Source organism: Pseudomonas sp. BNK-30 (genome assembly GCF_047456185.1).
Lineage (GTDB): Bacteria > Pseudomonadota > Gammaproteobacteria > Pseudomonadales > Pseudomonadaceae > Aquipseudomonas > Aquipseudomonas putida_E.
This window is the reverse complement of the sequence record NZ_CP179904.1, coordinates 1,073,484-1,188,826: the sequence shown is the minus strand read 5'-3', so window position 1 is coordinate 1,188,826 and position 115,343 is coordinate 1,073,484. Positions and strand designations below refer to the sequence as shown.

85 protein-coding genes and 3 pseudogenes (2 of these 88 cut by a window edge) are annotated in these 115,343 nt (G+C 63.4%); 32 read left to right on the top strand and 56 right to left on the bottom strand.

Annotated elements, in window-relative coordinates:
* Nucleotides 1-281, bottom strand: the start of a protein-coding gene (locus ACMGGN_RS05430) for a LysR substrate-binding domain-containing protein (RefSeq protein ID WP_119687466.1). It extends 583 nt beyond the left edge of the window; 281 of the gene's 864 nt are visible here — the first part of the coding sequence; the start codon lies at nucleotides 279-281; its stop codon lies beyond the left edge, outside the window.
* Nucleotides 282-415: 134 nt separating this feature from the next.
* Between ACMGGN_RS05430 and ACMGGN_RS05425 the strand changes: the two genes are divergently transcribed.
* Complete coding sequence (locus ACMGGN_RS05425; RefSeq protein WP_115274308.1) at nucleotides 416-1,522, top strand: 2-aminoethylphosphonate--pyruvate transaminase; 1,107 nt, start codon at nucleotides 416-418, stop codon at nucleotides 1,520-1,522.
* Nucleotides 1,523-1,556: 34 nt separating this feature from the next.
* A complete protein-coding gene (gene phnX / locus ACMGGN_RS05420) occupies nucleotides 1,557-2,384 on the top strand; it encodes a phosphonoacetaldehyde hydrolase (protein WP_115274307.1) in 828 nt (275 codons plus the stop codon).
* 108 nt (nucleotides 2,385-2,492) lie between these two features.
* Here phnX and ACMGGN_RS05415 read toward each other — a convergent pair whose 3' ends face one another.
* Nucleotides 2,493-3,053 (bottom strand): NADPH-dependent FMN reductase, encoded by a 561-nt coding sequence (locus ACMGGN_RS05415; RefSeq protein ID WP_046785211.1) that lies wholly within the window; start codon nucleotides 3,051-3,053, stop codon nucleotides 2,493-2,495.
* 156 nt (nucleotides 3,054-3,209) lie between these two features.
* On the opposite strand from ACMGGN_RS05415, the gene ACMGGN_RS05410 reads away from it, so the two are divergent.
* Nucleotides 3,210-3,428, top strand: coding sequence for a hypothetical protein (locus ACMGGN_RS05410; RefSeq protein ID WP_046785212.1), 219 nt, complete (start codon nucleotides 3,210-3,212; stop codon nucleotides 3,426-3,428).
* Here ACMGGN_RS05410 and ACMGGN_RS05405 read toward each other — a convergent pair.
* The 4 genes from ACMGGN_RS05405 to ACMGGN_RS05390 form a co-directional block, all read right to left on the bottom strand.
* Nucleotides 3,412-5,661, bottom strand: coding sequence for an Orn/Lys/Arg decarboxylase N-terminal domain-containing protein (locus tag ACMGGN_RS05405; protein WP_125924909.1), 2,250 nt, complete (start codon nucleotides 5,659-5,661; stop codon nucleotides 3,412-3,414). The two genes, ACMGGN_RS05410 and ACMGGN_RS05405, sit on opposite strands and share 17 nt — an antisense overlap.
* A gap of 164 nt (nucleotides 5,662-5,825) precedes the next feature.
* A complete protein-coding gene (gene dnaQ / locus ACMGGN_RS05400) occupies nucleotides 5,826-6,584 on the bottom strand; it encodes a DNA polymerase III subunit epsilon (protein ID WP_039602584.1) in 759 nt (252 codons plus the stop codon).
* A gap of 51 nt (nucleotides 6,585-6,635) precedes the next feature.
* A complete protein-coding gene (gene rnhA / locus ACMGGN_RS05395; protein ID WP_012315304.1) occupies nucleotides 6,636-7,082 on the bottom strand; it encodes a ribonuclease HI in 447 nt (148 codons plus the stop codon).
* 13 nt (nucleotides 7,083-7,095) lie between these two features.
* Nucleotides 7,096-7,869, bottom strand: coding sequence for a class I SAM-dependent methyltransferase (locus ACMGGN_RS05390; protein WP_012315305.1), 774 nt, complete (start codon nucleotides 7,867-7,869; stop codon nucleotides 7,096-7,098).
* Nucleotides 7,870-7,955: 86 nt separating this feature from the next.
* On the opposite strand from ACMGGN_RS05390, the gene gloB reads away from it, so the two are divergent.
* The 10 genes from gloB (at nucleotide 7,956) to ACMGGN_RS05340 (ending at nucleotide 22,128) form a co-directional block, all read left to right on the top strand.
* The gene (gloB, locus tag ACMGGN_RS05385; protein WP_115274306.1) at nucleotides 7,956-8,735 is read left to right on the top strand and encodes a hydroxyacylglutathione hydrolase; all 780 of its coding nucleotides are present in this window, start codon (nucleotides 7,956-7,958) and stop codon (nucleotides 8,733-8,735) included.
* Nucleotides 8,736-8,835: 100 nt separating this feature from the next.
* Nucleotides 8,836-10,257 carry a lytic transglycosylase domain-containing protein gene (locus ACMGGN_RS05380; RefSeq protein WP_046785216.1) on the top strand — a complete coding sequence of 474 codons (1,422 nt, stop codon included), beginning with the start codon at nucleotides 8,836-8,838 and terminating at the stop codon, nucleotides 10,255-10,257.
* 120 nt (nucleotides 10,258-10,377) lie between these two features.
* Entirely contained in the window at nucleotides 10,378-12,207 is a 1,830-nt protein-coding gene (locus tag ACMGGN_RS05375) for an extracellular solute-binding protein (protein WP_204918484.1), read from the top strand.
* Nucleotides 12,204-14,039 carry an extracellular solute-binding protein gene (locus tag ACMGGN_RS05370; RefSeq protein WP_174142522.1) on the top strand — a complete coding sequence of 612 codons (1,836 nt, stop codon included), beginning with the start codon at nucleotides 12,204-12,206 and terminating at the stop codon, nucleotides 14,037-14,039. Before ACMGGN_RS05375 ends, ACMGGN_RS05370 begins: the two co-directional genes overlap by 4 nt.
* Nucleotide 14,040: 1 nt before the next feature.
* Entirely contained in the window at nucleotides 14,041-15,114 is a 1,074-nt protein-coding gene (locus ACMGGN_RS05365) for a microcin C ABC transporter permease YejB (RefSeq protein ID WP_119687471.1), read from the top strand.
* A 1-nt stretch (nucleotide 15,115) separates the two neighbouring features.
* Complete coding sequence (locus ACMGGN_RS05360; protein WP_046785219.1) at nucleotides 15,116-16,135, top strand: ABC transporter permease; 1,020 nt, start codon at nucleotides 15,116-15,118, stop codon at nucleotides 16,133-16,135.
* A 1-nt stretch (nucleotide 16,136) separates the two neighbouring features.
* A complete protein-coding gene (locus tag ACMGGN_RS05355) occupies nucleotides 16,137-17,747 on the top strand; it encodes an ABC transporter ATP-binding protein (protein WP_046785220.1) in 1,611 nt (536 codons plus the stop codon).
* A 340-nt stretch (nucleotides 17,748-18,087) separates the two neighbouring features.
* Entirely contained in the window at nucleotides 18,088-18,603 is a 516-nt protein-coding gene (locus ACMGGN_RS05350; protein ID WP_115274300.1) for a sigma-70 family RNA polymerase sigma factor, read from the top strand.
* Complete coding sequence (locus ACMGGN_RS05345; protein ID WP_115274299.1) at nucleotides 18,600-19,562, top strand: FecR domain-containing protein; 963 nt, start codon at nucleotides 18,600-18,602, stop codon at nucleotides 19,560-19,562. Before ACMGGN_RS05350 ends, ACMGGN_RS05345 begins: the two co-directional genes overlap by 4 nt.
* A gap of 88 nt (nucleotides 19,563-19,650) precedes the next feature.
* Entirely contained in the window at nucleotides 19,651-22,128 is a 2,478-nt protein-coding gene (locus tag ACMGGN_RS05340; RefSeq protein ID WP_237860530.1) for a TonB-dependent siderophore receptor, read from the top strand.
* Nucleotides 22,129-22,232: 104 nt separating this feature from the next.
* Here the strand turns inward: ACMGGN_RS05340 and ACMGGN_RS05335 are convergent, their stop codons facing one another.
* From ACMGGN_RS05335 to ACMGGN_RS05255, 17 genes and pseudogenes are all read right to left on the bottom strand, one after another.
* A complete protein-coding gene (locus tag ACMGGN_RS05335; RefSeq protein WP_115274297.1) occupies nucleotides 22,233-23,585 on the bottom strand; it encodes a spinster family MFS transporter in 1,353 nt (450 codons plus the stop codon).
* Nucleotides 23,586-23,719: 134 nt separating this feature from the next.
* Nucleotides 23,720-24,154 (bottom strand): annotated as a pseudogene (locus ACMGGN_RS05330) (methyl-accepting chemotaxis protein); the annotation flags it as partial.
* Nucleotides 24,155-24,256: 102 nt separating this feature from the next.
* Nucleotides 24,257-25,018 (bottom strand): annotated as a pseudogene (locus ACMGGN_RS05325) (PAS domain-containing protein); the annotation flags it as partial.
* Between the two features lie 32 nt (nucleotides 25,019-25,050).
* Entirely contained in the window at nucleotides 25,051-26,823 is a 1,773-nt protein-coding gene (locus tag ACMGGN_RS05320; RefSeq protein ID WP_239539316.1) for a GGDEF and EAL domain-containing protein, read from the bottom strand.
* A gap of 408 nt (nucleotides 26,824-27,231) precedes the next feature.
* Entirely contained in the window at nucleotides 27,232-27,927 is a 696-nt protein-coding gene (locus ACMGGN_RS05315; RefSeq protein WP_046785228.1) for a response regulator, read from the bottom strand.
* Complete coding sequence (locus ACMGGN_RS05310; protein ID WP_414156507.1) at nucleotides 27,924-30,578, bottom strand: DUF4118 domain-containing protein; 2,655 nt, start codon at nucleotides 30,576-30,578, stop codon at nucleotides 27,924-27,926. The genes ACMGGN_RS05315 and ACMGGN_RS05310 overlap by 4 nt, the downstream gene beginning before the upstream one ends.
* Before the next feature lie 46 nt (nucleotides 30,579-30,624).
* On the bottom strand, nucleotides 30,625-31,176 hold the full coding sequence (gene kdpC, locus ACMGGN_RS05305; protein WP_125924917.1) for a potassium-transporting ATPase subunit KdpC: 552 nt from the start codon (nucleotides 31,174-31,176) through the stop codon (nucleotides 30,625-30,627).
* 10 nt (nucleotides 31,177-31,186) lie between these two features.
* Nucleotides 31,187-33,241, bottom strand: coding sequence for a potassium-transporting ATPase subunit KdpB (kdpB, locus tag ACMGGN_RS05300; protein WP_119687477.1), 2,055 nt, complete (start codon nucleotides 33,239-33,241; stop codon nucleotides 31,187-31,189).
* A gap of 10 nt (nucleotides 33,242-33,251) precedes the next feature.
* Nucleotides 33,252-34,945 (bottom strand): annotated as a pseudogene (kdpA, locus tag ACMGGN_RS05295) (potassium-transporting ATPase subunit KdpA).
* Nucleotides 34,946-34,954: 9 nt separating this feature from the next.
* Nucleotides 34,955-35,044, bottom strand: coding sequence for a K(+)-transporting ATPase subunit F (gene kdpF, locus ACMGGN_RS05290; RefSeq protein ID WP_039602773.1), 90 nt, complete (start codon nucleotides 35,042-35,044; stop codon nucleotides 34,955-34,957).
* 176 nt (nucleotides 35,045-35,220) lie between these two features.
* Nucleotides 35,221-36,273: an AI-2E family transporter gene (locus ACMGGN_RS05285; RefSeq protein ID WP_042112064.1), complete on the bottom strand. Its 1,053-nt coding sequence runs from the start codon at nucleotides 36,271-36,273 to the stop codon at nucleotides 35,221-35,223.
* Between the two features lie 12 nt (nucleotides 36,274-36,285).
* Nucleotides 36,286-37,077: a DUF4892 domain-containing protein gene (locus ACMGGN_RS05280; RefSeq protein ID WP_119687479.1), complete on the bottom strand. Its 792-nt coding sequence runs from the start codon at nucleotides 37,075-37,077 to the stop codon at nucleotides 36,286-36,288.
* A gap of 109 nt (nucleotides 37,078-37,186) precedes the next feature.
* The gene (locus ACMGGN_RS05275) at nucleotides 37,187-38,041 is read right to left on the bottom strand and encodes an alpha/beta hydrolase (protein ID WP_115274290.1); all 855 of its coding nucleotides are present in this window, start codon (nucleotides 38,039-38,041) and stop codon (nucleotides 37,187-37,189) included.
* Entirely contained in the window at nucleotides 38,038-38,826 is a 789-nt protein-coding gene (locus ACMGGN_RS05270) for an alpha/beta fold hydrolase (RefSeq protein WP_115274289.1), read from the bottom strand. The genes ACMGGN_RS05275 and ACMGGN_RS05270 overlap by 4 nt, the downstream gene beginning before the upstream one ends.
* A 172-nt stretch (nucleotides 38,827-38,998) precedes the next feature.
* Complete coding sequence (gene sixA, locus ACMGGN_RS05265; RefSeq protein ID WP_046785236.1) at nucleotides 38,999-39,457, bottom strand: phosphohistidine phosphatase SixA; 459 nt, start codon at nucleotides 39,455-39,457, stop codon at nucleotides 38,999-39,001.
* Nucleotides 39,454-39,801 carry a DUF4389 domain-containing protein gene (locus ACMGGN_RS05260; protein ID WP_046785237.1) on the bottom strand — a complete coding sequence of 116 codons (348 nt, stop codon included), beginning with the start codon at nucleotides 39,799-39,801 and terminating at the stop codon, nucleotides 39,454-39,456. The genes sixA and ACMGGN_RS05260 overlap by 4 nt, the downstream gene beginning before the upstream one ends.
* A 36-nt stretch (nucleotides 39,802-39,837) precedes the next feature.
* Nucleotides 39,838-40,863, bottom strand: coding sequence for an NAD(P)H-dependent glycerol-3-phosphate dehydrogenase (locus ACMGGN_RS05255; RefSeq protein WP_046785238.1), 1,026 nt, complete (start codon nucleotides 40,861-40,863; stop codon nucleotides 39,838-39,840).
* A 160-nt stretch (nucleotides 40,864-41,023) separates the two neighbouring features.
* Between ACMGGN_RS05255 and ACMGGN_RS05250 the strand changes: the two genes are divergently transcribed.
* The 5 genes from ACMGGN_RS05250 to fabB all read left to right on the top strand — a co-directional run bounded on the left by ACMGGN_RS05250 (nucleotide 41,024) and on the right by fabB (nucleotide 47,938).
* Nucleotides 41,024-43,171, top strand: a complete 2,148-nt coding sequence (locus tag ACMGGN_RS05250) for a TonB-dependent receptor plug domain-containing protein (RefSeq protein ID WP_414156506.1) — start codon at nucleotides 41,024-41,026, stop codon at nucleotides 43,169-43,171.
* Entirely contained in the window at nucleotides 43,171-44,061 is an 891-nt protein-coding gene (locus ACMGGN_RS05245; RefSeq protein WP_115274287.1) for an ABC transporter substrate-binding protein, read from the top strand. Before ACMGGN_RS05250 ends, ACMGGN_RS05245 begins: the two co-directional genes overlap by 1 nt.
* Complete coding sequence (locus ACMGGN_RS05240; RefSeq protein WP_046785241.1) at nucleotides 44,058-45,989, top strand: ATP-binding protein; 1,932 nt, start codon at nucleotides 44,058-44,060, stop codon at nucleotides 45,987-45,989. Before ACMGGN_RS05245 ends, ACMGGN_RS05240 begins: the two co-directional genes overlap by 4 nt.
* Nucleotides 45,990-46,190: 201 nt before the next feature.
* Nucleotides 46,191-46,706 (top strand): 3-hydroxyacyl-[acyl-carrier-protein] dehydratase FabA, encoded by a 516-nt coding sequence (gene fabA, locus ACMGGN_RS05235; RefSeq protein ID WP_012315334.1) that lies wholly within the window; start codon nucleotides 46,191-46,193, stop codon nucleotides 46,704-46,706.
* Nucleotides 46,707-46,717: 11 nt separating this feature from the next.
* A complete protein-coding gene (gene fabB / locus ACMGGN_RS05230; protein ID WP_012315335.1) occupies nucleotides 46,718-47,938 on the top strand; it encodes a beta-ketoacyl-ACP synthase I in 1,221 nt (406 codons plus the stop codon).
* 89 nt (nucleotides 47,939-48,027) lie between these two features.
* On the opposite strand, the gene ACMGGN_RS05225 is transcribed toward fabB, so the two are convergent.
* Nucleotides 48,028-49,032 carry an amidohydrolase family protein gene (locus tag ACMGGN_RS05225; RefSeq protein ID WP_115274286.1) on the bottom strand — a complete coding sequence of 335 codons (1,005 nt, stop codon included), beginning with the start codon at nucleotides 49,030-49,032 and terminating at the stop codon, nucleotides 48,028-48,030.
* 114 nt (nucleotides 49,033-49,146) lie between these two features.
* Here ACMGGN_RS05225 and ACMGGN_RS05220 point away from each other — a divergent pair, with 114 nt between their 5' ends.
* Entirely contained in the window at nucleotides 49,147-50,010 is an 864-nt protein-coding gene (locus ACMGGN_RS05220; protein WP_046785243.1) for a pirin family protein, read from the top strand.
* Between the two features lie 128 nt (nucleotides 50,011-50,138).
* On the opposite strand, the gene ACMGGN_RS05215 is transcribed toward ACMGGN_RS05220, so the two are convergent.
* From ACMGGN_RS05215 to ACMGGN_RS05200, 4 genes are all read right to left on the bottom strand, one after another.
* On the bottom strand, nucleotides 50,139-50,864 hold the full coding sequence (locus ACMGGN_RS05215; RefSeq protein ID WP_281869532.1) for a dienelactone hydrolase family protein: 726 nt from the start codon (nucleotides 50,862-50,864) through the stop codon (nucleotides 50,139-50,141).
* 64 nt (nucleotides 50,865-50,928) lie between these two features.
* Nucleotides 50,929-52,833, bottom strand: coding sequence for a molecular chaperone HtpG (gene htpG, locus ACMGGN_RS05210; RefSeq protein ID WP_046785421.1), 1,905 nt, complete (start codon nucleotides 52,831-52,833; stop codon nucleotides 50,929-50,931).
* 69 nt (nucleotides 52,834-52,902) lie between these two features.
* Nucleotides 52,903-53,385, bottom strand: a complete 483-nt coding sequence (locus ACMGGN_RS05205; RefSeq protein ID WP_115274283.1) for a PaaI family thioesterase — start codon at nucleotides 53,383-53,385, stop codon at nucleotides 52,903-52,905.
* Nucleotides 53,382-53,858 carry a PaaI family thioesterase gene (locus tag ACMGGN_RS05200; protein WP_174142476.1) on the bottom strand — a complete coding sequence of 159 codons (477 nt, stop codon included), beginning with the start codon at nucleotides 53,856-53,858 and terminating at the stop codon, nucleotides 53,382-53,384. The genes ACMGGN_RS05205 and ACMGGN_RS05200 overlap by 4 nt, the downstream gene beginning before the upstream one ends.
* A gap of 165 nt (nucleotides 53,859-54,023) precedes the next feature.
* Here ACMGGN_RS05200 and ACMGGN_RS05195 point away from each other — a divergent pair, with 165 nt between their 5' ends.
* Entirely contained in the window at nucleotides 54,024-54,293 is a 270-nt protein-coding gene (locus ACMGGN_RS05195; RefSeq protein WP_012315342.1) for a hypothetical protein, read from the top strand.
* A 67-nt stretch (nucleotides 54,294-54,360) separates the two neighbouring features.
* On the opposite strand, the gene ACMGGN_RS05190 is transcribed toward ACMGGN_RS05195, so the two are convergent.
* From ACMGGN_RS05190 to sdhC, 11 genes are all read right to left on the bottom strand, one after another.
* A complete protein-coding gene (locus ACMGGN_RS05190; protein ID WP_119687484.1) occupies nucleotides 54,361-55,110 on the bottom strand; it encodes a DUF599 domain-containing protein in 750 nt (249 codons plus the stop codon).
* Between the two features lie 180 nt (nucleotides 55,111-55,290).
* Nucleotides 55,291-56,604, bottom strand: coding sequence for a branched-chain amino acid transport system II carrier protein (gene brnQ, locus ACMGGN_RS05185; protein ID WP_046785248.1), 1,314 nt, complete (start codon nucleotides 56,602-56,604; stop codon nucleotides 55,291-55,293).
* Between the two features lie 392 nt (nucleotides 56,605-56,996).
* The gene (gene sucD, locus ACMGGN_RS05180) at nucleotides 56,997-57,881 is read right to left on the bottom strand and encodes a succinate--CoA ligase subunit alpha (protein WP_003254203.1); all 885 of its coding nucleotides are present in this window, start codon (nucleotides 57,879-57,881) and stop codon (nucleotides 56,997-56,999) included.
* Nucleotides 57,881-59,047: an ADP-forming succinate--CoA ligase subunit beta gene (gene sucC, locus ACMGGN_RS05175; RefSeq protein WP_011534748.1), complete on the bottom strand. Its 1,167-nt coding sequence runs from the start codon at nucleotides 59,045-59,047 to the stop codon at nucleotides 57,881-57,883. The genes sucD and sucC overlap by 1 nt, the downstream gene beginning before the upstream one ends.
* A 172-nt stretch (nucleotides 59,048-59,219) precedes the next feature.
* Nucleotides 59,220-60,656 carry a dihydrolipoyl dehydrogenase gene (gene lpdA / locus ACMGGN_RS05170; RefSeq protein ID WP_039602469.1) on the bottom strand — a complete coding sequence of 479 codons (1,437 nt, stop codon included), beginning with the start codon at nucleotides 60,654-60,656 and terminating at the stop codon, nucleotides 59,220-59,222.
* A 96-nt stretch (nucleotides 60,657-60,752) separates the two neighbouring features.
* The gene (odhB, locus tag ACMGGN_RS05165) at nucleotides 60,753-61,970 is read right to left on the bottom strand and encodes a 2-oxoglutarate dehydrogenase complex dihydrolipoyllysine-residue succinyltransferase (protein ID WP_039602468.1); all 1,218 of its coding nucleotides are present in this window, start codon (nucleotides 61,968-61,970) and stop codon (nucleotides 60,753-60,755) included.
* Between the two features lie 42 nt (nucleotides 61,971-62,012).
* Complete coding sequence (locus tag ACMGGN_RS05160) at nucleotides 62,013-64,844, bottom strand: 2-oxoglutarate dehydrogenase E1 component (RefSeq protein WP_012315347.1); 2,832 nt, start codon at nucleotides 64,842-64,844, stop codon at nucleotides 62,013-62,015.
* A gap of 246 nt (nucleotides 64,845-65,090) precedes the next feature.
* Entirely contained in the window at nucleotides 65,091-65,795 is a 705-nt protein-coding gene (locus ACMGGN_RS05155; RefSeq protein ID WP_012315348.1) for a succinate dehydrogenase iron-sulfur subunit, read from the bottom strand.
* Between the two features lie 11 nt (nucleotides 65,796-65,806).
* Complete coding sequence (gene sdhA, locus ACMGGN_RS05150; RefSeq protein ID WP_012315349.1) at nucleotides 65,807-67,579, bottom strand: succinate dehydrogenase flavoprotein subunit; 1,773 nt, start codon at nucleotides 67,577-67,579, stop codon at nucleotides 65,807-65,809.
* Nucleotides 67,580-67,582: 3 nt separating this feature from the next.
* A complete protein-coding gene (gene sdhD / locus ACMGGN_RS05145) occupies nucleotides 67,583-67,951 on the bottom strand; it encodes a succinate dehydrogenase, hydrophobic membrane anchor protein (protein ID WP_003254214.1) in 369 nt (122 codons plus the stop codon).
* Nucleotides 67,945-68,331, bottom strand: coding sequence for a succinate dehydrogenase, cytochrome b556 subunit (gene sdhC, locus ACMGGN_RS05140; RefSeq protein ID WP_012315350.1), 387 nt, complete (start codon nucleotides 68,329-68,331; stop codon nucleotides 67,945-67,947). The genes sdhD and sdhC overlap by 7 nt, the downstream gene beginning before the upstream one ends.
* Nucleotides 68,332-68,683: 352 nt before the next feature.
* On the opposite strand from sdhC, the gene gltA reads away from it, so the two are divergent.
* On the top strand, nucleotides 68,684-69,973 hold the full coding sequence (gene gltA / locus ACMGGN_RS05135; RefSeq protein ID WP_115274279.1) for a citrate synthase: 1,290 nt from the start codon (nucleotides 68,684-68,686) through the stop codon (nucleotides 69,971-69,973).
* Between the two features lie 69 nt (nucleotides 69,974-70,042).
* Here gltA and ACMGGN_RS05130 read toward each other — a convergent pair whose 3' ends face one another.
* The 9 genes from ACMGGN_RS05130 to ACMGGN_RS05090 all read right to left on the bottom strand — a co-directional run bounded on the left by ACMGGN_RS05130 (nucleotide 70,043) and on the right by ACMGGN_RS05090 (nucleotide 76,897).
* On the bottom strand, nucleotides 70,043-70,648 hold the full coding sequence (locus tag ACMGGN_RS05130) for an START domain-containing protein (RefSeq protein ID WP_115274278.1): 606 nt from the start codon (nucleotides 70,646-70,648) through the stop codon (nucleotides 70,043-70,045).
* A gap of 34 nt (nucleotides 70,649-70,682) precedes the next feature.
* Nucleotides 70,683-70,937 (bottom strand): YkgJ family cysteine cluster protein, encoded by a 255-nt coding sequence (locus ACMGGN_RS05125; protein WP_012315353.1) that lies wholly within the window; start codon nucleotides 70,935-70,937, stop codon nucleotides 70,683-70,685.
* A gap of 121 nt (nucleotides 70,938-71,058) precedes the next feature.
* Complete coding sequence (locus tag ACMGGN_RS05120; RefSeq protein ID WP_414156505.1) at nucleotides 71,059-71,457, bottom strand: hypothetical protein; 399 nt, start codon at nucleotides 71,455-71,457, stop codon at nucleotides 71,059-71,061.
* A 63-nt stretch (nucleotides 71,458-71,520) separates the two neighbouring features.
* Complete coding sequence (locus tag ACMGGN_RS05115) at nucleotides 71,521-72,963, bottom strand: PLP-dependent aminotransferase family protein (RefSeq protein WP_046785252.1); 1,443 nt, start codon at nucleotides 72,961-72,963, stop codon at nucleotides 71,521-71,523.
* 183 nt (nucleotides 72,964-73,146) lie between these two features.
* Nucleotides 73,147-73,959, bottom strand: a complete 813-nt coding sequence (locus tag ACMGGN_RS05110) for an OmpA family protein (RefSeq protein WP_174142473.1) — start codon at nucleotides 73,957-73,959, stop codon at nucleotides 73,147-73,149.
* Complete coding sequence (locus tag ACMGGN_RS05105; protein WP_012315357.1) at nucleotides 73,956-74,309, bottom strand: DUF4398 domain-containing protein; 354 nt, start codon at nucleotides 74,307-74,309, stop codon at nucleotides 73,956-73,958. The genes ACMGGN_RS05110 and ACMGGN_RS05105 overlap by 4 nt, the downstream gene beginning before the upstream one ends.
* Nucleotides 74,310-74,318: 9 nt before the next feature.
* Entirely contained in the window at nucleotides 74,319-75,140 is an 822-nt protein-coding gene (locus ACMGGN_RS05100; RefSeq protein WP_119687487.1) for a substrate-binding periplasmic protein, read from the bottom strand.
* A 77-nt stretch (nucleotides 75,141-75,217) separates the two neighbouring features.
* Nucleotides 75,218-76,147 carry an electron transfer flavoprotein subunit alpha/FixB family protein gene (locus ACMGGN_RS05095; protein WP_012315359.1) on the bottom strand — a complete coding sequence of 310 codons (930 nt, stop codon included), beginning with the start codon at nucleotides 76,145-76,147 and terminating at the stop codon, nucleotides 75,218-75,220.
* Nucleotides 76,148-76,897 carry an electron transfer flavoprotein subunit beta/FixA family protein gene (locus tag ACMGGN_RS05090; RefSeq protein WP_119687488.1) on the bottom strand — a complete coding sequence of 250 codons (750 nt, stop codon included), beginning with the start codon at nucleotides 76,895-76,897 and terminating at the stop codon, nucleotides 76,148-76,150.
* Between the two features lie 538 nt (nucleotides 76,898-77,435).
* Between ACMGGN_RS05090 and ACMGGN_RS05085 the strand changes: the two genes are divergently transcribed.
* Nucleotides 77,436-79,118: an electron transfer flavoprotein-ubiquinone oxidoreductase gene (locus tag ACMGGN_RS05085; protein ID WP_119687489.1), complete on the top strand. Its 1,683-nt coding sequence runs from the start codon at nucleotides 77,436-77,438 to the stop codon at nucleotides 79,116-79,118.
* Between the two features lie 69 nt (nucleotides 79,119-79,187).
* Here ACMGGN_RS05085 and ACMGGN_RS05080 read toward each other — a convergent pair whose 3' ends face one another.
* The 5 genes from ACMGGN_RS05080 to ACMGGN_RS05060 form a co-directional block, all read right to left on the bottom strand.
* Nucleotides 79,188-79,589, bottom strand: coding sequence for a type II toxin-antitoxin system MqsA family antitoxin (locus ACMGGN_RS05080; RefSeq protein WP_281869536.1), 402 nt, complete (start codon nucleotides 79,587-79,589; stop codon nucleotides 79,188-79,190).
* A 2-nt stretch (nucleotides 79,590-79,591) separates the two neighbouring features.
* On the bottom strand, nucleotides 79,592-79,888 hold the full coding sequence (locus ACMGGN_RS05075; RefSeq protein WP_161872932.1) for a type II toxin-antitoxin system MqsR family toxin: 297 nt from the start codon (nucleotides 79,886-79,888) through the stop codon (nucleotides 79,592-79,594).
* Nucleotides 79,889-79,982: 94 nt separating this feature from the next.
* The gene (locus ACMGGN_RS05070; protein ID WP_115274271.1) at nucleotides 79,983-81,308 is read right to left on the bottom strand and encodes an MFS transporter; all 1,326 of its coding nucleotides are present in this window, start codon (nucleotides 81,306-81,308) and stop codon (nucleotides 79,983-79,985) included.
* Nucleotides 81,309-81,379: 71 nt separating this feature from the next.
* Nucleotides 81,380-81,859 carry a response regulator gene (locus tag ACMGGN_RS05065; RefSeq protein ID WP_046785259.1) on the bottom strand — a complete coding sequence of 160 codons (480 nt, stop codon included), beginning with the start codon at nucleotides 81,857-81,859 and terminating at the stop codon, nucleotides 81,380-81,382.
* Between the two features lie 170 nt (nucleotides 81,860-82,029).
* Nucleotides 82,030-82,506, bottom strand: a complete 477-nt coding sequence (locus tag ACMGGN_RS05060) for a sigma-70 family RNA polymerase sigma factor (protein WP_046785260.1) — start codon at nucleotides 82,504-82,506, stop codon at nucleotides 82,030-82,032.
* Nucleotides 82,507-82,710: 204 nt separating this feature from the next.
* Here ACMGGN_RS05060 and ACMGGN_RS05055 point away from each other — a divergent pair, with 204 nt between their 5' ends.
* From ACMGGN_RS05055 to ACMGGN_RS05045, 3 genes are read left to right on the top strand one after another with little or no spacing between them, the layout of a single operon-like run.
* A complete protein-coding gene (locus tag ACMGGN_RS05055) occupies nucleotides 82,711-83,889 on the top strand; it encodes an efflux RND transporter periplasmic adaptor subunit (protein ID WP_414156504.1) in 1,179 nt (392 codons plus the stop codon).
* Nucleotides 83,890-85,854: a MacB family efflux pump subunit gene (locus ACMGGN_RS05050; protein ID WP_119687490.1), complete on the top strand. Its 1,965-nt coding sequence runs from the start codon at nucleotides 83,890-83,892 to the stop codon at nucleotides 85,852-85,854.
* 3 nt (nucleotides 85,855-85,857) lie between these two features.
* On the top strand, nucleotides 85,858-87,261 hold the full coding sequence (locus ACMGGN_RS05045) for an efflux transporter outer membrane subunit (protein WP_414156503.1): 1,404 nt from the start codon (nucleotides 85,858-85,860) through the stop codon (nucleotides 87,259-87,261).
* A gap of 31 nt (nucleotides 87,262-87,292) precedes the next feature.
* Here ACMGGN_RS05045 and ACMGGN_RS05040 read toward each other — a convergent pair whose 3' ends face one another.
* Nucleotides 87,293-88,921 carry a PvdJ/PvdD/PvdP-like protein gene (locus ACMGGN_RS05040; RefSeq protein WP_204918503.1) on the bottom strand — a complete coding sequence of 543 codons (1,629 nt, stop codon included), beginning with the start codon at nucleotides 88,919-88,921 and terminating at the stop codon, nucleotides 87,293-87,295.
* Between the two features lie 216 nt (nucleotides 88,922-89,137).
* Here ACMGGN_RS05040 and pvdM point away from each other — a divergent pair, with 216 nt between their 5' ends.
* From pvdM to ACMGGN_RS05005, 7 genes are all read left to right on the top strand, one after another.
* Nucleotides 89,138-90,484: a pyoverdine-tailoring dipeptidase-like protein PvdM gene (gene pvdM / locus ACMGGN_RS05035; protein ID WP_046785264.1), complete on the top strand. Its 1,347-nt coding sequence runs from the start codon at nucleotides 89,138-89,140 to the stop codon at nucleotides 90,482-90,484.
* 17 nt (nucleotides 90,485-90,501) lie between these two features.
* Complete coding sequence (locus ACMGGN_RS05030) at nucleotides 90,502-91,773, top strand: aminotransferase class V-fold PLP-dependent enzyme (protein WP_115274267.1); 1,272 nt, start codon at nucleotides 90,502-90,504, stop codon at nucleotides 91,771-91,773.
* Nucleotides 91,774-91,785: 12 nt separating this feature from the next.
* Complete coding sequence (locus ACMGGN_RS05025; RefSeq protein WP_046785266.1) at nucleotides 91,786-92,667, top strand: formylglycine-generating enzyme family protein; 882 nt, start codon at nucleotides 91,786-91,788, stop codon at nucleotides 92,665-92,667.
* Nucleotides 92,668-92,741: 74 nt separating this feature from the next.
* Nucleotides 92,742-94,397: a cyclic peptide export ABC transporter gene (locus tag ACMGGN_RS05020; protein WP_046785267.1), complete on the top strand. Its 1,656-nt coding sequence runs from the start codon at nucleotides 92,742-92,744 to the stop codon at nucleotides 94,395-94,397.
* A 119-nt stretch (nucleotides 94,398-94,516) separates the two neighbouring features.
* On the top strand, nucleotides 94,517-100,930 hold the full coding sequence (locus ACMGGN_RS05015; RefSeq protein ID WP_414156502.1) for an amino acid adenylation domain-containing protein: 6,414 nt from the start codon (nucleotides 94,517-94,519) through the stop codon (nucleotides 100,928-100,930).
* Nucleotides 100,930-109,467, top strand: coding sequence for an amino acid adenylation domain-containing protein (locus ACMGGN_RS05010; protein WP_414156501.1), 8,538 nt, complete (start codon nucleotides 100,930-100,932; stop codon nucleotides 109,465-109,467). Before ACMGGN_RS05015 ends, ACMGGN_RS05010 begins: the two co-directional genes overlap by 1 nt.
* Nucleotides 109,468-109,527: 60 nt before the next feature.
* Nucleotides 109,528-110,475: an alpha/beta hydrolase gene (locus tag ACMGGN_RS05005; protein WP_414156500.1), complete on the top strand. Its 948-nt coding sequence runs from the start codon at nucleotides 109,528-109,530 to the stop codon at nucleotides 110,473-110,475.
* Between the two features lie 142 nt (nucleotides 110,476-110,617).
* Here ACMGGN_RS05005 and ACMGGN_RS05000 read toward each other — a convergent pair whose 3' ends face one another.
* Both ACMGGN_RS05000 and ACMGGN_RS04995 read right to left on the bottom strand, forming a co-directional pair.
* Nucleotides 110,618-113,152, bottom strand: coding sequence for a TonB-dependent siderophore receptor (locus ACMGGN_RS05000; RefSeq protein ID WP_080952081.1), 2,535 nt, complete (start codon nucleotides 113,150-113,152; stop codon nucleotides 110,618-110,620).
* 372 nt (nucleotides 113,153-113,524) lie between these two features.
* Nucleotides 113,525-115,343, bottom strand: the 3' portion of a protein-coding gene (locus ACMGGN_RS04995) for an amino acid adenylation domain-containing protein (RefSeq protein WP_414156499.1). It continues 1,271 nt past the right edge of the window; only the last 1,819 of its 3,090 coding nucleotides appear in the window; its start codon lies off the right edge, out of view — the gene reads right to left on this strand; the stop codon is at nucleotides 113,525-113,527.

The window sequence follows — 115,343 nt, the reverse complement described above, 5'->3', positions numbered from 1 at the left end:
TCCAGGCGGCCGGTGAGCAGTTGGCGATTGGCCTCGAGCATCGCCTGCGCCTCTTCGGCCAGGCCGAACATCGCCCGGGTGATGGCAGCCAGGCGGGTACCCTCCTCGGTCAGCTCGACCCGCCGCGCCGTGCGCCGTAACAGGGTGATCTGGTAGTGCTCTTCCAGCGCCTTGACGTGCCCGGTCACCGCCGGCTGGCTGATGAACAGGCGCGCAGCGGCACGGGTGAAACTGCCCTCACGGGCGACGGCGTCGAAAGCGCGAAGCTGGAACAGGTTCATATTTATCGGCCTGACTTATGGCTGGCATAACAACAAACAATTTGATTGATAGCTTAGTCAATTGCAACCTAGCCCCCGTAGTTTCAGCGCCAGCTTTTTCGGCTGACCACCTGCAGCTTGTGAGGAACCACGCAATGAGCAACGCCCCGATCCTGCTGACCCCCGGCCCACTGACCACCTCCCTGCGCACCCGACAAGCCATGCTAATGGACTGGGGCTCCTGGGACCGTGATTTCAACCAACTGACCGCCAGCGTCTGCGAGCAACTGCTGGGGATCGTCGACGGCAGCGCCAGCCACCACTGCGTTCCCCTGCAAGGCAGCGGCACCTTCGCCGTGGAGGCCGCCATCGGCACCCTGGTACCGCGCGATGGCAAGGTACTGGTGCTGATCAACGGCGCTTACGGCCAGCGCCTGGCGAAAATCTGCAAAGTGCTGGGGCGCAACTTCAGCACCTTCGAAACCGCCGAGGACCAGCCGACCACCGCTGCCGACGTCGACCGCCTGCTGGCGGCGGACCCCAGCGTGACCCACGTGGCGCTGATCCACTGCGAAACCAGCACCGGCATCCTCAACCCGCTGCACGAGATCGCTCAGGTGATCAAGCGCCACGGCAAGCGCCTGATCATCGATGCCATGAGCTCGTTCGGCGCCCTGCCGATCGACGCCCGCGAAATCCCCTTCGAGGCACTGATCGCCGCGTCCGGCAAATGCCTGGAAGGCGTCCCCGGGATGGGCTTCGTTTTCGCCGAGAAAACCGCACTGGCCGCCGCCGAGGGCAATGCCCACTCGCTGGCCATGGACCTGCACGACCAGCACGCCTACATGGCCAAAACCGGCCAATGGCGCTTCACCCCGCCCACCCATGTGGTTGCTGCCCTGCACGAGGCGCTGCAGCAGTACGCCGAAGAAGGTGGCCTGCCGGCGCGCCACCAGCGCTACGCCGACAACTGCAAGACCCTGCTCGACGGCATGGCCGCCATCGGCCTGCGCAGCTTCCTGCCAGCCGACATCCAGGCGCCGATCATCGTCACCTTCCACGCCCCGAATGACGCCCGTTACCAGTTCAAGGACTTCTACGAACGGGTCAAGGCCAAGGGCTTCATCCTCTACCCCGGCAAGTTGACCCAGGTCGAGACCTTCCGCGTCGGCTGCATCGGCGTGGTCGGGCCGGACGGCATGCAAGCCGCTGTGAATGCCGTGGCCGACGTGCTGCGGGAAATGGAAGTACTGGACATCTGACCCTCTGCCCATCCGATTTCAGGAAATAGCGCACATGAACTACAGCAACCCCACCCAGCTGCAAGCCGCCATCCTCGACTGGGCCGGCACCGTGGTCGACTTCGGCTCTTTCGCCCCGACCCAGATCTTCGTCGAAGCCTTCGCCGAGTTCGACGTCCAGGTTTCCATCGAAGAAGCCCGCGGCCCGATGGGCATGGGCAAGTGGGACCATATTCGCACCCTATGTGACGTGCCGGAAATTGCCGAACGCTATCGCAACGTGTTCGGCCGCACGCCGACCGACGAGGACGTCACTGCCATCTATAACCGCTTCATGCCGCTGCAGATCGAGAAGATCGCCGTGCATTCGGCGCTGATTCCCGGTGCTCTGGACACCCTCACCGGCTTACGCCGGGACGGCTTGAAAATCGGCTCCTGCTCGGGCTACCCGAAAGTGGTGATGGACAAGGTGGTGGAGCTGGCGGCCCAGAACGGCTATGTCGCCGACCATGTGGTGGCCACCGACGAAACCCCGAACGGCCGCCCGTGGCCGGCACAGGCACTGGCCAACGTGATCGCCCTGGGCATCGACGACGTGGCGGCCTGCGTCAAGGTCGACGACACCGTGCCGGGCATCCTCGAAGGCCGCCGTGCCGGCATGTGGACCGTGGCTCTGGTGTGCTCGGGCAACGCGCTCGGGCTGACCTGGGAAGGGTACCAGGCGTTGAGCGCTGAGAAGCTGGAGAGTGAGCGCAAGCGCATTCATGCGCTGTTCGCAGGGTCACGCCCGCACTACCTGATCGACACCATCAATGAACTGCCAGAGGTGGTCGCCGATATCAACCGGCGGTTGGCCAAGGGAGAGATGCCGCAGGCGTTCTGACCGATCTGTGTTGCAGCTTTCGCCCGCAAGCCGGCTTCCACAGCTACCCCGCCGTTTTCACGAACGGTGGGGTAGCTGTGGGGCCGGCTTACCGACGACAAGGCCGGCTCAAACCGCCCGGTTCAGCTTCACCCAAGAGGCAAACTTGTCGATGAAACCCTGCAGAAACGGCCGGGTCTTGTCATTGAGCTTGCCACTGTCCTCGAAAAGGCTGGCCGCCCCACCGATATAAGCTTCGGGCATCTGCATGCACGGCATGTCGAGAAACACCAGCGACTGGCGCACGGCATGGTTGGCCCCAAACCCGCCAATGGCGCCGGGCGAGACGCTCACCACCGCCGTAGGTTTGCCACCCCAGGCGCTTTGCCCATAGGGACGTGAGCCCACGTCGATGGCATTTTTCAGGCAGCCCGGTACAGAGCGGTTGTACTCCGGGGTGACGAACAGCACCGCGTCGCTGCGCCGGATCTCGTCGCGAAAGCGCCTCCACGGCTCGGGCACACCCGCAGCCTCGACATCCTCGTTGTACAGTGGCAGATCGCCGATTTCGACGATTTTCAAGGCAAGACTGGACGGTGCCAGCTCTGAAAGGGCACGGGCCACCTTGCGGTTGTACGAATCCTTGCGCAAGCTGCCGACGACGACCGCTACCGAATACACCTGGCTCATGGCGATTTCCAACCTTTGCTGGGTTAAGAGACGTTGTAGTTATAGATGACCATTGCTCGGCGCTTAGGTTTTTTTCCTCCACCAGAAAACTTCCAGGTACCATCCACGGTCTATTCCTGCAGACATTTCCTACGCAATTCAGAGGTTTTCACTTAAATGGCAGCAGTAATGGTCGGCCAATTCCACGCCCGTGACGCCGAAGGCCGTATCTACCCCGTCCACGAGTTCCAAGAGTCCACCCTGCAGACCGACGGCAGCGTACAGGGCGCACCGGTCACCACCTATCGCCTGGCCATCGGCGACCGAGTCAACCACTTGGGTGAAGACCGTTTTGAACTGGTACAGACCGGCGTCGAGATCATTCGCATTCCTTGACGCAATCGACCGTATAGCTTCCGGCTTCGCTCTGCAGGCCGTGCACATCGGCGACAAAGCCGGGAAAACCGCTGTTGAAGGCGCGGGCAAACGCCAGGTAGTCGAGGATCGAGCGGGTAGCTTCAGTGAACCGCTCCCCCGGCATGATCAAGGGTATGCCCGGCGGATAGGGCACCAGCATGACTGCCGCGACACGGCCGAGCAATGCCTCTATCGGCACCGCTTCCACCTCACCGCGCACCATATGGTCATAAGCCCGAGCCGGGCTGAGCGCCACTTCCGGCAAGCGACTGAACAACCCTTTGAGCTGCTTGGCCGTGGCATTGACGCGATAGCAGTCATGCAGCTGGTTGCACAGGTCGCGCAGGCCGATACCGTGGTAGCGTGCCGTGTCGACTGCAACGATGCTCGGCAGGCACTGGCTTAACGGAGTATTGCCATCATGATGGCGTTTGAACTCCAGCAACTCGGTCAGCAGCGTGCTCCACTTGCCCTTGGTAATGCCCATCGAGAACAGCACCAGGAAGCTATAAAGGCCGGTCTTCTCCACCACCAACCCGCGCTCCCAGAGAAACTTGCTGACCACTGCCGCCGGAATGCCCTGCTCGTCCAACACGCCGTCGGCCCGCAACCCCGGCATCACCAGGGTGACCTTCAACGGGTCAAGCAGCACATAATCGCCCGCCAATTCGCCAAAGCCATGCCACTGCGCCCCAGGCTGCAGCAGCCAGTCCTGCGCAGCGAGCTGATCGACGCCTTCTGCCCCAGGCGGCTGCCAGATACTGAACCACCAATCGGTGGCCGCGATATGTGCACGCAGGTTAGCCAGGGCGCGACGAAAGCTCAGTGCCTCGTCAAACATCTCTTGCAGCAGCGAACGCCCCGCGGGCCCCTCCATCATGGTCGAAGCCACATCCAAAGAAGCCAGGATGCTGTACTGCGGTGACGTCGAGATATGCATCATGAAGGCTTCATTGAAGCGATCTCGGTCCAGTTGCCGCTGGGCGCCGTCCTGTACATGGATCATCGACGCCTGGCTGAAGGCCGCCAGCAGCTTGTGCGTCGAGTGCGTGCTGAACACCAACGGGCTGCCCTCGGTGCAGGCCGTACCCATCGCATAGCGCCCCGTGAAGAACTCATGAAACGCCGCGTAAGCGAACCAGGCTTCATCGAAGTGCAGCACCTGCGCGCTGCTGCCCAGAGCTTGCTTGATCAGCCCGGCGTGGTAGCACAGCCCGTCATAGGTTGAGTTGGTCACCACCGCCAGCTTGATGCGCGGTTCGCGCCCCTTGGCCAAGGGGTTGGCCAGCACCTTGGCCTGGATCGACTCGGCGCTGAATTCGCTGAGCGGGATCGGCCCGATGATGCCCAGTTCGTTGCGCTCGGGGCATAGGTAGATGGGAATGGCGCCGGTCATGATGATGGCATGGACCACCGACTTGTGGCAGTTACGGTCCACCAGCACCAGGTCATCACGGCCGACCATGGCATGCCAGACAATCTTGTTGGCGGTGGAGGTGCCATTGATCACGAAGAAGGTATGGTCGGCGCCAAAGTTGCGCGCCGCCCTGGCTTCGGCCGCTGCCAAAGGGCCAGTGTGATCGAGCAGCGAGCCCAGTTCCGGCACCGAGACGGACAAGTCCGAGCGCAAGGTATTCTCGCCGAAGAATTGATGGAAGGCTTGGCCCACCGGGCTTTTGCGGTAGGCCACGCCACCGCCATGGCCGGGCGTGTGCCAGGAATAATTGGACTGCGCGGTGTGCTGTACCAAGGCCTTGAAGAAAGGCGGCAGCAAGCCGTCGAGGTAGTTGTGTGCGGCACGTGCTACCTGGCGGGCGAGGAACGGCACGGTGTCCTCGAACAGGTAAAGGATGCCGCGCAGCTGGTTGAGCTCGCTCATCGCTTCGGCGGGAGCGTTTTCCAAGGTGACCTGTTCGCCCAGGGCGAAGATTGGCAGGTCAGGAGCACGCTGGCGGGCCAGGCGGATCAACTCGGCCATGTTCTGCAACAGGTGAGTATTGTCGCCAATGCCTTCGGCGGCGATCAGCATGCAGGCCAGGCCGTGGTGGGTGGCCGCGACCAGACGGGCTTCGGCATTGTCTGCCGCGGCGAGAATGGCGAAGCCGTCCTGACGCAGTTCCTCGGCAATCCCCCGCACGCGCTCGCCGGCAACGCTGTCGGCCTTGATGGCACGGTGGACGATGAGGATGGGGAACTTGAGGTCCTTGTACATCAGGCTGCAACCTCCGAAGGACAGAGCATCCTTCACAGGGTAGTAGAGCCTGGTGCTCTCAGTACGGCCCTGTCGCAGGCACGCCGGTGCCTACGCGAATTTGCAGTTCAGTAAAGAGCTTGTGGGAGCCAGGTTGCGGCGATAAGGCCAGGGCAGGCTCAGCATCAACCGGCAGGCGTTTCGGTCAATACCTGCCACATCGACGGCCCGCCCGCCGACTTGGCGATAGCCGCCAGGCGCTCTGCATGCGCCTCCAGTTCCTCGGCAGTGGCCATGATCACCCGCCCAGGCGCACGCCCGGTAATCCGGCGGATCTCGCTGCCACCGCTGCCCTGCCCTTCATTGTCGCCGTCCGCCCCATTGCCAGCCAGCGAAAGGCTGGTCTGGCCACCGGTCATTGCCAGGTAGACATCAGCCAGCAGCTCCGAGTCGAGCAACGCGCCGTGCAGTTCACGGCCGGAGTTGTCGATATCGTAACGCTTGCACAGCGCGTCAAGGCTGTTGCGCTGCCCCGGGTGCCGGGCGCGGGCCAGCAACAGTGTGTCGAGGATGGTGCAGTGCTGCGAGATGTCGGCGCGGTCGCGCTGGCCGAGCAGGGCGAACTCGTTGTTGATGAAGCCGACGTCGAACGCCGCGTTATGGATGACCAGCGTGGCACCCTGAATGAACTCGAAGAATTCCTCGGCCACATCGCCGAAGCGCGGCTTGCCGACCAGGAACGCGTCGGTGATGCCGTGGACATTGATCGCGCCCTCGTCACTCTCGCGGTCCGGCTGAAGATAGACGTGGAAGTGCCGACCGGTCAGGCGCCGGCCAATGACTTCGACGCAGCCGATCTCGATGATCCGGTGGCCTTCGCTGACCGGCATGCCGGTGGTTTCGGTATCGAGAATGACCAGGCGTTTATCTTGCTGCTGCTCCACGCGGGGCGCTCCAACTTGCATCAGTTACAAAGCCGAGGATTGTACCGCAGCTCAACGTTTGGCGCGTACCTCGTCGACGCCACGGTTGGCCAATTGGTCAGCGCGCTCGTTACCGGGGTGGCCGATGTGCCCGCGCACCCACTTCCAGGTGACCTTGTGGCGGTTGACCTGCTCGTCGAGCTGCTGCCACAGGTCGGCGTTCTTCACTGGCTCCTTCGCGGCGGTCTTCCAGCCGCGCTTCTTCCAGTTGACCATCCACTCGTTGATGCCCTTCATCACGTACTGCGAGTCGGTGGTCAACACCACCTCGCATTCGCGCTTGAGCGCCATCAAGCCCTGAATCGCGGCCATCAGTTCCATGCGGTTGTTGGTGGTTTCGCGTTCGCCGCCCCACAGCTCCTTTTCGACGCCCTTGTAGATCAACAGGACCCCCCAGCCACCAGGGCCTGGATTGCCCTTGCAGGCACCATCGGTATACAACTCGACGCTATCGCTCATGTACCACTCATGTTCAGTGCTTTTCGGTATCCGGGCTGACCGCGGTGCGGTTGACCTTGGCCAATGGCAAAGGCAGCAACTTGCCCATCGGTTCGCGGCGCTCCTGGCGCAGCGGCCTCAGGCCAACCACCATCTTGCGCGCTACCAGCAGGTAAACACCGCCACCGGAGCTCTGCCAACCGCCTGCTACCCGTTCCCAGCCCGCCAGGCGTTGTTGCCAGGCCGGTGAGGCAAGCGGCGGACGATAGCACCCGAAGCGGCGTTTCTCCAGCGCGAAGCCCAGCAGGTTGAGCCAGTCGCCGACCCGTGACGGCGAGATGCAGCGGGCCTTGCGCAGCGCGCCGTGGCTGAAAAAGTGGCGTATGCCCCAACTGCTCCAGGGGTTGATCCCGACAATCAGCAGATGCCCGCCGGGGCGGACGGCACTGGCGGCCTCGCGCAGCAAGCCATGGGGCGACAGGCAGAAGTCCAGGCCGTGCTGCAGCACCACCACGTCGGCAGCGTGCTCGCTCAAGGGCCAGGCCTGCTCCTCGCAGACGATCTCCACCCCCGGCAGCGGCGCGCCCAGACGCACGTTGCGCTGTACCTGGGGGGCGCTGGGCGGAGCCTCGGCGCAGGGGCCGTAATGCACCAGGTAACCCCCGAAGAAGCGCCCGAGCTCCTCCTCCAACAATTTTTCCTCTTCTTTGAGCATCAGCTGGCCGAGCGGGCCGTGGAACCAGTCACGGGCCAGGCTGATCAGCTCGATCCAGGCCGGGTCGGCCTGGGCAAAGGGTTGGTCGGTCATTTGCGCTCTCCCTCGAAGGTTCTCGCACCGCGCCATCGCGGCTAAGATGGCCTCATGTGCCACGCTAGGCGATACGGATCCGCACCATGATACAGATCGATGCTCTCCCCGCTTTCTCCGACAACTACATCTGGTTGTTACAGGATACTGCCAAACGCCGCTGCGCGGTGGTCGATCCTGGTGATGCCGCCCCCGTGGAGGCATGGCTGGCCGCCAATCCCGACTGGGTGCTGGAGGATATTCTGGTCACCCACCACCACAATGACCACGTGGGCGGTGTCGAGCGGCTGAAAAAACTGACCGGTGCGCGGGTCAGCGGCCCGGCCAACGAGCGTATTCCGTGCCGCGACCTTGCCTTGGACGAAGGTGACGAAGTGACCGCGGTGGGCGTGACCTTCCAGGTTCTGGCAGTACCGGGGCACACGCTGGGTCATATCGCCTTCTTCAGCGACCAACCTGCGACACCGGTGCTATTCAGTGGCGACACGTTGTTCGCCGCTGGCTGCGGGCGGATGTTCGAAGGCACGCCAGAGCAGATGCAGCCTGCCCTCGCCAGGTTGGCCGCGCTGCCGGAGCGTACCGAGGTGTACTGCGCCCACGAGTACACCCTCAGCAACTTGCGCTTCGCCAAGGCCGTGGAGCCACAAAACCCGCACGTTCTGCAACGTTTCGATGATGTTACCCGGCTGCGCGCCGAAAATCGCATCACATTGCCATCAACCATCGGCCTGGAACGGCTGACCAACCCCTTTCTGCGTACCTCTGAAACATTAGTTAAACAAAAAGCTGACGAATGGAAGGGACATTCAAACACCACGCATGTCGCTGTTTTTGCTGCCTTGAGGTCTTGGAAGGACACCTTCTGATAACCTGAAGATATATCGCAACATGTGCTCGAAGGTTGACCCGGCGGGATGCGGTTTCTAGAATCGCCGAAATTTTTTGCCCGGATACCCGTCCCCGCCGATGTCTTCCCGTAGCCGCAGAACCGCTCATTCAGTCGCCCTGACGCGCCTGGCCCAAATCAGTGCGCTGGCGCTGGCCGCCACCCTGGTGGGCTGCCAGAGCACCCGTCAGCTCGACGAATCCGACAGCGTTCGCGCGCACAGCTACCAGGCGCGGATCAAACACAAACCCGTTCCGCTCGCGGTCAAACCCGCCGAGCAGGCGCCGCAGGATGTGTGGGAGCGCATGCGCCAGGGCTTCGCCCTGCAAGACACCATCGACGTCAACCCGCGCATCGAGCAGCAGCGGCTGTGGTTCGCCAGCAACCCCTCGTTCCTCGAAAACGCCGGTGAGCGCGGCAGCCTGTACCTGCACTACATCGTCGAGCGCCTGGAAGAACGCGACATGCCGCTGGAACTGGCCCTGTTGCCGGCGATCGAAAGCGCCTACAACCCCATGGCCTACTCGCGCGCCCATGCTGCAGGCATGTGGCAGTTCATCCCCTCTACCGGGCGCCACTTCAACCTGCGCCAGACCAATTTCTACGATGGTCGCCGCGACATCACCGCGTCGACCAACGCCGCGCTGGATTACCTGAGCCGCCTGCACGACATGTTCAACGGCGACTGGCTGCTGGCACTGGCTGCCTACAACGCCGGTGAAGGCACCGTCAGCCGGGCGATCGAGCGCAACGAGAAACTCGGCCTGCCCACCGATTACTGGAACCTGCCACTGCCACAGGAGACGCGCGACTACGTGCCCAAGCTGCTGGCCCTGTCGCAGGTGGTCCTGACCCCCGAAGCCTACGGAGTGAACCTCAACCCGATCGCCAACGAGCCCTACTTCGAAGCTGTCGCCATCAAGGACCGCCTGGACCTGTCGCGGGTAGCCGCCTTCGCCAACATCGACGAAGACGAACTGATCCAGCTCAACCCGGCATTCAAGAAGCGCATGACCGTGGATGGGCCCAAACAATTGCTGGTACCGACGGCCAAGGCGCAACTGCTGTCCGACAGCCTGTCCAACCTCAAGCCTGAACAACTGGTCAGCCTGCAGCCGAACAAAGCCGTGTTCGCACGCGCCGTGGCCGAAGCCAAGGCACCTGCCAGAGCGCGCAGTTACCGCGTAAAGCGCGGCGACAGCCTGAGCACCATTGCCAGGGCCAACCGGGTTTCGGTCAAGGATATCCAGCGCTGGAACAAACTATCGGGTAGCCGTGTAAAGGCCGGCCAGGTGTTGGCACTGCGTGGTGGTAGTGCGGCAGGCAACCGGGTGGCGGCATCCTCCAAGCGCTCTACCCAGTACAAGGTCCGCAAGGGTGACTCGCTGTATCTGGTGGCAAAACGTTTCAATGTTGAGATGAAGCACCTCAAGCGCTGGAATCCGCGCAGCGGGCACGCCCTCAAGCCAGGCCAGACCTTGACCGTCTACCTGGGGCACTGATGGCAACCCGGGGCTGCTCCGCAGCCCCTTGATCTCCTTCCAGACACACCCTTTTTCCAACCCCGCCAAGCTGTTACTGTAGCCCGACCAAAGCCCAACGCCTCTGGATCGGATGCCGACTTGATACGTCCCCTCCTGCTGTCACTCAGCCTGGCCTTGAGCTTTCCCGCAGCCGCGATGGTGAGCGAAAGCCACGGATACGCGCAGTTCGGCACGCTCAAGTACCCAGCCACATTCACCCACTTCGACTGGGTCAACCCGCAAGCGCCCAAGGGCGGCACCTTGCGCGCCATGGCATTGGGCACCTTCGACACGCTCAACGCCTATACCTTCAAGGGTTCTAGCCCGGTCACAACGCCGAACTTCCTGCAGTACGGTGTCAACGAGCTCAACGAAACACTGATGGTCGGCACCGGCATGTATGACCCTTCCGGGGACGAGCCCACCTCCAGTTACGGCCTCATCGCCCGCTCGGTGGAGTACAGCGAGGACCGCAGTTGGGTGGTGTTCAACCTGCGCCCGCAAGCGCGCTGGCATGACGGCAAACCGATCACTTCTGCAGACGTCGCCTTCTCTTACCGCACGCTGCTCAAGGACGGCCACCCGATCTACCGCACCAACCTGCAGGAAGTGCAGCGCGTGGATATCCTTGGCCCGCTGCGCATCCGCTTCGTGTTCAAGCGCGCTGGCAACCCGCTGCTGATCCTGCGCCTGGGCGAGATGCCGGTGCTGCCCAAACACTACTGGCAAAACCGCGATTTCAAGGCCACCACCTTCGAGCCGCCGCTTGGCAGCGGCCCCTACCGCATCACTCAGGTGCAGCCCGGCAGGCGCCTGGTGTTCGAGCGGGTAAAGAACTACTGGGGCAAGGACCTGGCGGTAAACCGCGGCAAGTACAACTTCAACCGCATCGAATACGAGTTCTATCGGGACGCCACAGTCGCGTTCGAAGCCTTCAAGGCAGGCGAGTTCGACATCTATATCGAGCATCAGGCAAAGAACTGGGCCAACGGCTACAACTTCCCGGCACTGCGCCGTGGCGAGGTGATAAAGGCCCAGATCCCCCATCGCATCCCGACCCAGACCCAGGGGCTGTTCATGAACAGCCGCCGGGCCACCTTCAGCGACGCCAGGGTACGCCAGGCGCTGGGCCTGATGCTCGACTTCCAGTGGACCAACCGCGCCCTGTTCAGCAGCGCCTACCGGCGCTCGACCAGCTACTACCCCAACAGCGAGTTTGCCGCCAGCGGCCTGCCCACGGGCAAGGAGTGGCTGCTGCTGGCGCCGTTCCGTGACCAATTGCCGGAAAAGCTGTTCACCCAGCCCTATCAGGTCAGCCACACCGATGGCCGCGGCATCGACCGCCAGAGCCTGCGCCAGGCGCTGAGCCTGCTCGGTCGCGCCGGCTGGAAGCTCGACGGCCAGCGCCTGGTGAACGCACAAGGCCAGCAATTGCGCATGGAGCTGCTGCTGGTGAATCCCAACCTCGAACGCATCCTGCAACCTTATGTCGAAAACCTGGCGAGCATCGGCATCGATGCGCGCTTGCGCACCGTGGACCGTGCCCAGTACAAACAACGCCTGGACCAGTTCGACTTCGACATGATTCTGATGACCTTGAGCCAGACCTTGAGCCCCGGCCTTGAGCAGTGGCTGTACTTCCATTCCAGCCAGGCTGCGACCAAGGGCAGCAAAAATTATGCTGGGGTCAAGGATCCGGTGGTCGACCACCTGCTCGACACCTTGCTCGCCGCACGCACCCGCGATGACCAGGTCGCCGCCGCCCGCGCCCTGGACCGCGTGCTGTCCTGGCAGTACTACATGATCCCCAACTGGTATCTCGACAATCACCGCCTGGCCTACCGCAACCGGTTCGGTTTCGTCACCACACCGCCCTATACCCTGGGGCTGAATACCTGGTGGCTAAAGACTTCGGAGAAAGCCCAATGATGCCAACATACCGCCTGCGCCAGCTGGCAGGCAGCCTGCTGCTTGCCTGCCTGAGCCTACCGGCAATGGCCGCGCCACAACACGCACTGACCCTTTATGATGAAGCGCCGAAGTACCCGGCCGACTTCAAGCACTTCGACTACGTCAACCCCGACGCGCCCAAGGGCGGCACCTTCCGCCAGTCAAGTTTCGGCGGCTTCGACAGCCTCAACCCGTTCATCAACAAAGGGGTGGCCGCCGAAAACCTCAGCGCCATCTACGACACCTTGATGCGCCAGAGCCTGGACGAGCCGTTCACCGAGTACGGCCTGGTTGCCGGCAAGATCGAAAAGGCCCCGGACAACAGCTGGGTGCGCTTCTACCTGCGCCCCGAGGCGCGCTTCCACGACGGCCACCCGATGCGGGCCGAAGACGTGGTGTTCACCTTCAACGCCCTGATCAAGGACGGCGCACCGCTGTACCGCCAGTACTATGGCGATGTCGCCCAAGTCGTCGCCGAAGACCCGCTGCGCGTGCTGTTCACCTTCAAGCACAAGAACAACCGCGAGTTGCCGCTGATCCTCGGCCAGTTGCCCGTGCTGCCCAAGCACTGGTACGAAGGCCGCGAATTCAACCGCGGCAACCTGGAAATCCCGCTCGGCAGCGGCCCGTACAAGATCACCGAGGTCAAGCCCGGCCGCTCGATCCGCTACGAGCGGGTCAAGGACTACTGGGCCAAGGACCTGCCGCTCAACCGCGGCCAGTTCAACTTTGACGCCATGACCTTCGACTCCTACCGCGACAACACCGTCGCGCTGGAAGCACTCAAGGCCGGCCAGTTCGACTATGGCCTTGAGACCAGCGCGAAAAACTGGGCCACCGCCTACAACGTTCCCGCCGTACGCGATGGCCGCCTGATCAAGGAAGAGCTGCCCAACGGCAACCCCACAGGCATGCAGGGTTTCATTTTCAACCTGCGTAAACCGGTGTTTCAGGACATCCGCGTGCGCCAGGCGCTGAGCCTGCTGCTGGACTTCGAGTGGACCAACAAGCAGTTGTTCAACGGCGCCTACACCCGCACCGGCAGCTACTTCGAAAACTCCGAAATGGCCGCCCAGGGCCTGCCCTCGCCTGACGAGCTGAAAATCCTCGAGCCTATGCGCGGCAAGGTCCCCGAACAGGTGTTCAGCGAGGCTTTCCACAACCCGGTCACCGACGGCAGCGGCATGATCCGCGAACAGCAGCGCCAGGCCTACAAGCTGCTGATGGACGCTGGCTGGAAGATCGTCGACGACAAGATGGTCGACAAGAACGGCAAACCGGTGTCCATCGAGTTTCTGCTGGCCCAGACCGAATTCGAGCGCATCCTGCTGCCGTTCAAACGCAACCTGGCCGACCTTGGCATCGACCTGAACATCCGCCGCGTCGACGTTTCCCAGTACATCACCCGCCTGCGCTCGCGTGACTTCGACATGATCGTCAGTGGCTATCCGCAGTCCAGCTCCCCAGGCAACGAGCAGCGCGAGTTCTGGTCCAGTGCCGCTGCCGACAACCCCGGCAGCCGCAACTTCATGGGCCTGCGGGACCCGGCCATCGACCAACTGGTCGAAGCGCTGATCAACGCCGATTCCCGACAGAGCCTGATCAACCACGCCCGCGCCCTGGACCGCGTGCTGCTGTGGGGTTACTACGTGATCCCCAACTGGCACATCAAGACCTGGCGCGTGGCCTACTGGAACCACATCGGCCACCCCAAGGTTTCGCCCAAGTACGACATCGGCATCGACACCTGGTGGATCAAGCCCGAGGTGACGCCAGCCGTGTCCGAAGCGCCTGCGCAAGAGGCCAACTGACATGCTGGCCTACATCCTGCGTCGCCTGCTGCTGATCATCCCGACCCTGTTCGGCATCCTGGTGATCAACTTCATCATCGTCCAGGCCGCCCCCGGCGGCCCGGTGGAACAGATGATCGCCAAGCTCGAAGGCTTCGAGGGTGCCACCAGCCGGATTGCCGGCGGCGGCGCCGAAGTCTCCGTGGCCGGCTCCAACTACCGCGGTGCCCAGGGCCTCGACCCTGCGCTGATCGCCGAAATCGAGCGCATGTACGGTTTCGACAAGTCGCCCCCCGAGCGTTTATGGATCATGGTCAAGAACTACGCCCAGCTGGACTTCGGCGAGAGCTTCTTTCGCGATGCCAAGGTCATCGACCTGATCGCCGAGAAGATGCCGGTGTCGATTTCGCTCGGGCTGTGGAGCACGCTGATCATGTACCTGGTGTCGATCCCCCTGGGTATCGCCAAGGCGGTGCGCCACGGCAGCCACTTCGACGTCTGGACCAGCTCGGCGATCATCGTCGGTTATGCCATCCCGGCGTTCCTGTTCGCCATCCTGCTGATCGTGCTGTTCGCCGGCGGCAGCTACTTCGACTGGTTCCCGCTGCGCGGCCTGACCTCGAACAACTTCGACGAGCTGTCCACCACCGGCAAAGTGCTCGACTACTTCTGGCACCTGGTGCTGCCGATCACCGCCCTGGTGATCGGCAACTTCGCCACCATGACCCTGCTGACCAAGAACAGCTTCCTCGACGAGATCAACAAGCAATACGTGGTCACCGCCAAAGCCAAAGGCCTGGGCCGCTCGCGGGTGCTGTACGGCCACGTGTTCCGCAACGCCATGTTGCTGGTGATCGCGGGCTTCCCTTCGGCGTTCATCGGCATCTTCTTCACCGGCTCCCTGCTGATCGAGGTGATTTTCTCCCTCGACGGCCTGGGCCTTATGAGTTTCGAGGCGGCCATCAACCGCGACTACCCGGTGGTGTTCGGCACCTTGTTCATCTTCACCCTGCTAGGGCTGGTGGTGAAACTGATCGGCGACCTCACCTACACCTTGGTCGATCCGCGCATCGACTTCGCCAGCCGGGAGCACTGACATGGCCTTGTCCCCTCTCAACCGTCGGCGCTTCGAGCGCTTCAAGGCCAACCGACGCGGCTGGTGGTCGCTGTGGCTGTTCCTCATCCTGTTCGGCCTGAGCCTGGGCGCCGAGCTGATCGCCAACGACAAACCGATTGCCGTGCGCTACGACGGCGAGTGGTTTTTCCCGGCCTTCAAGCGCTACCCGGAAACCACCTTCGGCGGCGAGTTCCCACTGGAGGCCAACTACAAGAGCCCGTATATCCGGGAGCTACTGGCCAAAAAAGACAGCTTCGTGCTGTGGGCCCCGATCCCGTACAGCTACCAGAGCATCAATTACGACCTGCGCGTACCCGCCCCTGCGCCACCCTCGGCGGACAACCTGCTGGGCACCGACGATCAGGGCCGCGATGTACTGGCGCGGGTGATCTACGGCTTCCGCATTTCGGTGCTGTTCGCCCTCACCCTGACCATCCTCAGTTCCATCATCGGCGTCATCGCCGGTGCCCTGCAGGGCTTTTACGGTGGCTGGGTGGACCTTGCCGGCCAGCGCTTTCTGGAGATCTGGTCCGGCTTGCCGGTGCTGTACCTGCTGATCATCCTTGCCAGCTTCGTGCAGCCCAACTTCTGGTGGTTGCTGGGCATCATGCTGCTGTTTTCGTGGATGAGCCTGGTCGACGTGGTGCGTGCCGAGTTCCTGCGCGGGCGCAACCTCGAGTACGTGCGCGCCGCCCGTGCCCTAGGGATGCGCAATGGCGCGATCATGTACCGGCACATCCTGCCCAACGCCATGATTTCAACCATGACCTTCATGCCCTTCATCCTCACCGGTGCCATCGGCACCCTGACCGCCCTGGACTTCCTCGGTTTCGGCCTGCCACCGGGCGCGCCGTCGCTGGGCGAACTGGTGGCCCAAGGCAAGTCCAACCTGCAGGCGCCATGGCTGGGCATCAGCGCCTTTGCCGTATTGGCGATCATGCTGAGCCTGCTGGTATTCATCGGCGAATCCGCCCGCGATGCCTTCGACCCGAGGAAGTGAGATGAGTGAACAGAACCTGATCGAAGTGCGCGACCTGGCGGTGGAGTTCGTTACCGGCGAACAGGTCAACCGTGTGGTCGATGGCATCAGCTTCGACATCCGCAAGGGTGAGACCCTGGCGCTGGTCGGCGAGAGCGGTTCGGGCAAGTCCGTTACCGCCCACTCGATTCTGCGCCTGCTGCCCTATCCACTTGCACGCCATCCCAGCGGCAGCATCGGCTATGAAGGCAACGACCTGCTGCAGCAAGGTGAGAAGGCCATGCAGAAGATTCGCGGCAACCGCATCGCGATGATCTTCCAGGAGCCGATGACCTCGCTGAACCCGCTGCACTGCATCGAAAAGCAGATCAACGAAATCCTGCTGCTGCACAAGGGCCTCACCGGCAAGCAAGCCACTGCGCGCACGCTGGAGTTGCTGGAGCTGGTGGGCATTCCCGAGCCGCGCAAGCGGCTGAAGGCCCTGCCCCACGAGCTGTCCGGTGGCCAGCGGCAGCGGGTGATGATCGCCATGGCGCTGGCCAATGAGCCGGAGTTGCTGATTGCCGATGAACCCACCACTGCGCTCGACGTGACCGTGCAGTTGAAGATTCTAGAGCTGCTCAAGGAACTGCAGGCGCGGTTGGGCATGGCATTGCTGCTGATCAGCCATGACCTGAACCTGGTAAGGCGCATTGCCCACCGTGTTTGCGTGATGCAGCGTGGGCAGATTGTCGAGCAGGCCGATTGCGCGACGCTGTTCAGTGCGCCGCAGCACCATTACACACAGATGCTGATCAATGCAGAGCCCAGCGGTTTGCCGGCACATAATCCGGTTGGCGCACCGCTGCTGGAAGTGAACGACCTGAAGGTATGGTTCCCGATCAAGAAAGGCTTGCTGCGCAAGACGGTCGACCATGTGAAGGCGGTGGACGGGATCAACTTCAGCTTGCCCCAGGGGCAGACCCTGGGGATCGTGGGCGAGTCCGGATCGGGCAAATCGACGCTTGGGCTGGCGATCTTGCGCTTGATTTCGAGCCAGGGGGGCATCCGCTTCCATGGCCAGGCGCTGGAAGGCTTGAACCAGAAGCAGGTGCGGCCACTGCGACGTGAGATGCAAGTGGTGTTTCAGGACCCCTTTGGTAGCCTCAGCCCACGTATGTGTGTGGCGGATATCGTTGGTGAGGGGCTGCGGATTCACAAGATTGGTACAGCCGCAGAACAGGAAGCGGCAATTATCGCGGCGCTGGAAGAGGTAGGCCTGGACCCACGCACGCGCCACCGCTACCCGCATGAGTTTTCGGGTGGGCAACGTCAACGTATCGCCATCGCCCGGGCGCTGGTGCTCAAGCCGGCGTTGATTCTGCTGGATGAGCCGACGTCTGCGCTGGATCGTACGGTGCAGCGGCAGGTGGTGGAATTGCTGCGCAACTTGCAGCACAAGTACAACCTCACCTACCTGTTCATCAGCCATGACCTTGCCGTGGTCAAAGCGTTGAGTCACCAACTGATGGTGATCAAGCAGGGGCATGTTGTGGAGCAAGGCGAGGCTCAGCAGATCTTCCATTCACCCCAGCATGCTTATACGCAGCAACTGCTGGAGGCGGCGTTTTTGCGTCATGACACTGAACGGTGACTGCCTTCCAGGGCCTGATGGTTTTACCCGTATCAAGGCAGAGGTTGTGCGCCCAGAGCACGGAGCAGCAGGCTGTTTCGCTGCCGCCTAGATCGCCCGTCTCGGCTCTGATAATAGCCTTGATGCATGAGTTCGAATCCCTGGAGGAGCTGTTTTACCAGCTAAAAGCCTCTGGCAAAGCAATCAGGAAGGTGGCCTACGTGCTTGTCACGGTGTACGACAACGCCCGTGGGCCTAAGGCGCGAAAGGCGTAGCCTTCGGGCAAACCTTTGCTATTGCAAACACCTCCACCACGCACGACAATAAGATTCATTACCAATCGCGAACCATTCCATCCAAAATGCCCGCCAACGACCTCTCTCTGCGTAGCGCCGTCAATCACCTGTATTGCGAGCATCACAGCTGGCTCAATGGCTGGCTACGCAAGAGGCTTGGCAACGCATTCGATGCCGCGGACCTGACGCAGGATACGTTCGTGCGGGTGATCAAGGCACGCAGCGCACTGGACATTCGCGAGCCGCGCCCGTACTTGTCGAGGATCGCCAAGGGCTTGCTGATCGACCTGTTTCGTCGGCGCTCACTGGAACAGGCATACCTGGAAACCTTGGCAGCCTTGCCGCAAGCACAGCACCCGTCGCTGGAAGAGCAGGCGATCATGTTGCAGGCACTGGTAGAAATCGATCGCCTGTTGCAAGGGCTGGGGCCGAAGGTCAGGCAGGTGTTCATGCTGTCGCAATTCGACGGGCTGACCTACCCGCAGATTGCCGAGCAGCTGAACATCAGCGTGCGCAGCGTCAACAACTACATGGCAAAGGCAATGGAGCATTGCTGTTTGATGCAGATGCAATTGGCATGAGCCTTTCGCCCGCCGAGTTGCAGGCCATCAGTGCAGCAGCCCGCTGGTACGCGCGGCTGCAGTCTGGCATCGCCACCGACGCCGATCGCAGCGCCTGGAACGACTGGCTGGCTGCCGACCCGGTCAATCGCCAAGCCTGGCAGCGGATGACCGCTGTGGGGGAGCAGATGGCAAGCGTGCCGGGTGCGCTGGCCGCACCCGCCCTGCGTGGTGCCGCACGTTCCCGCCGGCAGCTGTTACGCAGCGTATTGGTATTAGTGCCAGCCACCTCGCTGGGCTGGCTGGGGTGGCGTAGCAACAGCTCGCAACAGCTGTTTGCCGATTACCGCACCGCAGTGGGTGAGCGCCGTACCTTTCGTTTGGCCGATGGCAGTTCACTGCTGCTGAACACCGACACCTCTGTAAACCTCAAGTACGACGGCCAGCAACGGGTGCTGGAACTGCTTCGCGGTGAAATTCTGGTATCGACCGCTAACGACCCAGCACAGCGGCCATTCAAGGTAAGCACCACACATGGCGAGGTCCGGGCGCTGGGCACGCGCTTTATCGTTCGCACACAAGCGCTGGGCGGTGAGGTGGCAGTCCTGGAGAAAGCGGTAGAAGTCAGAGCGTCCAGCAGCGCATTGACAGTGCGCGTTGAGGCCGGGCAATCCATCGCCTTCACCGACCTCACGGTGGGGCAGCTACGGCGTAATGACGCTACGGTGGGAGCCTGGCAACACGGCAGCATCATTGCCATTGATCGCCCCCTGGTCGAACTGCTTTCCGACCTGTCGCGCTACCGCACCGGCGTGCTGCGCTGTGATCCGCGTATTGCGCAACTGAGGGTCTCTGGCGCGTTCCCAATCGATGACACCGACCTGGCGTTGGCTGCGCTGGAAAGCGGGCTTTCATTACGCGTCACGCGTTACAGCCGTTTCTGGGTCAATGTGTCGCCTCCTGTCGTCCCGCCTCAGTAATTAAAAAATTCTTTTTTGCACTTTTCTTACGCATCGTTCGGCTCATCCCCCATTGGGTGTCATCGATCATTTTCAGGGGGGGATTAGGATGTCTGAGGTATTCAAGCGTGGTCGTCTGGCGACCGCGGTAAAAGTCGCGCTGCTGGCAGTAACCACTGTCGGAGCCTGGTCCACAGCAACGGTCGAGGCAGCCGTGGCGGCCCAGCACAGCGCAGTGCGGTCGTTCGACATCCCTGGTGGCAGCCTGACCGAAGTCCTTGGCCACTTCGCCAGCGCGGCGGGGGCGGCGATTTCGTTTGATGCCAGGCAAACAGACGGCTTTAGCTCCTCGGGGCTCAAAGGTACCTTCGGTCTCATTGAAGGCTTTAGCCGGATTCTGGCCGGCAGCGGCCTGCAAGCCCAGGCGCAGTCCAACGGCACCTATGTACTGCGGGAAGTGCCTTCCGCTGGTTCGGCAATGGAACTTGGTGCCACCAACATCACCGGCCAGGTGCTGGGCGCCACGACAGAGAACAGCGGCTCGTACACCACGGGCGCGGTCACCATAGGCAAAGGTGAGCACTCGCTCAAAGAGACGCCACAGTCGGTGACGGTAATGACCCGCAAGATGATGGACGACCAGAACCTGTACACCATCGACCAGGTCATGGAGAAGACGCCCGGCATTACCGTGTACGACTCGACCATGGGTGGCAAATACTTCTATTCACGCGGGTTCCGCATGTCGGGCCAGTATCAGTACGACGGTGTGCCGCTGGACATGGGCAACCTCTATGTCCAGGCCGACAGTTTCAGCAGCGACATGGCGTACTACGACCGGGTCGAAGTGCTGCGCGGCGCAGCGGGCATGATGAAAGGCTCCGGCGGCACTGCCGGCGGGGTGAATTTCGTGCGCAAGCGCGGCCTGGCAGCTGCGCATACCGACATCACCCTGTCCGGCGGCAGTTGGGACAACTACCGCGGGCAACTGGACACCGGCGGCCCGCTGAACGCATCCGGCACTCTGCGCGGCCGGGCAGTGATCGCCGAACAAAGCCGCCACTATTTCGTGGACGACGCCAACCGCAAAGATCAGGTGTATTACGGTGCGCTCGACTTCGATCTGAATGCCGACACCACCCTGGGGCTGGGCGTTGCCTATGAAGACGTGGATGCCAACCCATGCTGGGGTGGCCTGCCGCGCTACCGCGATCGCAGCGACTTGAAGCTGAGCCGCTCAACCTGCCTGGACCCCTCATGGAACACCTGGCGCAGCCAGCGCACCACCGTGTTCAGTGATGTGTCCCATCAGCTTAACGAAGACTGGAAACTCAAGGTTGCCAGCGTCTATACGAAGAACACCCAGGACATCAAGTACGCGTTTGCCTCAGGTGCAGTGACGCCCGGTACCAATACCACTGGCATGCTGGGCAGCATGTATGACTACGACCAGGTCGATTACGGCCTGGACGCCTACGTCGATGGCACATTCGATGCGTTTGGCCAACAACATGAACTGGTGCTAGGCATGAATGCGAGCCGTTCGAACAAGGACGACTTCTACTCAGTGGCCTTTCTGCCGCAGCGCCAGAATGTATTCAACCCCGACAAGTTCATCCCTGAGCCCGACGACAGCTACTTCATCGACAACTCATCTCGCGGCGGGCCGGTGAAGTCCAAGACTACACAAAAAGGCCTCTACTCGACCCTGCGTTTGAAACTGGCCGACCCACTGACCCTGGTGGTTGGCGGCCGGGTGAGCTGGTACACCTCCACGACCGACTCCGACTTTATCAACACCGGTACGTCGGAGCATTCCAGCACCCGCGAGACCGGGCAGGTCACGCCCTTCGCCGGGGTACTGCTGGACTTGAACGAAAACCTTACCGCTTACGCCAGTTACTCGGACATCTTCACTCCGCAAGGCAACTACCGGTCTGAAGACGGTTCCGCGCTCAAGCCGCTTGTGGGCCAGAGCTATGAATTGGGGATCAAGGGGGCCTGGCTGGAGGGGCGACTGAACGGCGCCTTCAACCTGTTCCGTACTATTCAGAAAGACCAGGCGCAGACCGATTACAACTCGTCATGCCCGTCATCCGATGGTTACTGCTACGTCAACGCCGGCAGGGTACGTGCGCAAGGTTTCGAGGCGGAGCTCAGTGGGGAAATCATCGAGCGCCTGCAACTGCTTGCGGGATACACCTACACCCAGACCAAGACCCTGGACGACATCGACAGCAGCCTGAACGGAGCGGCGTTCAACAGCTACGTGCCTCGGCATGTGTTGCGCCTGTGGGGCGAGTACACCCTGAGCGGCGCGTTAGAGCGGTTGTCTATCGGTGCCGGGGTCAACGCGCAAAGCGACAACTTCCGCGTCTCGCCCGCCAGTGGCGAAAAAATCGACCAGGCGGGCTATGCGATCTGGAATGGGCGTATCGGTTATCGCATCGATGACACCTGGTCGGTAGCGCTCAACGGTAACAACCTGTTCGACAAGCGCTACTACGCCAGCATCGGCACCGAAACCTTCGGCAACTATTACGGTGAGCCACGCAACTTCATGGTATCGGTCAAAGCCAGTTTCTGATGCTGACGCTGTCATGACAGCCTTTCGGAACGGCCTTGCCGCTCAGACGTGGCGCCACGTCTGAGCGTTGGCCACCCTCAGAAACCAATCGCGGCCAATGTTACTCAGGCTTGGACAGCGCGGCCCTCCAGTGCTTCGCTGTCAGCCACCATCCCCTCCCGCATGCGCTGCGCATCGCGGCTGAAACACCGCGACGCGGCCAGCAGAAACACCATGGTCAACATCAGTGCCACCGGTATCAGGTACATCGCGTCGTGCAACCCCTGGGCCTTGAACGCCTCGCTCATCACCACCTCCCCCGCTGCGTCCATGGCAGCGACGGCGAAATGGTCCGAAAGCCCGCCCACCACCACCGGCCCTAATCCACCGCCAAGCAGATACAGCCCGGCGAAATACAGCGCCATGGCCGTGGCGCGCAGGCGGGGCTGCACCACGTCCTGGATGGCGGTGTACACGCAGGTGTAGAAGTTGTACGAGAACAGCCAGCCCACGCCGAACAACGCCACGAACAGGCCCAGCTCGATCCGCCCGGCGTGCAGCGCCCAAGCGGTGGCAAGCGTGGCGACCAGCATGCTCAGCACGGCGAACATCAGCCGGCCGTTGGCAAAGCGCTGATGCACCTTGTCGGCCACCCAGCCACCAAGGGTCAGGCCTACCAGGCCGGTCACACCGACTATGACCCCGGTGGCCACTGCGGCTTGTTGCAGTTGCAGCTCGAAGTACCGCTGCAGCATGGGCACCATGAACGAGTTGCAGGCGTACGAAGCAAAATTGAACGTAAGGCCGGCGAGCACCAGCCAGGCGAAGGTAGGTACGTGAAGTACGCGGCGCAGCGGCCGGTCCAGTGGAGCCTGGGAGACGGCTACGGTTTCTGCCGCACCGCGTGCGGGTTCGCGGATCAGGAACAGGAACAGTGCCAGCACCACACCCGGCACAGCGGCGATGAAGAACGGTGCGCGCCAGCTGCCGAAGGCCTGCACCATGGCGCCGATGGTGAAGAAGGCCAGCAACAGGCCCAACGGCAGGCCAAGCATGAAGATACCCATCGCCCTTGCCCGCCGCTCGGCAGGGAACAGGTCACCGATCAGCGAATTGGCGGCGGGCGCATAGCTGGCTTCACCGATGCCCACCCCCATGCGCACCAGCAGAAAGCTCCAGAAGCTGCCGACCATGCCGTTGACTGCCGTCAGCCCGCTCCACGCCATCAGGCCCCAGCCCATCAGCCGGCTGCGCGAGCCGGTGTCGGCCAGCCGTGCCAATGGCAGGCCAGCGATGGCATAGACCAGCGTGAAGGCTGTGCCGATCAGGCCGATCTGGAAGTCGCTCAGATGCCACTCCAGGCGAATCGGTTCGATGATGATGGCGGGTATGGTGCGGTCGAAGAAATTGAACAGGTTGGCCAGGAACAGCAGGAACAGGATGCGCCAGGCGTTGTTCGCTTGGATGGCGGTCGGCATAGTCAGGTCCCTCGTTATTGTTGTTCGGGGCTTCCAGCACGCCACACGAATCTAGAGGGGGAACTGCGCATCGTCTGCCACCATTGACCGCGCTGATATCGAGCGATGCCCGGTGAGCAGTACGCTGGCCCGGTTCAACGCAAATCCTGACTCACTCGCTCTACAGCGTTCACCACACCCGTCGCGCCCTGCAAGATCACGCCAATCGCCTCACCTGCCTGCGAGGCGAGCTGCAGGCTCTGCGTGGCGTGATCCCGGCTGGTTTCTATCTCGCCAACGGCCTGGCTGGCGAGGGTCTGGTTATGCGCCACCACCGAGACGATCTCATCGGTAGCCGTGCTGGTGCGCGCCGCCAGTTTTCGCACTTCGTCGGCAACCACGGCAAACCCCCTGCCCTGCTCGCCGGCGCGGGCCGCTTCGATGGCTGCATTGAGCGCCAGCAGATTGGTCTGCGCAGCGATGCCGCCGATGGTCTGGACGATCGAACTGATCAACACCGATTGCTCGCCCAGTGCAGTGATCGTCGTGCCGGCCGATTGCAGTTGCCGGGTCATGCCCTGCATGGTCTGCTCCACCTGCTGCACCACCGCCGCGCCCTCCGACGCTCCGCCCACGGTATTGCGCGACACCTCAAGCGCCATCTGCGCGGCCTGTTTGATGGCTTCTTCGCGCTGGACCTGTGCGGTAACCACCGAGGCGAACTTGACCACCCGCACCAGTTTTCCCTGGGCATCGTTCACCGGGTTGTAACTCGCTTCCAGCCACACTTCGTGCCCGTGCCGGTCCAGACGGCGGAAGCGGCCGGTGACGTAGCGGCCGGTATTGAGCGTTCGCCAAAATTCGGCATATGCCGGCCTGGCGGTATCTTCTGTACAGCAAAACATCCGGTGATGCTTACCCACCACTTCATCGAGCCGGTATCCCATGCCCGCCAGGAAGGTGTCATTGGCGGCCAGCACATGGCCTGCCAGATCGAACTGGATGACCGCGCTGGAGCGCAACAACGCGTCGAGCAGCGCCTGGTTCTCCCGAGCCAGCCCGACCTCTTTGGACACGTCACGCCCGTATGCGCGCACCTCGCATACCCGCCCTTGTGCATCCAACCGCGGATACCAGCCCAGGCGCCACCATGCCGACTTGCCATTGACCGTGTTCAGGTTCATGTCATCGTGCAGCGGCGCACCATTGGCAAGCGCGCTGGCCAGCCCGCGCACGGTCTGGGCGGGCAGCCACTGTCCCAAAGAGGTGCCGGCCAAGGCATCCACAGTGACGCCGAACGCAGCAGCACTGGAAATGTTGCAGTCGACGATCCGCCAATCGGCGTCGAGCCGCAGAAAAAAACCCGCCTGCTCTATCTGCTCCAGGCATTGCCGAAGGCTTTCCAGTTCGCGTTCACGCTCGGCGAGCGTGGTTTTCAATTGCCGGTTGAACATGCTGGCACCTGCTGAGAATAGCGACGAATAAGTCAAATCTGCGACCAGCGGAGCCGGTTGTTGCAGTACCACGTCTGGAAGGCGGCCAGCGGCATGGGCCTTGCCAGGTAATAGCCCTGCGCCTGGGTACAACCCCAGGCCTTGGCACAGGTGAGCTGTTCAGCGGTTTCGATGCCTTCGGCCACAACCTGGTAACCGAGCTGGTTAGCCAACCCCACCAGCGACTGCACCAATAGGAGGTCCTTGGCACTGTGCGTGGCTTTCTGGATCAACGAGCGGTCCAGTTTCACTAGGGTGGCAGGAATGCGGCTGAGGTAGGCCCAGTTGCTATAGCCGGTACCAAAGTCATCGATGGCGATGTCGATCCCGGCCTGACGTGCACGCAGCAACTGCCGGCGCACTTCTTCGGGTTGCTCGATCAGCACGCTTTCAGTGAACTCCAGTTGCAGGCGCCATGGCGCGATGGCCCTGTGCTGGAGCTCGGCAAGCAAGGTGTCCATGAATGCTGCGTTCTCCAGGTCGCGCGCGGTGACATTCATGCTGATGCGCAAGTCCGGCGCCTGAGCGTGTTGCAGGATGTTCAACACCGCGCGCATCACCCACAGGCTGATCGACGCTATCAGCGCGGTTTTCTCGGCCAGGGCGATGAACTCGGCAGGGGAAATATCCCCCAAGTGCGGATGACGCCAGCGCAACAGTGCTTCAGCGCTGTTGCAGGTATGGCCTTGCAGTTCAACTCGCGGCTGCAGGTGCAGGCTGAGCTCGTCATCGCTCTGCAGCGCTGCCCCCAGTGAGGTCAGCAAGGAGAAGGCCCTGCGCTGCGCGGCGTCCACCTCCGGCTGATAGTGCGCGCAGCGGCTAGGGTTGCCACGGGCTGCGTCAGCGGCGCCCACCGCACGGCGCAACCAGTCAAGGCTGCCATCGTCGTCGCAGCGGGTGACCGGCGAAATACCGACCGCAGCATCCAGGAGCACGGGAATCTGATGACACTGCACAGGGTCGCTCAGCGCACCGATTACCCGCGCGCACATTGCCAAAGGGTGCTGATGCACGATGACGGCAAACCGGGTGGGGCTGATCTTGTACAACGCAAGGTCCGGGTCAAGCTGGCTGACGATCAGGTCTTTCACCTGAAGGGTCAGGTCGTGGGCGAAGTTGTAGCCCAACACCTTGATCATGTGCGTAAGCACCTGCGCCGGCATGATGTCGAACACCACCACGGTCAGGGCATCATGGCGTTCAAGGCGCGTCTGCACGTCGCATTCAAGTTTTACCCGATTGAACAGCCCTGTCGGCTGGTCGTAGAAATTTCGATGGCGTATACCGGCAATGATCTGCACTGCCATGTCTGCGAACGCCTGCAACATCCCGCGCTGAGCATCATCCATGGCCTCACGCGGGACCGTATCGATGATGCAGAAACTGCCAATCGCGACCTGCTTGTCCACCAACAGCGGAGCGCCGCAATAGTAGCGAATGCCGGGTGCACCGGTGACCAGCGGGTTTTCGGCAAAGCGCGGGTCCTGCGTCGCATCCAGTACTTCCAGCGGCTGCGCCTGAAGAATGGTATGGGCACAGAACGCCACATCCCGCGGCGTGCTGTCGGCCTCCAATGCGGTCTTGGCCATGAACCACTGCTGGCACTCGCTGACGATCGAGATCAGGCACATCGGCGCATTGAAGTAACGGCCGGCCCATTCGACCAGTGTGCGCAGTTCGGTGCTGCAGTCCTGGTGCGCAACACACCATTCGGCGACCGCAGCCAAGCGCTGCTCTTCATTGGACGGCATAGGGGCGACATTCATGTTCATTTCACCTGCCCCTATCGGAATGGCAACAAGGTTATGGCTATGGGCCATTACTGAGACTTCATCACTCCTTTGAACGTTCCGCGCTCCTGCGAGGAAATCAACAGTACCGACAAAACCTGTACAAATCCAGAGCGTTGTACAATTTTTTATTCTTAGCAAAGACTTATTCGCCGTGAATACGGCAAATTCCCGGCTGCACACCTGTACAAAATAAAATTGGCGTACAAAGAAAAGAACGGCGTTGCCCTAAGGCAACGCCTGACACGGAAGCGTAAATGGGGGCGATGTTGCTGAGCGAGAACGCTCAGTTGGCTGATGGCTGCGACCATTCAGAGGAGAGGGCGCAAGGGAGGGCGTCTCATGGTGTGCAACAACAAAGGTGCAGCTTGACCGGCAATAGCCCTAGCAGGAAGGCGCAACCAGCCTGTACCCCACCCCGGCCTCGGTAATGATGAACCGCGGTGCTGTTGGATCATCCCCCAGCTTCTGCCGCAAATGCCCCACTACAATCCGCAGATAATGGGTGTTCTCCACGTGCGTCGGGCCCCAGATATCCTTGAGCAACTGCTGCTGGGTAATCACCCGCCCCGGGTGCCCGGCAAGTTGCGCCAGCAACGCATATTCCTTGCGGGTCAGCGCCACCTCAGCGCCCTCAAGCGTCACCTTGCGAAATGCGAAGTCCACAGTCAAAGGCCCGAAGCTCGCCGTCACCTCGCTCCCGCCCGCTTGCGGCACCTGGCGCAACAACGCACGTATCCTGGCCAGAAACTCCTGGATGCCGAACGGCTTGGTCACATAGTCATTGGCTCCGCTATCCAGCGCATCGACCTTTTGCACTTCACTGGCGCGCACCGACAGCACCATTACCGGCACTGCACTCCACTCGCGTAACTCGCGCAGCACCTGCTGCCCGTCCATGTCAGGCAAGCCGAGGTCAAGCACCACCAGGTCAGGCTTGGCCAAGGCAGCCTGAGCCAGCCCTTCGCTACCGGTGGCCGCCTCGATTACCTTGTAGCCTTGTGAGGCCAGGCTGATGCGCAGGAACTTGCGGATCTGCGGTTCGTCGTCAATGACCAGGAGGGTGGCAGACTGGCTCATGGGGTTTCGCTTTCGGCTTCGGGTTGTTGGGGCAAGGGCAAGCATAAAGTGATGCAGGTACCAAGGCCATCGATGCCTTCGCTGACCAGAATCTGCCCACCATGGGCGCCGATCATGCCTTGACAGATCGCCAGGCCCAGGCCGGTGCCCTGCCCGCCGCGGTCGCCGCGGGCCGCGGTGTAAAACATGTCGAAGATTTTCTCGCGTTCAGGCACGGGGATGCCAGGCCCTTGGTCGCTGACCGCGAACCGCAATTGCTCGTCGTGCACCGACACCTGCAGTTCGAGGCGGCCTTGGGCGGGCGAAAAGCGCGCTGCGTTTTCCAGCACGTTGATCAGCGCCTGCTCGATCAGCGCGGCGTGCACGAACAGCAACGGCAACTCGGCGGGCACCTCGGTGTGCACGCTCAGAGGCGCGAGCACCACGCGTAGGCGGTTCAGGGCACTGCCGACGATATCGGCAGGGGCGACCCAGTCGCGGGCCAGCTTGAGGCCGCCGTGGCCCAGACGGGTCATGTCGAGCAGGTTCTGGATATAGCGGTCAAGGCGTTCGGCTTCGTTGCGGGTACCCTCCAACAGTTCGCGGCGGTCTTCGGTGGGGATGGCTTCGCCCAGCGCCAGCAGGCTGTCGATACTGCCACGCATGGCGGTCAGCGGAGTACGCAAGTCGTGGGAGACAGAGGCCAGCAACGCACTGCGCAACTGCTCGGTCTCGCCGTGCAGACGGGCGGCTTCCAGTTGTTCGGCCAGGCGAGCCCGGGCGAGGGCCTGGGCCAGCGGTTGACCAAGCGCCATGAGCAGCCGGCGCCGCTGGGCACTGAGAGGGTCGCCGGACTGGGGGCGTACGCCGAGCATGCCCAGGGGATGATCGTCAACGGTCAACGGCCACCACCACCATCGGCCATCAGGCAGGGTGTCGCTGCCATGGCCGGCGGCCTGCCCATGTTGCCAGGCCCATTCGGCGGCGGCGCGTTCGTTGTCGCTCAGGACCTGGGCCTGGCCGCTGGCCACTTGCAACTGCCCTTCGGGATTGCGTTCGAGCAGGCACACGTGCACGTCCTGCCAGCCATTGAGGTGCTGGCCGGCGGCGTTGAATACGGCTTGCCGGTCGGTGGCGACCGTAAGCCGTCGCGACAGGTCAAGCAGCTGGTTGGTCTGCGCCTGGGTTTCGCGAAGAGCCTGCAACTGCCGGCGCTGACGCGCAGCGAGGTTGCCGGTAAGCGCAGCCATGAACAGGAAGAACACCAGCGTCAGCACGTCTTCTTCGCGCTGGATGCTGAAGGAAAAATTCGGCGGGATGAACAGGAAGTCGTAGGTCAGGAATGACAAGGCAGCACAGGCCAAGGCCGGGCCCAGGCTGCTGCGCACCGCAACCAGAAGTACGGCGGCAAGGAACACCAGCGAAATATTGGGCAGCGCCAACACGCTCGACACCACCCAGGACAAGCCCGTCGCCAGCACGGTCGCGGCCAGTGCCAACAGATAGTGGCGCCATACCCACACCCGCCGCGCGGCCGAACTTGCCGGGGCCGGCTGGGCATCGCGGTCGAGCACGTTGATCTCAAGCCCGTGGCTTTCGCGCAGCAACCGCGCAGCCACGCCTGCGCCGAACAGTCGACGACGCAGGCGGTCCCGCGACTGACCTACCAGCACCAGGCTGGCTCGGCGCTCGCCGGCATGCTGGATCAGCGTGCGTGCCACCTCGCCTGCGCGCAGCAGCACCACTTCCCCGCCCAGGCGCTCAGCCAGTTGTTGGGCCGCCTGCAAACGCTGCCGTGCGGTTTCGTCGCGCAGCCGCCCGTTGTCCACATGCACCAGGCTCCAGGGCAAATGCCGACGCTGCGCAACCCGGCTGGCATGGCGCACCAGGCGTTCGGCCTGATCGTCACCATCGACACCCACCAGCAGACGCCCGCGCAGGGCCGGCGCCTCTTGCCCACGCTGACGGTAGCCGTGGGCCAGGTCGGCATCGACCTGCGCGGCGGCGGCCTGCATGGCCAGCTCACGCAACGCGGTGAGGTTGGTCTGGGAAAAATAGGCATCGATCGCAGCCCGAGCCTGCTCGGGCACATAGACTTTGCCCTCACGCAGACGTTCGAGCAGCTCGCGTGGCGGCAGGTCGATCAGCACCAGCTCGAAAGACTCCTGCAGCACCCAGTCCGGCAGCGTTTCACGCACGTGCACGCCAGTGATGTCGCGCACCTTGTCGTTGAGGCTTTCCAGGTGCTGGACGTTGACCGTGGTGTACACGTCGATCCCGGCGGCCAGCAGTTCCTGAACGTCTTGCCAGCGTTTGGCGTGGCGGCTGCCCGGGGCGTTGCTGTGGGCCAGTTCATCGACCAGGGCCAAGCCGGGGGCGGCTTTCAGCAGGCCGTCAAGGTCCATTTCCTCCAGGGTGACCCCCCGGTATTCGCTGCGTAGCAGAGGATGCTGGGCGAGGCCTGAGAGGAGTGATTCGGTTTCGGCACGACCGTGGGTTTCGACTACGCCTGCCAGTACCTGCACGCCCTGGCGCTGTTGGGCGTGGGCGGCCTGGAGCATGGCGTAGGTCTTGCCTACGCCAGGGGCTGCACCGAGAAATACCTTGAGCCTGCCACGGCCTTCGCGCGGCAGGTTGGCCAACAACGCGTCTGCGCGGGCTGCGTCACTCATGCTTCATCCTTCAGTGGTGCCACGATCGGCATTGTCCGGGCCTGCTTCATCGCGCCAATTTGCTCAAGGCCTGGTTAAGAGCCAGAACGTTGACCACAGGCGGCCCGATCAATGGGTGGAGGGTGGCCCCTTCCAGCAGGGCTTGCAAGCGCTCTACCGGTATCTGGCGCGCCGCCGCCACCCGCGGAATCTGGTAGGCCACGGCCTGCGGTGGCAAATGCGGGTCCAGGCCGCTGCCCGAGGTGGTCAGCAAGGCTTGGGGCACCGGCCCCTGCCCTGCCTGATACAGCTTCGCGGCATCGCCCGCTACCCGTTCAGCCAGCGCCGGGTTGCTTGGCGACAGGTTGCTGGCACTGCTGGCCACGGTGGCATAAGCCCCCGCCGAAGGCCGCGAATGAAACCAGCCATCCCCCTGAAAATCCTGGGCGATCAGTGCCGAGCCGCGCACCTGGCCCTGCTCATCGCGGACCAGGCTGCCATTGGCCTGTTCCGGAAAAACCACTTGGGCAACACCGGTCACCGCCAGCGGATACAGCGCGCCGGTGACCACCGCCAACAACAGGATCAGGCTCAACGCCGGGCGTACATATGTGTTCATGGTGGCCTCCTCAGACCAGGTGCAAAGCGTTGAGCAACAGGTCGATCAGCTTGATCCCGGCAAATGGCACGATGATGCCGCCCAGGCCGTAGATCAGCAGGTTGCGCCGCAGCAGATGGGCAGCACTGGCCGCCTGCACGCGCACGCCACGCAGCGCCAGGGGGATCAGTACGATGATGATCAGCGCGTTGAACACGATGGCCGAGAGGATCGCACTCTGCGGGCTGGCCAGCTGCATCAGGTTGAGCACGCCCAGTTGCGGGTAAATGGCGGCGAACAACGCCGGCAGGATGGCAAAGTACTTGGCCACGTCGTTGGCGATGGAAAACGTGGTCAGCGCGCCACGGGTCACCAGCAGCTCTTTACCGACCTGGACCACGTCCAGCAGCTTGGTCGGGTCGCTGTCCAGATCGACCATGTTGGCGGCTTCGCGCGCGGCCTGGGTGCCGTCGTTCATGGCCATGCCCACGTCAGCCTGGGCCAGGGCCGGGGCGTCGTTGGCACCGTCGCCGCACATGGCCACCAGGCGGCCATCGTTCTGCTCCTGGCGGATGCGCGCCAGCTTCTTCTCCGGCGTAGCTTCGGCCAGCACGTCATCCACGCCGGCCTCGGCGGCGATGGCCGCGGCCGTCAGCGGGTTGTCGCCGGTCACCATCACCGTGCGGATACCCAGCTTGCGCAGCTCGGCGAAGCGTTCGCGGATGCCAGGCTTGACCACGTCCTTGAGGTGGATCACACCGAGCAGGCGCTTGTCCACGCACACCAGCAGCGGCGTACCACCACTCTGGGCGATGCGTTCAACTTCGCGGGCCAGCGCCAGCGGCATTTCCAGGCGCTGCATGCCGACGAAGGCGAGGACCGCATCAACGGCGCCCTTGCGGTAGCGATGCTGCTGAAAATCGATGCCCGACAGGCGTGTCTCGGCACTGAAGGCAATGGCGTCGAACTGCCCCACGCCCGGTTCGACGAAGTCATGCAGCTGGCGCAGGTACTCGACGATCGACTTGCCTTCGGCCGTGTCATCGGCCAGCGACGCGAGCAAGGCGCCCTCGCCCAGCTCCTTGGCGGTCACCCCGGTGGCTGCATGCAGGGCGCTGCAACGGCGGTTGCCAAAGGTGATGGTGCCGGTCTTGTCGAGCATCAGCGTGTGCACGTCACCGGCCGCCTCCACGGCACGGCCCGAGCGGGCGATCACGTTAAGGCGCACCAGGCGATCCATGCCAGCGATGCCGATGGCCGAGAGCAGGCCACCAATGGTGGTCGGGATCAGCGTCACCAGCAGTGCAGCCAGGAAAATCAGTGGCAGACTGCCGCCGGCGAAGTGGGCGAATGGCTGCAGCGTGACCACTACGATCAGGAAGATCAACGTCAGGCCGATCAGCAGAATGTCCAGCGCGATTTCGTTGGGCGTCTTCTGTCGCTTGGCGCCTTCGACGAGGGCGATCATGCGGTCCAGGGTCGATTCGCCAGGGTTGCTGGTGATGCGAATGAGCAGCCAGTCGGAAACCAACCGGGTATTGCCAGTGACGGCCGAGCGGTCACCGCCGGATTCGCGAATCACCGGCGCAGACTCACCGGTGATGGCCGCTTCGTTGACCGCAGCGATGCCCTCGAGCACCTCGCCGTCACCCGGGATCATCTCACCGGCCACGACACGGACTACGTCGTCCTTGCGCAACTGCGCAGCGGCAACGGTCTCGAACGTGCCGTCGCGCATGCGGCGCTCTGCGGTCAGCCCTTGGCTGCCGGCCTTGAGGCTGTCGGCGCGGGCCTTGCCGCGGCCTTCTGCCAGGGCTTCGGCAAAGTTGGCGAACAGCACGGTGAACCACAGCCACACCGCGATCTGCACGGCAACGCCGGTGCTCACGTCACTGCCGGGGGCAAAGCACAGCACGGTGGTCAGGACGGCGGTCAGCGCGACCACCAGCATGACCGGCGAGCGCTTGAGCTGACGCGGGTCAAGCTTGACGAATGCTTGCACCAGCGCCGGGCGCCACAGCGCAGTGAAGCGGGTCTGGTCCTTGGCGCTGTGCCGGGCGTTCACTTCAGGAATGGGCATGTTCATGGTCGGTTCCTCAGAAACCCAGGCTCAGGTGTTCAGCGATTGGCCCAAGGGCCAGGGCCGGCAGGAAGGTCAGGCCGCCCACCAGCAGGATGGTCACCAGCAGCAGGCCGGTGAACAGCGGGCCGTGGGTAGGGAAGCTGTTCAGCCCTTGCGGCGCGCTTTTTTCGCGGCCAGGCTTCCGGCCAAGGCCAGGATCGGCAGGATGTAGCCAAAGCGGCCGATGAGCATGGCCAGGCCGATCATCACGTTGTGGAACACGGTGTTGGCGCCGAACCCGGCGAACGCCGAGCCGTTGTTCGCGGCGCCCGAGGTGTAGGCGTACAGCAACTGGCTGAAACCATGTGCACCCGGATTGCTGACCGCGCCGGCAGGGCCCGGCAGGCTGGCGGCAATGGCACCAAGCACCAGCACGCCGACCGGCATCACCAGCAAGGTTGCCACCAACAGTTGCACTTCCCGGGCCTGCAGTTTCTTGCCGAGGTATTCCGGGGTGCGGCCGATCATCAAACCTGCCAGGAACACCGCGATCAGCACGAACAGCAACATGCCGTAGAGCCCCGCGCCAACGCCGCCGAAAATCACCTCGCCGACCATCATGTTGACCATGGCGACCATGCCGGTAAGCGGGTTGAGGCTGTCGTGCATGGCGTTGACCGACCCGTTGGACGCTGCGGTGGTGGTTACCGTCCACAACACCGAGCCGGTCGTGCCGAAGCGGCTTTCCTTGCCCTCCAGGGGTGCGCTCTGCTGAACCTGCGCGCTGTCCAGCGCCGGGTTGGGCTGGTGCTCCGACCACAGCGCGGTCGCGCCGCCAATCAGGAACAGGCCCAGCATGCAGGCCAGAATCGCGCGGCTTTGGCGCAGGTCCTTGACGTAATGGCCGAAGGTGAAGACCAGGGCGGCCGGGATCAGGATGATCGAAGCCACCTCGAACAGGTTGCTCCAGGCCGTTGGGTTCTCGAACGGGTGTGACGAGTTGACGCCGAAGAAGCCGCCGCCGTTGGTCCCCAATTGCTTGATGGCGATCTGGCTGGCGGCAGGGCCGAGCGGAATCGTCTGGTCAGCACCTTGCAGGGTCACCGCATGGGCGTAGTCGGCGAAGGTCTGCGGCACACCCTGCCAGACCAGCAGCAGCGCGAGCACCAGGCACAACGGCAACAGGCCGTAAAGGGTGGCACGGGTCATGTCGACCCAGAAGTTGCCAATACTGCTGGTCGAGCGCCGGGAGATGCCGCGGCACAAGGCGACCAGCACGGCCAGCCCGGTAGCGGCGCTTACGAAGTTCTGCACGGTCAGGCCGAGCATCTGGCTCAGGTAACTGACCGAGGCTTCACCGCTGTAAGCCTGCCAGTTGGTGTTGGTGACAAAGCTCACCGCAGTGTTGAAAGCCAGCGACCATTCCTGGCCGGGCAGGTGTTGCGGGTTGAGCGGCAGGTAACCTTGCAGTAAAAGTACGCTGAAGAGCAGCACGAAACCGGCCAGGTTGAACGCCAGCAGCGCCAGGGCGTACTGCTTCCAGTTCTGTTCCTGATCGGCGCGCACGCCGGCCAGCCGATAGCAGCCCCGCTCCACCGGCCCAAGTAGCGGCGTCAGCCAAGTCCGCTGGCCCTCCATGACGTTGAAGTAGAAGCGCCCGAGCCAGGGTGCCGGCAGCAGCACGATGGCGAAAAACGCCAGCAGCAACGCGAAGTCATAACTGTGCATGGCCGCTCCCTAGCTGCGATCGGCGCGCAGCAGCGCCATCAGCAGGTAAACCGCCAACGCCACTGCCAGTAGCAGTGACAGCCCGTCGAGCATGTTCATGTGTGGATCTCCCCTGGTTACGGCTTGGGCCGCTTTGGGGGAATTGTCCAAGGGAGGGGCGTAAAGGGGCGAGATCGAGGGGTGGGGCTGGAAATAAAGAATGCGTAAAGATCAGATTTGTCGTGTTACCTGCACCGGCCCATGCGCAGGGCAAGCCCGCCCGGGCCGACGCAAGGTTAACGTTGTGGCGTTGGCTGCCCGGCGTTGCGGCTCCAGTCCAGCAGCAGGCTATACCCTACCGCCAGCAGGGTTGGCCCGATGAACAGGCCAATGAAGCCAAAGGCAATCAAACCGCCAAACACCCCGAGCAGCACGATCACCAGCGGCAGGTTGCCGCCCCTGCTGATCAGGTAAGGCTTGAGCACGTTGTCCACGCCACTGATGACGAAGGTGCCCCAGATACCCAGGAACACCGCCATGCCGTACTCACCCTGCCATACCAGCCAGGCAGTTGCGGGTATCCACGCCAGTGGCGGCCCCATGGGGATCAGGCTGAGCATGAAGGTGACCAGGCCCAGCACGATGGCCCCCGGCACACCGGCGATCAGGAAGCCGATCAAGGCCAGCAGTGCCTGTGCCGCCGCAGTACCGATCACCCCGTTGACCACCCGTTGCACGGTGCCCGCCACCAGCTCCAGGTAATACTCGGCGCGCTCACCTACAAGGCGGTTCAGCAAACGCAGGACGAACGCCGCCAGGCGCGGGCCGTCACGATAGAAGAAGAACACGAAGACCAGGCTCAGCGTCAGCTCCAGCACACCACTGCCGATCTGCGCACTGCGTGCCAGCAACCAGTTGCCGACCTGGCCCAGGTGAGGCTTGACCGACGCGATCAGCGCGGCGCCCTGCTGGTCGAGAGACTGCCAGCCGCTGACCAGGCGTTCACCGACCAGGGGAATGCCGCCCAGCCACGCGGGGGCATCAGGCAAGCCATCGACCTGCACGTCGCGCACGAAGGCGGTGGCGTCCCGAACATGGTCGGCGAGGTTGAAGCCCAACCACACCAACGGCAAGGCCACGATGAGTATCCAGGCCGAGGTCAGCAGGCCTGCCGCCAGTGTTTCACGCCCACCCAGTGCGCGTGTCAGCAGGCGCATCAGCGGCCAGCTGGCAAACGCCAGGATAGCCCCCCACAACAACGCGGAAATGAAAGGTGCCATCACCCACAACGCAGCGCCGAGCAAGGTCAGCAGGATAATCTGGATCAGCAGGCGATCATTGTTGGCCATGGTGGCGCTCATTCAACGGATCAGTTCCAGGTGCAGGCCATCGGTGGGGGCATTGCCGACTTCGAGCCGGTTGCTGCGTACACCGGCCCTGACCAGCTGCTCGCGCCAGACCTCAGCCTGGGGACCGCTGAGGCTTGCACGCAACGTGCTGTCCAGGTTCAGGCTGCGACCCAACAAGGTCACCCAGGAAGGTTGCGGCACAGCCAGGTCGGGGTAGTCGAGCTTGCCCGTGTCGCGCATTTCGCGCAGCACCGTAGCCGGCGTAGGCATCAGTTCACCCAGCGGGCTGCTGGCGACGAACTCTTCCACGTGCAGGTAGGCGCGGCGGTTGCCGCGGGTAACGCTGTAAAGCGCTACCAGGGTGTCTGCCTCTTTGGCGGAGCGGCGCAGGAGGATGAACGCCTGCTGCTCGTCACCGCCATTGAGCCGCGCGCTGCCGAATACCTCATTGCCCCACAGGCTGGCTTCGCCACAATCGCGGCCCTGACACCAGAACAATGGGTAACCGCCATCGCGCTGCAACGCTTCGCGGGCACTGGTGAAGGCTTCACGAGCCGTACGCTCGGCCGGCAGTTCGTAAGTGATGGAACTTACCTGCCCTCGGCTCTCGACCTTGTCATCCACGCGCAGACGGCCGCTGATCTTGCGTAGCGGGCCCATTGGGTAGACCCGCTCCTGCTCGACTGCCGGGCGTTGTTCGACCACTTTGGCATCCACGGGCACGGGCAGGGCGCCGGCCCACAGCAGCGGGCTTACGAGCGCCAGGCAGGCGCCGGCAGTACGAATCATGACGGGCACGCTCATCGGCGACCCGCGCGGCGGCGAGCGCCGTAATGAAGCTCCAGGATGTCTGGCAGTTGCATGGTTGTCTCCCTGTTCAACCCGCCAAGCCTCGACACTTGTCCGGCTCAAGTCAAGCAAAGCCAAAGAAGCGATTGATACAGTCTGCGACAAGGGCCGCGCCGTGTTCATCGTTCAGGTGCAGATGATGGCCACCGGGCAGCACCTTCTGTTCAAAGGGTAGCTGTTGCAGCAGCTCAGCGTGGCGCGCCAGCATGCCGTCGGCCGCCACCACCAGGCACGCCGGGCAGTTCACCCGGCGCACGTAGGCCATGGCCTGGGCATGGCTCAAGCGCACCGGCGATGGCAACGTCAGGCGGCTGTCACTGCGCCAACTGTAACCGCCAGGCACCGGCATCAGGCCGCGCTGGGCGAGCAACTCGGCAGCGTCCCGGCTGACCGCGACCATGCCCTTCATGCGCGCCTGCACGCCCTCCTCCAGGGTCTTGTAGACCGACTTGCGTTTGCCATCCAGGCGCAACTGGGCTTGCAGCGCCAACCCCAGGCGCTCGCCGGCATCCGCTTCGGCGCCGGTCGGCGGGATGACGCCGTCGATCAGCGCCAGATGGCTGACCCGCTCTGGCAGGGCGGCGGCCAGCTGCACAGAAATGATCGCCCCCAGCGAATGCCCCAACAGGGCAAACCGTTGCCAGCCCAGTTGTTCGGCAACCCGCAGTACATCATGGGCGTAGTCGGCCAGCGCATAGCCGGCGCCTGGCGGGCGGTGCTGCGAGTAGCCATGCCCGGCAAGGTCCAGGGCGAGGATGCGCAGGCCTTTCAATTGCGGTGCGAGGCGGGCAAAACTGTTGGCATTGTCCAGCCAGCCATGCAGGGCGATCACCGGCAGGCCGTCTTCGGGGCCGAACAGGTGAGCAGCCAGCTCGATATGACCCAGGCTGAGGCGGACTTCCTCCACGTGGGCACTCATGCCTGGCCCCAGCGGTCGAACAGGCCTTTGATCAGGCTGGCAGTGTCCGTCGGCCGCTCCAGGGGGAACATGTGCCCACCGGGTACGCTGTGGTACTCGCCCTTGGGCATGCCGCGCACAGCCAGCGTGTGGTGGCGACGAATCACGTTGCTGCGCTCACCCCGCACCATCGCCAGTGGCACCTGAAGCTGCCGCGCAGGGGCCGGGCTTGCGTGAGGGATGCTGCGGTAGATGCTGATTTCGGTAGCCGGATCGAAGCGCAGGCGTACCCCCTGCTCCATGTCTTGCAGGCCATGCTCGAGGTAGGCTTCCAGGCAGTCGGGGTCGAAATGCCGGAACAGCTTTTTGCTGGCGAAATAGTCCCGTGCGCTGGCGCGGTCGCTGAACGCCTCGCGCCGGCCCAGCGTGCGGCCTGCAGGGGTGATGCGGTCAATGAAGCCAAAGCGCTTGGCGGTGCGCAGCAACCACTGATCGGCGCGGGTCAGCACCGGTGAGTCAAGCATGACCACACCGCGGTAGTAAGCAGGACACCGCAGGGCTGCATGCAGGTGCAGCACACCACCCAGCGAGTGGCCGACACCCCACACCGGCTGATCCTGCCTGGCCAGGTGGTGTAAAAGCTCATCCACCAGGCTCTGCCAGTTCTCATTCACCGGAAAACGGGGGTCATGGGCATGCTGGGGCAGATGCTGCACCTGGTAATCCGGCGCCAGGGCCGCGAACAGCTTGCCGTAGGTGGCCGACGGAAAGCCGTTGGCATGGGCGAAGAAGATCTGCTGCGACATGGCACCTGGTCCGGTACGAGGATGATGGCCCATTGTCGGCATCCCGCGGGCGCTCGGCAACGTCCGTAAAGGTCATCGGCGAGGGCGATCAGGTCACCAGGCGCTGACGAAGCCGGGCTGCGAGTAATCGGCTGGGGCACGGCAACAGGCGCAAACGCCCGTTGCCGACCACTCAAGGGGCGTGCTGCAGGGCCTGCAGGGTCATCAGCCCCGCCAGCGGCCAGTCGCCTTCAAGCTGCGCCAGGCTGGCGGTGCTCAAAGGCGCAGGCTGTTGCGCGTGGCCATGCTCCAGCATGCCGACCAGCGCACCCACCAACGGCTGGTGGCTGACCAGCAATACGTGCTCAAGCCCCAGGCGTTCGAGTTCAGCGATCACCTCCTGCACATTGCTGTCGGGCGTCAGCCAGGGCACGGTGCGCACCGGCTCGGCGAAACCGAGGGTGTCATGCACCAGGGCGGCCGTTTGTTGAGCACGCACGTAGGGGCTGGCAATGATGGCCTGCAGCGGCTGGCCGAGCAGATGCGCAGCACTGTGCAGCACCTGCTCGCGGCCGTGGGCAGTCAGGCGCCGCTCGGCGTCGGTGTTGGCCCTGGGCTCTGCCTCACCGTGGCGCAATACCCACAGCTTCACAGTTTGGGCTCCTCGTCGCGCACCGGGTGGGGTGCAGGGGCAACGGCATGCGGCGCTTCGCCTTCCGGCGCACGCGGCGTGGGCCAGTCTGCGAAAGGCCACGGCTTGCTGTCGGTATGGAAGGTGCCAAAGCGACCGATCTGCGCCAGGTACTGGCTCAAGCTGTCGCCGAAGTTCATCAGGCTGGCGCTCGGCGCGCCGTAGATCAGACGGTAGATGAGCTGCACCAGCACCAGGCCGCCGAGCAGCAGCTCGGCCAGTTGCCACACCACCAGAAACACCAGCATCCACAGCACGCGCAGGATGATCGACTCGCGCTGGGCGCGCTCAGGGGTATCGTTCATGTGTCGCTCCTTGTTCTGTTCAAAGCCGCTAAAGGCTCAGTTGAAACCGCTGATGGAAATGAAGTCGACGTCGGTCTTGGGCTCGGCGCGCATCAGGCGCTCGATCACCTGGTTCAGCGTGCGGCCTTCGAAGAGGATGGCATGCAGCCCTGCTACCAGCGGCATGTAGACCTGGACCTCTTCAGCCTTGGCCTTGAGCACCTTGAGGGTATTGACCCCTTCGGCCACCTCGCCCAGGCGACTGACCGCCTGCTCCAGCGTCAAGCCCTGGCCCAGGGCGTGACCGACCTGGTAGTTGCGGCTCTTGGGCGAAGAACAGGTGACGATCAGGTCGCCGACCCCGGCAAGGCCGAGGAAGGTCATGGGGTTGGCGCCCTGGCTCACGGCGAAACGAGTCATTTCGGCCAGCGCACGGGTAATCAGCATGCTCTTGGTGTTTTCGCCCATGCCCAGCGCCACGGCCATGCCAGCAATGATCGCATAGACGTTCTTCAGAGCCCCACCCAGCTCGACACCGAAGCGGTCGCTGCTGGCGTAGACCCGGAAGGTACTCCCGTGCAATACCGCCTGCACGCGCTGGCAGAGGTCTTCATCTTCACTGGCGACCACGGTAGCGGTGAGCGCATGCTCAGCGATCTCGCGGGCCAGGTTTGGCCCGGACAACACACCGATTCGCGCATCGGGCGCGATCTCTTCGAGGATCTGGCTCATCAGCTTGAAGCTCTGCGCTTCGATGCCTTTGGTCAGGCTGACCAGGCATTTGCCGCGCAGCAGCGCGGCATGCGGGGCCAAAACGCTGCGCAAGGCGCTGGAGGGCAGCGCGACGAAGATCAGGTCGCTGTAGTGCAACGTGGCCAGCAGGTCGTTGACCGGCTCGACGCCGTCATGCAGACGGATGCCTTTGAGGTAGCGCGGGTTCTCGCGATTGACGCGCATGGCCTCGGCCTGCTCAGGGTCACGCATCCATTGGCGTACCGGCACGCCGTTCTGCGCCAGCAGGTTCGCCACGGCGGTGCCGAAGCTGCCGCCTCCCAGAACTGCAACAGGTTGCTGTTCAGTCATATTCAATCCGTTAAAGCCATAAGTTAAGTGGCGACCGGGCCATTATACGGCAAGCTGCAAGCTGCAAGCTGCAAGACACAGCGCCCTCATTGGCCACAAGGTTTTCTTGTAGCTTGCAGCTTGCAGCCTGTGGCTGGCAAAACCCCCATGGTCAGTTAACATGCCTGTTTCAACTCTGATACAAGGCCGTATCGTGTTCCATGGCACGCCTCCCTACCCTCGCCTGTTGCTGCTGACTGCCTTGCTCGGCAGCCCGGCCGTGGCCGACGACCTGTTCATCGACAACGCCGACCTGCCACAGGTTCTGACCGCCACGCGGCTGAAACAATCCCCGGCCGCCGTGCCGGGCAGCATGACCGTGCTCGACAGCGAACTGATCCGTGCCAGCGGCGCCCGCGACATCCCCGAACTGCTGCGCCTGGTGCCGGGGATGATGATCGGCTACGGCGCCGGCAACCAGCCAACCGTCAATTACCACGGCACCAACGTCAACGAAGCCCGGCGCATGCAGGTGCTGATCGACGGCCGCTCGGTGTACCGTGCGGGCCTGGCCACGGTGGACTGGAGCGACATCCCGGTGGCGCTGGAGGACATCGAACGCATCGAGGTATTCCGCGGCCCCAACACCGTCAGCTACGGCGCCAATGCACTGATGGCGGTGGTCAACATTCTCACCCGCAATCCGGCGGACAGCCATGGCACGCGCATGAAGCTGACCCGCGGCCAGGATGGCATCGATGACTACTACCTCAGCCACGGCTTCGGCTGGGACGGCGGTGATCTGCGCCTGTCGGTGTCGGGCCAGAAAGATGACGGCTTCGATGAAAACCAGTTTGGCCAGGATTACCGCGACAGCCGCCGCCTGAACCGCTTCAACCTCAGCGTCAGCCATAGCCTCGCGACAAATCAGACCCTGGAATGGCAACTGGCAGCCAAAGAGGGCAGCAACCAGCGGCCCTATACCTACCAGCCCGTATTCCCCTTCGTCACCGAAAGCGGCAACAACGCCGACGTCAACGCCAAGGACTACGCAGGCTCCGTGCGCTGGAACATCGACTTCAACCCTGACCACAGCCTGTACGTGCAGGGCTCGGCCCAGCACTTCGACCGCCAGCAGGTCTGGCGCGCCTGCGACGCAGCGCTGTCGTTCAGCCCGGAACTGACCCGGCTGTGGCAGCTCAACCCGAATTTTGCCGAGCAGGTCGCCCGCGGCGCCAACAACCCGCCCAACAGCAGCAACCCCGAAGAGCAGGCGCTGGTCGATGCCATCAAGGACCAGTGGAACAACCAGGGCGGCAGCAACGTGGTGTGCGGCGATGTCGACCAGAGCACCCGTGAAACCCGCTACGACCTGGAAATCCAGGATACCCTGAGCCTGACCGACAACCTGCGCCTGCTCAGCGGCATGAACTACCGTTATGACCGCGCCGACTCACAGACGTATTTCGACGGCGGCCTGGACGATCAGACCTGGCGCCTCTTCAGCCAGTTGGAGTGGCGCGCGGACGATCATTGGATCCTGCAGGGCGGCGCGATGTTCGAAGACTCGCAACTGTCCGGCAGCTCGCTTTCCCCGCGCATGGCAGTCAACTACCTGATCACCCCGCGCCACGGCTTGCGTGCGGTGTACTCCGAGGCAGTGCGCTCGCCGGACATGTTCGAAAACAACGTCAACTGGAGCTACACGGTCAAGAACCTGACCCCTACTGCGTTCGGCCAGCAGAACGGCGAGTATTTCGTCAAGACCCGCGGCCCGGGCGACCTCGACCAGGAACGCATGCGTTCACGCGAGCTGGGCTACAACGGCCAGTTCACTGCTATCGACCTGAACATGGATGTGAAACTGTTCTACGACGAGATCACCGGAATGATCAGCGAGCCCCTGAGGAACAACCAGTACATCGCCAGTAACGCCAACAAGGCCCGATTCAGCGGCAGCGAGGCACAGCTGGACTGGCGCCCTACCCGGCGCGACCGCCTGCGTTTCACATATGCCTATGTCGATGCCTGGGCCAGCAACCCCGCCGACAGCGCCAACACCGCCCGCAACAGCGGCTCGGCGGGCTGGATGCGCGAATGGGGTGATGGCTGGTCCAGTGCGCTGTTCTACTACGGCGACGATGCCCTTAACCAGTATCGCTACGAGCGCCTCGACCTGCGTCTGGCCAAACGCTTTCGGATCGAGGGCAGCACCCTTGAGCTGGCTGCGTTGTGGCAGCAGCGCCTGGACGACGAGCCGACCACCACCCTCCAGAACCGCTATGACAGCCGTCACCGCCTGAGCGTCAGCGCGGAGCTGGAGTTCTGATGGCCCGCCTGCTGCGCCTGCTGGTGTTCTGCCTTTGGCCATTAGGCTCGCTGTCCGCCAGCGAAATCCTGTTGGTCGGTGGCGAGGAACAGCCCGGCATCCGTAGCTTTGTCGCGGCCCTCGAAAGCCGCCGCAACCAAGATCAGGTACGGTTTCAGACCGTCGCCGAACTGCCGCGCCCAGGCAAGCTCAAGGCCGACCTGCGCCTGGTGCTGCTTGACAGCGCCGCACTGGAGTGGCGCCTGGCCGAAAGCAAAGGGCCGGCGGCCCTGGCCATGCGCATCAGCCGCGTGCAGGCCGAGCAGCGCCTGGGAAAGTCGCGACCGGCGTACCTGACGCTGCTGTGGAGTGACCCGCCCCTGGCCCGCCAGTTGCGCCTGGCCCGCTACCTGTTGCCGCAGGCCCAACGCATCGGCGTGCTGTACGCAGAACACAGCCATTTTCTGCTTGATGAACTACGCCAGGCAGCCCGGCCACTGGGGCTGGAAATCGTCGCCCAGCAATGGCCGGACCCGCGCGACAGCCGGCCGCTGCTGGATCTGTTGGGCAATAGCGACGTGCTACTGGGCCTGGAAGACCCCGACCTTTACAACTCCAAGACCGCCAAGAACCTGCTGCTCAGCACCTACGGCCGGCAGATGGCGCTGATCGGCCCGAACGCCGGTTTCGTCCGCGCCGGTGCCCTGGCCAGTACCTACAGCGACCAGGAGGACTGGCTGGCGGTGCTCGACCAACTGCTCGACCGCCCGCCAGCGCAATGGCCGCGCAGCCTCTACCCCGCACGTTTCGGGGTCAGCGGCAACCAGCAGGTGGCTCGCGCCCTGGGCCTTGAACCGATCGATCCGAACGCCACTGCCAAGGTTTTGGCTGAAGGAGAACCCACCCCATGACTAGACGCCTGAGCTGGGATATCCACACCCGTACGCAGATCATAAGCCTGGGCCCTGCGCTGCTGCTGACATTGCTGCTGATCAGCTTCTTCACCTTCGTGCGCATCCAGGACTTGCGCCAGGAGCTCAACCATACCGGTCAGCTGATCGCCAATCAGTTGGCTCCAGCGTCCGAGTACGGTGTGATCTCGGGTAACAACGAAGTGCTCGAAGGCCTGATGCGCGCCACCCTGAGCATCCCCCACGTGCGCTTTCTGGAAGTGCAGGACAGCCGCAACCACATCCTGGTGTACGTCGAGCAGTCAGACGAGAGCGCTAACCGGGCACAACGCGTGGAGGTGTTCCAGGCGCCGATCCGGCTTCAGCAAATACGCCTGGACAACGACTTCCTGCAGCAGGGCAAAGCGCCGTCGCCGGCGATCGGGGACGATTATCTGGGGCGGGTGATCGTCGGCATGTCGGACGACGCCTTCAGCCAGCGCCAACAGGAGATCGTTATCAAGGCTGGCATCCTGGCGCTGTTCGCCCTGTTGTTCACCTTCCTGCTCGCACGGCGCCTGGCCATGAGCCTCGCAAAGCCGATCAGCGACATGGGCCATGCGGTCAAGGCCATCCAGCAAGGTGACTACAACACCCCGCTGCCGGTGGTCGACGACAGCGAGCTGGGCCACCTGGCACGCCACATCAACAACCTGGCCAGCGCACTGGAACAGGCCAGCGCCGAACAGAAACAGGCCATTGCCCAGTTGATCCAGGCCCGCGAGGAGGCCGAGCAGGCCAACGGCGCCAAGTCGGAATTCCTCGCGATGATGAGCCACGAGCTGCGCACCCCCATGAATGGCGTGCTGGGCATGCTGCAGCTGCTCGAAACCACCCAGTTGACCAGCGAGCAGGCCGAGTACACGGCTGTGGCCAGCGAATCCACCGGGCACTTGCTCAAGGTGATCAACGACATTCTCGATTTCTCACGGATCGAACGCACCACGCTGCAACTGGAGCATATCGACTTCAATCTCGGCGAGCTGATCGCCAGCAGCGTGCAGTCCTTCCAGCACAGCGCACAACAACGGGGCCTGGATCTGCAACTGCAATTACCGGCCCAGAGCGAGCGGCTGCAGGTGGTGGGCGACCCGACGCGCATCCGCCAGATCCTCCTCAACCTGGTCGGCAATGCCCTGAAGTTCACTGAACGCGGCCAGGTGCAGGTCGAAGCGCGTTGGCAGGCGCTCGATCGTCAGACGCTGTGGTTCACGTGCAGCGTGCGCGACACAGGCATCGGCATCGACAGCGAACGCCTGGAAATGATGTTCGTCGCCTTCCAGCAGGCCGACAGCTCGATTTCCCGGCGCTATGGCGGTACTGGCCTGGGGCTGTCCATCGCTCGCACCCTTGCTGAACGCATGGGCGGCAAGCTGCGTGGCGAAAGCCACGAAGGGCTGGGCTCGACCTTCACCCTGGAAATGCCGCTAGCCCTGGCGAGCCCTGCGCCTGCGACATTGCCCGGCGCGCTGGCGGCTCACACACCGCTCGCCAAAGGCGAACGGATCCTGCTGGTGGAGGACAACCCGGTCAATCAGAGCGTCATCGAAGCCATGTTGCGCAGCTTGGGGCTGGAGGTCAGCGTGGCCCATGACGGCATCCAGGCCGTGGAAAAGGTCAGCCAGCAGCACTTTGCTGCCATCCTGATGGACTGCCGCCTGCCGCAGGTCGATGGTTATGAAGCCACCCGACGCATACGCCTGCTGCCCAACGGCGGCCAGTTGCCGATCATCGCCTTGACCGCCAACGCCCTGCAGGGTGACCGGGAACGTTGCATGGCCGCCGGCATGGACGATTACCTGAGCAAACCGTTGCGCCGCACTGACCTGCAGCAGGTGTTGCAACGCTGGTTACCCGGCCGGACAGCCGCGACTGGCGATAAATGCTAAAGTGCGGCAGTCTTAAGGACTGGACAGGACCTTCATCGGCCCTGAAAATAGACGTTTCAGTGCACACCTGTACTTCTTTCGCCAGGTGCGCTGTGACTTTCACCACAACGCAATAGTCTACCTGTAGGCTGCCGCCCGGACTGATGCCGGGTTGGCCGGGAAGATTCATCCCCTGCCACAGGGGGTTATTGAGGAGCTCGCATGACCAAACAACACGCCTTTACTCGGGAAGACCTGCTGCGCTGCAGTCGCGGTGAGCTGTTCGGCCCAGGTAATGCGCAACTGCCCGCGCCGAACATGCTGATGGTCGATCGCATCACCCATATCAGCGAAGAAGGCGGCAAGTACGGCAAAGGTGAATTGGTCGCCGAGCTGGATATCACCCCGGACCTGTGGTTCTTCGCCTGCCACTTCGAAGGCGACCCGGTAATGCCGGGCTGCCTGGGCCTTGACGCCATGTGGCAGTTGGTTGGCTTCTTCCTGGGCTGGCAGGGCCTGCCTGGCCGTGGCCGCGCCCTGGGCTCGGGTGAAGTGAAATTCTTTGGCCAGGTATTGCCTACTGCCAAGAAAGTCACCTACAACATTCACATCAAGCGCGTCCTGAAGGGCAAGCTGAACATGGCCATCGCCGATGGCTCGGTCAGCGTTGACGGCCGCGAGATCTACACTGCCGAAGCCCTGCGGGTCGGCGTGTTCACCTCCACTGACAATTTCTAAGGGTTATTCGCATGCGCCGCGTCGTTATCACTGGTCTGGGCATCGTATCGTGCCTGGGCAATGACAAAGCTACCGTCACCGAAAACCTGCGCAACAGCCGTCCGGGTATCCGTTACAACCCGGAATACAAGGAACAGGGGCTGCGTAGCCAGGTTTCCGGCTCCATCGACCTCAACCTCGAAGAACTGATCGACCGCAAGGTCTACCGCTTCGTCGGCCACGCTGCGGCGTATGCCTACCTGGCGATGCAGGACGCGATCAAGGACGCCGGCCTGACCGAAGAGCAGGTTTCCAACCCGCGTACCGGCCTGGTGGCTGGCTCCGGCGGCGCCTCGACCCTGAACCAGATGGAAGCGCTGGACACCCTGCGCGAGAAAGGCGTCAAGCGTGTCGGCCCCTACCGCGTCACCCGCACCATGGGCAGCACCGTTTCGGCGTGCCTGGCCACCCCGTTCAAGATCAAGGGCCTGAACTACTCGATCTCGTCGGCCTGTGCCACCTCGGCACACTGCATCGGCACCGCCCTGGAGCAGATCCAGTGGGGCAAGCAGGACATCGTCTTCGCCGGTGGCGGTGAAGAAGAGCACTGGAGCCAGTCGTTCCTGTTCGATGCCATGGGCGCCTTGTCGACCAAGCGCAACGATACTCCGGAACTGGCTTCGCGCGCTTACGACGCCGACCGTGATGGCTTCGTCATCGCTGGCGGTGGCGGTATGGTCGTGGTCGAGGAACTGGAACACGCCCTCGCCCGTGGCGCCAAGATCTACGCCGAAATCGTCGGCTACGGCGCTACGTCCGACGGCTACGACATGGTTGCCCCAAGCGGTGAAGGTGCCATTCGCTGCATGCAGCAAGCACTGGCCACTGTCGACACCCCAATCGACTACCTGAACACCCATGGCACCTCGACTCCGGTCGGCGACGTTGCCGAAATCAAAGGTGTTCGCGCCGTGTTCGGCGACAAGGCACCGAAGATCAGCTCGACCAAGAGCCTGTCGGGCCACTCGCTGGGTGCTGCCGGCGTCCACGAGGCGATCTACTGCCTGCTGATGATGGAGAACAACTTCATCGCCGGCTCCGCCAACATCGACGAGCTGGACCCGGAAGTCGCTGACCTGCCGATCCTGCGCAAAACCGAAGAAAACGCCAAGATCGATACGGTCATGAGCAACAGCTTCGGCTTTGGCGGCACCAACGCCACCCTGGTGCTCAAGCGCTGGACTGGCAAGTAATGCCTTGATGCGGTAAATGAAAACGCCCCGACTGGTTCGGGGCGTTTTCTTTTGTGTTTGCCTGTGCCGCGTAGCGTTCGGGCAGACCGTCAGCGAGCCTTGGGCAAGACCGCCAGGAAGTTGTCCCGCGCCACCTGCTTCGCCACCCCCTCCGGCAAGGCATCCAGAAACGGCTTGAAGCTGTGCATCTGCTCCCCCACGCTGCCAAACTTGCCCACCACATCAGACCCAAGCATGAACCGCTGCGCGAAGCGCTCGACCAGCGCCAGCCACTCCTTGCGCGGCACACCCTTGTCATCCAGCAGGTAGGGCTCGAGCACAGTCCACGACAAGTCGATGTAAAGGTTCGGGTAGTCGTTGAGCAGGCGCGTCAGCACCGGCAATAGAAAGTCCATCTGCGTCTGATGCCGATGAATCTCCATGCTCGTGCCCGCGTGCGCCCAGATGAACCGGGTATGCGGATGATTGCGCAGAGGTTCCTCGATCTCGGCCAGGTAAAGCGGGTTGCGCTCACGCTTGGAGGTGATGTTCGAATGCAGCAGTACCGGCATGTCGCGTTCGGCTGCCAGGTGATAGATACGGGTCATCGCCTCGTTGTTGGCGCGCGGCGTATCACCGCTGGTCAGCGCAGTAAGGTCGTCGTGCCGGGTAAATACTTCACCTATGCCCTGCCAGAGGCCAGGGTAGAGATCGAGCATGCGCTCGATATGGCTGACCGCATTCTTGTCTACCGGATTGAAACCGGTCAGGAAAGGATGAAAACGCTTGCGCTGCTCGGCCGGCAGCTTCTGCAGCGCCGCCGCCACGTAGGTATCGGTGGCGCTGTACCAGTAGGCGTCGGCATCGTCACCGGCGTAATAGCGCGGCCGCTTGGGCTCATCCTCGTGCCATTTCTTGGCCACCGGAATGCCAGAAATCATCGAGTGGTCGACACCCGCTTGATCCATGGCCTTGATCAGGGCAGCCATACCCTCGGTCTCTTGAAAGAAGTCCACATAGTGCAGGTGGGCGTCACTGTAGCGGTAATCACGCGCCTGTGCCGCCTGGCACAACGTTGCGCTCAACAGCAGGCAGGCCAGCGCTCTGGCGATCATGGGCAGCATCCTTCTCTGTGTATGAACAGAGTAGACCTGGCGGCCAAGCCAGCGGTTCAGCCATGCACGGCAAACCGCTATGCTGGTGCTATTTCCCGCCGCCTGGAGCACAGCATGAGCAGCCCATTGGTGATCCGCCCGCGCGCCGAGTCGGTCGAGGGCCAACCGATCCTGCGCCCACTGCCGTCGGCGCAGTGCCGCAGCGTCGGCCCGTTCGTGTTCTTCGACCACATGCTCGAGACCGACTATGCGCCGGGCCACGGCATGGATATTCGCCAGCACCCGCATATCGGCCTGTCGACGCTGACCTACCTGTTCGAAGGGGCGATCCTGCACAAGGACAGCCTGGGCTCCAATCAGCGCGTGTTGCCTGGCGATGTGAGCTGGATGACGGCCGGCAGCGGCGTGGCGCATGTCGAACGCACCCCGGTCGATGCGTTGGCACACGGTTCGCGCCTGCATGGGCTGCAGGTGTGGCTGGCGTCGCCCCGCGCGCTCGAGCAAGGCGCACCGAGCTATAGCCATCACGCCGCGGCCAGCCTGCCAGTGAGCGATAACCTGGGGGTACGCATCTGCATGATTGCAGGTAGCGGTTTCTGCCTGGAATCGCCGGTGCCAGTCCTCTCCCCTACCCTTTACGCGCATGTGCAGATGCAATCGGCGACCACGCTGGTGGTACCTGATGAGCATGCGCAACGGGCGCTGTATCTGCTCGACGGCGAGCTGATGATGAATGATGAGGAAGTCGAGGCGTGCAGCTTGGTGGTGCTGCCTGAGGGCGAAGAGATTGCCTTGTATGCCGAGGGTGAATGCCAGCTGGTATTGATCGGCGGCGAGCCACTGGATGGGCCACGGCGGATGAACTGGAATTTCGTGGCCAGTGATCCGCAACTGATCGAACACGCCCGGGCGAAATGGGCTGCCGGCGATTGGCCGGTGGTGCCGGGGGAGACTTCGCGGATCGAGCTACCGCGTTAAAGTGGGGCCGCTTTGCGGCCCATCGCCGGCAAGCCGGCTCCCACCGGGACCGCGCCGCTCTCGGGGGCAACACCTCAAGTGGGAGCTGGCTTGCCAGCGATGGGCTGCGTAGCAGCCCCACTGCACCGTCAGCGCTGGAACACTTCAGTGAGCAAATTGTGCATCGAGCGGAACGCCCGCTCCGAGGTCCTGCGGTCATACTGCATCTTGCCCGGCACATTGGCATTCGGGTCGGTGAACGAGTGCACCGCGCCGCCATAGCTCAGCAGCTGCCAATCCACCTTGGCCGCATTCATCTCTTCCTCGAAGGCCGGCAGCTGCTCCCTCGGCACCAGGGGGTCGGATGCGCCGTGCAGCACCAGCACCGAGCCCTTGATGTGCTTGGCATCTTCAGGGTTCGGGGTATCCAGCGTGCCATGGAACGACACCGCAGCCTTCAGGTCTGCACCGGTACGGGCCAGCTCCAGGGCGCAGCAGCCGCCAAAGCAGAAGCCGAAGGTTGCTACCTTGCCAGGCTCCAGTAACGCCTTCGACTGTGCCACCAGCTGCGCCAACGCCTCCTTCATGCGCTTGCGCAATTCGCCACGGTCATTCTTCAACGGCATCATCGCCGCCCCGGCTTCGTCAGCATTGGACGGACGCACCGATTGCCCGTACAGGTCGGCAATCAGCACCACATAGCCTTTTTCGGCCACTTCCTTGGCGATGCGCTCGGCACCTTCGCCAATGCCCATCCAGTTCGGCGCCATCACCAGGCCCGGTCGCCCCAACGCACCTGGCTCATACACCAGACGGCTTTCATAGGCCTTGCCGGACAGGTGATAAACCAGCGATTCGACGATTACCTTGCTCATCAAGCACTCCTTGGGCATTCACCATTAAAAAAGCCCGCCGAAGCGGGCTTATCGATGCATCAACTCAAGCAGACAGCTCGACCAACAGCTTGTTCAGACGACGAACGTACGCCGCCGGATCCTTCAAGCTGTCACCGGCCGCCAGGGCCGCCTGATCGAAGAGGATGTGCGACAGTTCGGCAAAGCGGTCTTCACTCTGCTCGTTGTCCAGCTTTTCAATCAGCGGATGAGTCGGGTTGAATTCGAAGATCGGCTTGGAGTCCGGCACCTTCTGCCCGCTGGCTTCGAGGATCTGGCGCATCTGCAGGCCCAGGTCCTGCTCACCGATGGCCAGGATTGCCGGCGAATCGGTCAGGCGGTGCGACACACGCACTTCGGCGACGCTCTCACCCAGCGCAGATTTCAAGCGCTCGACCAGGCCTTCTTTTTCCTTGGCGACTTCTTCCTGGGCCTTCTTGTCCTCTTCGGAGTCCAGCTTGCCCAGGTCCAGGTCGCCACGCGCGACATCGACGAAGGCCTTGCCGTCGAACTCGTTGAGGTAGCTCATCAGCCACTCGTCGATGCGATCGGTCAGCAGCAGCACTTCGATGCCTTTCTTGCGGAAGACTTCCAGGTGCGGGCTGTTCTTGACCTGCGCGTACGACTCGCCGGTGAGGTAGTAGACCTTGTCCTGGCCTTCCTTGGCGCGCGCCAGGTAATCGGCCAGGGAGACGCTCTGCTCGCCGCTCTCGTCATGGGTGGAGGCAAAGCGCAGCAAGCCGGCGATCTTCTCCTTGTTGGCGAAGTCTTCGGCCGGGCCTTCCTTCAGCACCTGACCAAAGTTCTTCCAGAAGCCCTTGTACTGCTCAGGCTCGTTCTTCGCCAGCTTCTCCAGCATGTCCAGCACACGCTTGGTCAGCGCAGTTTTCATCGAATCGATGATCGGATCCTTTTGCAGGATCTCGCGGGAGACGTTCAGGGACAGGTCATTGGAGTCGACCACACCCTTGATGAAGCGCAGGTACAGCGGCAGGAACGACTCGGCCTGGTCCATGATGAACACGCGCTGCACATACAGCTTCAAGCCGCGCGGCGCTTCACGCTGGTACAGATCGAACGGCGCGCGGGCCGGCACGTACAGCAGCGAGTTGTATTCGAGCTTGCCTTCGACCTTGTTGTGGCTCCAGGCCAGCGGGTTTTCGAAGTCATGGCCGATGTGCTTGTAGAACTCCTGGTATTCCTCGTCCTTGATTTCGGTACGCGGGCGGGTCCACAGGGCACTGGCGCGGTTGACGGTTTCCCATTCTTCGGCCGGCTGCTCTTCACCTTCGGCCGCCGCCTGCTCTTTGGGCAGCTGGATCGGCAGGGCAATGTGATCGGAGTACTTCTTGACCACGTTACGCAGGCGCCAGCCATCGGCGAATTCCTGCTCGTCCTTCTTCAGGTGCAGGACAATACGGGTACCGCGCTGTGGTTTTTCGACGGTGGAAACTTCGAAGTCGCCCTCGCCCTTGGACGACCAGTGCACGCCCTCGGCAGCCGGCTGGCCGGCGCGACGGCTGAACACGTCGACCTTGTCGGCCACGATGAAGGCAGAGTAGAAGCCCACACCGAACTGGCCGATCAGGTGCGAATCCTTCTTCTGGTCACCGGTGAGGTTCTTCATGAAGTCGGCCGTGCCGGACTTGGCGATGGTACCCAGGTGAGTGATCACATCTTCGCGGCTCATGCCGATGCCGTTGTCCTCGAGGGTCACGGTACCGGCGTCCTTGTCGAAACTCAGGCGGATTTTCAGGTCGGCGTCGTTTTCGAACAGCTCTGGCTTGGCCAGGGCTTCGAAACGCAGCTTGTCGGCGGCGTCGGAAGCGTTGGAAATCAGCTCACGCAGGAAGATTTCCTTGTTCGAGTACAGCGAGTGAATCATGAGGTGCAGCAGCTGCTTTACCTCGGTCTGGAAGCCCAGGGTTTCCTTTTGTGTTTCCACACTCATGGTCTTCAAAACTCCGATCTGATGGCAGTGGGCGCCGGCAGCCGAATCGGCATGCATTAACGGCGGATGTCATGCAGATGGGGGCAGCCCCGACGATTTCAAGGGCTTTTGGGGCTCAATCTTGAAATGCGCACGGGCAGTGGCGATCGGCGATTGTCGATCGCCCTGCCAGGCGGTGATCGCCACATTGGTCACCCGCCGGCCTTGGCGCCAGAGCTGGCACTGCGCGTAAGTGTCGCGAAAGAGCCCGGCGCGCAGGTAGTCGATGGAAAAATCGATGATCTTGGGGATGCTGGCGCTCTCGCTGTAGATCAGCAGATACAAGGCGGCAGAAAGCTCCATGAACCCAGCAATCACACCGCCATGAATGGCCGGCAGCAACGGGTTGCCGATGTTGTCCGGGCTGGCCGGCAAGCGGAACAGCAGGTCATCGCCCTGGCGCTCACAGGTGATGCCGATCAGGCTGGCGTAGGGTATCAACGCCAGCAATGGCTGGTAATCGCCCACGGCATGCGCCGCGTTGAGCTGTCGACGTACGTCTTGTGGAATCATGCCCCGCCCTCCTTCAGCCCCTTGCCGAACCGGATGCCGCCCTTGACCTCCTGCCCCAGGCGCATGAAGGTACCGACAACCTGGCAGATCGGCTGGGCGGGGTCGTCCTGATAGGCCATGCCACGGGTGAAAATCACGTCTCGGGTGACCCGATAGCACTGGGCATGACCATAGATGGGCTTTCCCGCCTCTGCCGGATGCATGTAGTCGATACGAAGGTCCAGCGTTGGACATACTTCAAAGCTCGGCAGCACGCAAAGGGTGGCCATCCCGCAGGTGGTGTCCATCAGCGTGGTCAGGGCACCACCATGCACTGCGCCGGTCTGCGGGTTGCCAACGATGGCTGGCGACCAGGGCAAGAGCAGCGTCATGCCATCGGCGTCCGCATGCTCCACGCGCATTTGCAACACTTGACAATGTTTCAGTGCCGACAAGAAACGCTCGGCCATGGCCATCAAGCTTGAATCGGTCATCGGTACACTCCTCTTCACAGCCACTGGCGCCTGCGACATCTGCATAAGTGTGATAAAAAGTCTATCCGCGATGCGGTGTTATATATCTGTAACTGATACGGAACTATTGCCGCATGGCTGAACTCGAAGGAACAAGTCACTTATTCCACCAAGGAGAAACACCCAATGCGTAAACCATTTGCTTTTGCTCTGATGCTGGCTGCTGCCATGGGCCTGGCTGCTTGCGATAAAGCGAGCGAAGACAAAGCCCAAGACGCACAGGAACATGCCGAGCAAGCCCAGGAAAAAATGGGCGAAGCTCAGGATAAAATGAACGACGCCGCCGAGGAAAACGCCGAAGCTGCCAAAGATCAGGCTGAAGCCGAGCAGAAGGCTGCTGAAGAAGCCGCTCCGGCAACTCCGGCTACTGCACCGGCTGAGCCTGCCAAGCAGTAATCGCGACGCACAAAAAAACCCGACATTGTCGGGTTTTTTTGTGCCTGCCAGTTATAGGTTAAACGTTTCATGTGTTTGTACCGAGGCCTTCCTTGCTGGTCTCGGTAGGCGCACTTTCCGTTGGCGTGAACACCATCACTTCCAGCACATCGGAGTGGAACTCCCGGCGATACAGGATCAATACCACTCCTACACTCACGACCATGAACAACCACGGGCTGATGAACCAGGTGAGCATGGCCATGCCGAAGTAATAAGACCGCAAGCCAAAGTTGAACTGATTGGCCGCCAGCGACAACACCCTCGCCGCCCGCGAAGCGAAAGCCTTGCGCTCAAGCTCACTGACCAGCCGCTCGCCTATCATGGGCGCAGACCCCACCAGCACTGCTGCGAAGTTGTACTGGCGCATGCACCAGCTGAACGTAAAGAACGCATAGACGAAAACCATCGCCAGGCAAAGCAGCTTGATTTCCGACATGCCTTGCGAGGCCTGCTGCACCAGAGGCAGGTCGGCCAGCAGCGACAGGGCGCGGTCAGTGGCCCCCAGAACAGTCAGGATGCCGGCCAGAATGATCAGGGTACTGGAGGCAAAGAACGACGCGTTGCGCTCCAGATTGCCAATTACACTGGCATCGGCGATGCGGTTGTCGCGCAGCAGCATGCGGCGCATCCAGTCTTCCCGGTACAGATGCAGCACACTGGCCAAGCAGGCAGTGTCGCGGCCCTTCCAGATGGCATAGCGGGTATAGCCGCCCCAGCAAAGGGCGAACCAGCAGAGGGCCAACACGTTGTGAAGGTTGCTTTGGATGAAATTCATGCAGTTTTCCCGAAGGCCAGGGCAGACAAGGATAGGGACCGCATTTCGACGCTTGCAAGCACGCAAAGGCACATCGGCGCAATAAAAAACCCCGCACCCTTGAGGATGCGGGGTTTGGTGTATCGGCCTTCGCGGGCACCCTACGGCTTGTGGCCGGTGCCAACGGCAGGCGTCAACCTATCAGGCCAGCGCTTCGCGCGGCTTGCCAAGCATGCGGTCGCACGCCACAGCCGCCATCAGTGTCACCACCGACGGCACCAGCCAGGCCAGGCCCTGATCGCTCAGCGGCAGGTGGGCCATGAAGTCCGGCAGCACGTGGGCAATGCTGCTGCCCTTGATCGCGTCAACCATGCCGAACAACAGCGACACCAGCATGACCGGCGCCAGGATACGTGTTGGCGAATTCCACAGGTCTTTGACGAAGCTCAGCCCTACCACCACGATGCACGGTGGGTAGATGGCGGTCAGCACCGGGATCGAGAACATGATCAGCTTGGTCAGGCCCAGGTTGGAAATCAGCAGCGAGAAGCCCGCCAGGATCACCACCAGCGCACGGTACGACAGCGGCAGGATCTGGCTGAAGTACTCGGCGCATGCGCAAGTCAGGCCTACGGCAGTAACCAGGCAGGCCAGCGCGATCAGTACCGCCAGGAAACCGCTGCCAAGCGAACCGAAGGTGTGCTGTACGTAGGCGTGCAATACCGCTGCACCGTTGGTGGCGCCAGCCGCGATATCATGGCTGCTGGCTCCCAGGCGGAACAGGCTGATGTAGACCAGCGCCAGGCCTACACCGGCAATCAGGCCGGCAATGATGGCATAGCGGGTGATCAGCTTCGGCGACTCGACACCCCGCGAACGGATGGCATTGACGATCACGATACCGAAGACCAGCGCACCCAGGGTGTCCATTGTCAGGTAGCCATCGGAGAAGCCTTTGGAGAAGGCCGCAGCTGCATAGGCAGGCTGTGCTTCACCAATGGTGCCGGCCGGCAGCGCGAACGCCGCGATACCAAGTACCGCCAGGGCGATAATCTTCAGCGGCGCGAGGAAACGGCCCACGGTATCGAGCAACTTGCCCGGGTACATGGACACCGCCAGTACCACGATGAAGTACACCAGGCTGTAGAGGAACAACGCCAACGGGCTTTCACCGGTGAGCGGTGCCACACCCACTTCGAACGACACGGTCGCGGTGCGCGGGGTTGCGAACAGCGGGCCGACCGACAGGTAGCATACCGCCGCCAACAGGCCGCCGAAGAACTTGCCGATCGGGCTGCTGAGCGCATCCATGCCACCACCGACCTTGGCCAGTGCGACCACGGTGATGACCGGCAGGCCCACAGCCGTTACCAGGAAGCCCAGAGCGGCCATCCACACATGCGGCCCGGACTGCAGACCGACGATGGGCGGGAAGATGATATTGCCAGCGCCCACAAAAAGCGCAAACGTCATAAAGCCAAGCGCCAGGATATCCTGGCCTTTTAAAACTTTCATTTAGGGTAGTACCACACTGCTGAAATCGGGATTCGAGAAGGGATTTCCCCTTGAGTGAGGGAAATGCTGCCCGGCTTGATAGGCCAGACCCGTTTAGCGTGTCGTTCCCTTTTGGGGTACGGGCACAAAGTGAACGCGTAGATTAACCGTTTTACCCGCTAAACGCACTGGCACAGTGCTGCTTGTCCGATGTGCGTACATGTTTGTCGTCTGGTTGACCGTGTTCGACGACAATTTATTGCTGATTCGAGCGGATGTCTGGTTGAAAATCCTGATCAGGGTGATCGAACTTTCCGAAGGTGGGGGCGCAGCCTTCACAGCCGCACAACGACAAAGGCCACCCGAAGGTGGCCTTTGTGCGCGTGGGGGTACTACATATTACTTTGTGTTACTTACTTCTTGGCTTCCCAGCCAGTCAGCTCGGCCAGGGCCTTGCCGATGTCAGCCAGGGAACGCACGGTCTTCACACCAGCGTCCTGCAGGGCGGCGAACTTCTCGTCCGCAGTGCCCTTGCCGCCGGAAATGATGGCGCCAGCGTGGCCCATGCGCTTGCCCGCAGGTGCAGTAACACCAGCGATGTAGGAAACGACTGGCTTGGTCACGTGGGCCTTGATGTAGGCTGCGGCTTCTTCTTCAGCCGAACCGCCGATCTCACCGATCATGACGATCGCTTCGGTCTTCGGGTCTTCCTGGAACAGCTTCAGGATGTCGATGAAGTTCGAGCCCGGGATCGGGTCACCGCCGATGCCGACGCAGGTCGACTGGCCGAAGCCGGCGTCGGTGGTCTGCTTCACAGCTTCGTAGGTCAGGGTGCCGGAGCGCGAAACGATACCGACCTTGCCTGGCAAGTGGATGTGGCCTGGCATGATGCCGATCTTGCACTCGCCCGGGGTGATGACACCTGGGCAGTTAGGGCCGATCAGGGTCACGCCCAGCTCGTCGCACTTGACCTTGGCATCCAGCATGTCCAGGGTAGGAATGCCTTCGGTGATGCAGACGATCAGCTTGATACCGCCGAAGGCAGCTTCCAGGATCGAGTCTTTGCAGAACGGAGCCGGAACGTAGATCACCGAAGCGTCAGCGCCGGTAGCTTCCACGGCTTCCTTGACGGTGTTGAACACCGGCAGGCCCAGGTGGGTGGTGCCACCCTTGCCCGGGGTAACGCCGCCGACCATCTTGGTGCCGTAGGCAATGGCCTGTTCGGAGTGGAAAGTACCCTGCGAGCCGGTGAAGCCCTGGCAGATGACTTTGGTGTCTTTATTGATCAGGACGCTCATTACTTGCCCTCCGCAGCTTTGACAACTTGTTGAGCAGCGTCGGTCAGGCTGGTTGCCGCAATGATGTTCAAACCGCTTTCTGCCAGTACTTTTGCGCCCAGTTCGGCGTTGTTGCCTTCAAGGCGAACGACGACCGGAACCTTGACGCCGACTTCCTTCACTGCACCGATGATGCCTTCGGCAATCATGTCGCAGCGAACGATGCCGCCGAAGATGTTGACCAGTACGGCCGCGACATTGCTGTCGGACAGAATGATCTTGAACGCTTCGGTAACGCGTTCTTTGGTAGCACCGCCGCCCACGTCGAGGAAGTTGGCTGGCTTGCCGCCGTGCAGGTTGACGATGTCCATGGTACCCATGGCCAGGCCGGCACCGTTGACCATGCAGCCGATGTTGCCTTCCAGGGCAACGTAGTTCAGTTCGAACTTGGCAGCGTGGGCTTCACGGGCGTCGTCCTGCGACGGGTCGTGGAAGGTCTTCAGCTTGGGCTGACGGTACATGGCGTTGGCGTCGATGTTGATCTTGGCATCGAGGCAGTGCAGGTCGCCATCGGCCTTGATCACCAGCGGGTTCACTTCCAGCAGGGCCAGATCGTGATCCTTGAACAGCTTGGCCAGGCCAACGAAGATCTTGGCAAACTGTTGAACCTGCTTGCCTTCCAGGCCCAGCTGGAATGCCAGTTCACGACCCTGGAACGGCTGAGCGCCGACCAGCGGGTCGATGGTAGCCTTGAGGATCTTCTCAGGCGTTTCGTGAGCGACTTTCTCGATGTCCACGCCACCTTCGGTGGACGCCATGAACACGATACGGCGGCTCGAACGATCCACTACAGCGCCCAGGTACAGCTCTTTGGCGATGTCAGTGCAGGATTCGACCAGAATCTTGGAGACGGGTTGACCGTTGGCATCAGTCTGGTAGGTCACCAGATTCTTGCCCAACCACTGTGCAGCGAACGCCTTGGCGTCTTCCTTGCTGCGAACCAGCTTGACGCCGCCCGCTTTACCGCGACCACCAGCGTGGACCTGGGCTTTGACAACCCACTCGGAACCGCCGATCTTGTCGCAGGCTTCTGCAGCTTGCTCAGGGGTATCGACAGCGAAACCCTTGGAAACTGGCAGGCCGTACTCAGCGAACAGCTGCTTACCCTGATACTCGTGAAGATTCATGCTTTTTACCGTCTTCGTTAGGTACTGCGCTTCGGCGCTGCGCCATTACTGGCGCCGCACCACCTGTGACCGTTGACCCCGGGTTTTCCCGTGTGATCCGGTCCGGCGGACGTTCCGCGGTGAGTCATGCACGCAAGACTCACGACGGGCAGCCCGCCGTGGTTTCTTATAATTAACGCTTCTTACGGTTGGCCACGTGAATGGCGCCGCCATTCACTGCCAGCGCTGCTTCATGCAACGCTTCGGACAGGGTTGGATGGCTGAAGACCATCATGCCCAGATCCTCGGCACTGGTGCCGAATTCCATTGCGATCGCGCCCTGCTGAACCAGTTCGGCAGCCGACGGGCCAATCACGTGTACACCCAGTACGCGGTCGGTCTTGGCATCGGCGATGACCTTGACGAAACCACCGGTGTCGTTGGCCGCCATCGCACGGCCGCTGGCCGCGAACGGGAAGGTGCCTACGTTAACCTCAACACCCTCGGCCTTCAAGGCTTGTTCGGTCTTGCCGACCCACGCGATTTCCGGGTGGGTGTAGATAACCGAAGGGATCAGGTCGTAGTTCATCTGGGCCTTGTGGCCCTTGATGCGCTCGACGACCATGATGCCCTCTTCCGAGGCCTTGTGCGCCAGCATCATGCCGCGGACAACGTCGCCGATGGCATAGACGCCCGGTACGCTGGTAGCGCAGTGGTCGTCAACGAAGATGTAGCCACGCTCGTCGATGTTCACGCCGCTGTCGGAGGCCAACAGGTCGGTGGTCACCGGGCGACGGCCGACCGCGACGATCAGCTTGTCGAAGGTGATCTTCTGCTCGCCTTCGGCGTTGGTGTAGGTCACTTCGACTTCGTTGCCGTTGACTTTCGAGCCGGTGACGCGAGCGCCCAGCTTGATGTCCAGGCCTTGCTTGGTCAGGGTCTTCTGGGCTTCTTTCGACACTGCGGTGTCAGCAGCCATCAGGAAGGTGTCCAGGGCTTCCAGGACGGTGACTTCAGCACCCAGGCGAGCCCACACCGAGCCCAGCTCCAGGCCGATCACGCCAGCACCGATCACGCCCAGACGCTTGGGAACCGATTGGAATTCCAGGGCGCCGGTGGAGTCGACGATGACGTTCTGGTCGACCGGAGCCGGCGGAATGTCGATCGGACGCGAGCCGGAGGCCAGGATCACGTTCTCGGCTTCGATGATTTCGGTGGTGCCATCAGCCTTGGTGACTTCGACTTTCTTGCCAGCCAGCAGTTTGCCGTGGCCCTGGATCGAAGTGACGCCATTGGCCTTGAACAGGGTGGCAACGCCACCGGTCAGGTTCTTGACGATGCCAGCCTTGCGACCAACCATCGCGGCCACGTCCATCTTCACTTCGCCAGTGGAGATGCCGTGGACGTTGAAGCTCTCTTTGGCTTCCTTGTACTTCCAGGAGCTGTCCAGCAGCGCCTTGGACGGAATGCAACCTACGTTCAGGCAGGTGCCACCCAGGGCCAGCTTGCCCTCGGCGTCGGTGTACTTCTCGATACAGGCAGTCTTCAGACCAAGTTGGGCAGCCTTGATGGCAGCCACATAACCGCCAGGACCTGCACCAATCACCACTACGTCGAATTTCTGGGTCATAAAAGATTCCTTTTTAGCTTCAAGCGGCAAGCTGCAAGCCGCAAGTCCAGCAGGCTTCGGCTTGAAGCTTGCGGCTTGCAGCTTACAGCTGCGCGATTAGATGTCCAGCAGCAGGCGGGACGGATCTTCCAGCAGGTTCTTGATGGTGACCAGGAAGGTTACCGCTTCCTTGCCGTCGATCAGGCGGTGATCGTACGACAGCGCCAGGTACATCATCGGGCGGATTACCACTTGGCCGTTGATGGCCATCGGACGCTGGATGATGTTGTGCATGCCGAGGATGGCGGCCTGCGGCGGGTTGACGATCGGGGTCGACATCATCGAGCCGAAGGTACCACCGTTGGTGATGGTGAAAGTGCCGCCGGTCATTTCTTCGATCGACAGCTTGCCGTCACGGGCCTTCTTGCCGAAGGTGGCGATGCCGTTCTCGATTTCAGCCAGGCTCATCGATTCGGCGTTGCGCAGTACTGGCACCACCAGGCCACGGTCGCTGGAGACGGCAACGCCGACGTCGGCAAAACCGTGGTAGACGATGTCGTTGCCGTCGATCGAGGCGTTGACAGCAGGGAAACGCTTCAGCGCTTCGGTAGCGGCCTTGACGAAGAACGACATGAAGCCCAGGCGCACGCCGTTATGGGTCTTCTCGAACAGGTCCTTGTACTTCGAACGCAGGGCCATGACTTCGGTCATGTCGACTTCGTTGAAGGTGGTCAGCATCGCCATGTTGGACTGGGCTTCAACCAGACGCTCGGCGATCTTGGCACGCAGGCGGGTCATCGGCACACGCTTCTCGGTGCGATCGCCAGCAGCGGCCACAACCGGGGCGGCAGCGGCAGGCTTGGCAGCCGGAGCAGCGGCAGGCGCGGACTTCTTGTTGGCAACTGCAGCAACCACGTCTTCCTTGGTGACGCGGCCACCTTTGCCGGTACCGGCAACGGTAGCCAGGTCGATGCCGTTCTCTTCAGCCAGCTTGCGCGCGGCCGGAGCGGCAACCGGGTCGTCTTCGCCGGCATCGGCGGCAACGGCGGCCGGAGCAGCGGCGGCCGGAGCGGCAGCAGGCGCGGCGGCAGCAGCACCACCTTCCACGATCGAACCCAGCACTTCGTCGGACAGGACGGTATCGCCCTCGCCCTTGACGATGTCGCCCATCACGCCATCGGCGGTAGCCAGTACTTCCAGAACGACCTTGTCGGTCTCGATGTCGACGATCAGCTCGTCACGCTTGACGGCTTCGCCCGGCTTCTTGTGCCAGGTGGCAACGGTGCCATCGGCAACCGATTCCGGGAAGGTTGGGGCTTTGATCTCGATAGCCATTATCAGTGTTTCCTTAAATTCGGTTTCAGGTGCGCGAAGGCGTTAGACAGTGAAGGCGTCTTGCAGCAGTTTTTCCTGCTGTTCGGCATGCTTCGAAGCGTAACCACAGGCTGGCGCGGCGGAAGCGTCGCGGCCGGCGTATTCCAGGACCAGCGCCTTGTTGTGGCGGCCCAGGATACGGCGCATGTGGTGCTGGCTGCTGTACCAGGCGCCCTGGTTCATCGGCTCTTCCTGACACCAGACGGCATGCTTGAGGTTGGTGTACGGCGCCAGGATGTCGACCAGGTCGTCTTCCGGGAACGGGTACAGTTGCTCGATACGCACGATTGCGATGTCTTCGCGGCCTTCGGCACGGCGTTTTTCCAGCAGGTCGTAATAGACCTTGCCACCACACAGCACCAGGCGTTCGACCTTGGCAGGATCCAGGGTGTCGATTTCCGGGATCACGGTCTGGAACGAACCTTCTGCAAGGTCCTCCAGGGTCGAGACGGCCAGCTTGTGGCGCAGCAGCGACTTGGGCGTCAGCACGATCAGCGGCTTGCGCAGCGGACGGATGACCTGACGACGCAGCAGGTGGTAGATCTGTGCCGGGGTGGTCGGTACGCAGACCTGGATGTTGTGCTCGGCGCACAGCTGCAGGTAACGCTCCAGACGCGCGGAGGAGTGCTCCGGGCCCTGCCCTTCGTAACCGTGAGGCAGCAGCATGGTCAGACCGCACAGGCGGCCCCACTTGTGCTCACCGCTGGTGATGAACTGGTCGATCACCACCTGCGCACCGTTGGCGAAGTCGCCGAACTGGGCTTCCCAGATCACCAACGCATTCGGCGTGGTGGTCGAGTAACCGTATTCGAAGGCCAGTACCGCTTCTTCCGACAGGAAGGAGTCGTACAGGTCGAAGCGCGGCTGGCCCGGGAACAGGTTCTGCAGCGGCACGTAGGTGCTGGCGTCCTTCTGGTTGTGCAGCACCGCGTGGCGGTGCGAGAAGGTGCCACGGCCGATGTCCTGGCCGGTCATGCGGATCGGGTGACCTTCGAACTGCAGGGTGGCGTAGGCCATGGTCTCTGCGTAACCCCAGTTGATCGGCAAGCCACCGGCCTGCATCTTCTGACGGTCTTCGTAGATCTTCGACACCTGACGCTGGACGACGAAGCCTTCTGGCAGCTCGAGCAGCTTGGCCGACAGGTCCTGCAGGGTCTTGAGGTCGAAACGGGTGTCGTGACGCGCAGTCCAGGCGTGGCCCAGGTACGGACGCCAGTCGACGAACAGCTCGCGGTTCGGCTCCTTGACCAGGCTCTTGACCACGTGCAGACCGTTGTCCAGGGCATTGCGGTACTCGTCGATCTTGGCCTGGGCGCGCTCGGCATCGATGCGACCGGCCTGGATCAGCGCCTCGGCGTACAGCTCACGGGTGGTGCGCTGCTTGCTGATCTGCTGATACATCAGCGGCTGGGTACCGTTGGGCTCGTCGGCCTCGTTGTGGCCGCGACGACGGTAGCAGACCAGGTCGATGACCACGTCACGCTTGAACTGCATGCGGTAATCGATGGCCAGCTGGGTCACGAACAGCACAGCTTCCGGGTCATCGCCGTTCACGTGCAGGATCGGCGCCTGGATCATCTTGGCAACGTCGGTGGCGTACTCGGTGGAACGCGAGTCCAGCGGGTTGCTGATGGTGAAACCGACCTGGTTGTTGATCACGATGTGCACGGTGCCGCCGGTCTTGAAACCGCGGGTCTGCGACATCTGGAAGGTTTCCATGACCACGCCCTGGCCTGCGAAGGCAGCGTCACCGTGGATCGAGATCGGCAGCACCTTGTCACCGGCGGTATCGTTGCGGCGGTCCTGACGGGCGCGCACCGAACCTTCGACCACGGGGGAGACGATTTCCAGGTGGGACGGGTTGAACGCCATGGCCAGGTGAACTTCACCACCGGTGGTCATCACGTTCGAGGAGAAGCCCTGGTGATACTTCACGTCACCGGAGCCCAGCTCGTTCATCTTCTTGCCTTCGAACTCGTCGAACAGCTCGCGCGGGTTCTTGCCGAAGGTGTTGACCAGCACGTTCAGACGGCCGCGGTGGGCCATGCCAATCACGACTTCCTTGGTACCGTAGGAGCCGGAACGCTGGATCATTTCGTCCAGCATCGGGATCAGGCTTTCGCCACCCTCAAGGCCGAAACGCTTGGTGCCCGGGTACTTGGTGCCCAGGTACTTCTCGAGACCTTCACCGGCCGTCACGCGCTCGAGCAGGTGGGCCTGCACGTCGGCGGAGAAGTCCGGGCGGCCGCGCACGCTTTCCAGGCGCTGCTGGAACCAGCTGCGCTGCTCGGAATCGACGATATGGGTGAACTCGGCGCCAATGGTGCGACAATATGTCTTCTGGAGCGCCTCGACGATCTCGCGTAGGCTCGCTTCCTCTTTGCCGATGTACAGGTCGCCGGCACGGAAGGTCGTATCAAGATCGGCATTGGTCAAGCCGTAGTGATTGATCGACAGGTCTACGGGCGCAGGGCGCTGCCACAACCCCAAGGGGTCGAGCTTGGCAGCCTGATGGCCGCGCATACGATAGGCCTGGATCAGTCGCAGAACTTCAACCTGCTTCTTCTCGTGTTCACTGCTCACGCTCCCGGCAGATACCGGTTGGGCGCGGCGCTGGTTCTTTGCCAGCAGTACGAAATGGTCGCGGATTGTCGAGTGCGATACATCGGTAGCGGTGCTGCCGTCGGCGGGCAACTTCTGGAAGTAAGTGCGCCACTCTTCTGGCACAGCGTTAGGGTCGTGCAGGTAGAGTTCGTAGAGCTCTTCCACATATGCAGCGTTACCACCTGAAAGGTGGGCGCTTTCCCACATGCGCTGCATCACGCTTTCTTGCATGCTTGGTCACCCTCGGTTAGGGGACTGATCGGCGAGAGCCACAGCAAACCTGGAAAAGTCCGAACACAGCGACTGAACCACGCCACTTGGATCCTGCTGATTTTCCGGGTACCAGCCCGGAAAGCCCCTGCTGGTCTCATATCTTCATAGGTATCGAGCGCGGGCTTTTTGGGCCCTTGCTCAGGTTTTACCTCAGTGCGGGTTCACCACCCGCACCTCGGCTTACTGCAGTTACAACGCTTTGAATCAGGTGCCGCTTTGCAGCAGCATGTTACGTACGTGGCCGATTGCCTTGGTCGGGTTCAGACCCTTCGGGCAAACGTTGACGCAGTTCATGATCCCGCGGCAGCGGAAGACGCTGAACGGGTCATCCAGGGACGCCAGGCGCTCCTGGGTCTTGGTGTCACGGCTGTCGGCCAGGAAGCGATAGGCCTGCAGCAAGGCGGCGGGGCCCAGGAACTTGTCCGGGTTCCACCAGAACGATGGGCAGGAAGTCGAGCAGCAAGCGCACAGGATGCACTCGTACAGACCGTCCAGCTTGTCGCGATCTTCCGGCGACTGCAGACGCTCGATGGCCGGGGCCGGCGTGTCGTTCTGCAGGAATGGCTTCACCTTCTCGTACTGCTTGTAGAAGATGCTCATATCGACGACCAGGTCACGAATGACCGGCAGGCCAGGCAGCGGGCGCAGAACCAGCTTGTTGCCCTTGACCACGCCGGACAGCGGCGTGATGCAGGCCAGGCCGTTCTTGCCGTTCATGTTCATGCCATCGGAACCGCAAACGCCTTCACGGCAGGAGCGACGGTACGAGAAGCCCTCGTCCTTCTCCTTGATCAGCGCCAGCACGTCCAGCACCATCAGGTCCTTGCCGCCGGTATCGACGTCGAACGACTCCATCTTGGGCGCCGAGTCGGTATCCGGGTTGTAGCGATAAACTTCGACTTTCAACATAGCAGTCACCCTCAATAAGTCCGGACTTTTGGTTCGAAGGCTGGAACAGTCTTCGGCGCAAAGTTGACGCCACGCTTGGCCACGCGCTTCTCACCCGGGTAGTACAGGGTGTGGCACAGCCAGTTTTCGTCGTCACGGTCTTCGAAGTCTTCACGGGCGTGAGCGCCGCGGGACTCTTTACGGGCTTCGGCCGCGATGGCGGTAGCTTCGGCGACTTCCAACAGGTTCTGCAGCTCCAGCGCTTCGATACGCGCGGTGTTGAAGGCCTGGGACTTGTCGTTGATCTTCACGTTGGCGATGCGGTCACGCAGACCAGCCAGCTGCTCGATACCCTTCTGCATGTATTCGCCAGTACGGAATACACCGAAGTAGTTCTGCATGCAGCTTTGCAGCTCACGCTTGAGGCTTGCGACGTCTTCGCCAGTGGTACGCTCGTTGAGCTTGTTCAGGCGGTTCAGGGCGACGTCGACATCGGTATCGCTGGCATCGCGGTACTCGACGCCTTCGCTCAGCGCCTTCTCCAGGTGCAGGCCGGCGGCGCGGCCGAATACGACCAGGTCGAGCAGCGAGTTACCGCCCAGGCGGTTGGCACCGTGAACCGATACGCACGCCACTTCACCCACGGCGAACAAGCCCGGAATGATGTGATCCTTGCCTTCGGCGTCCATGGTGATGGCCTGGCCATGGATGTTGGTGGCAACACCACCCATCATGTAGTGGCAGGTCGGCACGACCGGCACCGGCGCTACAACCGGGTCGACGTGAGCGAAGGTCTTGGACAGTTCGCAGATGCCTGGCAGGCGGCTGTGCAGCACTTCCTCGCCCAGGTGGTCCAGCTTCAGCAGTACGTGGTCCTTGTTCGGGCCCACGCCGTTGCCAGCGATGATCTCTTTGACCATGGAACGGGCGACCACGTCGCGGCCGGCCAGGTCTTTGGCGTTCGGAGCATAACGCTCCATGAAACGCTCGCCGTGGGCGTTGATCAGGTAGCCACCCTCACCGCGGCAACCCTCGGTGACCAGTACACCAGCGCCGGCGATGCCGGTCGGGTGGAACTGCCACATTTCGATGTCCTGCACCGGCACACCGGCACGCAGGGCCATGCCGACGCCGTCACCGGTGTTGATCAGGGCGTTGGTGGTCGAGGCGTAGATACGGCCCGCACCGCCAGTGGCCAATACGGTGGCCTTGGACTTGATGTACAGGGTTTCGCCGGTTTCGATGCAGATCGCGATCACACCCACGAACGCGCCGTCCTGGTTTTTCACCAGATCGACAGCGTAGTACTCGTTCAGGAAGGTGGTGCCCGCTTTCAGGTTGCCCTGATAGAGGGTGTGCAGCAGCGCGTGACCGGTACGGTCGGAAGCAGCACAGGTACGTGCAGCCTGGCCGCCCTTGCCGAAGTCCTTGGACTGGCCGCCGAACGGACGCTGATAGATGCGGCCGGTTTCGGTGCGCGAGAACGGCAGGCCCATGTGGTCCAGCTCGAAGACCGCAGCAGGGCCTTCCTGACACATGTATTCGATAGCGTCCTGGTCACCGATGTAGTCGGAACCTTTGACGGTATCGTACATGTGCCAGCGCCAGTCGTCGTTCGGGTCGGCCGAAGCGATGGCGCAGGTGATGCCGCCCTGGGCGGAAACAGTGTGCGAACGGGTCGGGAAGACCTTGGTGACCACGGCAGTCTTGTGACCGCCCTGGGCCAGCTGCAGCGCTGCGCGCATGCCGGCGCCGCCACCACCGATGATGATGGCGTCGAAGGAAATGGTTGGAATGCTAGCCATGGATCAGATACCCCAGAGAATCTGCACACCCCAGACGAAGTAAGCGAACATCGCAACGCCGCATACCGCCTGGAACAGGAAACGAATCGCAGTTGCCGACTTGCCGAACGACATTGGCGTCAGGTAGTCGGTTGCAATGGTCCACATGCCGACCCAGGCGTGAGCGCCCAGGGCAACGAGGGCCAGCAGACTGAAGATCCGCATCGCGTTATTGGAGAACAGACCATGCCACTGGGTGTAGTCGATGCCTGGGTGGGCGACCACGTAGCCGATCAGGAAGAGAAAGTAAGCCGCGAGAACGACCGCCGAGACGCGCTGCGCCATCCAGTCATAGAGGCCCGAACGCGACAGGTTCGTGACATTGGTTACCATACCCAAACTCCCACCAGAACGATCAGCACCACGGAGATGACGATCACGATTTTCGAGCCCAGCTTGCCGCCTTCCAGCGTCTCACCGATACCCATGTCCATGATCAGGTGACGCACACCTGCCACGAGGTGATAAAGCAGGGCGGATAGCAGGCCCCAGGTCACGAACTTGGCCAGCGGGCTGGTCAGACACGCCTTCACCTCACCGAAGCCTTCCTCGGAACCCAGCGACTTGCCCAGTGCATAAAGCATGATGGCAAGGCCGAGGAACAGGATGACGCCGGAGATACGGTGCAGGATGGACGTGTACGCTGTGACAGGGAGCTTGATGGTCCTTAGGTCTAGGTTTACAGGTCGTTGGCTTTTCACGGCTTTTTTCACACTGAAGAGCCCCTAGCGAATCAGGGCAAAGTTGTTGGTAAGTGTACTGGTCAGGTACCCACCACCCAGGGAACGGCGACCCCCAGCAGTTCGGGCTTGCAAGCCCCTGGCGGTCGGGTGCCGAGTATAGACAGTTAGGCTGCTTATGACAACGTGACGGGGTAGCCCAAATAGCGCATTGCCTTTAGCGAGCAAAAGGCGTAAATGGGCGAGAATTTCGTGAAAAATCAGGCCTCAGAGCGGGTTTCAACCAGCCTTTAGGCAAATTGACATTCGAATTTACTTCTCTATAGTGGTGCGGGCCCTGCGTGGGGGGTCTGTCTGATGATTTCAAGCATTAATAGGAGGCCACATGGCTGACAAAAAAGCGCAGTTGGTCATCGAGGGCGCTGCCCCCGTCGAGCTGCCCATTTTAACCGGCACCGTTGGTCCTGATGTAATCGACGTCCGCGGGTTGGGGGCCACTGGTCACTTCACCTTCGACCCAGGTTTCATGGCGACCGCTTCGTGCGAGTCGAAGATCACCTACATCGACGGCGACAAGGGCGTGCTGCTGCACCGCGGCTACCCCATCGAACAGCTCGCCGAGCAATCGGACTACCTGGAAACCTGCTACCTGCTGCTCAACGGCGAACTGCCCAATGCCGAGCAGAAGGCCCAGTTCGTCAGCACCGTCAAGAACCACACCATGGTTCATGAGCAGCTGAAGTCCTTCTTCAACGGTTTCCGCCGCGACGCCCACCCGATGGCCGTAATGTGCGGAGTAGTCGGCGCCCTGTCGGCGTTCTACCACGACTCGCTGGACATCAATAACCCGCAACACCGCGAAATTTCCGCGGTGCGCCTGGTCGCCAAGATGCCGACCCTGGCCGCGATGGTTTACAAGTACTCCATGGGCCAGCCGATGATGTACCCGCGCAACGACCTGTCGTACGCGGAAAACTTCCTGCACATGATGTTCAACACCCCGTGCGAGATCAAACCGATCAGCCCGGTGCTGGCCAAGGCAATGGACAAGATCTTCATCCTCCATGCCGATCACGAGCAGAACGCCTCCACCTCCACCGTCCGCCTGGCCGGCTCTTCGGGCGCCAACCCGTTCGCCTGTATCGCCGCCGGTATCGCCGCACTGTGGGGCCCTGCCCACGGCGGTGCGAACGAAGCCGTGCTGACCATGCTCGATGAAATTGGCGATGTCTCGAACATCGACAAGTACATTGCCAAGGCCAAGGACAAGAACGACCCGTTCAAGCTGATGGGCTTCGGTCACCGCGTGTACAAGAACCGCGACCCGCGCGCCACCGTGATGAAGAAAACCTGCGACGAAGTCCTGGGCGAACTCGGCATCAAGAACGACCCGCAGCTGGAACTGGCGATGCGCCTGGAAGAGATCGCGCTCACCGATCCGTACTTCATCGAGCGCTCGCTGTACCCGAACGTCGACTTCTACTCGGGCATCATCCTGAAGGCGATCGGCATCCCAACCAGCATGTTCACCGTGATCTTCGCCCTGGCACGTACCGTGGGCTGGATCTCGCACTGGAAAGAAATGCTTTCCAGCCCGTACAAGATTGGCCGCCCGCGCCAGCTGTACACCGGCGAGCTGCCGCGTGACATCGTTGAGCTGAAGGACCGCAAGTAAGCTTTTGAAGCCGAACGCAAAAGGCTGCCCTCGGGCAGCCTTTTTCATTGCTTTGCCCCTGCCCTGACTTCAGTTCTTCTCTGCCCGCTCACGCAAGCTTTTCAGGGTATTGAACGGCGCATCCACTACAAACTTGTTGGCTACCATCGCGGGCACACTGCCACCCGGCTCGGTATGTACCTGATAGGTCACTTCTGTACTCTCCCCTTTGGGCACCAACTTCCAGAAGCCTTCGACTTTCGCCACCCGTACATACCCCTTCTCTTCGGGCAAATAGGTCGGCTCTTCCTTGAGGTTACGCGTCAGGCTGCCATCAGCGCTTTTGACGGTAGTGACATGCAACACCGAATCGCGCGGCGTTACCGGCCACGGCGTATTGAACTGGGTGTAGGTCCAGCTCTGGTCACCTTCGTGCTTGAGCAACTTCTGCGACTTGCACTCATGTATCCAGGTGCACGCCCCTGCCACGTCTTCCTGCAGAGCCTGCACCCTGGCCAACGGCGCCTTGATCAGGGTCACACCACGGTAGGCCTTGTACTTGGACCCCGGCACTTCACTGAGAGAGACCTTGATCCCCTCCTCGTCCTTGGCCACTTGCCAGCTCTCGGCCCAGGCGGCCGGCGCCATCAGCAAGCCCACGCCACATAGCAGTGCAATACGCTTGAACGATCTCATCATCTTTATCCTTGTTGTCGAAGATCCAGCCTTGTCACGCCGCCGTCATCTGCTCCCACCAACCGAGAATCCTGATTGCCTCGTCGCGATCATTGCCGCACACCTCGATATCCGCCTTGAACCCACCACAGACCGCCGGCCGCTCGGGCTTGCCGAACAGGTCGCAGAGGTTGTCGGCGGTCAGGTGCAGGCAGCGCATGCCAGCCGGCTTGCCATCCGGCATGCGCGGCATTGCGGAAGTGATGGACGGGGCGATGCAGCAGGCACCGCAACCCTCACGGCATTTCATGAAATCAGAACCCCCTGAAACAAAACGGGACGAACGTCCCCGGATACTAACCGCTCAAACATACGTTTGAAATTGCTGGCCCGATGAAATCTGCAGTGACCCGGCAGTCAGTTCGCCCAGGCTATTGGCGGAACTCAAACTCGATCGCCGCCCCTTCCACATCACGCCGGCTGTCATTGCGCAACTGCAGCTGCATCTCGTTGCTGATCAAGCGACCATTGAGCTGGAACGGGCTGTCACCGGCGTGCGGTTTGTCCGTAAACATGGCCGGCAGCAAGGGTTTTCGGCGCACGGCCGAACTGCCGACGCTGGGCTCAAGCTGGTTGACCATCTCGGCAGGCAGGCTCAGATCCAGGTGCGCCGCGGGCAATTGCTGGGTTGCCGCCTTGCTGGCGGGCTTGCGCGCAGGCGACACCTTGGCGTTGTCCGCTTTGGCAGGCTGCGCAGCGTGGGCCACACCAGAGGTCAAACACACTGGCGCGAGGCAAAAAACCAGGGCAATACGACGCAACAGTTTCATGGACATCGATAGGCAGGCTTCAAGAGTGCGTATGCTCTCTGTTCCGCCTGCGCCTGGCAAGCCTTACAAAAGCGCAGTTACAGACTCCCTGCACAATTGCTGGGCCAGCATGCCCAGCGTCATCACCGCCCGTTCGGCTTCCTTGTTCCATGGAATACCGCAGTTGAGACGGATGCAGTGGTTGAACTGCTCGGTATTACTGAAGATAAGCCCAGGGGCGATACTGATCCCCTGCTCCAGCGCACGCACATGCAGCTCTTGAGTGTTGACCCGCCCCGGCAGGCTGACCCACAGAATGAAGCCCCCCGTGGGCCGGGTCATCTGCGTACCCTCAGGGAAGTGCTGCTGCACCGCCAACTGGTAGGCACTGAGGTTCTTGCGGTACTCCTGGCGGATATACCGCAGGTGGCGATCATAGCCACCGTTCTCCAGGTAAGCCGCCACCCCCATCTGCGTGACACTGCAGGCCGAGTGGGTGGTGAAGGTCTGCAGCCGCTGGATTTCGTCCTGGTATCGCCCCGCTACCATCCAGCCAACGCGCACGCCAGGTGACAATGTCTTGGAAAAGCTCGAGCAGTAGATCACACGGTCCAGCCGGTCGAATGCCTTGAGCGCTTTGGTCTTGCCCTGCTCGAACATCAACTCGCCATAGATGTCGTCCTCGACGATCTGGATGTCGAAGTCCGAAGCCAGGCGCAACAACTGCTTCTGCCGCTCTTCGGGGATAGTGCCGCCCAGCGGGTTGCTAAGGCGTGTGGTCAGTACCAGCGCCTTGATCGACCATTGATTGGCCGCCAGTTGCAGCGCTTCCAGACTGATGCCGGTGGACGGGTCGCTGGGGATCTCGATCACCTTCAGCCCGAGCAAATCAGCCAGCTGCAGCAGGCCGTAATAGGTGGGCGACTCCGCAGCAATCAGATCCCCCGGGCGGGTCAGTACGCGCAGTGACATTTGCAGGGCATCGACACAGCCATGGGTAACGATCACTTCACTGGGATCGACCAGCACGCCCGCATCACGCATGCGGATAGCGATCTGCCGGCGCAACGGCTCGAAGCCCGGGCTGAACATGTAGCTGAAAGCACGCGGGCTGTGAAAACGGGTGACCTTGGCAATCTGCTGATGCAAGGCCCGCACCGGCAAGTAGTCGACATGAGGAACGGCGGCACCGAACGCAAACACGCCATCACGACGGGCCTCGGTCAGCACCTGCTGGATGATGCTCGCGCGGGTGACCAGGCCAGGGCGCTCGACTCTGGCAATGTCAGGTGTCTGCGCAGTCAACGCCGGGGTCTGGTGCACGTAGTAGCCAGACTGCGGCCGGGCGCGGATCAGCCCCTGGTCTTCGAGATTGGCATAGGCCTGCAGTACCGTGGCATGGCTGACGTTGAGCTGGGCGCTCATCTTGCGCACGGACGGCACGCGCTCGCCTGGCTGATAGACACCACGGCGGATGTCATCGGCCAGTTGCTGGGCGATACGCTGATACAGCAGCAGGTTGGTCATGGCGATATCTCGACGCGCGGACGGCTCATTGTTCTTGTACGACTCACTTACGGTAGAGGATACCGTAACAGTTGCAAAGTGTACTGGGACAGATTGCACAATAGTCGACATTACAGTGGCGTGGCCGCTATCGAAAGGGTTAACCAGCGCGCCTCTTCTCAAGCCGCGAAGAGGCGCCAGCGGTCAGCGTGCCGGAGCAAGCCTGCCCTTGTCATCGGAGAAGACGATCTCCACCCGGCGGTTCTGCGCCCTGCCCCGCTCCGAAGCATTGGCCTCGATCGGGTACTGATCGCCATACCCTTCAACCTGCAGACGCTTTTCGTCGACACCCAGGTCGACCAGCATGTCGGCCACTGCCTGCGCCCGGTCGCGCGACAGCTTGAGGTTATCTTCCGGCGCGCCGGTGTTGTCGGCATAGCCCTCGATCCGCACCACCCTGCGCGGGTTGAGCTGAAGGAACTGGACCAGCTTGAGCACCGTGCGACTGGCCGAATTCTTGAGGTCCGCACGACCAGTGTCGAACAGCACATCACCCAAGGTCATCACCAGCCCGCGATCAGCCTGCTGCGAGGCCAGCGCCGCAATCTGCGCTTCCACCCATTCACCCTGCTGCTGCACGCTGGCCAGCTTGGCCTCGCGCAGGGCCAGCTGCAGGCGCTGACGCTCAAGGTCGAGCTTGGCCAGACGCTCCTGACTCAGCGCCAACTTCGCGTGCTCACCGGCAATTTCGCTGTAACGCTGGCTCAGATACGCATAGTGGCGCACGTCACTGCCGGTGCCGATGTAACTGGACAAGCGCTCGGCGCGGGCCAGCGACTCACCGGCGCGGATCACATCACGCGGTGCGCTGCGCAGCACAGCGGAATCATCCTTGACCTTCTGGAAGGCCACGGAAGCATCGTCCAGCGCCGCTGCACTGCGCTGACTGGCGCACCCCTGCAGCCCGCCAGCCAGCGCCAGCAATGCCAACGCCGCCATGGATTTGAAGCACTTCATGGCTGCATCTCCAGTTGTTTGCGCAAGCGCTTGACCCGCGACTGCAATACGTCAAGCTGCTCCTCGCTCTTCTGGTTCAGTACGCGCGCCTCGGCCAGGCGGGCGTCGAGTTCGGCCTGCTCGGCACGCATGCGGGCGTTGCGGTAGTCCTCGGTCAGCATGTCGCTCTTGGCTCGGGCGAGCTTGTCTTCGGCAAGCTTGAGCGCCTCGACCTGGTCGGTGGCACCGACCGCCTTGGCCTGTTCCAGCGCCTGCTCGGAAATACGCATCTGTTCATTGGGCGCCGGGTCGTTGGCGCAGCCGGCCAGGCCGAGCATGGCCACGGCAAGGATCAGTGATTGGGTTCTCACGCACTCTTCCTACTGTTTGGGGGCGTCCGCCTGCACGTCCATCTGCGCTTTCCAGCGCTCGACATTACGTTGCAGCACGGCTTCAGACGCACCAGAGATCGGCAATTCTGTCAGCTTTTTTGCCAGTTGCCCACGCAACCAGGTGTCATTGCAAGCCGAGTTGTGCGACACAGCCAAGTACAGCCCTGGCCGGTCGACCGGCAGGCCGCGGGCGATCAGGTCATTGCTCATACCCAGGCTTTGGGTCATGGCCATGCCCGAGTAACGCCCAGCCAGCACGTAGTCGACCTGGCCCAGCACCAGCTTCTGGAATGCCTGGGTCAGGTTCTGCGCCGGTACCAGCTTTAACTGCGCCTTGGCGAATGCACTGAAAGCCGGGGTCAGGCGGGCGCGCTCCGACAGGCTACCCTGGTATCTGGCCAGATCCGCGGGGCCGTTGAATTCCACGTCAGCATCATGCCGCGTCCAGACCAGGTATTCATTGAGCTGCAAGGGCGGGTGGATGTAATCCAGTGCGGTCAACTGCTCCACCTGCAGGGGGGTGTCGAGCAACAGATCCATGCGCCCACTGCGCACCTCTTCCAGCGCCTGATCGCGCCTGCCGGCATTGAGGACTTCCACTTTCAGCCCCAGCTCCCCGGCCACCTTGCGCAACAGATCGACGTTGGCGCCAATCAGGTGTTTCGGGTCTTTCGGGTCTTGCCAGGAGTAAGGTGGAGCATCCGGGCTGCCAGTCGCCACCAGACGCTCACACTTGCCAGCCGCCATCGCCAGCGGTGAAAGCATCGCCATCGTGCACACCAGCACCTTGCCTGCTTCACGAAACGCCATCCTTCACTCCTTGCCCGCATAAAAAAACCCGGCCCTCGTTACAAGGGCCGGGCTTCTTTATAAGTGAAGCAGGCGGATCAGACCAGCTTTTCCAGCTCCGGAACCGCTTCGAACAGGTCAGCGACCAGGCCGTAGTCGGCCACCTGGAAGATCGGCGCTTCTTCGTCCTTGTTGATCGCAACGATCACTTTGGAGTCCTTCATGCCGGCCAGGTGCTGAATCGCGCCAGAGATACCGACGGCGATGTACAGCTGCGGGGCAACGATCTTGCCGGTCTGGCCGACCTGCATGTCGTTGGGTACGAAGCCTGCGTCGACCGCAGCGCGCGAGGCACCCACGGCAGCGCCGAGCTTGTCGGCCAGGCTGTACAGGTGCTTGAAGTTGTCACCATTGCCCATGCCGCGGCCACCGGAAACGACGATCTTGGCAGCGGTCAGCTCTGGACGGTCGGACTTGGCCAGTTCTTCGCCAACAAAGGCGGAGATACCGGCATCGTGCGCGGCGCCTACCGCTTCAACGGCAGCGGAGCCACCTTCGGCGGCCACAGCATCGAAGCCGGTGGTACGCACGGTGATCACCTTCACAGCAGCGCTCGATTGCACGGTGGCAATGGCGTTACCGGCATAGATCGGGCGCTTGAAGGTGTCGGCGGATTCAACCGAAATGATCTCGGAGATCTGGTCGACGTCCAGCAGCGCGGCAACGCGCGGCAGGATGTTCTTGCCGTTGGTGGTGGCCGGGGCCAGTACGTGGCTGTAACCCTTGGCCAGCTCGACGATCAACGGCGCGACGTTTTCGGGCAAGACGTGGGCGTAGGCTGCGTTGTCGGCAACCAGTACCTTGCCAACGCCAGCGATCTTGGCAGCGGATTCGGCAACGCCACCGACGTTCTGGCCAGCGACCAGCACGTGCACATCACCACCGATCTTGGCGGCTGCGGCGACAGTGTTCAGGGTGGACGGGGCTACGGCACCGTTCTCGTATTCAGCGACAACCAGGATAGTCATTTAGATTACCTTCGCTTCGTTCTTCAGCTTCTCGACCAGTTCGGCCACCGACTTGACCTTGATACCCGCGCTGCGAGCAGCTGGCGCTTCGACTTTCAAGGTCTTGTTGGTGGAGGCGAGCGATACGCCCAGCGCGTCTGGAGTCAGGGTCTCCAGCGGCTTCTTCTTGGCCTTCATGATGTTCGGCAGCGACGCATAGCGCGGCTCGTTCAGGCGCAGGTCGGTGGTGACGATCGCTGGCAGGTTCAGCGATACGGTCTGCAGGCCGCCATCGATTTCACGGGTGACGTTCAGCTTGTCGCCAGCCAGTTCAACCTTGGAGGCGAAGGTGCCCTGGGCGTAGCCAGTCAGCGCCGCCAGCATCTGGCCGGTCTGGTTGTTGTCGCTGTCGATGGCCTGCTTGCCGAGGATCACCAGCTGCGGCTGTTCTTTGTCGACAACGGCTTTGAGCGCCTTGGCCACGGCCAGGGAATTCAGTTCGTCAGCAGCTTCGACCAGGATGGCACGATCGGCGCCCAGGGCCAGGGCAGTACGCAACTGCTCCTGAGCAGTGGCCGGGCCGACGGAGACGACGACGATCTCGCTTGCCACGCCCTTCTCTTTCAGGCGCACGGCTTCTTCCACGGCGATTTCGCAGAAGGGGTTCATGGACATCTTGACGTTTGCAAGGTCGACGCCGGAGTTGTCCGCTTTGACGCGAACCTTGACGTTGTAGTCGACCACTCGTTTGACAGCTACAAGAACCTTCATGGATTCCTCGTTACTCTCCGGTGAATAGATAGTCGCCTGGGGCTAAGCCCTGCGATGCGCGTGGGTACAAGGGCACCTCTGAAAACGATGCGCGAGGTGCAATCTTCACGGTGACCGATCAGTCCTGTTGAGACTCTTGCGGCAAATACCCGCGGGTCATTTCCTGTGGTGGCGTGTAAACTCCACTACAAACCGTGTTTTGGCCCGAAAGCCTTACCCCACACCTGGTCTTTAGAGGTGTACCTGCGCCCGGCGATGAGCCTACGGCGAACGTAAAACCGCTCGTATCTTGACCGCAACACCCAATCCGGTCAATACGGCAAATCGGTCACCCTCCAGCCGCGTTCCTTTGATTTTACTGGCCTGCGGCAAATTCAAACAAACGTTTGTATTGGACCCGCCAAGTGGTGTAGATATAATGCGCGGCCAAGACAAAACGGTGTAGTCCATCCTCTGTGCCGCTACAGCTCCGCTCCCGTGAAGCGCGGCGCGCATGATCACGCCACACCCATAAGACAAAGCAACAGCACGAGCCTTGATGAGTAGGAGAGAACCAGTGGAACGCGAATACATGGAATTCGACGTGGTCATCGTCGGCGCTGGCCCGGCAGGCCTGTCAGCCGCCTGCCGCCTGAAGCAGAAGGCCGCCGAAGCCGGTAGCGAGATCAGCGTCTGCGTGGTCGAGAAAGGCTCCGAAGTCGGCGCCCACATCCTCTCCGGTGCAGTGTTCGAGCCCCGCGCCCTGAACGAGCTGTTCCCCGACTGGAAAGCACTCGGCGCACCGCTCAACACCGAGGTCAAGCGCGACGACATCTACGTGCTCAAGGACGCCGGCAACTCGACCAAGGTCCCTGACCTGTTCGTGCCCAAGACCATGCACAACCAGGGCAACTACATCATCTCGCTGGGCAACCTGTGCCGCTGGCTGGCCCAGCAGGCCGAGAACCTGGGCGTGGAAATCTACCCGGGCTTCGCCGCCCAGGAAGCGCTGTTCGATGAAAACGGCGTGGTCCGCGGCATCGTCACCGGTGACCTCGGTGTCGACCGCGAGGGTAACCCGAAGGACGGCCTGTACACCCCGGGCATGGAACTGCGCGCCAAGTACACCCTGTTCGCCGAAGGTTGCCGCGGCCATATCGGCAAGCAACTGATCAAGCGCTTCAACCTCGACAGCGAGTCCGACGTCCAGCACTACGGCATCGGCCTGAAAGAAATCTGGGAAATCGACCCGGCCAAGCACGAACAAGGCCTGGTGGTACACACCGCCGGCTGGCCGCTGGACGTGATGAGCGCTGAAAACACCGGCGGCTCGTTCCTTTATCACCTGGAAAACAACCAGGTGGTGGTCGGCCTGATCGTCGACCTGTCCTACAGCAATGCTTACCTGTCGCCTTTCGACGAATTCCAGCGCCTCAAGCATCACCCCGTGATGAAGCAGTACCTCGAAGGCGGCAAACGCATCAGCTACGGCGCCCGCGCCATCTGCAAGGGCGGCCTGAACTCGCTGCCCAAGATGGTGTTCAACGGTGGCGCCCTGATCGGTTGCGACCTGGGCACCCTGAACTTCGCCAAGATCAAAGGCAGCCACACCGCCATGAAGTCCGGCATGCTCGCGGCCGAAGCCGTGGCCGATGCGCTGATCGCTGGCAGCGAAGGCGGCGATGCGCTTACTACCTATGTCGACGCCTTCAAAGCCAGCTGGCTGCATGAAGAACTGTTCGCCAGCCGCAACTTCGGCCCGGCGCTGCACAAGTTCGGCCCGATCCTCGGTGGTGCGTTCAACTACATCGACCAGAACTGGTTCGCTGGCAAGCTGCCTTTCACACTGCACGACACCAAGCCGGACTACGCCTGCCTCAAGCTTGCGGCCGACTCGAAAAAGATCGACTACCCCAAACCAGACGGCAAGCTCAGCTTCGACAAGCTCAGCTCGGTGTTCCTCTCCAGCACCAACCACGAAGAGGAACAACCCTGCCACCTGAAGCTGACCGACCCGAGCATCCCGATCGCCAGCAACCTGCCGCTGTACGACGAGCCAGCCCAGCGTTACTGCCCGGCGGGCGTGTACGAAGTGGTCAGCCAGGAAGACGGCAGCAAGCGCTTCCAGATCAACGCGCAGAACTGCGTGCACTGCAAGACCTGCGACATCAAGGACCCGGCCCAGAACATCACCTGGGTTACCCCTGAAGGCGCTGGCGGGCCGAACTACCCGAACATGTAAGCCCGGCCCTTGCAGCAAGAAAAAGCCCCCTGGCCTCACGGCCCGGGGGCTTTCTCGTTCAGGGCTGCCTCAGGCCGTACGGACTTCCTCGAACAACTCCGGATGACGGTCGAGCAGCTTGAACAGTTTGACCAGAGCAACCGGCGGCCTGGTTTTCCCATTTTCGTAGCGAGAGAACGCATTGACCCCACCGCCAAAGATTTCGCCGGCTTCACGCTGGTCGAGGTCGAATTTCTTGCGCACAGCGATAATGAAGTCGGGGTCCACTGCCGCGGCATTGACTTGGCGATTGAATGCGGACATCAAAGTACTGATGCGCATCGCTTCATCATGGCTGAGAACCGCCTCCCCACAGGCTGTACAGTATCCGCCACTGACATTTGGGATAACGGTCGCTTCACCTTTGTATCGATAGGGCATGTCCCGGGTATCAGGTGCAAGCTCCGCCCCCCCACAAACTGGACACTTCATGATTACAACTCCTTGAAAGACACGATGAGCACGTCATCCACCACAGACAGTTTCAGGTACACGTATCCCTTGCCCGTAAGGGGGCGATAAACGTCCTGCCATACGCGGTAATCACCGTGACATGTCATGCTTTTGTGAAAGTCTCTGCGCTCCAGACCGTTGATTATCTCGAGCATGTCCGGGTAATCCATCCCGAGTGCCTGGGCGCCCCGCAAAGAGGCGGTTGTCGGGCTGATGCGCCCAGCGCTGACCAAGGCCCTGATCCGCTCCAGCGAACAATGAGGCGTTCTCTTTTCCATGAGAAATTAACCTTCCAGGTTAAATTTGGCTAATAGGTTATTCCAATAGCCCCCACCCGGAAGTCTGCCTCACTGCCCGCCAGGCGTTACCCGTTCATTTGTCACCGCACATGAGCGGCATGGGCTCGGCCGCGAATGCCAAAGGTTCCCGGCGGCCAAAGTAGAGGGCCGTGAGCAGCCCCACCGCGCCCATGAGCAGACAAAAGCCAACGCACACCCACGGGCTCCACGGCATCAACGCTATCAACGCCAACGGCGTGGTACTGGCCCACAAGGCGTAGGCCACGTTGTAGGTAAAGGAAATGCCCGACACCCGGATCTGGGCCGGGAACAGCCCGACCATTACCGACGGCACCACACCCACCACACCACAGCAAAGCCCAGCCAACGCGTAAGCCAGCCACGTCATGCCCCACTGGCCCACGAGGCTCGCATACAAGGCACCGATACCCAGCGGCAGCAGCACGCTGTAGATCATCAGCGCCCGCCAGGCGCCCAGGCGATCGACCAGCAGCCCGGCGAGCACACAACCGATATTGAGAAAAACGATACCTACGCTGCTCAGGGCGAACGTGTGCGCGGCGGTCATGCCGAAGCGCTGCTGCATTACCGTCGGTGTGATCACCACCAGCACCACCACCGCCGACGTCAACACGCAGGTCAGCAGCGCAGCCGGGATCAACGCCCCACGATGCTCGCCCAGCACCCGTCGCAGCGGGAACTTCACCGGCTGCTCCTTGCGCTCGCGCAAGGCCAGAAACACCGGTGTTTCACTCAGCCAACGGCGCAACCACACGCCGATCACACCAAATACCCCGCCAAGCAGGAACGGGTAACGCCAGGCGTAATCGAGGATTTCCTGGGCGGTAAACACCTGGGCCAACAGTGTCGCGGTCAGTGCCCCCAGCAAATAGCCAAAGGTCAGCCCGGCCTGCAGGAAGCCCAGGGCGTAACCCCGCCGCCCTTGCGGTGCGTGTTCGGCAACGAATGTCCAGGCACTGGGCACCTCACCACCGACCGCAGCGCCCTGCAGAATGCGCAACGCCAGCAAGATCAGCGGCGCCGCGTAACCAATCTCGGCATAGGTCGGCATCACCCCGATCAGCAGGCACGGCAGCGCCATCATCAGGATGCTCAGGCTGAATACCCGCTTGCGGCCCAGGTGATCGGCGAAGTGCGCCATGACGATGCCACCCAGCGGCCGCGCCAGGTAGCCGGTGACGAAAATCCCGAAGCTTTGCAGCAGGCGCAGCCACTCAGGCATTTCGGGTGGGAAGAACAGCTGGCTGAGGGTCAGGGCGAAGAACACGAAGATGATGAAATCATAGATTTCCAGCGCGCCGCCCAGCGCCGCCAGGCCCAGGGTCCGGTGGTCGCCACGGCTGAACCGGGGCGGGCGAGCGGTATCGATGGCAGTCATGGCACAGGTCCGCAAATCGGCAAAGGGCAAGAGGATAGCAAATAGCTGCCCCCTTGCCCCGTCCGCTGCGGCTATCGGCTGAAGACCGTGTGGGCGAAGTTCCTGCGCGGGTAGGCCGGCGGGCCACTGCTGGAAAGGCCGGACGGCAAGGCCAGCTTGCCGACCACCACTGGCCCATCGATGAGCGCCATGAAGGACTCAAGGGCCTCGTTGTCCGGCACCTGCGGCAGGCTCACATTCACCGCCTGGCGCTCGGTCTGCGGCACGCTCGGGACCTTCAGATGCCGCGAGTGATACAGCAAGGCATGCTGAATCTGCGTGCTCACCCGGCAAAAGCGCGCCAGGTCGACACCTGCATGGCTGGCCAGTTCGATATTGCCCACCAGCAGGTTGAACGGCTGCAGCGCGCAGTGCACCAGGCGCTGCAGCTCGTCGAAGGAGTCCACCGGGGCAATCCGGTAATAGCCCAGGCCATTGAGCAGCCTCTCCAGCTGCAAGCGCTGGGACGGATGCTCGTCGGCGATCAGGATGCGCAGGGTCTTGTTGGTCATTGTCGGACCTGGGCAGTCAGGTGAATAGGGACACACTCCCTGACCAAACTGCGCCAGTAACAGGCAACCACCAGGGCGGCGCCTGGCGGGGTCAATCTAGATAGTTGTCTTGAAACAGTTAGAAATCAAGTTGCCAGCACACAGAATTTTCACCGGCACACCACCGGTTTTCAGGATTCCCACTGGCGCATGCGCACGCGGCAGTGCTTCATGGCGTTGACGATGTGCTTTTCCACCAGGCTGCGCGAGATGCCCAGGTGCTCGGCGATCTGCTGATGCGACAGGCCTTCGAGCTTGCGCAACAGGAAGCTGTCACGGCAGGGCTGGCTCAATTCATCGAGTGCTTTCTGCATCAGCGCCAGGCGCTGGTCCAACTGCATGTTCTGGGTGGGGGCCGGGGTGTGCCAGCGCTCGTCCAGGTCCAGCACCTCCAGCGGCTCGGACTGGCGCAGCAGGTGGCGGCGATGACGGTCGATCACAAGGTTCAGCGCCGTGCGGTAAAGGAACGCGCGCGGGTGCTCGATCTGCTGCGTACCGGTGCGTTCGAGCACCCGCAGATAGGCATCGTGAGCCACATCCTCAGCCGCCTGGCGGCTGCCCAGGCGCGCGGAGAGGAAGCTCACCAATTCGCGATAGTAATGTTCCACGACGGCACCTGGGGTACGTCCTGACAGGCTCGGACAGGGTCATGTGATATCAGCGTGGGATCTTACAAATTATAATGATTCTCAGCAACTCTCCTCCCCCAGCGCCAGCCCATCTAAATCCGCCCCGCGCGCCTTCGTTTAACTGGCACCTCCGTGCGCACCTTGACCTGGCTGCGTGTGGCCACCCTTTGGCTGGAAGTACGCATGAGACGCATACCCAACATTCGCCGCCACCTGCTGGCTGGCAGCTTCGGCCTGCTGGCCCTTGGCAGCCTGCTGGCCTGGAAGGCGCTCCCTCTGGGTGCCGTGCCCCTGAGTACCGTCGCAGTCGTCCGCGCGGACATCGAAAGCAGCGTCACCGCCCTGGGTACCCTGCAGCCACGACGGTATGTGGATGTAGGCGCCCAAGCCTCCGGGCAGATCCGCAAGCTGCACGTGGAGGCTGGCGATCAGGTGCACACGGGGCAGTTGCTGGTGGAGATCGACCCTTCTACCCAGCAGGCCAGGCTGGACGCCGGGCGGTTCTCGATCGACAACCTCAAGGCGCAACTGGCCGAGCAGCGCGCCCAGTACCTGCTGGCCACGCAGCAGTACCGGCGCCAGCGCGAACTGGCTGGCGCGGGCGCCACACGCGAGGAAGACCTGCAGGCGGCCGACGCCCAGCTCAAGGTCACCCAGGCCCGTATCGACATGATCCAGGCGCAGATCCGTCAGGCCCAGGCCAACCTGCGCAGCGACGAGGCAGAGCTTGGCTATACACGCATCTATGCGCCGATGGACGGCACCGTGGTGGCGGTGGATGCCCGTGAAGGCCAGACCCTCAACGCCCAGCAGCAGACGCCTCTGATTCTGCGGATCGCCAAGCTTTCGCCGATGACCGTGTGGGCCCAGGTGTCCGAAGCCGACATCGGCAAAGTCAAACCAGGAATGGCCGCCTATTTCACCACCCTAGCCGGCGGCAAACGCCGCTGGAACAGCACCGTGCGGCAGATCCTGCCGATTCCGCCCAAGCCGCTGGCGCACACCAGCCAGGGCGGCGGCGGCCCTGCCAGCGCGATCGCCGGTACGACAGGCAGCCAGGTGGTGCAGTACACCGTGCTGCTCGACGTCGACAACCCCGATGGAGCGTTGATGGCCGACATGACCACCCAGGTGTTCTTCGTCGCCGGCCAGGCCAGCCAGGTACTCACAGCGCCGCTGGCAGCACTGGACGACACCGAGGCCGATCACCTGCGCCTGGCCCAGGTACTGGGCCAGGATGGCAAGGTCGAACAACGCACAGTGCGCATCGGCCTCAGCGACCGGTTGCGGGCGCAAGTGCTCGATGGCCTAAGCGAAGGCGAGCGCCTGGTCATCGGTGCGCCCCTGGCCAGCGGAGGCTGAATGGCCGTTCCCCTGATCGAACTGCGCGACATCCGCAAATCCTACGGTGGTATCGACACCCCCAAGGTCGACGTACTGCGCGGCATCAGCCTGAACATCCACCCCGGCGAGTTCATCGCCATCGTCGGTGCGTCGGGTTCGGGCAAGTCGACGCTGATGAACATCCTCGGCTGCCTCGACCGCCCCACCTCGGGCCACTACCTGTTCGCCGGCAAGGACGTTGCCCACCTGGGCAGTGACGAACTCGCCTGGCTGCGCCGCGAAGCCTTTGGTTTCGTGTTTCAGGGCTACCACCTGATCCCTTCAGGCTCAGCCCAGGAAAACGTCGAGATGCCGGCCATCTACGCCGGCACCCCGCCCGCCGAGCGCCACGCCCGCGCAGCCGCCCTGCTTGAGCGCCTTGGCCTGGCCAGCCGCACCGGCAACCGCCCGCATCAATTGTCCGGCGGCCAGCAGCAACGCGTGTCGATTGCCCGCGCGCTGATGAATGGCGGCCATATCATCCTTGCCGACGAGCCGACCGGCGCCCTGGACAGCCACAGCGGTACCGAGGTCATGGCCCTGCTGGACGAGCTGGCCAGCCAGGGCCATGTGATCATCCTGATCACCCACGACCGCGAGGTGGCGGCGCGGGCACGCCGGGTGGTGGAAATCCGCGACGGCCTGATGATCAGCGACTCGGCCTGCGACCAGCCTCCCGCTGCAGCGCAACAAGGCCTGCAGGCCGATGACCTGCGCCAGCGCCTGGACCGCGGCGCGACCGTGCGTGGCGCATGGAAAGGCGAGCTGCTCGAGGCCTTGCAGGCAGCGTGGCGGATCATGTGGATCAACCGGTTCCGCACCGCCCTGACGTTGCTTGGCATCGTCATTGGCGTGGCTTCGGTCGTGGTCATGCTGGCCGTGGGCGAAGGCAGCAAACGCCAGGTCATGGCTCAGATGGCCGCGTTCGGTTCCAACATCCTCTACCTCAACGGCCGCCCGCCGACGCTGCGCGAGCCAGGCGGCATCGTCACCCTCGATGACGTCGCCGCCATCGCCGAACTGCCCCAGGTTCGGCGCGTCATGCCGGTCATCGGCGGCGACCTGATGGTGCGCCACGGCAACAACAACCAGAGGTTCTACGTTGGCGGCAACAACGTCGAATTCCCCGCCATCCTCAACTGGCCGGTCGTGCAGGGCAGTTTTTTCAGCGAAGCCGACGAACGAAGTGGCGCTGCCGTGGCGGTCATCGGCCAGAAAGTCCGCGACAAACTGCTGGCACCCGGCACCGACGCGCTGGGCCAGTACCTGCTGATCGGCAACGTGCCGTTCCAGGTCGTCGGCCTGCTCGCCGGCAAGGGCGCAAGTTCGGGTGACCAGAAGAGCGATGAGCGCATCGTGGTGCCCTATTCCGCCGCCTCCATGCGCCTGTTCGGCAGCCACGACCCGGAATACGTGATCATCGCCGCAGCCGACTCGGCCCGGGTCGCCGAGACCGAAACAGCGATCCACCGCCTGATGCGCAAGCGCCATCAAGGCAAGGACGATTTCGAGCTGACCAACGATGCGGCACTGATCCAGGCCGAGGCACGCACACAAAACAGCCTGTCGCTGATGCTCGGGGCGATCGCTGCGATCTCGTTGCTGGTCGGCGGTATCGGCGTGATGAACATCATGCTCATGACCGTGCGCGAGCGCACCCGTGAAATCGGTATCCGCATGGCCACCGGCGCACGCCAGCGCGACATCCTGCGCCAGTTCCTCAGCGAGGCGGTCATGCTGTCGATGGTCGGCGGGTTGACCGGCATCGTGCTGGCGCTGCTGATCGGCGGCGCGCTGATACTCGCCGAAGTCGCCGTCGCCTTCGCCCTGCCCGCCATCCTTGGCGCCTTCGGTTGCGCCGCCATCACCGGCGTGGTGTTCGGTTTCATGCCAGCACGCAAGGCCGCCCGACTCGACCCGGTCAAAGCCCTTACCAGCGAATAATCCATGACATTGCCAAGCCGCATCAGCCTCTTGACCCTGTGCCTGGGCCTCACCGCCTGCAATACACCCCCTGCGCCCTCAAGCGGCATCAGCGCACCGCAACACTGGCAAGGCGAGGCAGCTGCGCCCGCCATCGCACTGCCATCGGGGCACTGGTGGCAGGCGTTCGCCAGCAGCGAGCTGGACCAACTGATCAAGCGCGCGCAGCACAACGCCCATGACCTCGCCGCTGCCGCGGCCCGCGTACGCCAGGCCCAGGCCCGCGCCGTGATCGCCGGCGCGCCGTTGCTGCCAGAGGCGCAAGGGGGCCTCGATGGCAGCCGCCAACGCCTGCTGCACGGCGAAGGGTCTGACCAGCTGGACGTCAGTAGCAGCGAACCCACCTACACAGCCTTCGGCCTGCAACTTACCGCCCGCTACGAACTCGACTTCTGGGGCGGCCTGCGCGCGGCTCGGGCGAGCGCGCTGCACGGCCTCGACGCCAGCCGCTTCGACCGCCAGACAGTGGAGCTGACCCTGGTCAGTGCGGTTGCCGACAGCTACCTGCAAGGCATCGCCCTGGAAGAACAGCTGCGCATCGCACGCCTCAACCTGCGCAATGCACGTGAGGTGCTCAACCTGGTCGAAACCCGCCAGCGTGCAGGGTCCGCCACCCGCCTTGAACTGGCCCAGCAGCGCAGCCTGGTGGCGGCTCAGGAGCGCCAGGTGCCGCTGCTCGAGCAAAAGCGGCAAGACAGCCGCATCACCCTCGCCACCTTGCTCGGTGACCCGGTGCAGGCCTTGCCGGTCAGCCACCAACCGATCACCACTGTGCAGTGGCCGGCAATCGGCAGCGGCGTTCCCAGCGAACTGCTGACTCGCCGCCCCGACATCGCCGCTGCCGAAGCGCGCCTGGCCGCCGCCAACGCCAATGTGCAGGTGGCCAGGGCGGCCATGCTGCCGAAGCTGACGCTTGGCGCCAACCTTGGCACGGGCGCGAACACCTTTGCCCAGGTGCTCGACAGTTCCTACTACACACTCACCGCCGGCCTGGTCGCGCCCATCTTCAACAACGGCCGGCTGCGCGCCTCACGCGCGCTGGCCGAAGCCGAGCAGGATGAACTGCTGGAAAACTATCGCAGCAGCATCCTCGCCGGCTTTGCCGATGTTGAAAAAGCCCTTAACGCCATTGAGGGTGTGGAGCGTCAACGGCTGTGGCAGGACGAGGAAGTAGTGCAGGCACGCCTGGCTTTCGACCTGGCACAACGGCGCTATGGGGCTGGCGCCGAGACCCTGCTGACCGTGCTGGAGACCCAGCGCACGCTCTACCTGGCCCAGGACCAGCAAGCGCAGTTGCGCCTGGCCCGCCTGCAGGGCAGCGTGGCGCTGTACAAGGCGCTTGGGGGTGGCTGGCAGGTACCGCACTGAAAAGGCCGCGCACGGCTTGCGGCCGGTTTTTTCAGCGCTGAGCCAGTTTCAGATTGCGCGCGTACCAGGGGCGTTGCGGGACTTTCGGCCGCAGCTTGGCGAACAGGTCATCGTCGCCAAAGATGATGCGCAACGCCAGCTTCATGGTCTCAGGGTCCATCTCCACGCTGCGCCCAGGCCGCAGCCCCGGTACCGTCGAGCAACCGTGGGTGTCTGGCCCCAGCCACGGGTCGGCCACTTCGACCCAGCGCCCAGGCGCGAACCACGGCACACCATTGACTTCCAGGCGCCTGACCTGGCCCGGGTGGACCCGCTCATGGGCACGGAACCAATCCTCGATACGGTCGTCGATCCAGCCGTGGAAGTGCCAGAACACCGGGTTCACATGGGATGAAAACGGGTCGCCGAGGAAGTCGTTCTCGGCCTGGAACCAACGCGCGGCAAAATCCTCCGGTTTGCGAGCGAAAGGCACTGGCAGGCCACTGGAAGGGTCGCGCGGCACCGAAGCCCAGCGCATGTGCAGCCAGTCGTGCAAACCCAGCTCCATTTCCGAACCGAACTGCCCCAGCGTAAGCGTGCTCAGGTAGTGCGGATCAGTGTACTTCGACTCCCAGACCTGGAAGTTGGCATGGAACGTTTCGGGCGTCTTTATATCGCGCACCCATTGGGTGTACGCGGCATCGTCCGAAGCCAGCCAGGTAGGCGGTAGGGCATTGCCATCATGGTTGTCGAAATAGCGGGCGAAGCCGATACGGTCGCGCTCAAGCTCCGGCTGCGGCAGCGGAAAACGCGGCCAGGAGGGTAGGTCCTGGAGGGCCCGGGCAGCACCCAGCATGTGCCGGTGCATGAAGAAAAAATCCACGCCCGAACCATTGCGGTCCTTGTGCCGGCCCCGCGCATCGCGTTCATGGCCCCGCGGCCCTGGCTGCCAGCCAAGGCCGCGCAGCGCTGCCTGTTTGTCCTCGTCCAGCTTGTGCCACTTGTCGCGCGCGGCATGCCAGAGCTGGTGGAACAATCGATGCTCCGGCGCGATCAGCCTCGCCAGCAAGGCCGGTGCCAGGGGCGCCCGTTCGCGGGCCTCGGGGAAAGGCCGCTTGAGCGCTAGAAACCGGTTGTCCTGCTCGGGCAGCGTCAATGCGCGGTTCAGCGGCAGGATGCGGCCATTGAGTGTCGCCTGACCGGCGTTGCCGAACCCGCCCCAGGCTTCGTCGAGGACCACCTGGCACTCATAGTTCGCCTGCTCCTGGCCCGGCTGCGTCGAAAACAGCCGCCAGCGCAGTGTCCCTGGCTTGTCCCCCAGCAGGTCGCCCATCACGCGATAGCGCGGCTCTTGCGGACCACGCAGGCGCTCGGGCGTGTCCAAGTAACCACGCAGGCCACGCCCACTGTGGGCAACGTCCAGCAACAGCTCCAGCTCCCCATCAGGCAAACCGTGCAGCCCTGCGTCCCTGCCCTGCGCTGTCCAGCGCCAGCACCCGCGCAAGGTGTCGCCCAACTGCTGCAGGGGCGCATCGGCAAGTTCGACAACGGCTTCGCCCGGGGTTTCAGGATACTGCTCGTCGAACTGCTGGCGCTGCACGTGCCGCACATACAGCGCACCGGGCACCGCCATGCCTGTCAATGCCACACCGGCGATGAACCCGCGTCGAGAAATCGTCATTGCACTACCTGAGCATTCATTGCGGCCATGGAGCACGGCCCGTCCAAGGCTAGAACGTTGTGCAGTACGCAAAATTTACCGCCGCAGGCAGACGGCCTGTGACGCAGCCAACGATAAATTTGCCCCGCCGTTGTTCGTCCACCTGATACCCAAGCCCTGCCCGCGCAGCAAACCCTGAGCCGGCAGCCGCCCCGATCACCGCGCAACGAGATGGCAATGACCAAGACCCGTTCCCGCAAAGCCCTGTACATCGGCCTGCCCCTGGCCCTGACCGTTGCCCTGGCAAGTGCCGCTGGCTACTTCTACTGGCGGCACCTGCACGCAGGCTACCCGCTGAAGATCGTGCAGCAGGCTGAGGAGCTGCACGAGCACATGCTCTCGTTCGACAGCCATATCACCGTGCCATTGAGCATGGGCAGCGAGGGGCACGAAGTAGACAAGGATGGCCCGGGCCAGTTCGACCTGGTCAAGGCCAACCGCGGCCGCCTCTCTGGTGCCGCCCTGACCGTGTTCGGCTGGCCGGAAATCTGGAACGGCCCGAACGCCCCGCACCGCCCCACCCCCGGCTTCGTCGATGCCGCCCGGCAAGAACAGGAAGGGCGCTACAAGATCATCACCGGCATGGTCCGCGACTTCCCCAACCAGGTCGGTATCGCTTACACCCCTGACGACTTCCGGCGCCTCAACGGCGAAGGCAAGTTCGCCATCTTCATCAGCATGCTCAATGCCTACCCGCTGGGCCACGACCTGTCGCAGCTTGACCTGTGGGCAGCACGTGGCATGCGCATGTTCGGCTTCAGCTACGTCGGCAACAACGACTGGGCCGATTCTTCGCGGCCGCTGCCGTTCTTCAACGACACCGCCGACGCCCTCGGCGGCCTGTCACCGCTGGGCGAGCAGGCAGTGAAACGCCTGAACGACCTGGGGGTGATCATCGATGTGTCACAGATGTCCACCTTGGCACTCGAAGATGTCGCTCGCCTGTCGCGCGCGCCAATCATCGCTTCGCACTCGGCACCGCGGGCGATGGTGGATATCCCGCGCAACCTCTCCGACAAGGAGATGCAACTGATCAAGCAGAGCGGCGGCGTGATCCAGGTGGTCGGCTTCGGTCAGTACCTAAAGCCGTTGACCCAGCCGGTGGTGGACAAGCTCGATGCCCTGCGTGCGCGCTTCGACTTGCAACCATTGCAAGGCCTGACCAATGCCCTGATGCCGGGCGACGCGGTGATCGCCATCTGGCCCGAGGCACGCTTCGGCGAGTATGCAAGCTCGCTGTACGCCATTCTCGAAGACGAACCCAAAGCAACCTTGAAACAGTATGTCGACGCCATCGACTACACCGTGAAAAAGGTGGGTATCGACCACGTCGGCATCGCCTCGGACTTCAACGATGGTGGCGGCCTGGAGGGCTGGAAGGACGTCAGCGAAATTAGCAACGTCACCGCCGAACTGCTGACCCGCGGCTACAGCGAAACGGACATTGCAAAGCTCTGGGCGGGCAATTTCCTGCGCGCCTGGGAGCAAGTCCAGAGCGCTGCCCAGCCTGTCGCCAACCGTTGAGCCGAGCCCTGCCTACCATGAGCAACCGCCGTAGTTTCCTGAAACAGGCCGGCCTGCTGGCCGCGAGCCTGCCACTGCTGCCCCAGGCCCTGGCTGGCGCCAGCACACCACTGAGCGGCCCCGACAAATGGCGCAACCTGCGCACGCTGTTCCCGCTCGACCCACAGGTCGCGCACTTCGCCAACTTCCTGGTGACCGCCCACCCGCGCCCGGTACAGGCAGCGATCGACCGCCACCGTGCCGCGCTGGACCGCAACCCCGCCGCCCTGATGGACTGGGAAAGCCAGTACGAATGGCAGCGCGAGGACGAGGTGCGCGAGTGGGCCGGGCGCTACCTTGAGGTCAAGCCGCGCCAGGTGGCCCTGACCGGCAGCACCACCGAAGGCCTGGCGATGATCTATGGCGGCCTGAAGGTCGGCGCCCACCAGGAAATCCTGGTCACCGAGCACGAGCATTACTCCACCCACAAGGCGCTGGCCTTCCGCGCCCAGCGCCAGGGCACCCTGACCCGCAAGATCCGCCTGTTCGACGACCCATGGACAGTCTCCACCGACCAGGTGCTGAGCACCCTGGACAAAGCCATCCAGCCGCACACCCGCGTGCTCGGCATGACCTGGGTGCACTCCGGCAGTGGCGTCAAGCTGCCGGTGGGTGAGATCGGCGCGCTGGTGCGCCAGCACAACCGCAACCGCAGCGAAGCCGAGCGCATTCTCTATGTGGTCGACGGCGTGCACGGCTTCGGTGTGGAGAACGTGCGTTTTGCCGACTTCAACTGCGACTACTTCATCGCCGGCACCCACAAGTGGATGTTCGGCCCGCGCGGTACGGGCATCATCTGCGCAGCCTCCACCGGCATGGAGCACCTCACCCCGACCATCGCCACGTTCTCCCGCGATGAAGACTTCGCCACCATCATGACCCCTGGCGGCTACCACGCCTTCGAACACCGCTGGGCCACCAACGAGGCCTTCAAACTGCACCTGGCGCTGGGCAAGGCCGACGTGCAACAGCGCATCCACCAGCTCAACAGCCTGCTCAAGGCGCGCCTCGCCGAGCACCGTCAGGTCCAGCTGGTGACACCGCGCAGCGAGCGCTATTCGGCCGGTTTCACGTTTTTCCGCATCAAGGACCGCGACGCCGACGCCGTCGCCGCCCACCTCACTGCCAACAAGGTGATGTGCGATGCGGTGTATCGCGATGTCGGCCCGGTGATCCGCCTGGCCCCCAGCCTGCTCAATGACGAGCAGCAGATCGACCGGGCCATGGCCCTGATTACCCAACAACTCTGACAAGGCATCACCATGACCGCTTCCCTGCATCGCCTGACCCTGGCCGGCCTGCTGGCCGCCTGCAGCCTGCCGGCCCTGGCAGCACAAACCGCCGATACCCCTGGCACGGTGTTCCGTGACTGCGACAAGCTCTGCCCGGAGATGGTGGTACTGCCCGCCGGCACCTTCAACATGGGCACCCCGGCCGACGAAATGGGGCGCCAGGATGACGAAGGTCCGCAGCATGCGGTGACCTTCGCCAAGCCCTTCGCCATCAGCCGCTTCCAGGTGACCGCCGAGCAATGGGACGGCTACCTCGAGGCTACGGGCACACGCATCGCCGACGGCGACGATCGCCCTGGCCGCCGCTGCACCGCCAGCAAGCCCAGTTACAAACAGGGCCCGCAGCAACCGGCAGTGTGCATGAGCTACCACGATGTGCAGGACTACGTGGCCTGGCTGTCGAAAAAGACCGGCAAGCATTACCGCATGGTCAGCGAGGCCCAACGCGAATATGCCGCACGCGGCGCCAGCACCGGTATGTTCCCCTTCCCGATCGACCCGGACAGCACCCTGGAAATCAGCCAGCACGCCAACGTCTATGGCCCCAAGGATGGCTACAGCTATAGCTCGCCCGTGGGCAGTTACCCGGCCAACGCCTTTGGCGTGTACGACATGCACGGCAATGTCTACGAATGGGTCGCCGACTGCTACCACAACAGCTATGAAGGCGCCCCGGCCGACGGCAGTGCCTGGGGCCAGGCCAGCCGGGCCAAGGACAGCTGCAAGGTGGTAAGTATCCGCGGCAACGACTGGGGCGAGGCGCCGATCTTCTCCCGCTCCGGCAACCGCAACACCAATTTCCCGGGCCGCCTGGGTGACTGGCTGGGTGTGCGGGTGGTCCGCGACCTGTGACGGTACGCGGTTAAATTGCCCCGCGGGCCACTCGTCATAACGATGTACTTTTGCCTCTGATCCAGGAATTCAACATGACCTCCAAAACCCGCGGGGCGCTGAGCGAGCTATTCACCCTGCTCAAACCGTTCTGGCCGATCGTCACCCTGTCGGTCGTCATGGGCATGGTCGGCGGCCTGAGCGTTACCGCACTGCTGGCCACCATCAACAGTGGCCTGCACGCCGACGGCGGCCTGAGCAACAGCGTGATCCTCGGCTTCGCCGGGCTGTGTGCGCTGGCTCTGGCCAGCTCGATCTGCTCCGACATCGGCACCAACTACGTCGGCCAGCACATCATCGCCAAACTGCGCAAAGCCCTGGGCGAGAAGGTGCTGTCGGCCCCGATCGAGCAGATCGAACGTTTCCGCAGCCACCGCCTGATCCCGGTACTGACCCATGACGTCGATACCATCAGCGACTTCGCCTTCGCCTTTGCGCCCCTGGCGATCTCGCTGACCGTAACCCTTGGCTGCCTGGGTTACCTGGCCACCCTGTCACTGCCGATGTTCCTGATGATGCTGCTGGCAATCGGTATCGGCAGTGTCGTCCAGTACATCGCTCGAGGCCGTGGCATCAAAGGCTTCATGGCGGCGCGCGACGCGGAAGACCGGCTGCAGAAGCACTACCACGCCATCGCCGAGGGGGCCAAGGAGCTGCGCATCCACCGCCCGCGGCGCCAGCGCATGTTCCGCCAAGGCATCCAGGACACCGCCGACGCGATCTGCGCCACTCAGGTCCGCTCGATCAACACGTTCGTCATTGCCAAGAGCTTCGGCTCCATGCTGTTCTTCGTGGTCATCGGCCTGGGCCTGACCCTGCAGTTCCTCTGGCCAAGCGCCGACCCCAAGGCCATCAGCGGCTTCGTGCTGGTGCTGCTGTACATGAAAGGCCCGCTGGAACACCTGATCGGTACCTTGCCGGTGGTCAGCCGCGCGCAAATCGCCTTTCGCCGTATCGCCGAGCTTTCCGAGCAGTTTTCTTCGCCTGAAGCGCACCTGCTGCTGGAGGACCACGGCAACAAGCCTGTCGTGGTCGACAGCCTGGAATTGCGCGAGGTGAGCTATGCCTATCAAGCCAGCCCCGGTGCCCAACCGTTCCAGGTAGGGCCGGTGAACCTGCGCATCGCCCAGGGCGACATCGTCTTCGTGGTCGGTGAAAACGGCTGTGGCAAGACCACCCTGATCAAGTTGCTGCTGGGCCTGTACACGCCGCAACAGGGGCAGATCCTGCTCAACGGCCAGGCCGTCGACGCACAGGTTCGCGACGACTACCGGCAATTGTTCACCACGGTGTTTGCCGACTACTACCTGTTCGATGATGTGGTGCAGGGGGACACGCACATCCCCGAAGACGCCAACCGCTACCTGGAGCGCCTGGAAATCGCCCACAAGGTCAGCGTCAAGGACGGTGCGTTCAGCACCACCGACCTGTCCACCGGCCAGCGCAAGCGCCTGGCGCTGATCAACGCTTGGCTGGAAGAGCGCCCGGTGCTGGTGTTCGACGAATGGGCCGCCGACCAGGACCCGACCTTCCGGCGGATTTTCTACACCGAGCTGCTGCCGGACCTCAAGCGCCTGGGCAAGACCATCATTGTCATTTCCCACGATGACCGCTACTTCGACATCGCCGACCAGCTGGTGCGGCTGCAGGCCGGCAAAGTCGTCGTCGAACACGCACCCGCCCTCGCCTGAGCCCCACCCGGCGCGCCCCACGCGCGCCGGGTGCAGCTGTTTCGTCACCTGCCTAAATCACCCCCCTGCCCCTTCGTCTCTCTCAGTACGCTTAATTCTCCAGTGATGGCGAGACCGAGATGACACCCCAGAACCAATCCACCGATGACGCGCTGCTGGCCCTGCTCTGCGAGCTCGACGAAACCGCCGCTGCCCCTGCCGGCATCGTTGCCCACGGCGCCGACCACGCGCCGCTGTCGTTCGCCCAGGAGCAGTTGTGGCTGCTCGATCAGCTCGACCCCGATGCCGCCACCTACAACCAGCCGCGCGCCTTTTTGCTCCAGGGCCCGCTGCAGGCGCAAGACCTGCAACAGGCACTGGACCGGGTCATCGACCGTCACGACATCCTGCGTACCCGCATCAACGAGGTGCAGGGCCAGCCACGCCAGCAGGTCGACCGCGCAGCGCGGCTGAACCTGCGCTGCGTCGACCTGCGCAGCCAACCACAGCACGTGCTGCGCGAGGCGCTGCACACCGAAGCCGCCACCCCGTTCGACCTCACCCAGGCCCCACTGCTGCGCGCCTGCCTGTACCAGCTGGGCGCGCAACGCCATGTGCTGGCCCTGACCAGCCACCACATCGTCAGTGATGCCTGGTCCAATCCGGTGCTGCTGCGCGACCTCTCGCAGGCCTACGCCAACGCCTGCGCCGGCAGTGACTGTCAGCTGCCTCGCCCAGCGGTGCAGTACCTGGACTTCGCCCACTGGCAGCGCGGCGTCTACCAGGCCAGCCCGGCCCACGAACGCGCCGCCAGCTACTGGCGCCAGTACCTGCAAGGTGGCCTGCAACGGCTGGAACTGCCCACCGATCACCCGCGCGACAGCCGCCCCGCCACCGCCGCCGGGACCTGCACCCTGGCGTTGCCCGCCGCGCTGTTCAGCCAGCTGCAGGCAGCCTGCCGGGCCAATGGCCTGACGCCGTTCATGGTGCTGCTGGCCGCTTGGCAACTGGTACTTGGCCGCCATGCCCGGCAGGAGGATTTCATCGTTGGTGTGCCCAATGCCGGGCGCACCCAGGAACAGGTACAGGACCTGATCGGCTTTTTCGTCAACAGCCAGATCCACCGGGCACGCCTGGACCCGCGCCAGTCCGTGGCCGGCCTGCTCGAGCAGGTGCGCAAGCACGCCCTGGCGTGCCTGGAACATGCCGACTATCCGCTTGAGCAAGCGCTTGCCGAACAACGCCACAGCACCAACGGCGTACTGTTCCACTGCCTGTTCAACTGGACCAGCGACAATGCCGAGCAGCCCCCGGCCGGTTTCGCAGGTTTGCACATCGAGCCCTTGCCCAGTGCGCCGACTGCCGCCAAGTTCGACCTCAGCCTCAACGTTCAGGCGGGTCGCGAGCGGCTCGGCATCAGCCTCGACTACGATGCCGCGCTGTTCGAGGCAGCCACCGCTGAGCGGCTGGGCGAGGACTGGCTGGCCATCCTCCAGGCCATGCTCGACCACCCCGAGTGCGCTATCGGTGAGCTTCATGCGCAACCTGCCTTGCAGCGTGAACAGTGGCTGGCGGCCGCACAGGGCCCCGCTGGCGATGCCCTCGACGGCCTGGCCGTGCACCAGCAGTTCGCACGCCTGGCGCGCAGCCACGGCGAGGCCGTTGCGCTGGTCGCCGGCGACTCGCACCTGAGCTACCGCGCCCTCGACAACGCCGCCGAGCGCCTTGCCCGCCGGCTGCAAGCCGCCGGCATCCGCCCGGGCGAGCGAGTGGCGGTGGCCCTGGAGCGCGGCGCACCGCTGATCGTCGCCTTGCTGGCCACCCTCAAGGCCGGCGCGGCGTACGTGCCGCTGGACCCCCAGTTCCCCGCCGAACGCCTGGCCTACATGCTTGAAGATTGCGGCGCCCCCCTGCTGCTGAGCCAGGCCTCGGTGCTGGCTGCCCTGCCAACGCCAGGCCAGCAGGTACTGCTGCTCGATGACTTCGACCTGCAGGCCACGCACCAGCCCGAACCGGCCCTGGCCCTGGACTGCCCACCGCAGCAACTGGCCTACGTGCTCTATACCTCCGGTTCGACTGGCAACCCCAAGGGCGTGATGGTGCCCCATGGCGCACTGTCCAATTTCGTCGCGGCCATGGCCAAAGCCCCCGGCCTGCACCCGGGCCAGCGCCTGCTGAGCATCACCACCTGCTCCTTCGACATCTTCGGCCTGGAGCTGTACCTGCCACTGTGCACCGGGGCGTGCATGGTGCTGGCCGACAAGCACACCGTGCAGGACCCGGCGGCAATCCTCGACCTGCTGATCAGCGAGCACGTCGACGTGCTGCAGGCCACCCCGTCGACATGGCGCATGCTGCTCGACAATGACCCCGACCAACGCCTGCCTGCACTGACCGCGCTATGCGGCGGGGAAGCGCTCGGCGATGACCTGGCGGTAAGGCTGCTGGCCCGTTGCGCCGCGCTGTGGAACCTGTACGGCCCGACCGAAACCACCATCTGGTCGGCGCGCCACGCACTGGCCCGCGCCAGCGCCCGCCCCGAACTGGGCCAGCCGATCGAGCGCACCGGCCTGTTGCTGCTCGACGGCAACCTGCTGCCCAGCCCCCCGGGGGTGCCGGCTGACCTGTACATCGGCGGCGACGGCCTGGCCCAGGGTTACCACCAGCGCCCCGGCCTGACCGCCGAACGCTTCGTGCCGCACCCCTATGGCAAGCCCGGCGAGCGCCTGTACCGCACCGGCGACCTGGCGCGCCGCCACGCCAGCGGTAGCCTGGACTTCCTTGGCCGGGTCGATCATCAGGTGAAGATCCGTGGTTTTCGCATCGAGCTGGGCGAGATCGAAGCGGCCCTGCTCACCCTGGACGCGGTGCGCGAAGCCGCAGTGGTCGCCCGCGACGGCGTCGATGGCGCTCAACTGGTCGCCTATGTGGTACCCGCCAGCAGGCCCGCCGACATCCAGGCATTCACCGAACACTGCCTGGCGCCGCTGCGTGAGCAACTGCCGGGCTATATGTTGCCAGCACGCCTGCACCTGTTGCAGGCCATGCCGCTGACACCCAACGGCAAGCTCGACCGCAAGGCCCTGCCGGTGGTCGATGAAAGCCCGGCGCAGGCTCGCTACCTGGCGCCGACCACTGACCTGCAACGCCAGGTTGCGGCCACCTGGGCCGAGCTGCTGAAGGCCGAACGCGTCGGGCTGGGTGATGATTTCTTCGCCCTGGGCGGCCATTCGCTGCTGGTGGCGCGGGCAGTCTCGCGCCTGCGCCATGAGCTGGCGCTGAACTTCCCCCTGCGCCTGCTGTTCGACCAGCCGCGCCTGGGCGACTTCTGCCAGGCCCTGTCGCAGCTGCAAAGGGCCACGCCGCTGGCCCTGCCGGTGCAAACCGCGCGTGACCAACTGCCGCTGTCTTACGCTCAGGAGCGCCAGTGGCTGCTGTGGAAGCTGGCCCCAGAAAGCAGCGCCTACCACATTCCCAGCGTGTTGCGCCTGCGCGGCCCGCTGGATGTCACCGCCCTGAGCCGAGCATTCGACCAGCTGATTGCCCGCCATGAAGCGCTGCGCACCTGCTTCACCCTCGAAGGTGAACGGCCGCGCCAGCACATCCTCGCCCCCTGGTCGCTGAACCTGCAGTGCCAGTCACTTGAAGAGAGCCAGTGCCAAGCCTTTATCGCAGGCCTGCTCGGCCAGCCCTTCGACCTGGCCAACGGCCCGCTGCTGCGTGTAGGGCTGGCGCGCCTGGCGGCCGACCACCACGTGCTGGTGCTGGTGCAGCACCACATCGTCTCCGACGCCTGGTCGATGCAGGTGATGGTCCGCGAGCTGTGCGCGCTCTATCAAGGCCAGGCCTTGCCCGCACTGGCACTGCAATACGCCGACTTCGCTGCCTGGCAGCGTCGCTGGCTGGATGACGGCGAGCGCGAGCGCCAGCTGGCCTACTGGCGCACACGCCTGGCCGGCGAGCAACCGGTGCTCGAGCTGCCCTGCGATCACCCCCGTCGCGACAACGCCAAGCGCCCGGCAGCACGCTTGCATCTGGTATTGCCCACGGCACTGGGCGAAACCGTGCAACGCTTCGCCAGCGCGCACCAGGCGACAGTTCCGATGGTGCTGCTGGCGGCCTGGCAGGCCCTGCTGCACCGCTACACCGGCCAGCCGGACATCCGCATCGGCGTACCGGTGGCCAACCGCAACCGCCTGGAAACCGAGCAATTGATCGGCTTCTTCGTCAACACGCTGGTGCTGCGCGCCGACTGCACGGCCGACCTGTCGTTTGCCGGGCTGCTGGCGCAGACCCGCCAGGCCATGGTCGAAGCCCAAGACCACCAGGACCTGCCCTACGAGCAACTGCTCGAAGCCCTGCTGCCCCAGCGCGGCCCGCAACAGGGCTTGTTCCAGGTGCTGTACAACCACCACCAGGCGGCCGATGCCGCGCCACTGGGTGCGCTGCACCTGGAGGCACTGGACAGCCAGCCGCAGGAGGCCCAGTTCGACCTGGCGCTAAGCACGGCCCAGGGTGAACACGGCCTCAGCGCCAGCTTTACCTACGACCGCACGCTGTTCGACGCCACCACCCTGCAACGCCTGGCCAGGCACTGGCTGAACCTGCTCGAACAGGCCCTGGCCCAGCCAGGGCTGCCGCTCGCACGACTGGCCCTGATGGACCCGGCCGAACGCTTGCAGGTCCAGGACGCCTGGAACGGCGCGCCGGTCGCCCACCCACAAACGCAAGCGCTGGCGGCACGCATCGAAGCCCAGGTACAACGGCAGCCGCAGGCTGTTGCCCTGCGCTATCAGGGCCAGGCCTTGAGCTACGCCGAGCTCAACCAGCGCGCCAACCGCCTGGCACACCGCCTGATCGCGGCGGGCGTGGGCGCCGAGGTGCCGGTGGGCCTGGTGGCAGAGCGCGGCTTCGCGATGATCGTCGGCTTGCTGGCCATCCTCAAGGCCGGCGGCGCCTACGTGCCGCTCGACCCCGCGCACCCGGCAGAGCGCCTGGCTTTCGTGGTCCGCGACAGCGGCATCAAGGTGCTACTCGACCAGCCAGGCCTGCTCGCCGAACTGCCAGAGTACGACGGGCTGCTGCGCCTGAACCTGGAGGCCGGCTACGACGACCAGCCGGTGGACAATCCCGCGCCGCGCAGCAGCGTCGACAACCTCGCCTACATCATCTACACCTCCGGCTCCACCGGCCTGCCCAAAGGTACGCTGCTCAGCCAGCGCAATGTCCTAAGGCTGTTCAGTGCCTGCGATCGCTGGTTCCGCTTCGACCACAATGACGTCTGGACCCTGTTCCACTCCTTTGCCTTCGACTTTTCGGTGTGGGAGATCTTCGGTGCGCTCCTGCATGGAGGCCGCCTGGTGATCGTGCCGCAGGCCTTGAGCCGCGACCCGCAGGGCTTCCTGCAACTGCTGGTGGACGAGCGTGTAAGCGTACTCAACCAGACACCTTCGGCTTTCAAACCACTGACCCAGGCCGCGTGCAGCGCCACCTCGGCAGACCTTGCCCTGCGCCTTGTGATCTTCGGCGGCGAAGCGCTCGACGTGGCTGCACTGCGCCCCTGGTTCGAGCGCTTCGGCGCACAGCGGCCACAATTGGTGAACATGTACGGCATCACCGAAACCACTGTGCACGTCACCTATCGACCGATTGGCCTGGATGACCTGAACCGCACGGTGAGCCCGATCGGCGAACTGATCGACGACCTCAGCGGCTACCTGCTCGACGGCGAACTCGAGCCGGTTCCGGCGGGCTGCGTCGGCGAGCTGTACATCGGCCAGGCGGGCCTCGCCCGAGGCTACCTCAACCGCGCCGGGCTGAGCGCCACGCGCTTCATCGCCAACCCGTTCTCCACCCAGCCCGGCAGCCGCCTTTACCGCACCGGCGACCTGGCGCGCCGCCGTAGCGACGGCACCCTCGAATACATCGGGCGCATCGACCAACAGGTGAAGGTCCGCGGCTTCCGTATTGAACTGGGCGAAGTCGAGGCCAGCCTGCTAGCGCAGCCGACGGTGGCGCAGGCAGTGGTGATCGCCGACCAGGGGCCCGCCGGCACCCGCCTGCTCGCCTACCTGGTGGCGCATGCAGGCCAGGGCGGCGACACCGGCGCCCTGCGCGCCGCGCTCAAGGCGCAGCTCCCCGACTACATGGTGCCGGCCCATTGCATGTGGCTCGAACAGCTGCCCCTGACCGTCAACGGCAAACTCGACCGCAGTGCCCTGCCGGCACCAGCCGACAGCAACGCCCAACGCACCTTCCGCGCCCCCCACACACCGTTGCAGGAGCAACTGGCCGGCATCTGGCAACAGGTGCTCGGCGTGCAGGCCGTGGGCCTGGACGACGACTTCTTCGAGCTGGGCGGCCATTCGCTGCTGGTGATCAACGTGGTCTCGCGCATCCAGCTGGAGCTGGGCCGCGAGCTGACCCCTCAGGCCCTGTTCCAGCATCCGACCCTTCAAGCCCTGGCGCTTCAACTGGACACCACTACAACTGCGGTCGATGAAAACAAGCTCGACACCCTCGAAGCCTGGCTCGACGAAATGGAGGAACACTGATGGACAGCACTGCCGCTTCGAGAATTGCCAAGCGCTTTGTCCTGCTGCCGCTGGAAAAGCGCCGGCAGTACCTGTTGAAGATGCGCGAGGAAGGCCTGTCGGTGGCCAGCCTGCCGATCCCTCAGGTACGTGAAGCGTTCGACCGCCTGCCGTTGTCGTTCGCCCAGCAACGTCAATGGTTCCTCTGGCAGTTCGACCGCCAGGCCAGCGCCTATCACATCCCCTGCGCCCTGCGCCTGCGCGGCGCCCTGAACGTCGCTGCGCTGCAGGCCAGCCTTGAGGCGCTGGTGCGCCGCCATGACAGCCTGCGCACGCGTTTCATCGAAGACGAGCAAGGCGTCGCGCAGCAGGTCGACAGCACCGTCGCGCTGGCACTGACGCTCACCACGCTCGATGAGCAGGCCGTACAGGCCCATATCCAGGCGCGGGTACGTGAACCTTTCGACCTGGCCTGCGGCCCATTACTGCGTGCCGAGTTGCTGCAAGTGGGCAGCGATGACCATGTGCTGCTGCTGGTGCAGCACCACATCATCAGCGACGGCCGCTCGATGCAGGTGATGGTCAAGGAGCTGACCCACTGCTACGCCCGCTTCAGCCAGGGCCTGACCAGCCAGTTGCCAGAACCACAGCTGCAGTACGCCGACTACGCCATCTGGCAACGCCACTGGATGGAAGCCGGCGAGCAGGAACGCCAGCTCGACTACTGGCGCCAGCGCCTGGGCAGCGCAGTGCCAGTGCTGGAACTGCCATTGGACCGGCCACGCCCGAGCGTGCAGCGATTCGACGGTGCGCGCCTGCCGCTGGCCATCCCGCCGGCCCTGGCCCTGGCCGTGCGCCAGCTGGCCCAGGCACGCCAGGCCACACCGTTCATGGTGCTGCTGGCCTCGTTCATGGCCCTGCTGCACCGCTATACCCGCCAGCAGGACATCCGCGTCGGCGTGCCCAGCGCCAACCGCAACCGGGTCGAGGCCGAAGACCTGATCGGCTTCTTCGTCAACACCCTGGTCATCGATGCCCAGTGCCAGCCAACCCTGTCCTTCGAGCAGTTGCTCGACCAGGTCAAAGCCGCCACCTTGCAGGCCCAGGCCCACCAGGACCTGCCTTTCGAGCAACTGGTCGAGGCCTTGCAGCCCGAGCGCAACCTCAGCCACAACCCGTTGTTCCAGGTCATGTTCAACCATCAGGTCGGCGCGCCCCAGCCGAACGAAACGGCCCTCGGCCACGGCCTGGCCATCGAGCCGCTGCCACTGGCAGGCGAGACCGCGCAGCTGGACCTGACCCTCAACACCTTTGAGGACGCCCAGGGCTTGAGTGCGAGCCTGACCTACGCCACAGCCCTGTTCGACCACACGTCCATCCAACGCCTGGGCGACCACTGGCTGCGCCTGCTGGCGCAAGTGGTGCATGCCCCGCAGCAGGCGCTTGGCGAGGTGACACTGCTGGCCGATGAAGAACGCCAGCGCTTGCTCACCCAGTGGAACGCCACCACCCACGCCTACCCTGCCACGCCGTCGATCCATGCCTTGGTCGAAGCCCAGGCACGCCGCACACCCGATGCCACCGCACTGCTGTTCGGCGACAGCGCGCTGAGCTACGCCCAGCTCAACCGTCAGGCCAACCGGCTGGCCCACGCCCTGATCGCCCAAGGCGTGCGCCAGGACACGCCGGTCGGCATCGCCGCCGAGCGCAGCCTGGAACTGGTGGTTGGCCTGCTGGCCATCCTCAAGGCCGGCGGCGCCTACGTGCCGCTCGACCCGGAATACCCCGCCGAGCGCCTGAGCTACATGGTCGAAGACAGTGGCATCGGCCTGCTGCTGACCCAGTCGCACCTGCGCGATCGCCTGCCGCTGCCGCCCCGGCTGCCCGTGCTCCTGCTCGACCAGGCGTTGGCTGCGCAGCCCGAGCACGATCCGCAGCTGCCGTGCGCGCCCGAGCAACTGGCCTACGTCATCTACACCTCCGGCTCCACCGGCCGCCCGAAAGGCGCGGGTAACAGCCACCAGGCCCTGGCCAACCGACTGCAGTGGATGCAGGCGGCCTACGGCCTGGATGCCAGCGACACAGTGCTGCAGAAGACCCCCTTCAGCTTCGACGTGTCGGTGTGGGAGTTCTTCTGGCCGTTGATCACCGGCGCCCGCCTGGCCATCGCCGCACCGGGTGACCACCGCGACCCGGCGCGCCTGGTACAACTGATCGTCCAGCATCAGGTCACCACCCTGCACTTTGTGCCCTCGATGCTGCAGGCCTTCCTGCTCGACGACCAGGTTGCCCGCTGCAGCAGCCTGCAGCGCATCGTCTGCAGTGGCGAAGCACTGCCGGTGGAGGCGCAGCAGCAAGTATTCGCGCAACTGCCGCAGGCCCGCTTGTACAACCTGTACGGGCCCACCGAAGCGGCCATCGACGTCACCCACTGGACCTGCCGTGACGAGGGCAAGACCGGCGTACCGATTGGTAAACCGATCGCCAACCTGGCCTGCTGGATCCTCGATGCCGGCCTGCAGCCGCAACCCGCGGGCGTCATCGGTGAGCTGTACCTGGGCGGCGTGGGCCTTGCCCGCGGTTATCACCAACGCCCGGCACTGACCGCCGAGCGTTTCGTTGCCTGCCCGTTCCAGCCTGGCGCACGCATGTACCGCACGGGCGACCTGGCGCGCTACCGCGCCGATGGCGTGATCGAGTACTGCGGGCGCATCGACCACCAGGTAAAAATCCGCGGCCTGCGCATCGAACTCGGCGAGATCGAAGCGCGCCTGATGGAGCAACCCGCCATCCACGAGGCCGCCGTGCTGGCCGTGGACAACCAGCTGGTCGCCTACCTGGTGGCCAAGGCCGGCACACCGCTGCCGGAGCGCGAGCAACTGAGCCAGGCACTGCTGGCCCACCTGCCCGACTACATGGTGCCCAACCAGTGGTTGTTCCTGCAGCGCATGCCGCTGAGCCCCAATGGCAAACTCGACCGCAAGGCCCTGCCCGCCCCGGGGCTGGCGCAGGCACAGGCCAGCTACAGCGCCGCCGAAGATGAACTGCAGGCACGCCTGGTGCAGGTCTGGCAGCGGGTGCTCAAGCGTGAGCACGTGGGCATTGATGACAACTTCTTCGAGCTGGGCGGCGACTCGATCGTGTCCATCCAACTGGTGAGCCAGGCTCGACGCGACGGCCTGCACTTCACCCCCAAAGACCTGTTCAGCCACCAGACCGTGCGCACGCTGGCCCACGTCACCCTGACCCAGGCCGAACCGCGCGAAGCCGCGTACCTGCCCGCCAGCGGTCGCAGCCTGCTACTGCCGATGCAACAGCAGTTCTTCGCCCAGGCCGTACCGCAGGCGCAGCGCTGGAACCAGTCGGTGATGCTCAAGGCCAACCAGGCGCTGGCCCCGGCCCAGGTGCGCCAGGCACTCGCTGCGCTACTGGCCACCCACGATGCCTTGCGCCTGCGCTTTAGCCAGGTGCAAGGCGAGTGGCAGGCACGCTTTGCCCCGCACGTGCCCGACGACGACGTGCTCTGGCTGTTCGAGCCAAGCCAGGGCGACAGCTGGCAGGGCCTGTGCGACCGTGCTCAAGGCAGCCTCGACCTGGCCCAAGGCCCGTTGCTGCGCGCAGTGCAGGGGGTGGTCGACGGTGAGCAGCGCCTGCTGCTGGTGATCCACCACCTGGCCGTTGACGGTGTGTCCTGGCGCATCCTGCTTGAAGACCTCCAAAGTGCCTATTCCCAGGCGGCTGCCGGCCAGGCCTGCGCGCTGCCACCGCGCACCCTGTCGGTGCAGGACTGGGCCCTGCGCCTGCAAGCGCACGCACAGAGCCCGGCCGGGGAGCAGGAAGCCGCCTTCTGGCAACGCCAGTGCGCCGATATCGACAGCACGCTGCCGGTGATCGATGCCGACGCTGCGCTGCGCCTGCGCGACAGCCGCAGCGTCACCACCCATCTGGATGCCGCGACCACCACGCGCCTGCTCAAGGATTGCCCGGCCGCCTACCGCACGCAGATCAACGACCTGCTGCTGGCCGCCCTCGCCCGCGTGCTGCAACGCTGGACCGGCGCCGGAGACCATCTGGTGGAACTCGAAGGCCATGGCCGCGAAGCCTTCGCCGACTTCGAGGCCGACCTGACCCGCAGCGTCGGCTGGCTGACCAGCCTCTACCCGGCCCGCATCAGCGCCGGCAGCTCGCTGGCCGAAGCGATCATGCTGACCAAGGAACACTTGCGCGCCCTGCCGGGCAAAGGGGCTTTCTTCGGTGCCCTGCGCAGCTTCGCCAGCCCGGCAATACGTGAGGCCTTGGCCGCGCTGCCCGCTGCGCGTATCACCTTCAACTACCTGGGCCAGTTCGACAGTGGCAACGACGATGCCGCCACGCTGATGCGGCCGATCCCGGCAGACAAAGGCCGCGAACACAGCGCCGATGCACCGCTGCAGAACTGGCTGGCACTCAATGGCCAGGTGTTCGACGGCGAGCTGCGCTTGAACTGGAGCTTCAGCCAGCGCATGTTCGAGCCGGCTCAACTGCAGCGCCTGGCCGATGACTACGCCGCCGAGTTGCGCGAGGTCGTGGCCCTGTGCGGCCAGGGCGTGCGCCGGGGCCTGACCCCTTCGGACGTGCCGCTGGCCCGCCTGAGCCAGGCCCAGCTGGCCCTGTTGCCCTTCGCCTGCGACCAGGTCGAGGACATCTACCCGCTGTCCACCGTGCAGCAGGGCATGCTGTTCCACACCCAGGATGCCGGTGCCGGGGACTTCTACATCAACCAGACCAGCGTCGAGGTCCAAGGCCTGGAGGCGCCGCGTTTCATCGCCGCCTGGGGCCGGTTGGTGGAGCGCCACGAGATGCTGCGCAGTGCCTTCTGGCAGGCGCCGCAGCTGAGCGAGCCACTGCAGGTGGTGCTGCGCCAGGGCCAGCTCGACGCCCGGGAGCTGGACTGGCGTGGCCAGGCCGTCGAGCCGGCGCGCCTGGCCGCCGCCGCCGAAGCCGAGCGCCGCCGCCCGTTCGACCTGCTCGCCCCGCCCCTGCTGCGCCTGTTGCTGGTGCGCCTGGATGACGAGCGCCACCAACTGATCCTGACCAGCCACCACATCCTCATGGATGGCTGGAGCCAGTCACGCCTGCTCGGTGAACTGTTCCAGTGCTACGCCGGCCAGCCGTTGCCGGCTCAGCAAGGCCGCTACAGCGACTACATCCGCTGGCTGCAGGCGCCGGCGCAACAGGCCAGCGAAGCCTTCTGGCGGCCACGCCTGGCCGAGCTGCAGGCCCCCACCCAGCTGGCCGGTGCGGCCGGCAGCCGCAGCGCCCAGGAAGGCCACGGCGCGCTCTACCTGCACTGGGACGAGCAGCGCACCACCTGGCTGCGCGAGCAGGCCCAGCGCCTGCGCGTAACCCCCAACACCCTGGTGCAGGCTGCCTGGGTGCTGCTGTTGCAACGTTACACCGGCCAACAGACCGTGTGCTTCGGCGCCACCGTGTCCGGTCGCCCGGCCAGCCTCCCGGGTGCCGACAGCCTGCTGGGGCTGTTCATCAACACCTTGCCGATCATCCAGGCACCGCACCCGGCACAAGCGGTGCAGGACTGGCTGCAACAGTTGCAGACCTGCAACCTGGAAGTGCGCGACCACGAGCACACGCCGCTGGTGGACATCCAGCGCTGGGCCCAGAGCAACGGCCAGGCGCTGTTCGACAGCATCATCGTGTTCGAGAACTACCCCATCGATGAACGCCTGCAATCGGCCGGTGCCGCCGGCCTGCGTTTCGGCGAAGCGCAACTGCGCGACGTCACCAACTACCCGATGGACTTGGCGGTGCACCTCAATACCCGCCTGCGTATCGAGTTCCTCTACCGCCTGGACCATTTCCAGGCGCAGCAGGTGCAGGCCATCCGCCGCCACTTCGAAGCCTTGCTCGAACGCCTGCTGAGCCACCCCGAGGCGGCAGTCGGCACGCTCGGCCTGCTCGACACCGTCGTGCAGCCACACGCACAGCCCTGCGATACAGCACAGCATGACCTGGCCAGCCTGATCGACCGTCATGCAAAGGAGCGTGCAGACCAGGTGGCAGTGCGCTGCGACGGGGTGCAACTGACCTACGGGCAATTGGAAGAGCAGGCCAACCGCCTGGCCTGGACCCTGCTCGAACGCGGTATCGGGCGCGAGGACCGGGTGGGCATCGCCCTGGACCGCTCGGTGCGCACCATCGTTGCTTTCTACGCGGTGATGAAGGCTGGCGCGGCCTATGTGCCGCTGGACATCGATTACCCCGCCGAACGCCTGCAGTGGATCATCGGCGACGCCGACGTGGCCCTGTTGCTGACCGACAGCGTTATCGGCGAGCGCCTGGGCATCGCCCCCGAGCGCCGCCTGGACCTGGACCGGTGCGAGCTGTCCGCGCAGCGTCACGCGCCGCAACAGCAGGCGCTGGACGATCAGCTCAGTTACATGATCTACACCTCCGGCTCCACCGGTAACCCCAAGGGCGTGGCCGTGGCCCGAGGCCCGCTGCGCATGCACTGCCAGGCGATCATCGAACGCTATGAAATGGGCCCGTCGACCCGCGAACTGCTGTTCATGTCGTTCGCCTTCGACGGTGCCCAGGAGCGCTGGCTGTCGACCCTGATCAGCGGGGGCTTGCTGGTGGTGCGTGGCAACACCCTGTGGACCCCGCAGCAGACCTGGGACGTGCTGCATGCCGAGGCCATCAGCATCGCCTGCTTCCCGCCGGCCTATCTTCAGCAACTGGCCGAATATGGCCAGGCACAACCGGCCCCGCCCCCTGTGCGCATCTACTGCTTCGGCGGCGATGCAGTGGCCGATGCCAACTTCGAGCAGGTCAAGCAGGTGCTCAAACCGCAGTACCTCACCAACGGCTACGGCCCTACCGAAACCGTGGTCACCCCACTGCTGTGGAAGGTGCCGGTGACGGCGCGCTGCGAAGCGGTGTATGCACCCATTGGCGTGGCCGTGGGCAACCGCACGCTGCATGTACTGGATGATTGCCTCAACCCGCTGCCGGCAGGCCTGGCCGGCGAGCTGTACATCGGTGGCGAGGGCCTTGCCCGTGGCTATCACCGCCGCCCGGGGCTGAGTGCCGAGCGCTTCGTCGCCGACCCGTTCAGCGCCACTGGCGGGCGCCTGTACCGCACCGGTGACCTGGTACGCCAGCGCCCGGACGGGGTGTTCGACTACCTCGGGCGTTTGGACAATCAGGTGAAGGTCCGCGGTTTTCGCATCGAACTGGGTGAGATCGAGGCGCGCCTGCGCGATATCGCCAACGTGCTCGATGCCGTGGTGGTGGCGCGCGAGGGTGCCAACGGTAAGCAGCTGGTCGGTTACGTGGTACGTGGCGACGGCGAGCGGGCTGTCATCCCGATGCTCGAGTACCTGCGCCAGGTACTGCCGGACTACATGGTACCGGCGCAACTGATGGTGCTCGATGCCTTGCCGCTAACCCCCAATGGCAAGGTCGATCGCCGCGCACTGCCCGAGCCTCTCATGTGCGAACGCCAGTACCAGGCACCGGCGGATGACCGCCAGCGTGCGCTGGCGGCGATATGGGCCGATGTGTTGGGCCTGGAGCAGGTTGGGGTGAGTGATCATTTCTTCGAACTGGGGGGCGATTCACTGGGTGTGCTCAAGGTGCTCTCGCGCTTGCGCAACCAACCGCAACTGGGCCTGAACCTGAAGCTGCGCGACCTGATCGCCCGCCCGACCATCGCCGAACTGTGCCCGGCCGAGGCGCGCGAGCAGGCGGCGCTCGACCCACTGCTGCTGCTCAACCGCAAGGTCGAACGCCAGGCACCGCTGTTCTGCCTGCATGCAGGCTTCGGCACGGTGTTCGACTACCGCGCACTGGCTCAGCGGCTGGACGGCGTTTGCAGTGTCTATGGCCTGCAGAACCGCATGCTGCTCGACCGCCAGTGGCAGGACGAGTCGCTCGAAGCCATGGCCATCGACTACGCCCAGTACATCCGCCAGAAGCAGCCCCAAGGCCCCTACCGCCTGCTGGGCTGGTCGCTGGGTGGCACCCTGGCGCTGCTGGTGGCCCGCGAGCTGGAGAGCCAGGGCCAGCAGATCGACCTGCTTGGTCTGGTTGACCCGTATGTACCGGGTGAGCCAGGTGCGGCCCTGGACGAAGACTGCGGCGGCGACCTGCGCGCTTTCCTCGCCGTGGTCAGTGGCCGCCCGGCCGACAGCCTGCCGCTGTTCCCGGTAGCGGCCAATGCCGATGCCACGCAGCTGCAGGCACTGATCGAGCGGAGCCTGGGCGCAGAGGCCATGGACGGCCTGCAAAGCAGCGAGGATCTGGCGCGCACGTTTACCGTGGCCATGACCCTCAAGGCCCTGTCGCTGCAAGTGCACGCCCTGCCTGCGGTACGCGCCAGCCTGGACTGCTGGTGGGCACAGAGCAGCGAAGCGGGCGTCTGCCAGGCCTTCGAAGCGCGCCACGCGATCCACTCCAGCCAGTGCCTGGCCGCAGATCACTACGCCATCGTCAGCCATGGTGCACTGCTCGAAACCGTGCTTCACCGCCTGCAGCCGGTGGCCGCACCAACCCTGTGAGCCTGCGCCCGGCCGCCCTGCGCGGCCGGGCCCTTATCCAACAATGTGAAGGAAACCCGAATGTCCCTGGATGGCGATCTGGAAGCGTTCCTGGAACTGGCCGACCTCGGCCGCCTGACGGGCAAGAGCCAGCCCATGCATCAGTTGGGCATCGCCCAGGCGCGGGCGGAATTTGAAAACGCCTCGCGCCTGCTCGACCCCGACCCTCCCGCCCACGTCGAGGTGCGCGCCCTGCAGTTCAGTTGCCGCGATGGTGCGCAGTTGCCCGCCCGCCTCTACGTGCGCCCGGGCGTCACGCCCAAGGCCACCCTGCTCTACCTGCATGGCGGTGGCTATGTGGTCGGCAGCCTGGACTCGCATGACTGCGTGTGCCGGCGCCTGGCCTGCCTGGGTGACTATGCGGTGTTCGCTGCGCACTACCGGCTGGCGCCGGAGCAGCCGTTCCCTACGGCCCTGCACGACTGCCAGGACGCCGCCAACTGGCTGCAGCACAGCGCCACCGAACTGGGCCTGCCGAGCGCGCTGGTGCTGGCCGGCGACAGCGCGGGGGCAACCCTGGCCACGGTGCTGGCGATCGAAGCCGCGCAACACCCGCAGGCCATGGCAGTGAAAGCGCAGCTACTGTTTTACCCTGTGACCGAAAGCAATACCCGGCGCGCCTCGCACCTGCGGTATGCCGAGGGTTATCTGCTGGAGAGCGGCACACTGGACTGGTTCTATGACCATTACCTAGGCGCCGCCCAGGCGCACAATGACTGGCGCGCCTCGCCTCTGCTGCACCCGGCGCTGCCGGCCATGGCGCCGGCGTATGTGAACCTGGCCCAGTACGACCCGTTGTTCGATGAAGGCCTGGACTATGCGCGCAAGCTTGAGGCGAGCGGGACACCGACCACCCTGCGCATAGAGGCGGGGCTGACCCACGACTTTCTGCGCATGTCGGGGATCACCGGAGCGACTGGCGAGGTGTATGCCGCGGCAGGATGCTGGTTGGAGCAGGTGCTGGCCTGATGCGAATCTGGGGCCGCTTTGCGGCCCATCGCCGGCAAGCCGGCCCACAGGTACAGCGCAGACCTCAAGAACTGCGCTGTACCTGTGGGAGCTGGCTTGCCGGCGATGGGCTGCGCAGCAGCCCTGATTGCGCTGACTGAAATCAGTACGTCGCCCGTACCGTCAGCATGAAGTTGCGTGGATCGCCATAGTAGTTGCCGTAGGTCGAGGTACCGACGGTCTGGTAGTACTTCTTGTCGAACAGGTTGTTGCCGTTGAGGGTCACGTTCCAGTGCTCGTCGATACGGTAGTCGACCATCGCGTTCCAGATCGCATAACCGCTCTGCTGGTATTCGAAAGGCACATCGGACTGCACTACGTTGCCCAGGCTGTCGTAGGTCGCTGCGGTGCCGCTGACCTTGGTCGCACTCTGGATGTCCACGCCACCCCCGACGCGGAAGTCGTTCAGCACACCCGGCAAGCGGTAGGTGGTGAACAGCTTGGCCATGTGCTTGGGCGTGACGGTGCTTAGCGCAGAGCCCGTGTCGCGGTTCTTGTTGATGTTGAGGGTGTAGCTGGCCATCATCATCCATTCCGGCAGGATTTCGCCGGAGATTTCCATGTCGATGCCCTTGCTGATGGTTTCCCCACCATTGACGTAACAGCAGTTACCGCCGAATGCCACCTGGCTCAACGGGTAGTTCGGGTCCTGCACCGCCTGGTCTTCACGCTTGGTGTAGTACAGCGCAATGCTGGTGTTGACCGCACCGCCAAACAGCTCGCCCTTGATGCCGGTCTCGTAGGTTTTGCCGGTCATCGGGTCGAGGGTGCTGCCAGAGGTCGCAGGCCCGGCCAGCAGGTTCTGCTGTGGCTTGAAGATCTCGGCGTAGCTGGCATAGGCCGCCCATTCGTCCGTCAGGTCATAGACGATGCCGCCAAACGGGGTGACTTTGGTCGGTTCGCGCATGTCCACCCGCGACTGCTGGGTCCAGGTCGACCCGGTGGCGTCTGCCGTCTGGTAGGTCTGGTCGAACTTGTAGCGCTGTGCACGGGCACCGACGATCAGGTGCAACGGCTCGGCCAGTTGCAGGCGCAGGCTCGAGTACAGGCCGTATTGGGTCTGGCTGTTGGGCTTGTAGTCGCGGCTGATGACCGGCCGGGCGCCTGGATCATCCCATGGGGTGGAATCGGGATCGAATACATTGACCGGGCCGCCGGCAGTGGTGAAGCGGCCAGTGCCGCGCCAGCGGCTGTCGATCTCTTGATAGTCGCCACCCACCACCAGGCGGTGGTCGAGGCCGAACATGCTGAAGTCGCCGGAGACGTTGACGTCCCAGAGGTTCTGCTCGCTCCACTGGGTGTTGTAGGTGCCGTAGCGGGTCACGCCGGTGCCGGTGACCGGGTTAACAGAGCCCAGCGTGGTGGCGTTGTTGGTGGTGATGGTGTCGTAGATGTTGGTGTAGCTGAGGTTGAGCTTCCAATCATCATTGAGGCGATGGTCGATCTTGGCGAAATACTCGCGGGAAAAGCCGTCCGCGTACGCCCAAGTGGTAGACAGGCCGGTATGGCGCGGCAGGCCAAGGTCTGCACCGTTGCTGTAGCGTGGCACGGCCGAGGCGGTGCCGGTCTCGTGGACCTTGTTGAAACGCAAGCCTGCGGTGAGCATGGTGTCGTCGGTGACATCGGCTTCAAGCACGCCATAGAAGAACGGCTTGTCGGTGGCCCGGTTGTCGACGAAGTACTGGCGGTCCTGGTAGGCCACCACCATACGGCCACGCAGCTTGCCATCGAAGCCCAGCGGGCCGGTCACGTCCAGCTCGCTGCGGTAGTTGTCCCAGCTGCCCGCCGAGGCGGTGAACTTGAGCTGGTAGAAGTCCAGCGGGCGCTTGCGCACCAGGTTGATGATACCGCCCGGGTCACCGGTGCCGCCAAACAGTGCGCTGGCACCACGCAGCACTTCGACATGGTCGAACTCGGCGATGTCGTAGATGTTCGACGCGTAAAAGCTGCCGGCGGTGGTGCCCAACGCCATGGGGGCGGCGCCGTCGAGCTGGATGTTCTGGATCGGGAAGCCGCGCGAATAGAAGTCCTGGATACGGAAGGTGTTGCTCTGCACGGTCACACCCGGCACGGCCTTCATCGCATCGTTGATGTCGGTGAACTGGCGGTCTTCGATGACCTGGCGGGTGATCACCGATACCGATTGCGGGGTTTCCTTCAACGAGGTCGGGCTCTTCGAGCCGACGCTGGTCAGGCCCGGTGTGTAGGAGCCGGTGTTCTCGGTAGCCTGGCCCATCCCCTGGCCCATGATGGTGGTTTCGCCGATAACCAGAGCACCGGCGCCGACATCACTGGTGTCGGTGCTGATCAACAGGACCGAATTGTTCTCGATGCGGTAGGTAAGGCCTGCGCCTTCCAGCAGTTGCGCCAGGGCCTGGTCCGGCTCCATGGTGCCGCTGACCTTGGGTGCACGCTTGCCGCTGACCAGGTCGGGCGAGTAGACCATCTGCAGGCCGGTCTGCTGGCCAAGGGCGATCAGGGCCTGGTCCAATGGCTGGGCTGCGATGTCCACCGCAACCGGCTGGGCATGGGCATGGGCCATGGCCAGGCTCAGCACCAGCGCCGAAGCCCGCAGGCTCCACTTCGATGGCCCGGCGGCCAAGGCTGCCCCCTTGTTTCGCATACGTTTGGACTTCATGTGCGCAACTGACTCCGACTGTTCTATGAGTGTGTAGGTGACGGTCTCGACGTACCGTTTCTATAAGGGCCTTACGCGTTCGAGCGACGCGTTTTCAGCGGCTTACAGGTAAGACGCACGAACGTGAAAAAAACTGATAACTTTTTTCATTTGCGTTCAATTGGTCGATGGCTCGGGGCTGCCTAACCTCGCACTCATGAAAAACCGGAAGGCTAATGCCAGTCGGTCAATAGATTTGCGGCCGCTTTGCGGCCCATCGCCGGCAAGCCGGCTCCTACAGGTTCAGCGTGGTTCTTGAGGCCTGCGCTGTACCTGTAGGAGCCGGCTTGCCGGCGATGGGCTGCGTAGCAGCCCTATCAAACGCTGTCTGAGCTATGCCGTAAGGTTCTTCGCCTTGGCCAGCATCTGCTCCTTTTCCTCAGGGCTCATGCGCTCCAGTTGCAGGCGCGCCTGGGCAATCTTGAGCAACTGCCCGCGATTTGCCTCGTTGGCCTGCAACGCCTCGGCCAGCCCCGCCACTGTGGGGTGCTCGAAGACCAGCGCCGGCGCCACTTCACAGTTCAACAACTTACGAATCCCTGCCACCAGCTTGATGATCAGCAGCGAATGGCCGCCGGCAGCGAAGAAGTCGGTGTGGATACCGATGCTGTCGCGCCCGAGCAACTGCGCCATGCGCTGGGCCAGCAACGCCTGCAATGCATCCTGTGGTGCATCCTGCTGGCCACCCTGCTGCTGCGGCAGCTGCAGCAGCGCGCGACGGTCGAGCTTGCCGTTGGCCAGGCGCGGCAGGCTCGGCAGGCAACGCAGCTGCGTCGGTACCATGGCCGCTGGCAGGCACTCGGCCAGCCGCGCACGCAGCGAGGCTTCATCGAGTCCTTCGGCTTCGCCGTGCACGGCGTAGCAAGCCAGCAGTTCCAGTTGCCCGGGCTGGGTTTCGATCGCCAGCACCGCCCCCTGCGCCACCCCGTCGATCTCCAGCAGGCGCGCTTCCACTTCGGCCAACTCGACACGGAACCCGCGAATCTTCACCTGGTGATCCTGCCGCCCCTGCAGCAGGATGCTGCCATCGGCCTGGTAACGGGCCAGGTCACCGCTGCGGTACAGGCGCTCGCCGGCTTGCAATGGGTTGTCGATAAAGCACGACGCCCCCTGCTCGGCCCCCAGATAGCCCCGGCACAGCTGGCGCCCGGCCACATGCAGTTCGCCCAGCTCACCCACGCCCGCCAGTTGCCCTGCAGGCGTCAGCAAGTAAACGCGGTTGCCGGCCAGCACCTGGCCCAGGCTCGCCATCGGCGTCTCGGCCCGCAGTGGCTGGACCAGCACGCCGACGGTGGCCTCGGTCGGGCCATAGTGGTTGAACACCCGAGCCTGAGGCGCCAGCCGTGCGATGCGCGCCAGCAACTGCGCACTCGGCGCTTCGCCGCCCAGTACCAGGGTCGCTGGCAGGCTGGGCTGCGCGCTGTCGAGCAGCGCCGCCAGGTGCGACGGCACGATCTTCAGGCAATCGATACCTTCGTTGCGCACGAACGCGGCAAAGGCCGCCGGGTCCTGCATCACTGCGTCGCTGGCAACGTGCAAGGTGGCGCCAACCTGCAAGGCGCCGAACAGGCTGGTATGACCGAGGTCAGCCGCCACCGTGGCGCTGAACGCAAAGTGCCTGCAGGCCGAAAGGTCCAAGGCCTGCTCAGCGGCCTGCAGGTACCCGGCCAGTTGCCCGTGTTCGATGACCACCCCCTTGGGCTCACCGGTCGAACCCGAGGTAAACAGCACATAGGCCGCCGTATTGGCCGTGAGCGCTTGCGCCTCGAACGGCGCAGAGGTGTCCGCCAACTGCTCGAACAGCGTGGCATCGATCTGCAACTGCGCGCCGGCCAGGCGGCTGACCTGCTCGCGTCGCGCTGCGGGCCAGAGCGGGTCCAGCGGCAGGTATGCAGCGCCGCACTTCCAGCAGGCCAGTACCGCCGCCAGCCAGTGCGCCGAGCGCGGCAGGGCCAGGCCGACAACGCTGGCGCTGCCAACGCCCTGGGCCTGCAGGTGGGCGGCCAGCGCAGTGGCCAGCTGGTCGAGCTGCTGCCAGCTCCACCCCTGCCCTTGCTCGATGATCGCCAGCGCCTGGGGCTGTTCGCGCAGCCAGCGGGCGACCCGTTCGGGCAGCAGTTCGGTGACCGCTGGCAGTGCAGCCTGGGCGTTA

Bases quoted from the DNA above. Each gene is read 5' to 3' on its own strand.
- ACMGGN_RS05425 (WP_115274308.1), top strand. From the start codon at position 416: ATGAGCAACGCCCCGATCCTGCTGACCCCCGGCCCACTGACCACCTCC.
- phnX (WP_115274307.1), top strand. From the start codon at position 1,557: ATGAACTACAGCAACCCCACCCAGCTGCAAGCCGCCATCCTCGACTGG.
- ACMGGN_RS05415 (WP_046785211.1), bottom strand. From the start codon at position 3,053: ATGAGCCAGGTGTATTCGGTAGCGGTCGTCGTCGGCAGCTTGCGCAAG.
- ACMGGN_RS05410 (WP_046785212.1), top strand. From the start codon at position 3,210: ATGGCAGCAGTAATGGTCGGCCAATTCCACGCCCGTGACGCCGAAGGC.
- ACMGGN_RS05405 (WP_125924909.1), bottom strand. From the start codon at position 5,661: ATGTACAAGGACCTCAAGTTCCCCATCCTCATCGTCCACCGTGCCATC.
- rnhA (WP_012315304.1), bottom strand. From the start codon at position 7,082: ATGAGCGATAGCGTCGAGTTGTATACCGATGGTGCCTGCAAGGGCAAT.
- ACMGGN_RS05390 (WP_012315305.1), bottom strand. From the start codon at position 7,869: ATGACCGACCAACCCTTTGCCCAGGCCGACCCGGCCTGGATCGAGCTG.
- gloB (WP_115274306.1), top strand. From the start codon at position 7,956: ATGATACAGATCGATGCTCTCCCCGCTTTCTCCGACAACTACATCTGG.
- ACMGGN_RS05380 (WP_046785216.1), top strand. From the start codon at position 8,836: ATGTCTTCCCGTAGCCGCAGAACCGCTCATTCAGTCGCCCTGACGCGC.
- ACMGGN_RS05370 (WP_174142522.1), top strand. From the start codon at position 12,204: ATGATGCCAACATACCGCCTGCGCCAGCTGGCAGGCAGCCTGCTGCTT.
- ACMGGN_RS05365 (WP_119687471.1), top strand. From the start codon at position 14,041: ATGCTGGCCTACATCCTGCGTCGCCTGCTGCTGATCATCCCGACCCTG.
- ACMGGN_RS05360 (WP_046785219.1), top strand. From the start codon at position 15,116: ATGGCCTTGTCCCCTCTCAACCGTCGGCGCTTCGAGCGCTTCAAGGCC.
- ACMGGN_RS05355 (WP_046785220.1), top strand. From the start codon at position 16,137: ATGAGTGAACAGAACCTGATCGAAGTGCGCGACCTGGCGGTGGAGTTC.
- ACMGGN_RS05350 (WP_115274300.1), top strand. From the start codon at position 18,088: ATGCCCGCCAACGACCTCTCTCTGCGTAGCGCCGTCAATCACCTGTAT.
- ACMGGN_RS05345 (WP_115274299.1), top strand. From the start codon at position 18,600: ATGAGCCTTTCGCCCGCCGAGTTGCAGGCCATCAGTGCAGCAGCCCGC.
- ACMGGN_RS05340 (WP_237860530.1), top strand. From the start codon at position 19,651: ATGTCTGAGGTATTCAAGCGTGGTCGTCTGGCGACCGCGGTAAAAGTC.
- ACMGGN_RS05335 (WP_115274297.1), bottom strand. From the start codon at position 23,585: ATGCCGACCGCCATCCAAGCGAACAACGCCTGGCGCATCCTGTTCCTG.
- ACMGGN_RS05320 (WP_239539316.1), bottom strand. From the start codon at position 26,823: ATGAATGTCGCCCCTATGCCGTCCAATGAAGAGCAGCGCTTGGCTGCG.
- ACMGGN_RS05315 (WP_046785228.1), bottom strand. From the start codon at position 27,927: ATGAGCCAGTCTGCCACCCTCCTGGTCATTGACGACGAACCGCAGATC.
- ACMGGN_RS05310 (WP_414156507.1), bottom strand. From the start codon at position 30,578: ATGAGTGACGCAGCCCGCGCAGACGCGTTGTTGGCCAACCTGCCGCGC.
- kdpC (WP_125924917.1), bottom strand. From the start codon at position 31,176: ATGAACACATATGTACGCCCGGCGTTGAGCCTGATCCTGTTGTTGGCG.
- kdpB (WP_119687477.1), bottom strand. From the start codon at position 33,241: ATGAACATGCCCATTCCTGAAGTGAACGCCCGGCACAGCGCCAAGGAC.
- kdpF (WP_039602773.1), bottom strand. From the start codon at position 35,044: ATGAACATGCTCGACGGGCTGTCACTGCTACTGGCAGTGGCGTTGGCG.
- ACMGGN_RS05285 (WP_042112064.1), bottom strand. From the start codon at position 36,273: ATGGCCAACAATGATCGCCTGCTGATCCAGATTATCCTGCTGACCTTG.
- ACMGGN_RS05280 (WP_119687479.1), bottom strand. From the start codon at position 37,077: ATGAGCGTGCCCGTCATGATTCGTACTGCCGGCGCCTGCCTGGCGCTC.
- ACMGGN_RS05275 (WP_115274290.1), bottom strand. From the start codon at position 38,041: ATGAGTGCCCACGTGGAGGAAGTCCGCCTCAGCCTGGGTCATATCGAG.
- ACMGGN_RS05270 (WP_115274289.1), bottom strand. From the start codon at position 38,826: ATGTCGCAGCAGATCTTCTTCGCCCATGCCAACGGCTTTCCGTCGGCC.
- ACMGGN_RS05260 (WP_046785237.1), bottom strand. From the start codon at position 39,801: ATGAACGATACCCCTGAGCGCGCCCAGCGCGAGTCGATCATCCTGCGC.
- ACMGGN_RS05255 (WP_046785238.1), bottom strand. From the start codon at position 40,863: ATGACTGAACAGCAACCTGTTGCAGTTCTGGGAGGCGGCAGCTTCGGC.
- ACMGGN_RS05250 (WP_414156506.1), top strand. From the start codon at position 41,024: ATGCCTGTTTCAACTCTGATACAAGGCCGTATCGTGTTCCATGGCACG.
- ACMGGN_RS05245 (WP_115274287.1), top strand. From the start codon at position 43,171: ATGGCCCGCCTGCTGCGCCTGCTGGTGTTCTGCCTTTGGCCATTAGGC.
- ACMGGN_RS05240 (WP_046785241.1), top strand. From the start codon at position 44,058: ATGACTAGACGCCTGAGCTGGGATATCCACACCCGTACGCAGATCATA.
- fabA (WP_012315334.1), top strand. From the start codon at position 46,191: ATGACCAAACAACACGCCTTTACTCGGGAAGACCTGCTGCGCTGCAGT.
- fabB (WP_012315335.1), top strand. From the start codon at position 46,718: ATGCGCCGCGTCGTTATCACTGGTCTGGGCATCGTATCGTGCCTGGGC.
- ACMGGN_RS05225 (WP_115274286.1), bottom strand. From the start codon at position 49,032: ATGATCGCCAGAGCGCTGGCCTGCCTGCTGTTGAGCGCAACGTTGTGC.
- ACMGGN_RS05220 (WP_046785243.1), top strand. From the start codon at position 49,147: ATGAGCAGCCCATTGGTGATCCGCCCGCGCGCCGAGTCGGTCGAGGGC.
- ACMGGN_RS05215 (WP_281869532.1), bottom strand. From the start codon at position 50,864: ATGAGCAAGGTAATCGTCGAATCGCTGGTTTATCACCTGTCCGGCAAG.
- htpG (WP_046785421.1), bottom strand. From the start codon at position 52,833: ATGAGTGTGGAAACACAAAAGGAAACCCTGGGCTTCCAGACCGAGGTA.
- ACMGGN_RS05205 (WP_115274283.1), bottom strand. From the start codon at position 53,385: ATGATTCCACAAGACGTACGTCGACAGCTCAACGCGGCGCATGCCGTG.
- ACMGGN_RS05200 (WP_174142476.1), bottom strand. From the start codon at position 53,858: ATGACCGATTCAAGCTTGATGGCCATGGCCGAGCGTTTCTTGTCGGCA.
- ACMGGN_RS05195 (WP_012315342.1), top strand. From the start codon at position 54,024: ATGCGTAAACCATTTGCTTTTGCTCTGATGCTGGCTGCTGCCATGGGC.
- ACMGGN_RS05190 (WP_119687484.1), bottom strand. From the start codon at position 55,110: ATGAATTTCATCCAAAGCAACCTTCACAACGTGTTGGCCCTCTGCTGG.
- brnQ (WP_046785248.1), bottom strand. From the start codon at position 56,604: ATGAAAGTTTTAAAAGGCCAGGATATCCTGGCGCTTGGCTTTATGACG.
- sucD (WP_003254203.1), bottom strand. From the start codon at position 57,881: ATGAGCGTCCTGATCAATAAAGACACCAAAGTCATCTGCCAGGGCTTC.
- sucC (WP_011534748.1), bottom strand. From the start codon at position 59,047: ATGAATCTTCACGAGTATCAGGGTAAGCAGCTGTTCGCTGAGTACGGC.
- lpdA (WP_039602469.1), bottom strand. From the start codon at position 60,656: ATGACCCAGAAATTCGACGTAGTGGTGATTGGTGCAGGTCCTGGCGGT.
- odhB (WP_039602468.1), bottom strand. From the start codon at position 61,970: ATGGCTATCGAGATCAAAGCCCCAACCTTCCCGGAATCGGTTGCCGAT.
- ACMGGN_RS05160 (WP_012315347.1), bottom strand. From the start codon at position 64,844: ATGCAAGAAAGCGTGATGCAGCGCATGTGGGAAAGCGCCCACCTTTCA.
- ACMGGN_RS05155 (WP_012315348.1), bottom strand. From the start codon at position 65,795: ATGTTGAAAGTCGAAGTTTATCGCTACAACCCGGATACCGACTCGGCG.
- sdhA (WP_012315349.1), bottom strand. From the start codon at position 67,579: ATGGCTAGCATTCCAACCATTTCCTTCGACGCCATCATCATCGGTGGT.
- sdhD (WP_003254214.1), bottom strand. From the start codon at position 67,951: ATGGTAACCAATGTCACGAACCTGTCGCGTTCGGGCCTCTATGACTGG.
- gltA (WP_115274279.1), top strand. From the start codon at position 68,684: ATGGCTGACAAAAAAGCGCAGTTGGTCATCGAGGGCGCTGCCCCCGTC.
- ACMGGN_RS05130 (WP_115274278.1), bottom strand. From the start codon at position 70,648: ATGAGATCGTTCAAGCGTATTGCACTGCTATGTGGCGTGGGCTTGCTG.
- ACMGGN_RS05125 (WP_012315353.1), bottom strand. From the start codon at position 70,937: ATGAAATGCCGTGAGGGTTGCGGTGCCTGCTGCATCGCCCCGTCCATC.
- ACMGGN_RS05120 (WP_414156505.1), bottom strand. From the start codon at position 71,457: ATGAAACTGTTGCGTCGTATTGCCCTGGTTTTTTGCCTCGCGCCAGTG.
- ACMGGN_RS05115 (WP_046785252.1), bottom strand. From the start codon at position 72,963: ATGACCAACCTGCTGCTGTATCAGCGTATCGCCCAGCAACTGGCCGAT.
- ACMGGN_RS05110 (WP_174142473.1), bottom strand. From the start codon at position 73,959: ATGAAGTGCTTCAAATCCATGGCGGCGTTGGCATTGCTGGCGCTGGCT.
- ACMGGN_RS05100 (WP_119687487.1), bottom strand. From the start codon at position 75,140: ATGGCGTTTCGTGAAGCAGGCAAGGTGCTGGTGTGCACGATGGCGATG.
- ACMGGN_RS05095 (WP_012315359.1), bottom strand. From the start codon at position 76,147: ATGACTATCCTGGTTGTCGCTGAATACGAGAACGGTGCCGTAGCCCCG.
- ACMGGN_RS05090 (WP_119687488.1), bottom strand. From the start codon at position 76,897: ATGAAGGTTCTTGTAGCTGTCAAACGAGTGGTCGACTACAACGTCAAG.
- ACMGGN_RS05085 (WP_119687489.1), top strand. From the start codon at position 77,436: ATGAGTAGGAGAGAACCAGTGGAACGCGAATACATGGAATTCGACGTG.
- ACMGGN_RS05080 (WP_281869536.1), bottom strand. From the start codon at position 79,589: ATGAAGTGTCCAGTTTGTGGGGGGGCGGAGCTTGCACCTGATACCCGG.
- ACMGGN_RS05075 (WP_161872932.1), bottom strand. From the start codon at position 79,888: ATGGAAAAGAGAACGCCTCATTGTTCGCTGGAGCGGATCAGGGCCTTG.
- ACMGGN_RS05070 (WP_115274271.1), bottom strand. From the start codon at position 81,308: ATGACTGCCATCGATACCGCTCGCCCGCCCCGGTTCAGCCGTGGCGAC.
- ACMGGN_RS05065 (WP_046785259.1), bottom strand. From the start codon at position 81,859: ATGACCAACAAGACCCTGCGCATCCTGATCGCCGACGAGCATCCGTCC.
- ACMGGN_RS05055 (WP_414156504.1), top strand. From the start codon at position 82,711: ATGAGACGCATACCCAACATTCGCCGCCACCTGCTGGCTGGCAGCTTC.
- ACMGGN_RS05050 (WP_119687490.1), top strand. From the start codon at position 83,890: ATGGCCGTTCCCCTGATCGAACTGCGCGACATCCGCAAATCCTACGGT.
- ACMGGN_RS05045 (WP_414156503.1), top strand. From the start codon at position 85,858: ATGACATTGCCAAGCCGCATCAGCCTCTTGACCCTGTGCCTGGGCCTC.
- ACMGGN_RS05040 (WP_204918503.1), bottom strand. From the start codon at position 88,921: ATGACGATTTCTCGACGCGGGTTCATCGCCGGTGTGGCATTGACAGGC.
- pvdM (WP_046785264.1), top strand. From the start codon at position 89,138: ATGACCAAGACCCGTTCCCGCAAAGCCCTGTACATCGGCCTGCCCCTG.
- ACMGGN_RS05030 (WP_115274267.1), top strand. From the start codon at position 90,502: ATGAGCAACCGCCGTAGTTTCCTGAAACAGGCCGGCCTGCTGGCCGCG.
- ACMGGN_RS05025 (WP_046785266.1), top strand. From the start codon at position 91,786: ATGACCGCTTCCCTGCATCGCCTGACCCTGGCCGGCCTGCTGGCCGCC.
- ACMGGN_RS05020 (WP_046785267.1), top strand. From the start codon at position 92,742: ATGACCTCCAAAACCCGCGGGGCGCTGAGCGAGCTATTCACCCTGCTC.
- ACMGGN_RS05015 (WP_414156502.1), top strand. From the start codon at position 94,517: ATGACACCCCAGAACCAATCCACCGATGACGCGCTGCTGGCCCTGCTC.
- ACMGGN_RS05010 (WP_414156501.1), top strand. From the start codon at position 100,930: ATGGACAGCACTGCCGCTTCGAGAATTGCCAAGCGCTTTGTCCTGCTG.
- ACMGGN_RS05005 (WP_414156500.1), top strand. From the start codon at position 109,528: ATGTCCCTGGATGGCGATCTGGAAGCGTTCCTGGAACTGGCCGACCTC.
- ACMGGN_RS05000 (WP_080952081.1), bottom strand. From the start codon at position 113,152: ATGAAGTCCAAACGTATGCGAAACAAGGGGGCAGCCTTGGCCGCCGGG.